The following is a 106,383-nucleotide window of genomic DNA, read 5'->3' as shown; positions in this document are numbered from 1 at the left end:
AATGCACTGATACAATAATTTTGATATCAGTATTACTGTTCATTATTTAATATCAAACGTTCTTAGTCCGGAGGCGATTGGTCTCAGGGGTGAAATTATCCTTAGCAATTCATTGCTTAGGATAAGGCCGAGTTTGAAGACAAGTGTTCTTCTTGGCTTCAAATCGTGCCCACCCCGTTCCAGACCAGGTGAGCCGCAGGACGGCAGTTAAACTATTTTTTGGAGTCTAAGTCGTTTAACAGCAGTTATTGAAGTGATTTTGATACTTTCAACCTTTAATTAAATTCTATTTTTCTTTGTTCACAATAATTACGTAAAGATTCATCTAAAATCAAATTATGACGATTTAACTGTTTGATGTTTTGAGCACCTTGCAAGGTTAATAAATCTGCTAATTGTGTTTGCCAAGTATTAATAAGTTGAACAGTTTGATCTTCACCCTCCTGGATGAGTTCGTGTAAAATTCTGCCAGCAACACCAATCATGTCAGCACCTAAGCAAAATCCTTTTAACATGTCTAGTGGATTACGGATACCTCCGCACGCCAAGATATGAAGTTTATCTTGAAGTTCCTGTGATTCTAAAAGTGATTCTACCGTACTAATTCCGTAGTTCTGAAGATAAGAGTAGCTTTTATCATGCCGACGTTCATTCTCGATTTTAGCAAAATTGGTACCCCCATGACCAGCGACGTTAATGGATTGCACACCAATTTCAGCTAGTTGTTTCATGGTTTGTTTAGTCATGCCAAAACCGACTTCTTTGACGATAACGGGAACTGACACAGTATGAACAATTTCTGAAATGTTAGTCAACCAATTAAATGAACGATCTCCTTCAGGCATTATAATTTCTTGAGCTGCATTGAGATGAATTTCTAATAAGTTAGCATCAATCATATCAATGGCTTTTTGCGCATCTGCAGCAGAATGACTTGCCCCAATGTTAGCTAAAATAATGCCAGAAGAATTGATTTTGCGAACAATCGAAAAGGTGGTCTGGAGATCGGGTCGTTTCAAGGCAACGCTTTGTGAACCAACTGCCATTGGCAAATGAGTTGTCTTGGCAATTCGGGCTAAGCTGGCATTGAGTTTGCCTGTATAAGAACTACCACCAGTCATTGCTTCAATATAAAAAGGGTAATCTGTTACGATTCCCCCAAGTTGGCTGTTTAAATTAATTTGGTCTTGGTTTATTTCGGGAAGATTATTCGGAAGTAAGCGTAGATTCTGAAATCCAGCGCTCGCCTGTGGCTGATAAAAATGTTCTGCCAGTGAAACATGTTCATCTTTTCGATGCGATTGAATATCTTTCATAGCGTGTTCTCCTTAAAGTTCAGTGACGTTGTGAACATTAAACTTTAGTTGTCTAATTCCCTTATCTTTCCAAGTTTTGAGTAGGGTATCGATAGAACGGTTTTTATTGATCAAAACGATGCCACAATCACCACCGCCGGCACCAGAACTTTTAGCAGCACCGCCGGCCATCTCAGCATCCTTAATCATTTCTTTTAAAATAGGTGTTTCAATTAAAACCTGGCTGAAATCAGCTAATTTTTTTAGAATTGTGCGATTTACCCGTAGTTGATGTTGAATCACCGTAATTGATTGATCGTGAAAGCCTCGAATCATTTCTTTTAGACAAGCCTTACTTTCTTCTAGAAAAACTTGATATTCACGTTGATCTCTTACTTTTCCCATAGCTACCTTATCAACTAAATGGGAAGTCGAAGCGGGTGAACCAGTCCAACCAATCATTAACTCGAGATCCTCAGGAGGTGTCAATAGTTCAACGTCTAGTCCAGGCCAGGGCATCTCTAAAAGGTCCATTAAAGAGGTTTGTCGGCGCTGAGCAAAGAGCCAATCACGATTGAAGGAATGATAAGCAATCCAACCACCGTAGACACTAGCAGCAATATCACCCAGTGATCCGTTACCTTGAACATCAAAGTGAGCAATCGCGGCTAGTTTGAATAAACTGTCTTTGGTTAGAGGTAAGTGATAAAACTTAGCTAATGCTTTGATGGTGGCAACGGTGACGGCAGCTGAACTACCTAAACCGTATTTTTTACCGTCAGCACTGTCTAAATCACTATTTATATATAAGTTATAAAGTCCTAATTCTTTATGGAGATTACTTGCATACTCTTCAGTTAAATTAATTGCAGAAAGAATGTAATGAAATGGATTATCACGATTATCAAAAACCATTTTAGAGCCTTGTCGGCGCCAAGAAATAGAGTTTTCGTGATATTGTTCAGAAACAATTCGCCCCACATTTTCAGTTTTTTCAATGGAAGCGGAAACAAATTGATTTAACGCCACAATAATGGCAGGATAACCTGACTCAACAACCGCATATTCTCCTGCAATATAGAGTTTTCCAGGTGCTTTCACCGTAATCAATGGATCATGTCCCTTCAAAATTTGAATTAATATTTATAGGTACTTAATACCGGGTCCGGGTTTGCAAACTAATAACTGATTGCGATTGATGATTGTTGCAAGTTTATCCATAATCAATTCGTTGTTAGATGATGCACAAATTATCTTTACATTAGGCCCCGCGTCTACAGTACTATAACATTCTACACCTAGTTTACGGATGTTGCGAACAGCATCAAGAATTGCAAGCGTTTGAGGTTGAAAATAAGTAAAATTGGGAACGGCACCAAACGTTGTCGCGTGCATTCGCATCGCATTGTTTTCCGCAATTGTTCCCAAATTTGCTAAGTTTTTGTTAAGGATTGCTGTTTTCATTGGTTCTACGTCTGCTTGGGCACTTTTAACCCAAGCAGGGAAGAAAGGAGAGGTTTTCACAACAGCTTGCATTCCCATTGTACTGCTGACTTTCTTTTTCTTCGTGTCCACAAGAGCCGTAATTAAATTAATATCCCAATCTACAGCAGACTGAATACTTTGAGCATGTGAACTTTGGCTATCATGACCAGCATGCCACTGAACGAACCCCCCAAAAATTGAGCGGGAAGCTGACCCAGATCCATGCCGAGCTAGAATAGAAAGCTCTTTGTCGGAAAGATCTAGTCCGGCAGCTTTAGAACCTGCGGCAGCCAATGCTGCAAAAGCAGACGCTGAGGAAGCAAGCCCGGCGGTTGTTGGGACATGATTAGTTGAATGAACTGAAGCATTTTCTTGGATACCACTTTGTTCACGAATTAAGTTCAAAACACGTTTAGCACGTTTTAAGCCGGAACCGGTTAGCGGCTGATCATCTACCAAAATTTCATCATCAGTTAACGAAGAAACAAAATCTACGGTTGTATCTGTATAGAAATGATCTAACGTTAAAGAAATACTGTCATTGTAAGGCAAAATAAGTTCTGTGTTTTTTTTCCCCCAATATTTTAATAATGCAATATTAGTGTGTGCCCTAGCTGTGGTCATTTTTTTCTCCTTTATGATATCCAGTGGCAAGTGGTTCAATCCAAGTATGAATGGCACCATGTTGTTCCAAGATTGTTGCGATTTGTTTTGCAGAAGGTTTGCTAGACGTTAAGGTGATTAAGCAACCACCCATTCCGCCACCAGTGAGTTTAGCTCCTAAAGCGCCATTTTTAAGTGCTAGAGTTGCAAATTGATCTAAGATTGGATGACTGACTCCCAATTTAGATAAAATTGTTTGCGAATCATTCATTAAAAAACCTAACTTTTGTGAATCACCATTTGCTAGGCAGCTACGAGCTTGTTTAGCAATTTTTCCTAGCATTTCAATGTCTTCTTCAGCATGGTGATCACCTGCTAGCTTTGATTTAACGTGCTGAACGGCTAAACCCGTTTGTCCCATGATACCAGTGTCCACAATAACTAAGAAGGCGTTTTGTTTAATCGGAATAGCCTGTGGCCGACGACCTTTAACAAACCAGATTGGTGTTTTTGAACTAACCGTAGCCGCATCTAAACCGCTAGGATTGCCGTGAATATATTGTTCTGAAACGTCTGCAAGTCGAAGTAGTTCAGCATGTGATAAGGATTGGTGAAAAAAATGGAAAAATGCACGTACTATTGCGATAGCTGTTGCAGCAGAAGAACCCATACCACGCTCTGCCGGAATTTCACTCGTAACCTGTAAGGTAAATGGTGTTTTTTCTTGATGTAATTCGACTAAAATGGTGTTTATTAATAATTGAATTCCAGTTTGACTGTCCGGCATTTCCGATAAAGCACCTGTAAAATATTTACTAGCAACATGTTGCCCGGTATCAGCACCCTTAATAGAAACAATTGTTTTTATCTTTGAAATAGGTAAACAAATTGCTGGTTGTCCATAAACAACACTATGTTCACCAAAAAAGATGATTTTAGCATGACTTTGTCCAGTCGCAGATTTTCGCAAACTATTCGCTCTCTTTCAAAAAATTACAAATCAGTTTAGAAGTAAATGGTATTTTGTTTTTAGTTTACTCACTTTAGACTAGTGAAACTACAAACAAACATCCATTTTAACATATTTTTAAATTTATCAAGGCGAGTTAACTGATGTCTTGAAAATATAAATAACTGAAAACGAAAAGTGTGAAATTAGGTGTCCTAAGTTTAATTTCTAGTAACAGAAGCTAGTAAGCATTTATGCGCTGGCTCTAATGTAGTATCATTAGAAATATGGAACACACATCTTATGAGTTAACTGGTGAGAAAATGGATTCTAATACAACCTATGCAGTGGTAGATATTGAAACCACTGGAACTAATTTGAATGCGAATGAACGAGTTATTCAAATTAGCTGTGTTTTTGTTAAAAAGCACAAAATTATTAATACTTTCGTAACGGATATTAATCCCGAAATGAGCATTCCAAATGCCATTCAACAACTAACGGGAATTACAAACCAACGTGTTCGTAAGGCACCGTTATTTGATGATATTGCACCAACTTTGTTTGGGCTTCTTTCGAATACCGTTTTTGTTGCTCACAACGTCAATTTTGATTTTCCATTTTTGAATTATGAGTTTGAACGAGTAGGGTATCCAACATTGTCAATAAAAGCTGTTGATACAGTCACATTGAGTCAAATTTTGTTGCCTAGCGTAAATGGTTATCGTTTGCGCGACTTGTCCCGTTACTTTGGTATCAAACATGAGCATCCACACTCAGCAGACAGTGATGCTTTTGCTACAGCTAAGTTATTTATTATGTTGATGAAACGTTTGGCAGAGCTACCACTATTAACGTTGAAACAGTTAACCGCTCTTTCCGGAAGTTTACCACGGCAAACTGCGGAACTGATTCAGGGTGCATTTGAACGAAAACAGAAAAATCCGGGACCCTTACCGGATTACTTAATGATTAAAGAAAATATTGTTTTGCGAGTCCAACGAACCAAAATCAATGACGCGACAACGGAACAGTTGGGTCATTATCCGCAATCTAAAAAAGCAAAATTAGCACTTTTTCAGGGTGATTTAGGGTGGCGAAGTGCACAATCTCGCATCATGAACGCAATTTATGCCAACTATAAAGCTGCTGATTCGAAGGCACTAGTTATTGAGGCACCTACGGGAATTGGTAAGACGATTGCTTATTTACTGCCGTTTGCCTATTTGGCTATTCAAAATCAACTGCCGGTTGTGATTAGTTCAACGACAACTTTATTGCAATCACAGTTAATGGAAAAAGCAATTCCGATTTTAAGTAAAATTTTAAAAGTTTCTATGAATGCAACATTGGTGAAGGGAAGCAATCATTATATTGATTTAGCGAAGTTTTCACAACAGCTGAATGAAAGGGATCCTGCAAACCAAAGTAGGTTGATTAAAATGAAATTGCTTGTTTGGCTAACTTACACAAAGACAGGCGATTTGGATGAACTTCACATTAATAATCATAAAATTCCATTGCTGAATGAAATTCGGCATCAAGGAATTGCGAGTTTAGATAAAAACAATCCTTTTTATGAATTAGATTTTTATCAACGTGTTATTCGTAAAGCACATATTTCTCAAATTGTGGTTACCAATCATGCTTTTCTTTCCCATCATGCAGATTTACTTGGAAATAAACAACATAAACCATATTTGGTTATTGATGAAGCCCAACGATTTGTAAATACAGTTTTGCAAGAAAATCGAATGACTTTTGATATTAATCATTTAATGAGTATGGCACACAGTGAGGTTAGTCACCTTAAAATGAATGAGGGAATCAACCGTTCACAAATCATTCAAAGTGATCCGATGGGCAGCTTCCATGTTTATCAAATGGCTGAGGATCTGGAAACCATTAATCAACTAATTTCCAATCTTCAAGAACAGCTATTTAAACGCTTTTTAAGTCATCAAATGCCTGTAGAAACGAATCATCTTCCGTTTCAACATGTGATAACTTACGCTGAACTGCAAAGCTTCTACGAAACAAACCAAACAACGATTAAAAATCTACAGTCTAACTTTACCTCTGAGATTCTAGCTTTTGAAGCGTTGAATAGAATAATCAATAAACAGCAACAAAATTTGATTGAGTCAGAAGTCCGCACTTGGATAAAATTAAATAACAGTCAATTAGAAGTGGAAACTCAAACACAAATTTTTCTAAAAATTTTCGGATCTTTTTTGAATCATGCAAGCTATGATAGAGATGCCGATTTCTATTGGGTCCAGGTGGGACCACAGCATGATGCAGGTAGTGTGAGTCTATCCCAAGGAGTTATTGAAAGTGCTAATTATATTAAAGAGCGAGTATATCCTTGGTTTCAAAAACCAACCTTAATTGGGGCGACTTTATTTTCCAATAGTCGTTCAAAATACTTTTTAAATCAGGTTGGTTTGATCAGTGATGCCACAACGGTAAAGAAATACAGTAGTCCGTATGATTTTGCTGAAAATGCACTTTTACAAGTGGTCAATGATGGACCGATGATTAATGAGATTGGATCAGAAGAATACGCACAATTTTTAACGACCGCAATTTATCAATTGGCTAAGGTAACCCCAGGAAAGATTTTAGTGTTGTTTAATTCCTTGACAACTATTAAAGATGTTTTCGAACTTGTTCAAAAAACTGATTTAGGGCGAAAACGGCGCATTCTTGCACAAGGTGTGAATGGTACAAAATCCAAATTAACTCGGGAATTTTTATCTAGTTCTACTGGTATTTTATTTGGTGCCGCAAGCTTTTGGGAGGGCATGGATCTTTCGAATGGTCAACTAGATTTATTGATTGTGACACGTCTGCCATTTGATTCACCAGATGAAATCTTTACAAAGGCAGAAACCAAACTTCAAAAGCAAGCACATAAAAATCCATTTATGACTGCACTTTTACCACGAAGCATTCTTAGATTAAAACAAGGAATAGGAAGATTAATTCGTTCTGACAGTGATTATGGTGCGGCGGTTATTCTGGATCGACGTATTCTTGATAAAAGTTATGGAAAGACGATGCTGCACAGTTTACCAAAAGGAATGCCAATACAAAAATTACCTCTAAACCAAACAAATGACGAACTTGATAAATTCTTTAGAAAGCATTATTAACCTGGATTGAATTTGTTTGCTATAATGATGAAGTCTGGATTTTAAAAGAAAGAGAGCTGTAAAATTGAAACGTTCTAGAAAACATAATAGTCATTGGTTTCTAATATTTATTGCGGCGGTTATTATTTTAGTTGGTGGGACATCTATTGTGTATCATGAAGTCCGTAAACCGGTTGATTCCGCTAAAAGTCAATCCATCAAGATTGCAAAAAAGTATGCTCATTTGAAAACAGAAACTAATTTTTCTTGGGCAAATTCAGAACAGACTTTTTACACAGTGACTGGGGTAACAAAACAAAATGTTCCGGTTTATGTCATTATTTCTAATAATGGTAAAAAAGTGCGAATTTTTAAACAGTCTGCAGGCATTGACCGTAACGACGCATTAAAAAAGATTTGGAATAATTATAATCCCAAAAAAGTAACCACAATTTCAATGGGGATGTATAAGACTAAACCAGTTTGGGAGGTCGGATATATGAATGCCTCTGGACAATTATGTCTGAAAACTTTAAACTTTAAAAATGGTACGGTTGTTCGATCAGTGAATAACATTTAAAAATTAACTCGAGGAGGGCATTTAGTTTGGAACAAATAAGTATCGTAGATTCCAAAGATCATGTTGACGAACGTGTGAAAATTGGCGTTTGGTTAACAGATAAACGATCAAGTGGAAAAATTAGTTTTTTACAGTTACGGGATGGAACAGCCTTTTTTCAAGGGGTTGTCGTAAAGAGTGTTGTTGGAGAAGAAATTTTTGAAATTGCCAAAAAACTCCGCCAAGAGACTAGTATGTGGATCACAGGAACTATTCATCAAGATGATCGCTCTCATTTTGGTTATGAGATTGAAGTAGACAACATCGAAGTCATAGGTGAAAGCAACGATTATCCGATTACGCCAAAGGAACATGGTATTGATTTCTTGTTAGATCATCGTCACCTATGGTTGCGGTCTTCACGGCCACATGCAATTATGGAAATTCGTAATGAAGTAATTCGAGCTACCTATGAATTCTTCAATAACGAAGGTTTCATTAAACTTGATGCACCGATTTTAACGGGTAGTGCACCAGAAGGAACTACAGAGCTTTTTAAGACCAAATACTTTGACCGTGAAGCCTATCTGTCTCAAAGTGGACAACTCTACGAAGAAGCCGGCGCAATGGCTTTTGACAAAGTGTTCTCATTTGGACCGACATTTCGAGCAGAAAAATCAAAAACTCGCCGTCATTTGATTGAGTTTTGGATGATTGAGCCTGAAATGGCCTTTATGCATCAGGAACAAAGTCTTGAGGTTCAAGAGAAGTATGTGGCATTTTTAGTACAAAACGTAATTGACAATTGTGCCTATGAATTAAACATCTTAGGCCGTGATATTGATGTTTTGAAAAAATATACGAAGTTACCATATGCGCGTATTACTTATGATAAAGCGATTGAAATGTTACAAGCATCTGGAAAGTTTTCGGATTTACAATGGGGCGTTGATTTTGGCTCACCAGAAGAAACTTTTTTGGCAGATCAATTTGAACAACCGGTATTTGTAATGAACTATCCAAAGGCAATTAAGGCTTTCTACATGAAGCCACATCCAACTAGAGATGATCTTGTTATTTGTGCAGATCTTTTAGCACCAGAAGGCTATGGCGAAATTATTGGCGGATCTGAGCGTGCCACCAATTATGATTATTTGGTCAGCCAGATAAAGAAAGCTGGACAAGACCCTAAGAACTATGATTGGTATTTAGATTTGCGTAAATATGGTTCAGTTCCACATTCTGGCTTTGGTTTAGGATTAGAACGAACGTTAACTTGGATAACTGGTGAGGATCATGTACGTGAAACAATTCCATTTCCAAGATTGCTTCATCGTCTTTATCCATAATGAGGTATTAAGGAGGGGAAAGATTTGAATGAAGTGACAAGAAAATTTTTAAATGCCGGAAACACAGTTGTTTCGAATTATTTATTGAGCCATTTCCATCAACTGGGATTGACTAGTGATGAGTTAGTGATTTATTTAATTATTGAAAAGCAACGTGAACAAGGTGATCTTTTCCCAAGTTCAAAATTGATTTCGCGTGAGACAGGATTAGACGAATCAAAAGTTTATGAATTGTTGCATGAGTTAATTCAAAACAAATTTATGGAAATTAAAACTGTGAAGCATGCTGATGGAAAAAATTATGATCAATACAATTTTGATCTCTTATTTGATAAACTGTTACAGTCAGCCGATAATGAGACCGAAACCAAAAAACAGCAAACGCAAAAAAACGATCGTGAAACGGTGTTTAAACAAATTGAATCAGAATTTGGACGACCGCTTTCACCAATCGAATATGAAACGATCAATCAGTGGTTAACAGATGATCATTATGCTCCGGAAATGATTTCATTAGCCTTGAAAGAGGCAGTTTTGAGTCAAGCATACAGTTTAAGATATATGGATAGAATATTATTAAATTGGGAAAAACGAAATCTAACAACGGTTAATCAAGTTCAAAAAGAGGAAGAACGGCAACGAAATAATTCCTCAAGTGATCATAATTCTAATCAGAGAAATGTGAAAGCGGACCTTAACGGACCAAAGATTCCAATTTATAAAATTTCTGATCAAAATAGGTAGATGAAAAAAAGGTAAAGCTGAAAATAGTTTTGCCTTTTTTTATTACAAAAAAATCGTACGCATTTATTGGTCAGTTGACCAGCAAATACATACGAGTTTTTATATATTTAATTAGTTTTTACTACTTGATGAAGATTCTTTACTGGAAGAGCTGGCACTAGAACTACTTGCACTTGAGCTTGAACTGGAACTAGAACTTGAAGAACTCGAGCTCGAACTGGAACTATTATTTGAACTGCTATTATTACTATTACTATTATTGCTGCTCTTAGAAGAAGTATCACGACTGGTAGTTACAGTAGAGGAACTTGAACTTACCGAACTAGAAGTGCTGCTTGAGTTGTTTTGAGAGTAGTCATCACTGGTACCAGAATTACTGTAGCTAGAGTTAGCTTTGAAGAGCTCCTTTACACCATTAACAGTTTTTTCAGTAACACTTGACGGTTTAACCCAATTATCGTTTGTCACAGACGCTGAAAGATAACTCATCATACTCTTGTAAACTTCTTGTGCAATTAGCGTTTCTTGCTCACTTAAGAATCCGGAAGCTGTGTTTTGCTGATCATATCCTGTCCACACTGACATACTGTAATGACGGGTATAACCTGTAAACCACGAATCCATTGAAGCACTGCTTGGATAATTGCTGGCGATGTCAGCTGGATAGCCCGTTGTTCCTGTCTTACCAGCCTGGTAAAGGCCAGAAATATTAGCAGTTGATCCGGTACCGTTTGAGTCTGTTAAAACGCCCTTTAACATGTCAGTAATCATGTACGCAGTTGCTTTACTCATTGCACGTTTACCTTGACTACTGTAATTGTACGTTTTGCCACTTTGCGTCACGATTTTATGAACATAATAAGGTTTATAGTAAGTTCCGCCATTGGCAAAGGCCGAATAAGCAGCAGCTTCTTGAAGTGGTGAAATATACAAGCCAATTCCGTTTTGAAGATTATAAGTACCTTTTTGAGAAATACCCAGGTTGCTTAGGAAGGTTGTAGCCTTGGAAATTCCAACATCTTGTAAAGTTCTAACGGCCGGAATATTTCGTGACTGAACAAGAGCCTGGCGCATTGTCATTTTACCTTTATAAGCTTTATCAAAATCATAGAGTTTGGCACTTGATCCAGGATAAGTGAACGGTTCATCTTTGACAGTTCGACTAGTTGGCCAGTTTAAATATTGAATGGCGGGTCCATAATCCATCAATGGTTTAGCGGTGGATCCACTACTTCGATCAGTTTGAACGGCGCGGTTTAAACCAAAAGTGACATTGCCAGTTTGACGGCCACCAAGCATAGCAACTACTTTTCCATTGTTTGGATTTGTAATGGAAACGCCAAGCTGAAACTTGGAATCGGGATATTGCACATATGTGCTAGAATTACCAATTTTATAAAGTCGTTTTTGAGCTGCTAAATCTAAATTAGTGTAAATTTTCATTCCATCCGTGTAAGGATTGAAACCTTTTGATTCAACACTGCTGATAACTTGTTTTAAATATGAGTCAACGATTTTACTGTTAACAGTAGTCAGCCCATTTGAACTATGTTTTTTAACTAAACCTGTTGTTACACTTGTTTTTTCAGCAGCAGCAGCCTGTGCTTTAGTGATAACTTTGTTATTGACCATTGCCTGTAAAACAGTGTTACGTCGTGATAAAGCGTATTTAGGATATTTAGTAGGGTCATAGGAAGTTGGTGCCTGTGGCATACCGGCTAACAAAGCAATTTGACCAATATTTAATTTGGAAAGTGATTTTCCATAATAATATTTGGCAGCTGTTCCCATGCCGTAAACGCCATTACCCATATAGACCTTATTAATATAAAACTCAAGAATCTTATCTTTGGAGTATTTTTTGTCTACCTGTAAAGCAAGCCAAGCTTCTTGGGCCTTTACACGCAAGGTTCGATCTTTAGCTGAGGTTGAAAAAACAGAAAGTTTTACAAGTTGTTGTGTTAGCGTACTTGCTCCTTGAAGCCCCAGCGAGGATCCTGTAATGTTTGCAAACGTTGCTCCCACAATACGAACAGGATCAACACCGTTATTTTTATAGAAACGTTTATCTTCAATTGAGACAACTGCACTTTTGAGTGACTTAGGAATTTCATTTGCTTTAACGTAATCACGATCTTGTGCACCTAAGCGACTAATGACTTTACCGCTTTTATCGTAAACTACAGTTGCTTCATCGCTTGATAATTGCTTTTCTGAAATGCTTGGTGCATCTTTAGCATAGTACATAAATAATCCAGCACCACCAACAAAAGCTAAAATAAATAATGCCAGTATCCAGAGCAATATGCGCCTAAAAATTGATCGACGTCGATGTGGTGGTTGTGTGAGTTGTGAATGTTGGGTCCGATGTGGCTGATTATTACTTTGCATTATGTTCTCCTTCATGTTGCTTAATTAAGAGATTATCCACGGCATTTAGATAAGGAATAAGTGGATTTAGGTGATACTTAATTAAGTAACCATTTTCTTTTATATAACTAAGCGGTATGGACTTTCTACCACCTTTTTTTTGACGATCCCAAAAATAAAAAAGATTTGTAGCAGGGAGTAAAAAAATTTGATCAAGTTCTACGAATTTAATAATTGTAAAACAAATTCCTTTGGCGGCCAGACAGGCTTTCATATGGCGAATCTGATGATCGTGAAAATTATCAAGAGGGAAAGCTGTTTTTCGTTTAGTTTCCTTCGCATCAAAATCTAAATAGTAACCTTTATAAACGCCATTGTAATCAGTAGTTGAGGCCTGACGAAAATAGGCTTCCTTTATAACTGCCGCGCTACGTTTGGGATAATCTACTTTGACGATTTGAATTGGAGTTGGTTTTTTATGAACAACTGCTATTCCGTGAGAAAGATAATATTGGTTACTTTCGTTTAATTCGTCTTCTAGGGACATACCACGTTTTCCAAATTGAATTGGAGTGTGGGGTCGGATCTGTTTAGACGAAGCGTCAGCCACTTTATATTTCTTTCCTGATGGGTAATGAAAGTTCACTTGTGTATCACTTCCTATTTTCTATATTATACTATAGATGTAAAGTTAAAAACGATCTGAAACATATTTTTAAAATTTGGAGGAATCCATAATGAGTCGCGTTTGGATTACGGGATATAGAAGTTACGAATTAGAAATATTTAATGATAAAGACCCTAAGTTATTAATTATTAAAAATGTTATTAAACAAGCACTTAAAAATCGCCTTGAATCAGGAACCGATTGGCTAATTACGGGAGCTCAATTAGGAGTTGAACAATGGGCCACTGAAGCTGGCGTGCAATTAAAAAAGGAATATCCTGATTTTAAAATTGCGGTTATGTTACCCTTTACTGAATTTGGGCAACAGTGGAATGAAAATAATCAAGCGAAACTTTCCCAAATCTTAACAAAAGCAGACTTTACAGATAGTGTGAGTCATAATCCGTATCAAGCACCACAACAGTTAAAAACCTATCAACACTTTATGCTGGCGCATACTGATCAGGCAATTTTGCTATATGACCCAGAGCATCCCGGAAAAACAAAATATGATTACGAAGTTATTCAAAAATGGCGTGAAAATCATCCGTATCCGTTGGAGTTAATAGATTTTGAGGATCTGCAAGAAGCTGCAGAAGAATACACAGAAAATCAGAACAATAGTTTTAATTTGGATTAAAGTCTGATACAATGGAACACGTGTTACGCGGATATTACAATAATTATGTATGAGGTGTTAAATATGGATAACATAAATCTTACTCCAAAAGATATTTTGCAAAAAGAATTTAAACCTAAGATGCGTGGCTACGATCCAGCAGATGTTGATACCTATTTGGATTCAGTTATCAAGGATTATGAAACCTTTTCAAAAAACATTCAACAATTAAAGGATGAAAATGAAAGATTACTTGATAAGATTGACGAGTTAACAAAACAAGTTTCTGTAGGTAAAACTACTTCTAGTACACAGCCTGTCAATAGTGCAACCAACATGGATATTCTTAAACGACTTTCAAATTTGGAACGTCGGGTGTTCGGTTCACAGCTTGATAATGGCGAAAATGAATCACATCGAATTTAATTACACTTTGTAAATCTCGGGTAATTGCGGTCTACTTTTGTAGGCTGAGGAAAGTCCATGCCCGCACAAGCTGAGATGCTTGTAGTGTTCGTGCTCGGTGAAAAAATAAGCTGAGGTATCTCTTTTGAGATAACGGCGGAATACAGAACTAAGGTTTCGACTATGTTCTTATGTTCCCTAAGGTGCCACAGAAACGCAGCAATACGAGAAATTGTATTGATGGAACGCGGTAAACCCCACGAGCGGGCAACCCAAACATTGGTAGGGGCGCTTCACATCTGGAATTGAACTAAATGTGGGGGCAGGTGTTTCACCTGGAGATAGATGATTACCCAAATTTGAATTGAACCTGAGAATTCATTTTGGACAAAACATGGCTTATAGAGATTTACATTTCAGGAGACTAGGGTAGAAGTTCGCTTTTATCCTAGTTTTTTTTAGATTAAAAAACAAAGGTGAAATATATGCAAAAATTTGAATTAATGGCTACTTGTGCGAGTGGCATTGAGGCACTAGTAGGTAAGGAATTACGTGAACTTGGTTATGAAGTTCAAGTAGAAAACGGACGAGTTCGTTTTGAGGGAACCATTGAAGACATTTTGAAAACCAATCTTTGGCTCAGAACGGCAGATCGTATCAAAATAGTTGTTAGTGAATTTGAGGCTAAAACTTTTGATTCTCTTTTTGAACAAACAAAAAAAGTAGATTGGGATCAATTGTTACCAATTGATGCTAGTTTTCCGGTTGAGGGAAGATCTAGAAATTCCCAACTACATAGTGTTCCAGATGCGCAGGCAATTGTAAAAAAAGCAATTGTCAATCAACTTTCTGACACTTACCATCGTCGAACTCGTCTGCCTGAAACAGGAGCAGTCTATCCTATAGAAGTTGCCATTAATAAGGATCAAGTTCAACTCACTCTAGATACGACGGGAGACAGTTTATTCAAACGTGGGTATCGAATTGATAAGGGTGGTGCACCATTAAAGGAAAACATGGCAGCAGCTTTAGTATTATTAACAAGTTGGAAGCCAGATATGCCGTTTATTGACCCAGTATGTGGCTCGGGAACAATTCCAATTGAGGCTGCTTTGATTGGGCAAAACATTGCTCCAGGGTTTAATCGTAATTTTATTTGCGAAAAGTGGGATTGGGTTCCTGCAGAAGTGAGTGAAAAATTACGCGATGAAGCTGATGCTCAGGCTAACTATGACGTGGAACTTGATATAACTGGCTATGATATTGACCAAAATATGATTAATATTTCCAAGCGAAACGCACTTGAAGCCGGTTTGGGAGATGTGATTTCATTTAAACAAATGGCTGTTAAGGATTTTAAATCCGAAAAACTTAATGGCGTGATTGTTGCCAATCCTCCGTATGGACAACGTTTGAGTGATCAAGAAAGTGTCCGTAAGTTATATCACGAAATGGGCATGGTTTACAAACCATTAAAAACGTGGAGCAAGTATATTCTAACCAGTGATTTAGAATTTGAAAGATTCTATGGTAGTCAAGCTACCAAAAAACGTAAGCTTTATAATGGGGCACTAAGAACGGACTATTTCCAATATTGGGGTAAGCCGATTTGGCATCATGAAGGAAAGCGTGAAGTAAACTAGTATGAAAGAAATTGCAATTATTGGTGGAGGTATTGTGGGTGCAACTGCTGCATACCTATTGAGTAAAGATGAAAAAAATTCAGTTACTTTATATGATTCTGCAGATGGACAGGCAACTAAGGCAGCTGCTGGCATTATTTCACCGTGGTTGTCAAAACGACGCAATAAACAGTGGTATGCACTTGCTAAAGATGGGGCGACTTACATTGCCAAATTAGCAAAAGAAACCCACATGGATTCTAAAACCTATCTTCAGTCAGGTACCATTGTCACCAGAAAAGAAACCGCTGCGTTAAACGAATTGGAAGACTTAGCTAACAAACGAAAGCTAACCGCACCAGAAATGGGAACAATTCAGCGTGTAACTGCACAAGAAATTCAAAAACGATTACCACTTGTGACGGCTGACCTTCAAGGAATTTTTATTAGCGGTGGAGCACGAATTGATGGTAACCGTTTTGTGAAGCATCTTTTACGACTCAGTGAGCAAAATGGTGTTCAAATTATTAGGCAAAAAGCCGAACTGCTTAATAATCAAACGATTCAAGTTGGAAAAGATACTCGCCAATTTGATACAATCATTGTATGTGCTGGTGCTGGCATTAAGAAATTGCTGGCACCCCTAGGATATGAAGTACATGTACATCCACAAAAAGGACAATTAATTGAATTACAAGTACCTCACTACCAAGATGATGTGTTAGCACCAGTTTTAATGCCAGAAAGCGAAAAGGATTTTATGCCAATCGGTGCTGGCCGTTTGATTATTGGCGCAACTCATGAAAATGATGCTGGTTTTGATTTAAAATTTACTCAAGAAGCGCTTGAAGATCTTTTTGAGAGTGCTAAAAGAATTGATAATCGTTTATCGAAAGATGATTTAATTGCTACCAGAGTTGGTACACGTGCTTTTACGGATGACTTTTCACCGTTTTTCGGACAACTACCCAATGATCCCCGTATTTTAGTGGCATCTGGATTGGGTTCATCTGGTTTGACGACCGGCCCACTAATTGCTAATTTAATGGTTTCACTGCTAAGCACGACAAATGATTTTTCAAATTATCAAAAGAGAATTTCAACTTATTTTTCTTAAAAAGGATAGTGATGAATGATGCAGCCCTCAAAAACAAATTTTTATTATCAACCTGCTTTTTTAGCAAGTGTTTCGTCTTGGTCATGGACACTACTGGTTCTCATCATGGGAATTATTTTTTGGCTTGAAGTCACACATTTTAATTGGATTACAGCAGGCTTTTTTGTTGCATTTGTCATTATTTGTATCGTCCAATATTTGACTCGTTCGATTATGGTTCAAGGTAATCAATTAATTATCAATCGAACTTTACAAAAGAATTGGTTAACGATTAATATGATGGATATTCAGGCAACTAAAGCAACTAAATTTGGCATCCAGTTTGTTTATAATTCGGATCAACGATTCTTTTACCTTTCAAAAAAGGATCGTGAACAGTTATTACAAATCTTAAAAAATAATCATGCTGAAATTGCGGGGTAATTAAATGACAGATATTGAAATTGCACAAGATGTAAAAATGGATAAAATTGTAAAGATTGCTGAAAAGATTGGCCTTACAGAGGATGATATTGAACAATATGGGTCATATAAAGCCAAAATCAAATTGCCTTTACAGATAAAGAATTCAACTAAACGAAAACTGATTTTAGTTACTTCGATTAATCCTACTCCTGCTGGTGAGGGGAAATCGACAGTTACTGTAGGATTAGGTGACGCGTTTACTTTGCTACAAAAAAAAGCAATTATTGCACTTCGTGAGCCGTCCTTGGGACCTGTGATGGGAATGAAGGGTGGTGCCACTGGTGGTGGTTATGCGCAAGTTGTGCCTATGGAAGATATTAACTTGCATTTTACAGGGGACATGCACGCCTTGACGACCGCAAACAATACTTTAGCTGCTTTAATTGATAATCATATTCAGCAAGGGAACGCTCTTGGAATTGATCAACGAAGAATTGTTTGGAAACGAGCTTTAGATATAAATGATCGTGCACTTCGAAAAATTGTGATCGGATTAGGTGGTCCAGTTCAAGGTGTTCCACGTGAAGATGGGTTTGATATTACGGTTGCCAGCGAATTAATGGCCATTTTATGCCTTTCAGAAAACCTTCATGATTTAAAAGCAAGAATTAATCGAATTGTAATTGGATATACTCATGATCGCAGACCGGTAACGGTTAAGGACCTCAATGTTGGTGGAGCCATTGCAACTTTATTGAAAGATGCAATTAAACCTAATTTAGTTCAAACTCTCGCACATACTCCAGCCATTGTGCATGGTGGTCCTTTTGCTAACATTGCACATGGATGTAACAGTGTACTTGCCACCCAAACCGCTTTAAATTTGGCTGATTATACAATTACTGAGGCTGGATTTGGTGCCGATTTAGGTGCTGAAAAATTTCTTGATATCAAAACTCCGGTTTTAAAGAAAATGCCAGACACAATTGTGATTGTAGCCACTATTAAAGCAATGAAGCTTAATGGTGGACAAGCATTAGCAGATTTAGCGTCCGAAAATTTGAATGCTCTAAAAAAAGGTATTGCTAATCTTAAACATCATATTCGTAGTATGGCCCAGTATGGCGTCCCTGTAGTTGTTGCAATTAATCGTTTTACTCAGGATACAGAGCAAGAAATTAGCTATGTTCAAAAGGTTTGTGCTGAGATGGGAGTTCAGGCTTTGGATACCGATGTGTGGGCAAAAGGTGGTCAAGGTGCATTGGAACTGGCGCAAACTCTTATTAAAACGGTTGAACAACCTAAAAAATTTAAACCACTTTATGCATCAAATTCGGAGCTCACAGAAAAAATTCAAACAATTGTAACGAAGATTTATGGTGGTGCAAATGTTGAATACTCTAAAAAAGCAACTAATCAGCTTAAAAGGTTTAAAAAATTTGGTTGGGATAAACTTCCTGTTTGTATGGCAAAAACTCAGTATTCATTGTCAGACGATCCTAAACTATTAGGGGCTCCCACAGACTTTACTATTCACGTAAAATCTTTTGTGCCTAAATTGGGGGCGGGCTTTATTGTTGCGATGACAGGTAATATTTTAACAATGCCCGGTTTACCAAAACATCCAGCAGCACTAGATATTGATATCAGTGATGATGGTAAAATTAGCGGATTATTTTGATATGGAATGAGGTCTGAACATGTTATTTGCCATAGATTTTTTAATTATTTTAGCAGTAGTGCTACTAGACCAGTTTGTTAAATTTTGGATTGTGGCCAATATTGATATCAACACCGTTCATCAAGTCATTCCTGGACTTTTTTCGCTGACTAATATTCGAAATGACGGTGCAGCATGGAGTATTCTTGAAGGGAAGACAACTTTTTTTTATTTGATTACACTTGTTGCATTAGCAGTTTTAATCTATTTCTTGTATCGAACGAGGGGACATTGGCTTTATCAAATTAGCTTAAGTTTAATTATTGCTGGTGCTTTTGGAAACTTTATTGATCGACTCAGAATGAAATATGTTGTTGATATGTTTCAACTTGATTTTATAAATTTTCCGATTTTTAACGTTGCTGATTTTGCATTAACTATTGGCGTCATTGTACTTTTTATTGCCATTCTCAAGGAAGATCAATTGGAGGGTTAAAAATGTTAACGCATGAGCTTGTTATTCAGAACCAACATGGCAGAATTGATAAAGTGTTGGCAGATGCCTTTCCAGATTTAACACGTTCTCATATTCAAAATTTAATTAAAAAGAATCTTATTTTAGTTAATTCTGAAAAAATAAAGAATAAATACAATGTTCGTTCCGGAGATAAGATTGAAATTCAAGATGAGGATGTTCAACCGCTTGATTTGGAACCCGAAAATATTTCTTTGGACATTGTGTACGAAGATAAAGATGTTATTGTGGTGAATAAGCCACAAGGTATGGTGGTTCATCCGGCCGCAGGACACCCCAATCATACACTGGTAAATGCATTACTCTATCATAGCCCACTTTCAACTATTAATGGGACAACCAGACCAGGAATTGTTCATCGAATTGATAAGGATACTTCTGGTTTATTAATGGTAGCTAAAAACGATCACGCTCAGCAAAGCTTATCGGCACAGTTAAAAGCGAAAACCAATACAAGGTTATATATTGCATTAGTGCATGGTAATATTAAAGAAGATCGGGGTACGATTGATGCGCCAATCGGTCGATCACCAAAGGATCGAAAAAAACAGGCTATTGTTGCTGATGGACGGCCAGCCGTCACGCATTTTAAAGTACTTAAACGGTATGGTAAATATACACTTATTCAATGTAAGTTAGAGACGGGAAGAACACACCAAATTCGAGTTCATTTGAAATATATTGAACATCCGGTTGCTGGTGACCCCCTTTATGGGCCTCGAAAAACATTAAAAGGAAATGGGCAATTTCTTCATGCAAGTGTGTTAGGTTTTAAACAACCAACTACGGGAGAATATCTTGAATTTAAAGCGCCATTACCAGCTGTGTTTGAAAAGACACTCAAATGGCTTGACACTCAAACTGAACATGGTTAAAGTTAATTCGTGATAGCGCTTTTAACTGTTGAATATGGATATGGATTTGAAAGTTTTTTGCGAAGCAAATGTAAATTTGTTTCGCCTTTATTTTAGAAGGGAAGTTGATCATCTTGGAAAAAGAAATCATGGATACCATGGCAATGAAAAGAGCATTAACTCGAATTACATATGAAATTATTGAACGTAATCGTGGTGTAGAAGATTTAGTCATAATTGGGATTAAAACACGAGGTGTATTTTTAGCGCAACGGATTGCGGAACGATTGAAACAATTGGAAAATGTTGAGGTACCTGTTGGGGAACTGAATGTAACTGCTTACCGTGATGATGTTCATCAATTAGATAACGATTCAAAGCTTCCGGGAAAGCCGCATTTTGAATTTAGTTTAGAAGGAAAAAAAGTTATTCTGGTGGATGACGTATTATATACTGGACGCACAATTAGAGCTGCTATGGATGCAATTATGGATATTGGCCGTCCAAAACGTATTAATCTAGCAATTTTGGTGGATCGTGGTCATCGAGAACTGCCAATTCGAGCAGATTTTGTGGGTAAAAACATTCCTACTGCACAAAATGAAAAAATCGAAGTTTCAGTTTCGGAAATTGATGAAGAAGATTCTGTCAAAATTGTAAACGGCAAATAGTCAAATGAGGTGAGGACCGTGAGTGAGCGCTATTTGATTTTAGATGATGGCACGGTCTATCGTGGTCAAGCTTTTGGATCACCGGCAACTACTTTTGGAGAAGTTGTTTTCAATACAAGTGCTACTGGTTACCAACAAATTATCACGAATCAGATTTACCATAATCAAATTATTGTTTTTTCTCAACCGTCAATTGGTGGATATGGAATTGATCGAGCAAGTTATGAATCAATTGAGCCAACGTGTAAAGGTGTTATTGTTCGTGACGTGGCAGATGTGTCAACTAACCGTCAAAGAAGACTATCATTAGATGAGTTTTTAAAAATTCAAAACATTCCTGGAATTAGCGGCATTGATACACGCGCATTAATTCATAAGTTACGATCAAAAGGAACTGTGAAGGGCAGCATTGTTGATCCTGTTAAAGATTTGGCACATGCCTTTGATCAATTAAATGCCATTGTGTTGACTAATCAACAGGTTAGTCAGGTTTCAACACCAAAAGCTTATCCCAATCCTGGAACTGGATTAAATGTGGTCGTTGTTGATTTAGGATTAAAACATGGAATTTTGAGGCAGTTAAGTCAACGAAATTGTAACGTAACGGTTCTGCCATATTCTTGTACAGCGGAACAGATTTTCGACCTTGATCCAGACGGTGTCATTCTGTCGACTGGACCAGGTAGTCCAGCAGACTTACCGGAGTCTCTTACAAGTATGATTTCGGAAGTAGAACAAAGAATTCCTTTGTTTGCAATTGGATTAGGCCATGAATTATTTGCGATGGCAAACGGTGCTAAGGTTAAACCGCTTCAGTTTGAACATCATGGTGATAATCATCCAATCTTGTCAATTATTACGGATGAAATTTTTTATGCGTCTCAAGGACAGGGATACACAGTTGATCGAGATTCAATTGATCGCAATAAGATGCTGACTACGCATATTGATTTAGTTGATCAGTCGGTACAAGGATTAAGACATCGTGACTTTCCGGCTTTTAGTGTTCAATTCTTCCCAGATGGTGCACCAGGGCCACTGGAAAGTTCTGAATTGTTTGATGAATTCATTGAAATTATGACTACTCGAATGGAGCGGTAAAAATGGCACGAACAAAGTTGCAAAAAATATTAATTATTGGTTCCGGTCCAAATGAAATAGGTGTGGATACTGAACTTGAGACCGCGACTTTACAAACTATTCAAGTACTTCACGAGGCTGGTAAAGAGGTTACTTTTGTTAGTAACAATGCCAATTCAGTGGCAGGTGATTATTTGGATCCGAATCACTTTGTTATTAGTGATTTAGATGCTAATTCTTTAATTAATCTACTTCGAAATAACGATTTTGATGGCCTGATTCCAACGCTTGGTGGTACTCCGACTTTTCAACTGCTTCACCAACTTGATGAGGCAGGAATTTTTGAGCAATTAAATATTCGAATTTTAGGCGTTAGTCTTAAAACTATTGCTAATACTCAGAACCCAGAAGCATTAAATCGCATCTTACAGAATATTCACGAACCCTATATTCCAACCAATATTTTAAACGAGACTAATGAAGTTCTTAAATTTGTCCGTCGTATTGGGTATCCGGTAATTGTAAAACCTGTGGCAGCTATAAGTAACAATAACCGAGTGAGATGTGAAAATGAGCATCAATTAAAACAAATTCTGGCTTCGGCTTTTCGGATTTCAACTACGCATCAAGTTGCAGTGGAAAAAAGTATTGTTGGTTTTAAAGAAATTGAAATGACCGTTATAAGAGATAATGAAAATACTAGGATGCTAATTTGTGCAGCAGAAGACTTTAATCCGGTTGGCGTTCATGCGGGTGATTCTATTGTGTTTACACCAACGCAAACACTTACGGATCAAGAATTTCAAGCAATTCGTTCTTCTGCTTTACGAATTGCACAAGAATTTAAAATTCGTGGTATTTGCCATGTTCAATTTGCTTTAAATCAAAGTACAGGTAATTACTATGTGATTCGTGTTAATCCTTATTTTGATCGAACAACGGCTTTTGCAGCGCGTGCTACTGGTTATCCGGTTGCGCTTGTTTGTACGCAAATTAGTTTAGGGAAAAATCTAAGAAACATTACGATTCCTGGTCTAAGACAACATGATTCTTTAGCGTTAATTGAACCTACTCTAGATCATATCGCGGTTCGCTTTCCAACATTTTCGTTTGCTAGTTTTGCGAATGCCAATCAAGAATTAAATACCAGAATGAAGTCAACTGGGGCAGTTATTGCGTTCGGTAGAAGTACAGAGGAAGCTATTTTAAAGGCAATTCGGTCAGTTGATTCAACAACCACTTCAGAACAAGCAGCATTAGATGAGTCGCGACTAAATGAAGGGCAGCTTATAAATGTGTTGGTACATCCAACTGCCGGAGAGGTATTTTACTTACTAGAAGCCATTCGTCGAGGTTATCAAGTAGAAGAGCTAGCAGAACTAACTAAAATTGATGCTTTTTATTTTTATAAATTAATTCATATTGTGCAGATTGAAAAAAAGCTTCGTAAAAATTTGTTTGACGCTTCTGTTTTACGAAAAGCAAAGTTTTATGGGTATGGGGATTCACAAATTGCGCAATTGTGGAAATCTTCCGATGAAAAAGTTCGTAAATTTCGAGAGAAAAATCAAATTCGACCAACATTTAAGGGGATTGAACCTACTGCTGGTGAATTTCCTTACAATAATCGTAGTTATTACACAACCTATGAAACGGAAAATGAATCACAAATTAGTGAAAAACCGAAAGTATTTATTCTAGGGACTGCCAATAATCAGGTCGGCACTAATGCCGCTGCCGAGTATGTAACGGTTCATATGATTCAAACGTGTCGAGATTTAGGATTTGAAACAATTTTAATCAATAACAATCCAAATGCAATTTCAATTTTGCCCCGGTTAGCAGATAAATTATATATTGAACCACTAACTGTTGAGAATTGTTTGAATATTATTAATAGCGAACAACCAGATTATGTAGTTGCGCAAGGAAAGTGGCAAATTGTGAATGATCTGAGTGCAGCTGGTGTAAAAATTACGCAATTACCATTGTCACGGACTTCTAGAGCGGAAAACGTAGAATCCAATTATCTTGTCGTTGCAGAGAAAAATGGGGATAAACAACGTAATCTGGGTTGCTTTTATACTGCCACGGATGCGAGTCTTCATTTTCCATCAATGGCAAGCAAACAAATTGCTACTAAATTACAACATATCACACAAAGTGAAATTCGTAAGCAAGACGAAGGTATTTATTCAGTCATGTTTAAACAAGAGGGAAGTCACTTAATTGTAACAGGTACGATTCCATTAGCAGTGCAGGATATTCCCTTTATGACTTATGCGTTAAACTATGATTTAGTGGCGGATATGGTTAAACTGAGTTTGAATTATTCGGATTGTGAATCAAAACTAAAATTAACTAGTGCTGGTACGCAACTGAAATTAGAACATGTTTTTCCATATGAACAGTTACAAATTCCGCAACCACAAAATGCACCATTTTCATTAGCAATTGGGGCTAAAATTACTCGCACACAACAATAAATAAAATTAAACACGCAAAAATCCTGTAGACGACAACATTTGAGCTGATCTACAGGATTTTTAATCTAAATTAATCTTTTTTTAATTCATTTACCAGTTGCTCATCAGGATCAACAATTAACGTATTTTGACCTTCATAGATTACAAGCCCAGGTTTAGCACCGTTTGGTTTGTGAACACGTTTAACTGCTACATAATCGACTGGAACATGGGCTGATTGCTGTGCCTTTGAAAAGTAGGCCGCCAACGTTGCCGCTTCCGTAAGGGTTTGTTCCGAAGGGTTAGCGTCATGAATGATGACATGGGAACCGGGGATCTTCTGTGTGTGTAACCAAATATCAGTCTTTTTGGCAGTTTTTAAAGTTAAACGATCATTTTGAGTATCGTTTTTCCCAACAGAAATTTGAGTGCCATCAGATGCATAAAATGTTTCTGGTTTGCTTACTTGCGGTCGTTTTTGTTTTCTCTTCTTTTGATTGACTTTTAGGTAGCCCTCTTTTTCTAATTCTTCACGAATTTCATCTAAATCTTGCGGATTGGCAAGTTCGATTTGAGTCATGATATTGTCTAAATAGTTAATTTCCTCTTTGGTTTTTGTAAGTTGTTCTGAAACAAAGTGCACAGCATTTTTTGCCTTTTGATATTTTTTAAAATACTTTTGTGCATTTTGAGAGGGTGAAATTTGATTTGAAAGTGAAATTTTAATGTCACGATTATCATCATAAAAATTAGGAAGCGTAATTGTCGTCATGCCACGTTTAATTTTATTTAAATAAGTTGTTAGAATTTCGCCCTTAATCTTATAACCATCAGCTTGTTCAGAACTGGTCAGTGTTTGATTCAGTTTTTTAAGTTTAGTCCGATTTTTTTTCAAATCATTTTTAACGACATGGACTAAATTACCCGCTTTTTGAAGAACACGGTCATGCTGAGCTCTTGCCACATAAAAGGCATCAAGCAATTCACTCAAGGTAGAAAATGAGTGTTCTTTACCTTCTAAAGTTGCATACGGAAACGCAGTAAAACTTGATTTCTGTTTTTTCGTGATCATCACTGGTTGAGGCTGATCAAATTTTGCAAAAAATTCATTGAAAGCATTATTGTCATTGTGCTGATGAAGATAGTTTGCTAACTCTAAACTTGTATCTTTATTTAATCCCTGATAAATTCGGCGTAACTCATTTGCTAAAACCTCTTGATTAGGAAACTCTGTAAGTGCTTTTGCATATGCCTGACTTGTATCTGTAAAAGGATTGAGTTTGTTTTGGCTTGGTGGGGTGATATAGGTGGCACCTGGCAGCAACAAACGATAACGGTTTTGGTCTGCATTAATGTGTTTAATAGTATCTAAAATTACTTTTGTGGTGTTATTAAGCAAGACGATGTTACTTCTTCGACCCATAATTTCAACGGCCAACAGTAGCTCTTCTGTGTCACCCAATTCATTGCGTTTAGAAAACGAAAAATTGATAATTCGATCATTTTCAACTTGGTGAATATTGTTTAAAATAGCACCATCCAGGTATTTTCTTAACATCATCGCAAAGTTAGTCGGGACGGCGGGGTTAGCGTAAGGAATATTAGTAATCTGAACTCGGGCGTAGTTTGGATGTGCCGAAAGCAAAACTGGATAATTTTTTCGATTTGCTCGGAATGTAATAATTACTTCATTTTCATAAGGCTGATGTATTTTTGTGATGCGACCACTTGTTAATAAATCATTTAATTCATGAACCATGGCATGTGTAAAGGAACCGTCAAAAGACATATTGAAACCTACTTTCTTCTCGAATAAACTGTTAATATCTAGTATACCAGTGTCTAGGTAAAATGTGATAAACTAAGTTTGAAAATGACTTGCAGAGATTAAAACTGTAAAAAATATCTAATAAATAAGGATAGCTTTTTGAAAATTTATAAAATTATGCTATCATGGAAATATTAATTTTAAAAACAAAAGTTGGTGTTCACATGAAAACGGCTATTGTAACAGATAGCACCTGTTACTTATCAGCAAGAGAAATATCGGAAAATAATATTACTATTGTGCCAATTCCTGTCGTGATTGATGGTAAAAGTTATGATGAAGGCGTTGACATTACTAATGAAGAGTTTTATCAAAAACTAAAAACATCAGGATCGTTTCCTAGTACGACTCAACCGCCGCTAGGTAAAATGATTGAATTATATAAAAAATTGCGTGATGAGGGCTATGAAAACGTTATTAGTATTCATTTAGCGAGCACAATTTCTGGTTTTGTTAGCAGCTTAGACTCTATTAAAGACGAAATTGATGGGTTAAACGTTTATGTTTACGATTCGGAGATTACGGTTCGACTAATGGGCTCCCTAGTACTGGAGGCTGCAAGAATGGCCCGCAGTGAACAGGAACCAGATGAAATCCTAAAAAGATTAAATCAATTACGTTCGACATTTGGTGAGTATTTTATTGTTGACGATCTACAAAATCTGGTTCGTGGTGGCCGTTTATCAAACGCTTCAGCTTTTATTGGTGGTTTGTTAAAAATTAAACCCATTTTAACTTTTAATGATGCGCACGAAATTGTCGCTTTTGAAAAAGTTAGATCAACAAAAAAAGCCTTAGCACGAGTTGAAGAGTTATTTGCTAAAAGTAAGGAAAATTTGGATTATCCAATACGAGCAATTATTATTCATGCAAATGATGAACCAGCAGCTTTGAAATGGCAAGAGAAACTTCAATCAAAGTATCCAGATTTGCCAATTGATATTAGTTATTTTGGCCCAGTGATTGGTGCTCATCTGGGTGAAAAGGCACTTGCATTAGCGTGGTTAGAGGATTATACCCGATCATAAAATCAGTAGGACTCAAGTTAATTTTACTTGAGTTTTTTTTATTATTATTCTTTAAAAGGACTAGTACTTTTGTTGTGAACTGAAGGGGAATGTGATAAGGTTAATTTAATACAATCGGAATGGTGAGAAATGTTCGCCATGAAAAAAATTATTATGATCGTAAAAAGCACTAATAATCTTTATGCGGGTTATTAGGGTTTATTTAAAAGAAGGAGTTTTTTATGCGTAAATTAAAGGTTAAAAATAACGAAGTCGCTGTCTATGCAGTTGGTGGATTAGGCGAAATCGGTAAAAATATGTACTGTGTTCAGTACCAAGATGAGATTGTCATTATCGATTGTGGGATTAAATTTCCCGAAGATGAATTACTCGGTGTAGATTACATTATTCCAGATTATCAGTTCTTGATTGAAAATCAGAAGAAAATCAAAGCGTTAGTTATCACCCATGGACATGAAGACCACATTGGTGGGATTCCATTTTTCTTACAAAAATTAAATGTACCCATTTGGGCTGGTCCGTTTGCTTCGGAATTAATTAAGGGAAAATTAAAGGAACATAATTTATTACGAACAACCGAATTGCACGAATTACAAGAAGATACGGTTTTAAAATTCCGAAAATTATCAGTTTCTTTCTTTAGAACTACCCATTCAATTCCTGATACCCTAGGAATTGCAGTACACACTCCACAAGGAACCGTCGTTCAGACCGGTGATTTTAAATTTGATCTGACTCCGGTAGGCGATCTACCATCACCAGATTTCCAAAAGATGGCAGCTATTGGTGGTAAGGATTCATTATTATTAATGTCTGATAGTACGAATGCTGAACGACCAACGTTTACTAAATCTGAACGATTTGTTGAACAGAGTATCAAACGCATTTTTACTGAAATTCAGGGTCGAATTATTTTTGCCACTTTTGCTTCTAATGTATATCGAGTTAGAGAAGCATGTGAGGCAGCTCTGGCTCAAGGACGTAAGATTGCTATTTTTGGTCGGAGTATGGAAAATGCCATTGAAGCGGGGCAAAAACTTGGTTATTTGAACATTCCTGAGGAGTCCTTGGTAGATGCTCAAGAGTTAAATAATCTCCCAGCAAACAAATTGATGATCTTGTGTACTGGTTCTCAAGGTGAACCAATGGCAGCTTTAAGCCGAATTGCTAATGGTACTCATCGTCAAATTAGTTTACAACCAGATGATACCGTCGTATTTTCAAGCAATCCAATTCCTGGTAACACAGTTAGCGTAAATAATTTAATTAATAAATTGGATGAAGCTGGCGTGACGGTTATCCACGGTAAGGTAAACAATATTCATACTTCTGGTCATGGTGGTCAAGAGGATCAAAAGCTGATGTTGCGATTAATCAAACCAAAATTCTTTATGCCTTGTCATGGCGAGTATCGAATGCAAATGATTCATAAAAAGTTGGCAGAACAAACTGGAGTTCCAGAAGACAACTGCTTTATTATGAAAAATGGCGATGTCTTAGCCTTAACTCGTGATAGTGCGAGAATTGCGGATCATTTCAGTGCTGGCGATGTTTATTTGAATGATGCGGATATTAATGATAATGTCAGTTCACAAATTTTAAGTGATCGAACTATTCTAGCAAGTGAGGGAGTAGTTACAGCTGTAGCTACGATTAATATTAAAAAGCACCGAATTACTGCTGGTCCAGATACCATTTCTCGTGGTTTCATTTATATGCGTGAATCTAATGAATTAATTCACGATACTAACAAAGCTGCTTTTCGTTCATTATTGAATACTATGAAGGAAAAGGCTCATCCAACAGAAAAAGATTTCAGCAGCAATATTATCGATGATCTTCAGGAATTTCTGTATCAAAAGACTGAACGAAGCCCTATGATTGTTCCTATGTTAATTTTTGAATAAAATAAGTGCTGAGCTTATGAGTTAGCAAACGAATCTTCAATGTGAGCAAAGAAATTACTCATTTTTGAAGATTTTTTGTTTTGATGCTAATTTAACAAAACTTTTTATAAAAAATGAGGTTCATGCTGGTTGTTCAATTCGAAAAATGTTAAATTGAAACTATAAACAGTTTTTAAACTGTACATTCAGTTTATAAGGTTAGGAAGATGATGACTATTAATAATAATAACAACGATTGGTCTGTACCCAGTTCAAGAATGGACCGACTAAAAGCAAAGGAACAACAAAAAGAAGCAAAAAAACGGCAAAAAAGGGTTTCAAAAAAAATGCCAAAGAAACCACCTGTGACTGGTCCTAAACCACCTAAAAAAAAGACCGGAAAAAAAGGATCTAAAAAGTGGCTTTGGATTGTTTTAATTTTAGCTGTGTTAGTTGGAGCTATTGTATTCTTTGTACATCGATCTAGTGGTAATCAGGCACAAGCTAATGCCGAGAAGATCGTTCAAAAAAGCTTTAATTCAGATCGTGATAATATTACAGATAGTGCGACAAGTCTCCAAATGACAGAATTAGCTGCAGATGCCAAAAAAGTCCGTAATAATACGGAAGCAAACCAATACAGTCAGTTAGCTAGTTTGGGAAAAAGTGCGGTTGCATTTCGACAAAAAGTTGAAAACCTAAAAAATGGTAGCAACTATCGAACTTCTACCACGGGGACAAAAGTTACAAGTTTACTACAAGATTTGAAATCTTCAAGTTTTGAATCAGACTTTTCCGGTTTTTATAGTGAATATAATAAGAAATTAACGTCACTTGAAGTAAAGGCAAAAGCGGTTAGCAAGTTACACAAGCAAACTAATAGATTGTTTAAGAATGGTAAGAGTGGTGCACTAACATCTACAGTTACAAGTTCCGAACTTAACAGTTTACTAGATAAGCTAAACAAGTATCCAAATTTTGAAATGGCTAGCAATGATCTGACTCGCGTTGAAAAAGCTGTTAAAACTTATCGTAAGAAACAGGCTAGCGAATCATCTTCATTAGCATCTTCAGCATCATCGTCTGCTGCAGCAGCGGCATCATCTTCCTCAGCAGCAGCTTTAAGTTCTTCAAGCTACAGTTATAGTAGTTACAGTGCTCCAAGCAGTAGTAGCTCTTCATATTACAGCAGCACATCTAATAACAGTAGTAGCAGCTCTAAAGCAAGTTCAACAAGTAGTTCATCAAGTACCAGTAAGAGCAGTTCCACTAGTGCAAGTAAGTCTTCCTCAACAAGTAGTAAAACAGCTAGTTCTAGTAGCAAAAAATAATTCAATCTAAAAAGGATCTTCATCTGAAGATCCTTTTTTGTTACAGATAAATATAAAAATCAAGAGGGTGGAATAGTTTAAATTGGTTTGGGCAACTTAAAAGAAGTTTTTCTATTCTAGTTTACATAATATATATTATTCAAAGTAGTCTAAAACTCATTTTATTTGCACGGTTGTTTATTCCGAAAACAATTTTAGATATTGTTTATAACCCTTAGTTTCCAATTCAGTCTTAGGAATAAATTTTAAAGCTGCTGAATTAATACAATATCTTAAACCATCTTTATCCTGTGGCCCATCTGTAAAAACATGTCCTAAATGAGAATTTGCGTGAGCACTTTTAATTTCTGTTCGCTCCATTCCAAATGATGAATCGCGATGTGCCTTAGTAGCTGACTGATCAATGGGTTTTGTAAAAGATGGCCATCCACAACCAGCATCATATTTGTCTTTTGATGAAAATAGTGGTTCGCCACTTACAATATCTACATAAATGCCTTCTTGGTAAAAATCATCGTATTTACCACTAAAAGGTGCTTCTGTGGCGGCGTGCTGCGTGACTTCGTATGCTTCATCGGATAACTGATGCTTTAAGTCCTTTTCTGGCATGATTAATTTCCTCCTTAAATTTAAAAACTATATTACTTTGAATGTGTGAGGAGCGCAAGCAAAGAGTCTCTTATAATAGTTAATGGCATGCATCGCTTTTTTGAAATAAAAGAATCTCAACTGCTATTAGCTAAGTCGAGATTCTGGAGTTTAAAATATGAAATTAATCAAAAGCTTTTGTTAATGGTGGCACAACTTGTTTTTTACGTGACACAACACCAGGAAGGCTCATACGATGATTATCAAATTTCGTGTTAAATGCTTTTTCAATCACATCTGTTCCCTTGCCTAGTGCCAGTAACTCTGAATCACTAGTAAGGACATTTGTTGCAAGAAGTAAGAATAAATCATATGACTTGCTAGCCATTAAATCAGTCATTGTGGTTTCTAATTCTGATTGACGCTTGAAGACATCATTTAAGTCAACGGCATTGACTTGACCAATTCTGACAGTTTCGCCACCCATTTCAAAGGATTTTGCGTCGCCTTCAAGGATGTCAGTAGCACTACGATCATTGACATCACTACCGGCCTTTAACATTTCGATTCCGTAGGCTTCATAGTCATCAATACCCGCAATTTTTGCTAAAGCAGGAACAGCTTTACGTTCGTCATCTGTTGTTGTTGGTGACTTTAAAAGTAAAGTATCTGAAATGATTGAAGAAAGCATTAAACCAGCAATGTTGCTAGGAATTTCAACGTTATTTTCCAAATACATTTTATAAATGATTGTGCTGCAACAACCAATTGGTTCTGCACGATAAAATAGTGGTTGTGCAGAAGTAAAGTTGATTTTATGATGATCAATGACACTTGTAACGGTGACATCAGCTAAGTCATCAACACTTTGAATAGCCTCATTATGATCAACAAGCACAACTGAGTCAACTTCTGGTTTAGCCTTAGTAATCACACGAGGTGCCTTGACATTAAAACGATTCAAAACAAAATTTGTTTCGTTGTTTGTTTTTCCAAGTGCAACGGCCTCAACCTCATCACCTAATTTGTTTGCTAAGTAGGCGTATTCAATGGCACAACTAATGGCGTCTGTGTCTGGATTCTTATGACCAAAAACTAGTTCTTTACTCATGATTAACAAAAACTCCTTTAAAATTTTTAATTTTGGTTACCAATCATTTTTCGTAAACGTTCTGTGTAGCTTTCTTCACTTAAATACTCATCAAATGCAGATAAGAATGAACTGATTCGTGGAATTTCATCTTTATCTTTTCTGAAGACAAAACTTAAATCAAAGTTGATGGCAGGATCAAACCTTGCCATCCAGGTATTGTCTGATCCTGGATGTGAAATGACGTATGAAGCCGGCAATGCTGTGTTGACTTCTGCGGTTTCAGCAAAGCGACGAATTTGATCCGGAGTTGTAAAACGAGCCACACTCTTGGGTACGTCAACCAATTGATTCTTATAGGATTCCCGTAAAACGCCATCTAAATAATAACCTTCAGGATAAGTAACCCAGTTAGCATTTAGTGTATCTTTTAATTTGATTTTCTTTTGTTTAGATAATTTCTTATCATGATGAATAAAAAGCAAATCTTCATTAAGAATCTTGCGTGATTCATAGGGTTTCCAGTTTTTAATACTGTCATCTGGTAAATACATAATGGCTAAATCAATGCGATTGTTTTCCAGACGTTCCCAAATTTCTTTTCGAGTTAGTGTGTGAAAGGTAATCATAACATCTGGTTGCATCTCATAATACTTGGTGATGAAATCTTCAAATACACGTGATTCAATCGATGCCAACATACCAATGTTAATTTCACCCTTAGTTGGTGAAGTTGATTGTTGAATTTCATCAGTAGCTTGATTTAAAACGGCATTGATATTATGAGTAGCTTTCAACATTGTGTAGCCTGCATCAGATAATCGTAATTTCTTTCCTACTGAATAGAATAGCGGTGCACCTACAGTGTGTTCAAGTTTTTTAATTTGTTGTGTTAAAGCGGGCTGAGTGATACCTAAAATCTGAGCAGCCTGGGTGTAATTCATGGTATCAGCCAACTGAAGGAAATAAGTTAGTGTTTTAGATGAAAAAATAGTTTCTTGTTTTGACTTCATTCCGTTTCTCCTTTAGTTTTAATGATTATAATTTGATTTAAATAATAACTATAACTATTCTAATGGTTAAACATGAATATTTCAAGAATTTTGTCATACAAAAATGTTAACTTAAGAAATCCAAACACTATTTCGTCGCTAATAAAGGCTTTGTCAATTTTTTAAATTTTTGTAAAGCACCATTTTTAAATGAATCAACGAAAGATACTCTAATGTTCAGTAGTCGTCGCAACAATTGGCGTAGCTTTGAGTGCCATTGATACCGGTTCTCCCTCGGCATCTGTGTCAATCACAAACGAACCATTTGAGTAACGTGCACTTAGTGGGTGTTCATCCGCAATAATATCATGTAACGTTGCCCTCGTAGTTCGAACTTCTAACACCGCGTGAGTTTCTAGTCTTACAAAATCAACCACCCGGTGCGGATTGCTCTTTAATTCACGAAGAACTAAAATACCACGGCGGGCACGGCTAGTTACTGGAATTTCTTTAACAGCCATTTTTTTAAATGCACCTCGTTGTGTAATTAAGCCCACTTGGTCGCTTTCGTTAACCAATTGCACGTTTGTAACCTCGTCCTCACGAAGATCCATTGATTTTACACCAGCAGTTCGTGCACCGATGCTTGGAATTTCGGCAAGATCATAACGTAAACCGTAACCGCGTTTTGAAATGAGCATAACGGTTTGTTCAACTGTTTTAGGAATAAACGAAATGTTAACCACTACCGCTTCAGGTTGTTTCAATTTAATGAACACAGCCGCATGTTTTTTATAATTTCTACCTGGTGTAAGATTGGAGAATTCTGTTCGTTTGATATAGCCATCACTGGTAGCCATCAAAAACTCGCCATTTTCTTTCAGTGAATGGAAGGCAAATGTTTTGATGATTCGTTCGTCATCACCTAAACCAATTGTTTGAGAAATGTGTTCACCAGTATCTTTCCATTTGGAATCTGTTAATTCGTGTACGGGTCGAGAAATAAGATTGCCCTTGTTAGTAAACATCATTAAATGATCTAAAGTGCTTAATTGTTCCTGGAAGATGGGATAGTCCTCGTCTTTAAGCCCATTGTCTTCACCGGAGGCATTGTAAGAGCGCAAAGAGCTTCGTTTCAAATAACCGTCATGACTGACAAGCACCATAACTTGTTCTTCAGGAACGACAACTTTACGATCGATTTTAATTTCTTCAATTTCATCCTGAATTTCTGTCAATCGTGGTGAACCATATTCTTTTTTGACACTGCTTAATTCTGAGCGGAGAACTTTAGCCAACGCAACTTCGCTATTTAAAATTTCTTTATATTCAGCAATATGTTTGTCCAGTTCGGCAGATTCAGCTTCTAAGGCTGTCACATCAGTATTTGTTAACCGGTATAACTGTAAGGAAACAATTGCTTCAGCCTGTTCGTCAGTAAAAGCGTATTTTTCTACTAAATTAGTTTTTGCATCTTTTTTATCTTTACTTCCGCGAATAGTTGCAATAACTTTATCAAGAATGGAAAGCGCCTTAATTAAACCTTCAACAATGTGTTGACGCTTTTGAGCTTTTTTTAAACTAAATTCAGTTCGTTTAGTAATAACTTCTTTTTGGAAACTGAGATAAGCTTGTAAAAACGCTTTTAATCCAAGGCGTTCAGGTCGTTTATGATTGATAGCAACCATATTAAAGTTATACGAAATTTGTAAATCTGTATTTTTGAATAAGTAATTTAAAATTCCAGTTGCATCCACATCGCGTTTAAGTTCAATGGCAATTGATAAGCCCTTTCGATCCGATTCGTCGCGAACTTCAACAATGCCATCAACCCTCTTGAGAATGCGAATCTCATCAATTTTTTTAACCAATTGAGCCTTATTTACTTCATAGGGAATTTCCGAAACTTCAATTTGGGATTTACCACCGCGTAAAGCGTTGATTCGAGTTCTTGCTCGAACAACAATTCGTCCTTTGCCAGTTTGGTAAGCCTTTTTTATCCCATCTAATCCCTGTATGATACCAGCGGTTGGGAAATCAGGTCCTTTTACAAAGTCCATTAATTTTTCAAGTGAAGCATCAGGATGCTTTAATAGGTACAACAATGCATCAGTAACTTCATTTAGATTGTGTGGTGGGATATCAGTTGCGTAACCAGCGGAAATTCCTGTGGCTCCATTAACAAGCAAATTAGGAAAACGACTTGGTAGAACAGTTGGTTCATATTCTGTATCGTCAAAGTTTAAAACAAAGTCGACAGTTTCTTTGTCAATGTCTTTTAACATTTCGCTCGCAATTTTACTTAGACGAGCCTCTGTATAACGCATCGCTGCAGGTGGATCATTATCAATCGAACCATTATTTCCATGCATTTCGATTAAAGGTGCACGCAATTTCCAATTTTGACTCATTCTGACAAGGGCTTCATATATGGAACTATCTCCATGGGGATGAAAGTTACCCATAACATTACCTACAGATTTAGCCGATTTTCTAAAACCTTTATCGTAAGTATTACCATCTTGATTCATAGCATACAAAATACGACGTTGAACCGGTTTTAAACCATCACGGACATCAGGCAATGCCCGTTCTTGAATGATATATTTTGAATAACGACCGAAGCGGTCGCCCATAACGTCTTCTAACGTCAGTTCTTGAATTTTATGTGTATTTTCATTTTTTGAACTTGGCAAATTATTTCCTCCCTTCCCTATTTTTCATCCTCGTCTTTAAATTCATCTTCATGAGCCACATTTACGGCTTCATTATCTAAAATGCTACCTTCTTCTTCAAGAGAAAATTCAACATTATCTTCGATCCAATTTCGTCTGGGTTCAACTTTATCACCCATCAAAGTTGTGACCCGTCTCTCAGCTAAGGCTGCATCGTCAATTCTAACGCGAACCAGGGTTCTGGTTTCCGGGTTCATAGTCGTTTCCCAGAGTTGGTCGGCATTCATTTCACCAAGACCTTTGTACCGCTGTAAGGCAAATCCCCGGCCAATTTCTTTAGAAGCTTTATCAAGTTCTTCATCAGTCCAGGCATAAACAGTTTTTAATTTTTTACCCTTCCCTTTTTGCAAACGATAAAGAGGTGGTAGAGCAATATAAATATGCCCTTGATCAATCATAGGACGCATATATTTATAGAAGAAAGTTAATAACAAAATCTGAATGTGAGCGCCATCAGTATCGGCATCAGTCATAATGATGATCTTGTCATAGTTGCGATCTTCAATTTTAAATTCAGCGCCAACGCCCGCACCTATCGTATAAATCATGGTACTGATTTCCTCATTTTTCATCACGTCATCTAGTTTTGCTTTTTCAGTATTCAAAACTTTTCCACGTAACGGCAAAATAGCCTGAAACTTGCGATCTCGTCCCTGTTTAGCGCTACCGCCGGCAGAATCACCTTCTACTAGGAAAAGCTCGTTACGGGCCGCATTTTTGGACTGTGCCGGGGTTAGTTTACCTGATAAAAGACGATCAGTTTTTTTACGTTTTTTTCCACTACGGCTAGCATCACGAGCTTTACGAGCTGCTTCTCTTGCTTCACGTGCTTTTAGTGATTTTCGAACTAACATTTGGGCGAATTCGCCATTTTCCATTAAATAGAAAAGTAACTGTTCATTAACCACATTGTCTACTATTGTTCGAGCTTCTGGGGTTCCCAATTTTTCTTTGGTTTGACCTTCAAATTCTAGAATTTTCTCAGGAATTCTAAGTGAGATAACGGCCGACAAGCCTTCACGGACGTCACTTCCTTCAAGGTTTTTATCTTTCTCTTTTAAAAGGCCAACCTTACGTGCGTATTCGTTGAAAGCTTTTGTCCAACCAGAGCGCATACCAACTTCATGCGTACCACCATCTTTAGTGCGCACATTATTAACGAAGGATAAAACATTCTCTGAATAGCCATCGTTATACTGAGCAGCAATTTCAACCTCTACACCGTCTTTTGAACCATCAAAATAAAGGACATCACCCAAAGTGTCTTTATCCTCATTTAAATAGTCGACAAATTCTTTAATTCCTTCTTCGTATAAGAAAGTTTGAGTTTGTTCCTGATTTTCTCGTTCGTCCGTTAAAGTGATTTTCACACCCTTTAAAAGAAAAGCAGATTCCCGCAAACGTTCTGATAAAGTGTTGAAATTAAATACGGTGGTAGTAAAAATTTTACGATCTGGTTTAAAAGTGACAACCGTTCCATTGGGTTGCTTGGTTTTACCAATCTTTTTTAAGGTGCCAATGGGATGACCACCGTCCTTAAACTTTTCTTGGTATTTTTTTCCTTCACGCACAATTTCTACAGTCAGATACTCAGACAAGGCGTTGACAACACTGGCGCCGACACCATGAAGACCACCGGATGTTTTGTATCCACCTTGACCGAATTTTCCTCCAGCATGAAGAACCGTAAAAATGACTTCAACAGTTGGAATTCCGGAAGCATGCATACCAACCGGCATACCTCTACCGTTATCGGTGACGGTTAAACTATTATCTTTATGAATGGTCACATTAATTTCTTTTCCAAAACCAGCAAGTGCCTCATCTACGGCGTTATCAACGATTTCATAAACAAGATGATGCAATCCTCTTGAATCGGTTGAACCGATGTACATTCCGGGACGTTTACGCACGGCTTCTAAACCGTGTAGAACTTGAATCGAGGAATCGTTGTATTCTGCTGAACTACGTTTACTCATCTCAAATACCCTTTCTACTATTAATTCTTACTTATCATACCTTATTTAAAAAAATCTGAAAATACTATCTTACTTAATATAACATACGTCAAAACAAACGTTGGAATCGAATTTCAAACATGCTAAAATTACAAGTGATTCTCAATTGAAAAGAGGGCAAAACTTTTGCTTAAAATTATTGCAATGTTAATCATCGCTTATTTACTTGGATCGATTCCCTCCGGAGTGATGATTGGAAAAAAATTCTTTAATGTTGATATTCGGCAATCAGGTAGCGGGAATATTGGAACAACTAATACTTTTCGCGTTCTTGGACCTAAAGCCGGTACAGTGGTTTTGGTGATGGATGTTTTAAAGGGAACCTTAGCTGCGAGTCAACCATATTTATTTCAAACACCGCACGTAAACCCGCTATTAATTGGGTTGGCTGCAATTGTAGGTCACACGTTTTCTGTTTTTGATCATTTTAAAGGTGGTAAAGCGGTTGCAACAAGTGCAGGAATCCTACTTGCATATAATCCGCCGTTCTTTATTATTGCCTGTGCTGTTTTTGCTATTTTAGTATTTTTGACTAGCAGGGTTAGCGTGGCAAGCATGTCAGCTATGATCATTATTAGTATTTGGTCATTGTTTTATCATGATCTAATTTTAACTTGTGTGGCGGTTGCATTAACCTTTTTTATATTTTACCGTCATCGAGAGAACATCCAGCGTTTGAAAAATGGAACCGAAAGTTTAATTCCATTTGGTTATTGGTATCATCATATGAAAAATAAAAACTCATAAAACGGGAAAGAGGCTGCCACATTTGTGACATCCTCTTTTCGATTGTAACGCAATACGGAAAAAGACTGATATCACGCGTTTATTGAAGCTATCGTGCAAAGCAATCCCCCACTTTTGCCACAACTAAACCCTTGAACTTAATATTGAGTTCTAATTCAGAACGAATGTTCGATACAATGCGTTAATTATACAAACTAAAAAATATGAAGTCAAATACTCTTAATAATAGGAAGAAACTATTTTGTTGCACATAAAAAAACTGAAATTAATCAGGTCTTTTGTTATTTAAAAATTCAGTTAGCTGCTGTTTCAGATTCTGCATTGCAACTGTGGCACGCTCGTTAGTGTCATCACCCTCATCATAGTAACGATTAAAAGTAACGTTACTTAGTGCTCCACCGTCATTGTGAATCTTAATCATTAGATCCTCGATATCATTAACCAGCTGTTTATCAAGCCCGGGATGTGCCTGCATGAAATTAATGATCGGATTACCCTGCTGCTTGATCAATTCGTCCAATACTGCACCCGGTGTTTTCCCTGTTGCCATAGCTAGTGCTTGAAGCACACGTACAGAAAGACTATTGATGTGACTATCATTGGCCGATACCAGCGTGCTCTCTGGCACACCTGATATTTTAGCAACTTGATAGCGCGTTAAATTATACTTCTTTAAAAAATTATCTATCATTATGCAAGTACTCTTTTTGCGGCATCAATTTGTGCCTTTGTAACTTTCTTGCCATATGTGCGTGCATATCGTTTCTTAGCATTTGCAACTTCTTTAGTACCCTTTTTTCCAAATAATAAAGTCATTGCGTCAATTACATCATAGTCAGCTGTCGCTTCTTTGCGATCGTCTTTTAATTGGCCTGCTGCAACGTGGAGTAATTCGCCTTTTTTGTTATATTGTAATCTGAAATCTTCCACATCATCTTTTAATTCAATATCTGTTCCTGCCATTTTGATCTCAACATCTGTTAATTCGTCAAAACTCTTTGATACCATAACTGCTTGTCCGTTTTTTGCTGTATTAATAATTTTCATTTTAATAACTTCCTTTTTATTTTTTTCTTTGCTTTCCTTATCAACAAATATAGTATACAACGATATTTCGTAGTAGTAAATACTTTTGACAAAGTTTTTTAATTTATTTTTCTGCAAAACAAAAAGCCCCACCACCAATTAAGGCAGTGAGGCTATAAATTAAATAACAAACTTTATTGTTAAATTATCAGCTAAAACATAAAAGTTTATTTTGTACTATTTAGTTTTTCTAACGTTTGCTTTATTAGATGTCATGTAGAATCCGCTAGTTGTCTTAATTTCCCACAATCCAGACTTCATCTTGACAATCGCCTTTACATTAAATAATGTGCCCTTAGGATAACTACGTAACGCGTGTTGCCGTTGAACGTCTTTATATAGGTAGACTTTCGTCAATGTCTTAACTTGCTTCAATGACTTATCGCAATAATACATATTCAAAAAGTGACTTGTCCAACCTGATAAATAATTGCCGTTAGATAATTGCAATCGGTAAACCTTACCAGAGATATGGACAATCTTAGCAACATCAAAAACTGTCCCAGCCTTATAAGTTCTCACTTGCTTAGTACAACTGGAATTGGAATAAACGCCCACCGAAGTCAATGCTTTAACTTGTCGTGGATTCCAATTGTAATAACTGTGTGTGACTGTCTTAGTGGTTACCTTAGTCCCAGTTGGGAAAAAGCTGCCTTGACTGGCAAATTCATAGCTACCATCAACACTATAGTTGTGCCAGTTATCAGTATATTGCCATGCCTTATCATTAGCGATACCTGATTGAGAAACACCATAAGCAGCCGTCCAGTAGCGTTTAGTGTGTAATGAGCTTAGCTTAAGCTTGCCACTAGTTGCCCACGATCCAGGATAATAAACACCAACATTTGGGAAGCTATGATTATTGAGATAATCAATCGCAGCGTTAACTCTTGCAGTCACATTGCCAGATAAACTGGGATCCTCAACATCAAGCACTACTAACTCTGATTTATAGATCGGTAACTTGTTTAAACATTTGATAAACCAAGCCATTTCATTGCTAGAATCGGCTACCGAACTAGATAGTAAGTAGTGATAAACACCAGTCCTATTATGGCCAAACGTGTTTAATGCATGGGCTACTTGTGATGGTGCACTGCTATTGAAATATGGTGTGCCACCAATACCACCTTGTGAAGCCTTGACGATTACACCAGATGAACCTAATGATTTTAATTTTGACATATACGAAGTTGTGGAAGGCTGATACACAGCAACATCGTTGAATTGTTTGTTTGCCATATTCTGGCCTCCTATTTACTTGCGTCTGTTGCGTCTGTTGCGTCTGTTGCGTTTGTTGCGTTTGTTGTGTCTGTAGTTTCAGCTGATGTTACATCAGGATCAGTGCTGTTAGCTGGTTCTTGACCATCAATAGTATCTGGCAAATGATCAACGACTTGTTGAGATAGATCAGACACATTTTCATTGGCATTGTTTCCACCCTTGACAGATAATTCTTGGACAGCCTTTTCAATGGCTGCACTTACGTTTTGTGCGTCTACTGGAATCTTGTGGTCTGCTAACTGCTTGTTCACAATACGAACGGCCTCTTGTTTTTTGTCCTGACCAATCATGTTAGCGATTGGTGCCATTTCAGCCACAGCATTTTCTGCCCACTTATCAAGTAAATCGTAACGAGACTTAACTCGATCATTTTTTGCAGTTGCTTTCTTTTGTCTAAGCCATGGTACTAAATATCCCAATACTGTATAGACGGTTACCACAATAACCGTCACGTCTGCAATTACATTTGTTATATTATCAATATAGTTCATTATTTTCCTCCATTTAGTGTTTTCAAAGTTTGGTTCAATTCGTCAATTTGTTCTTGTAAACTATCAATTTTACCTCTTAACGTGATATTTTCTTGAATCAACTTGCCATTTTGCTCCTGAAGCTCGGAAACTTGTTTGGCAAATTCCGGTTCGGTGTTTATCCTTGAATTCTGCAAATTTCCATTGCGCTCAATCCAAGCTGTAAATAAGCTCATTAGCCCAGTTACTGCAGCCGAAATAACTATAGAAGTTAAAATAAGATTCACTTTGACCACCGTCCCAGCTGTTCAATTAATTTTCGTTCAGTCAGGGCATCCTTAATCCACTGCAGTACAACCCGAATAGTTGTGATGCCGCATAGCAACGTCATTGCACCAATATGTCCATCAATTTCCCATTCGTGAAACGAAAAAATGATTGTCAAAAACAGATATAAAAACATGAACAGACCGTTTCTGATTGTATCAGCGTTCCAAGTGTGAAGATTCCACAATGAGACAACTAGGCCAAACATACCAATTAATCCAATAATCAATGGTATATACGGATCATTCATACGAATTAAAAAGCCATCAAAAAATCGTGGTGAAAAATTTCTATGAAAATAAATGAAACCTCTTTGCGAAAATTCAAACCAGACTGAAATGGCAATGGCTTCTAGGCTAGTGACCACCCATGATAAATTTTTAAAAATATTAGTTAGCACATTTTTAGCCTCCTAACGATTCGTTAATGACAATACTCATGAATCCTTGGCTAGGAAAGATATTGACGCCATTGGCATCCGTCACATGTGCTTCCACGTTATAGCTACCAGCTGTGAGTTTACCCATGATGTCAGCATTAAATGGCACTGGAATTACACCATCTTCTGGTGTGTCTACAGTGCTTGGCGTGACATTAATGCTATCAATCGTCTTATTATTACTATCGGCAATCACGATTGATAATGCCGTTGCTTGTGAGACATCATAACTGTTGCCGTCAACTGTTAACTGCATTAGAAATGTGGTGCTGGTATCACCAGTCTTAACGCTGGTTGGTGAGCTGTCTGTTAAATTTAAATCTTTAGCCATGTTGTCACCGCCTATTCAGCGATAGAACTAGCAGATGATGCTGCGCTGGTTGCTGCACTAGAATCAGTTGCATCATCAGACGAATCTAAGCTATCTTGTAATGCGTCGGCTTGATCTTGGAAGTCGTCACGATCACTACGTACCTCAGCTTTGTTGGCATCATAAGTTGCCTGATCAGAAATGTTCATAGATACATTTGAGTATGTTTGACCGGCGGCAATGTTTGTAGCGAACGTAGCGACCTGTTTATCACCAACAGTGGCAATGCCTGTAAATTGAATTGATTGAGATGTTTTTAAACTCATAATTATTCCTCCTAATTTTTGTGTAATTAAAAACGCCAGCTATTTGTTAGTTGACGTTTCCTGTGTCTGTTTAAGTTGTTGTTGAGCCATGGTGACGGTGACCTGTAAATCAGCCTTAGTTCGTTCAAGCTCCATAATATGCTGATTTAAATTGTAGATTTCAACGTTGGTTACCTGTTCCTTATTCTGATATTGTGCTACTTGTTGCTTAAGTGATTCATTATCCTGTTTTAGTTGATCGTGATTATTAGTCTTAGCCATTATTTAGTTTCCTCCGTAGTTCCCCTTGTCGTAGTGCTATCTGCTACTGTTGTTAAGTTATCAGCAATTCGTTTCTGCACTTCATTTTTTACATCTGTAAAACTCATGGCTTCATATTCGCCTTCGGCAATTGTCACAAAGCCTTCGATGTGGGTTCCATCTCCATATGAGGCAGTGTAATTAACCTTACGGTTAGCAGTATCTGCCATTACCATGTTGGTAATTTGCAATTCATTCATTTTAAGCAACCCCTTTTAATTTTGTAATTTCTAGTTGTGCTTCATTCAAGCGATCATTCATATCGCGTAAGACTGGCAGTAGTAGAGTCCATAGCCTGTCATAAGCTAATCCTTGAACTTTGTTATTTTCATCTTTAACCACATAATCGTCTAGTCCCGCGCTGGCGACTTCTTCGGCCACCATTCCAGTGACGGGCTTGATATCAACTACACTTTCAACACTATCGGTATTACCGGCTTGCACATCTGCGTAGGCTTCAACCGAGGTCTTATCAAACCACTGTCTCGGATTAATCGTTAGCAAATTATAGCCTTTTTGTAGCATATTAGGTACATCAACGATATCGAGTTTGTTGGCTTTGGTAGAAGTTGTTACTCCCATAGTGCCATAGCTTGAAATAAACACATCGGCTGCATACGTGTATGAATTGGCACGAATCATTGGAGAAACAACTTGCGTGTCAATCTTGAATCCATACGTATTATCAGTACCTAATCGGGCTTCAAATGTTCCTTCGGTAGCCAAGTCTTGATGAAGTAATGCGTTACCTGTTTCCAAACCAATAGCGGTTAGCATTGTGTTAAATGTCTGTGTGCCACCTTCATTCAGTGCAAGTGCCATTGCGTCAAGATAACTACGATTTAATACGTTGCCATTAGATTTCATGATGTCATGTTTTTCATATCCCGGTGCATAATCATCTCCGGTTTGATTAGTACCATTTTTAACCATGTTGCCATTGTCATCAAATCCATACCAGTAGCCTTCTGTGTTGGAATACCGAGACATATTAGCACTGCTTGAATTAATAACCCCAGTACTGATTTTAAGTGTGCCAGTACCTTTTTTGGGTGCATAGAGACTAGTAGCTTGATTAAGATTAAAGCTGGTGGTCAATGTCCCATTAGCACCAAGATTCAACGTTGGCGTATTAATGGTGATACCGGTAATAGTTTTACCATTAATCACATTTGCGATGATTGCATCGGCATTTAAGCGATTGGTGTCAATAGTACCTGATTTGATTAAACCAGCGTCAATCTCGGATACCTTAGCACTGGTAACAGCTAGATCCGCAATCTGTGCATTGCCAACAGCTAGTTTACCAATTTTGGCATTAGTCACAGCCATGTCAGCAAGCTTAGCGGTGGTAACGGTTAAGTCTTGAATATTAGTAGCACCGTTTAACATGATCTTAGAAAAATCCATCAAGGCAGTGCCATCAGCCGATAGATTCATCTGAAATTTCGAGCCATCTGGATTCTGAAATCCTAAATGAATATTATTAATTGATTGTGTGATATCTGATTGAGTATCTTCGGGAGCTGGTAACCAACTTGCTTCGGTAGAACTCATTACCACCATTACATTTGTGACTGTAACCGTACCGGTAATATTATCGAAACGTATCTGAATCGTACTTGGCTCTTCAACAGTTTCTGTTGTGGTACTTGCCACATGCTGAGAAGTAGTTTTAAGTGACGTTGTTGGCGACATTGCTGTCCAATCACCAATACTACCAATTACATCGTGTTGAGTATAAAAAGTACCAACAGCCGTGGTAGAAACAATATCATAAGCTATTGTAACCGGCTGATTAGCTGGGATATTTTGAGATAAAACAATTGAAACACACTGATTGGCTTTGTTTTGGCCTACTGTTACAATTGGTGTCGCCGTATTTAGTGCAAGGTTACGATTATTGATATCTCCAATTGCTTTGTTGACTGTTTGACTGATCGCTCCCGCTGTCTGATCTTTGTAGGTTGCGAAATCAGAGTTTTTAACCATTGTTTCGGCTAAATCAGCTGTTTTCGTTTCTACAAGTTGTGAAAAGTCTTCGGGTGCTTGTGAGTAATCAGTTGGTACCGTAGCAATTTCCAATTTCGGCCGTCCAACACTAATTGAGTCTGCTGCAATTCCTTGTACATAAACACCCCCGTTAAAAGCGGTAGTATCCGCAAAAGTTTGATTGCTTAAATCCCAAGTTTGATAATAACGTCCGTGATAACTGTCGCCTACTTTGGGATACCACCATGCACCACAATACATATATGATCCATCTATATGTTTTAGTTTGACTTCAAAACCAGCACGATTGTAATTTGCGTCTGTTGTTAAGGCTGTCACATTATCAATATCAATTTGAACCGAAACAATTATTTTTCTGTTAGAAAATGTGCTTATATTAACCGAAGCGACTAAATTATTCTTACTGGTGTTGTTTCCAGTTAAATAGAAGTCAGAATTTAATACATAGTTTCTTCCGCCTATGCTTAAGTCACCAGCAGTAATCTTAGTTTGTAACCCATTTTCCAACTGCGCCAGTGTGAGGGTTGAGCCACCTTTGAGTGCAGTCACAGCCTCACTGACAACTGCCATGTCATTGGCAGCACTTCTGGCAATCGTTATACCAGATGTGGCATTGCTGTTTGCCACATTGGCGTTGCTTACCGCGACACTTGCTTGTACTGCTGCATTGCTTGCTGCTTGGCTGGCCTGATTACCTGCTACGACAGCCTCGCTACCCGCCACACTTGCTTGACTACCTGCCACCATCGCGTCACTAGCAGCACTACTTACCATGTTCGTAAATGCTGAGTCTGCATTTTTATCTGCCGTGTCGAAATTCTTATACACAGTATTAAGTGTGTCACGATCAACCGTATCCGTGGTAGACATATTGGCAAAGAATGGTGTCATATAAGCGGTGAGAGCACTCATCGCACTATCAATCTCACTCGTGGATAGCTGATTATCCGTTAACTTTTTTGTATCCATGCCATACAGCAACACGTCTGTATCATACTTACGTTTCAGTGTTGCTTTTTCGGCTGGACCCAGTTTATTGGGATCGTTGATATCAGTGATACCGTTATTGGCATTGTTGGCCGTTTGTTGTGCATTCTGTGCCAACAGTTCACCGTTTCCAATGTCTCCACCAGCTGTAACAAAACTACTCATTTTTATTCACCTCCACTCTGTGCTATGACTTCATCATCATCTTCGGGATAGGTTTTCACGTCTCCGCTGTCATCGCGAAATTCGATTGCTGTTGTCCATAAACCAATGTGTAATCGATATTCGTAGCTTTCAGAATTATCCGGTAATTCATAATTAAACCCCTGTAAAATAAACGGACTACCATCGTTCATATAAATGCCGATAGCTTCAGGTTCAAAATCATACCTACTATTATCATCCGGATTAAAAATCCGACCACCAAATTGATCAGCGTCCGGATTCGTAGAGAACACAAGCGAATGCGTAACGATATTAAAGCAAATTAAAAGACGCTTATCTACATTAGTAGAAGCGCCTGAATTTACAAATACATAAGGAAAACTTATATCATTTGATTGCATGGTATTGGTTTCGTTGTCCACACTTGTGTCTTGTGGCTTCATCCCAAATTCTTGCACTTTCGCTGTGTAAACTGGTGCCCACGTTCCAGCCTCGACATCGCTTAGTTGTGCAACCTCTACCGTTCCATCTGTGGCGGTCGTTAGCGCATAACCATTGTCAAAATCTACGGAAAGCCGCTTAAATCCATTCATTGAACAAAGCTTTGTTACCCCTTTGTCCAACTGAATAATTGTATTGGCTTTCCAAACGAACTTACCCAGATAATTTTTACCGTCCGAAATATCTTTGATAGACGTATAGATTTCTGGTTTTCCATCAACGATATGACAAGCAAAACTAGATCCATGGCCACCACCGAGAACAATCATTGAATCGATCAAAGTGCCATCTAACTTATACCGGCAATATTCAGTATCGGTATAAGTACCAGATTTTTGAGAGCCGGCATAAGCGTGATTAATAATCACTTGTTTATTGGCTTGATCGTACCAGGCATATTGCATAGCTGTTGATTGTTTATCGCCCCAATGATCATTAGGAGCTTTGTAACGAGTTAAATTAAAAATTTGAACATTATCACCAGTGATCATTAGTTCCGCTTCTGCCTTGAGAAAATCATCATCACACCAACAAGCAATATAACCCACATCACCAGAATCTAGTGTGATCTCATAACCATCATTAGCATGTTTGGCTTCCCAGGCGGTATCGTGGACGCCAGTAACACGATCGTATTTCACCCAGTTAAACGCGGCTGGCGAAAGATACGTTGTGATATTGGTTGAATCCACTGACACTTGCATAATGACTGATTTGGTCTCTTCGCCTTGTGTCCAGACACTACCAGCAGGTGTAATCAATACAGCTGTAGCCGCCTTAGAACCGTCCTTAATTTCTTGGATCAATTTCATCACGTGACTATTAATCTTGTTTTCAAGGTTCAAGACCGTGTTAGGCGTGATGGCATTCAGTGTGCGAATCTCGCCAAGGGTAATAGTATCTTCGGCAGGATTATCATCGCTTGTATGCTGTGCAAACACCTCGGCAATAATCGTTAGGTTTGGCGTGACGTCAAAATTAACGACTGTCAAGGTTTCACCACGTTCAGGCATATCTTCGGGATTCATATACGCGGTAGTAATCTCATACGTGAATGCCGGGTGATTATAGATCGTTAACTGTTTCTTACCCCAATCCATGATGGCCTGCTTTTGAGCAATATTATCAACTGAAACCGTGCCTTCAAGATACGTTGATCTCCCGCCATTCCATAAGTCATTAGCTTTGTCGTCTTGTATCCAATCCTTACCGCCATTGATGTCTGCGAATGTGGCGTCATTCATGCCCTTTACGTGTAGTCTTGTATACAACTGTGTTCGGTCTTCGGTACGTGTAAAACCAGCTAGGCCATTACGATAATTAATTGTTCGGCCTTGCGTGCTGTCCAGAAAATTCGTAGTGTCGCCGTTAGTATCAACTACGTCAGTTTGTTCATCGATGGTATCGCCCATGCTTGCATTTACGTAAGGATATAGATGTTGGACAATATCAACATAACGGTGTAAATTTCCGTATTGATCGTACTCAACATATGCGTCAACTTCGGCGTTAAACGCGGTAACCGCTGCACTAAACGCACTCATAGCATTATCGCCGGACAAATCTAACGTAACACCACCGGTTGTCATGGTATCCATCTTGTTTACTTCCCAACCGGAATTTTGCAAGCAATACGCAAACGAATCGCGTGAGGTCGGCATATTGTAACTAATATCCGTGAACGTTTTCATAGTTAAGTCATAGGCCAACGCATTAACGGCGGTAATCGTTAGAATGTTAGCATTGGTTGTGCCGCTGCTAGTAGCTGCCGTTTGAATTGCGTACAAATACCAACGTGAATTGGCGGCTTGCCACATACAATAGCCAAGCGGTGAAACAGTATCCCCATTAATATCGTCGGCTAAGCAGCTAAACGATAATGTATCTTGCCATTGACGGCCATTGTCTGTATCGCCAATCTGTACATCACGTGCCATGCCCCAATAACGGCTGCCATTGCCGTCGAGGGTTAGAGTGGCAACATTCTCCATTCTCTCATCGAACAATTCAATTCTTCTCAATAATTGCCACCCCCTAATCCATAACGTGACGTTGATCAATCTGCCAACAGCCTAATGCGGTTGAAGGGTAGAACGAATAAGTTTTCGCGCCATTATCTTCTAACGCTAACCCAGTAATATTAGACCCAATCGCCTTGATTTGATGACCGTTCAAACTATTGTAAGGCTCACCATTTCGGTAAACAGTGCCATCTTCAGTAGCAATTTTAATTTCGTCGCCGGGGTCACAAATTGGCATCGGACTTGATACTTCGCTAGTGCCACCATTGATAACTTTCCAGACTTTTAAATCGTCCAAACGCATATAATCGTTTTGATATCTTTTTACTGGATTTGATAAATCTTCAGTAATTGGATATTTGGCCATATAAACCGCAAATGCGTCTAACTGATGACCACCAACATACTTAGCCACATCTGAATCAGACAAAGTCTTGGTTAATGTGATTGGCTTAGCCCAAGCATTAGCTTGCTTTGAATTTAGTTTCATTGCGCTGACTGACATCTTGTTACCAATAAACGAAAAAGTAATATTGCCGTACCAGTTGGTAAACGTTGAATGTGCGGTACTGGTCGTCAATTTCTTAGTCACATATCGCACTTCAGTTTTCTTCTTTTTCTTGCCTTTAACGGTGTAAGTAACCGTTTTGGTGGTCTTCTTGCCACCTTTGTAAACCTTGATGGACTTTTTGGTAGTTTTACCTTTGTACTTTGTTCCATGAGTACTCAAATGAGTTCTTGTGGCATGCGTTCCAAGTTCTACCTCCAGAACTACATCACGTGAATTAGCATTATCCTTAAGCATTACTTTACCCATGCGCGCTTGATTTTGGTCAAGCATATAAAGTTCGAATTTACCCATGGCACGTGGATCACGACAATAAATTTCAGCCCGCACGGTAAACTTCCATTCTGATAACGGCTCGGACAGAGCCGGGTGAGAACCACCCGCCCCGTTCCATTTGCCTTTAACAAATGAAGTACCGAACATATAATGATCCTTGCTGTCTAGCTTTGGTCGAATAAAATTAGCCGTTGAATCAATAGCCGCACCAGTACCAATCACACCGTTTTCAATGTCAAAAGTTGGTTTATTGGTCGAATCAAAATTCTTCCAGGTTGCCATGGTATTGCAGCGATCCCACAAGACACGCGGCATATTGTCCGTTATTTGTGCTTCCACATCGGGATCAGTTTCAGAACCCAAAAATACATAGTTATCGTTGCCAGAATTGTCAGCAATCGCAATCTTGGTTAATTGTGTGGGTGCAATCAGAGTAAACAGCGGGTAACTAGTCGCATTTGATTTGTCATCATGAATGGTAATTGTAGTGTCATCATTGATGATTACCAGATCATCATCAACCTTTTCAAAACTCTCATCAACTAAATGGCCGGTAGCATTTTGGTCAGCATAATAAATTTTAAAATTGCTAATTGTTACAGCAGCAGTTGAGCTAACATCGAGTTCTATACCGTCCATATCACCCATTTGAGTAATAGCAGCAATCGAACCATTATAGTTGCCTGAACCAGCATTGATAGTGGCCAATGTTTGTGAATGCTTGGTACCATCTTGATCAGTTTCAGCTACGACAATAGAAAATGAAGCCGTTGCAGTGTAATCAAAATCTAACTGCAAAGGCTCCAAGTGTTTCACCTTTAATTCGTCTTGAACATCATATAACTTGCCATTGGTGACTGAAACAGGATCACCCACCCCGATCGCCAAGTTGTAGCCATTGATCGCATAACGTTTCTGTTGCGAATAAGCATGCGGATCCGTGCAACTGAATGGAATCGTAAACGACGAGTTATACAGGCTGTCTGTTGCATCAAATGCGGCATTAACATGGGCGTAGAATTCCCACCTTGGTAAAATATCCAAAGTTAATGGGTCTTCATTATTACCGCTTGGCATAAGCCAGTTAGCAATCGCATGTTTGCGTTCCTCTAAGTCTTGTAAGGAAGTAGCGTCAACAATTCGTACGCCTATGTTGATCGCTTTAGACTGAATGTTTACTCCCTCCAAAACGTCGCCCACAATCGCAGGAACGTCTTGTATTTGATCTGCCAGGGTTGGCATAATTGAATCATTAATCGATGTGATTTTTAAGCCAAAATCTCGAGAGTGAATGCCCCGAAATACGAACCCAAGTTCATTCTCGGAAATACTCTTACTAAGCATTAGTTAAGCCCCCTTGATTTTTTAGTTGTCCCGCGAAAAATTGCGAGTTGAAATCTTTTTTGTTTTTGCGCTGCTCCAAAATACTACCGACTTTATTAGCTCCAAGGTAAACATCACCGTTGATGCCCTTTTGAGCAGTTTTGTGCATGTCGGCTGCCATCTGTTTCAAAAGCTTACTGTTACTTACGGTATCTTGTATTGATGATCCAGTTTGTAACTGTGTGCCAAACATTCTTTGGCTATTATGTGCAGAAGTGATCAAACTCTGCATTTGTGCATATATACCACTCGGATTTGATTTTGCCCGTGAAGAAATTGCATCGGCAAGCAAGCCATCACTTGACGGTTTGCCCGTATTAATCACATGTTCTCTTGGATGCAATGGATCCTCACCTAAAATAGCCCTGGTTAATCCATTGATAATGCCACCGTTTGCGTAGTTGTGATGACTTAGCCAATATCGATAGGCATTACCAATACCACCGTACCTAGAGCTTACATATGATTTCATCCACTTTAGTTGAGTAATTGGATTTGAACGCCAGTCTGAACCGGCACTAGCCATTTTTGAACCGGGCAATGATTGTGGCAAACCATAAGCACCTGAACCACCATTAGTTGCTTTAGGATTCCATCCTGATTCATGGCTTATAATGTAATTCCATTTATCGAAATTGCTAGTGATTCCAGCTTCTTTCAACCAATTTTTATGTGATCCACTTGGCTTTACTGTGTTATCTCCTGAACCACTTGCATCGCCAAACAAGCCGGCAATCTTGGAAATCAATTTCCAAAATCCACCACCAACTTGCTTTCTAATGGTGTTGTTTGATCCTTTACTATTTTTGCCAGACTTTCCAGCACTTTTGAGTTTAGTAACATCTAGCCAACCAGCTGTTCCAGAACCACCAATTGAAAACATGGGATGCTTAGTCACACCAACGTGGACATGACTAGCATTAGGCCCTAGTTCAGCGATTGGATCGCCAGCTTTGACTGTTTCGCCTTCCTTTACCAGGATCTTGGCACCAGAATTGCTCTTACCGTTGAGTTCTTGGTAGATAGCGTTGTATAGTCCGTGAGTAGCAATGTACTCACCAATCCCGTTACTTCCACCCCAACCAGATGGCGCACCACCATATCCAGAAACGATTCCAGGCAGCATTGCTCGAACTAATCTGGCACCAGAGAAGTCAACACCATCATGACTAGAATAGCCTCCAGAAACAGCACCACGACCACCAAAACCAGAGGTAATTTTCCAACCATCCCCAGGGGTATGTGCAACTCCGCCAGTAATTCTACTGCCGTTCAGGTCAACCATTGACCATAGCGATTTCCACCAGTCAACAGCCTTATCCTTTATCATGCCAAACATATTTCTGCCAAGACTCTTGAAAATGCCTTTACCAGATCTTTTATATCTGAACAACTCTTCAAGAGACTTAACTGGATGACCAATGATTTTTGTGGCTGTATTGAACAGATTCTTTAGCCATTTGGCACCTTTAGAAACCGTGGAAACAGCACCAGAAATAGCACCTTTCACAAAGCCACCAATCCCACTAAAGAATGAACCAATACCACCAGATGCGAAGTGAGAGATACCTAATTGAGGTGCCAATAAAGCCGAATCATGGTCGTTGGCAACCTCGTCACCAGGCATAAGCATAGTTTCAGCGTTTCGGCCTTTCATCCACTCAACATTTCCAGTGGCATGACGATAAATTAGTTCAGGATTGCTTGCACCTGGTCGGTCATTGACGACTGCAGGTGTCATTCTGTCAATAGAACGCCTGAAATTGCTAGTCAAGGATCCAGTACCATTTGCAAAATGTACTTTCCTAATTCTACCAATAGCGTGCTTCTTACCACCAAAGGTATGGATCACACCATCAATGCCATTGATGCCTGCATTGATTACCCCAATAACAGCATTAATGCCATCTTGGGCGTGATTCTTAATAGACTTCCAAATTCTACTAAAGAAGTCAGAAACGTTACTCCATGCCGAATGCCAAACATTCTTGATGCTCCCCATTGCGCTTGAAATGGCTTTTTTCATCTTACCCATGATGGATTTGACTTTATCGTAAACAGAAACAATTGGATCAACCGCATATTTCTTAATCAAATTCCAAGCTGTCTTGGTAATTGATTTTATGTCTTTCCAGGCGCTCTTGATATTATTGATAATTAATTTAACGATATATTTGTTTACAGCACTCCACACAGCTTTAATGGGGTTGAGAATATAGCGTTTGAATGCATTCCATGTAGATCTAGTTAGTGATTTGATACCCTTCCATGCTGATCTAATTGCTTTCACAATTGTTTTAATGATATATTTATCAATCGCACGCCATACTGATTTAACAGGGTTGATTACATATTTTTTAAATGCACGCCAAGTTGATTTGGTAATTGACTTAATAATTTTCCATCCTGACTTAACAACTTTTAGAATGAAACCTATGACAGCTTTGAACGGCTTTTTCATTTTGCTCCAGGCTTTGATAGCTAAGCCAACCACTAAGGCAATTGGAATCAAAAGGGCGTACTCGAGTACTTTTTTAACCGGTTTAAGCACGTTGCCAATTATCTTGATCACCGTATGAAAGCCCCTGCCAACTCGCTTATTGAATCTGCCTATGCTTTTTAGAATCTTGCCAACACCACGGCCAAAGCCCTTACCCCAGCTAACGATAGCATCAACACCAGAACGTGCATAGTAGCCTGCCTTAGGTAAGAAACCCTTAGGAGGCTTGGCTCCTCTGCCTTTTTTATTCCAGCCATCAGCGAATAGTTTGGCTCCTTTGCCACCCCAGCCACCAATGACCTTACCAATAGTAGCACCTAGTGCAGCACCTAATGGACCACCAAAAAATAGACCAAGACCACCACCAATAGCAGTGCCCAGTCCTTTACCGGCATTTTTGAACTTACTTTCTGGATTTTTGGCTTTAAAAGCTTTGTAGATATCCAGTCCAGCACTAACGGCAACACCAGCACCCGCAGCACCAGTGGCAAGTTTGCCAGCAGCTCCACCTTCAGATAACGCCTTAGAACCCAATGACTTAGGGGTTAGTTTACTAATTGTTTTTGGCACGTCTTTTAGCTTGCCAAGACTTGATATAATGCCACCATCTTTTACTGCAAACATATTTTTAAAAATGCCTGGTAAATCTGATAACTTGGCATAGTTCATAACTAGTTTGTCAGCCAAGCCAACAGCTAGACTTAAACCACTTTTTGCCATCTTGTAACCCATCAAAGCAATCAGTGAATCTGCAATAACCTTAATGGCTAGTTTATTCTTAGCCAACCCATTAATAGCACCAGCGACAGCATCAATGGACTTGTGTTTGCCATTACCCGTTGTCTTAAACAACTTAGATACAAAACCAACTAAGCTTTTAATTATACCCAGAGCAGACTTAAACAATTGTCCTGCCAAAGCCCCAGCTAGATTTTTAAACGCGGAAGTTATCGGTGCAAGTGTTTTGCCCAATTGGCTTAAGAACTTCATCGTACTTTTAATAACGTTAACTAACTTTGCAAAACCTTTAGTTAAAATTCCAGAAAATACATTGATAGCACCGGTTATTTTGCCTTTGCCAAATGCGTCAATCATATTTTGAATACCAGTAACTACACCAGCTTCCATGTTACCTACTGCACCTTCAAACGTAGTGGTAGACTTAGCAGCCTTCTTAGCGCCGTCATTCATCCCTAACTGGGTAATTGCTTTGCTAAATTCGGTTGAACTAATTTTTCCTTTTTGCATCGCATCCCGAAAGTTTCCCGTGAATGCGCCATTCTTCTTCATTTGTGCTTGTAAAACTCCAGAAGCACCAGGAATAGCATCGGATAATTGGTTCCAGTTTTCTGTGGTTAACTTACCAGCACCAGCGGTTTGTGTAAGCATCATAGCCACTGATTTGAAAGTGTCAGCATTACCACCAGCTTGAGCATTCAAGTTACCTGCCGCTTCTGTTAACTGGGTGTAATTCTTAATACCATTAGCCGCCAACTGTGCAGTGGTATTCGAAACGGTATTCAAATCATAGACAGTGTCATTGGCATACTTTTGAACTTCTTTGGTAGCTGAATTAATTTCCTTGTCTCCAAAACCGCCAAGCTTCATGGTAGACTTGAACTTATTAATCGAGTCAGAAGCATTAATAGCCTCGCCACTTAAACCAGAAATTGCAGAAGCAGCTGCACCAATTCCTCCGATTAAAGCACCACCAATGAATGTACCAGAAATAACATCTTTGAGCTTTAAACTTTTGTCCTTAGCACTATCCAATGATTCAGAAACTTCATCAGTTTTTTGCTTTGCATTCCCTTTTTCATCAATAACAACGTCATGATTACCTCTAGTGACCTTTTCAGCATTGTTAAAAATCTCTTTAGTCTTTTCGGACGCGTCCCCAGTAACTTTAAACTTAACATCATTGTTGCCTCTAACCAATTTAGCGGTATCAGATTCAATAGATTTGATTTCTTTCTTAGCTTGATCAGCTTTAACATTAAGCTTTTTTGATACAGGTTTCTTAAATTCGCCCTCAATGACGTTTGAAGCTTTCTTAGCAGCTTCCTCGGTCTTATTGGCGTTGGACTTCATCGACTTATCTAATTCATCACCAGCACCTTTACCAAGCTGTTTCAGTCGAGATTCAGCTTTTTCAATAGGTGCCTTTGTATTGTCGTCAATGTCAAGCGAGATTAAAACCTGTCCGTCTGCTTTTGCCATATTTATACACCTCCAATCTGCCTACTTATGGCATTGTTTTTTAGTTGTCTTGAATCCTTTAATTTGTAATATTCTTTCTGTTGATTAAGAGACGCAACAAACTTTCCGTCTTTACGTTCTTCGTCATTTGGTTGGCGCTGCCTGATATCAACAACTTTTCTAAACATGCTCTCGTCTGGCAAACACATCAAGATTGCTTGAAACTTATCCCAATGTAACTTGCCAATTTGATCATACAAATCAATGTTCGCATACATCAAAAAAGAGGCATATATGATTTGTGCATCTTGAAAAAAGTCATAATATTTTGTGTCACTAGATTGTGCAAGTGCTTGTCCAGTCATATCTACCCGACCTTGTGATCCATATGGGCTGTAGTTAATGTAGTCCATGAAAAACGACAAAGCTTTGATAATTTGCGAAAGCGTAAAGTCTTTCGGTTGTGCATCTGGAACCAATTCGAAAAACGAAGCGATAATTTGGCGTTCGCTAACATGCTTAGAATCGATGGTGTTGTAGAACTTGATCACCTTATCGAACGTCAAGCAGACCCGATAATCACGGCCATTAATGTGGATATGATCAAGTGGTTTTTCAACGATTGAGTGTAGCAACATATTTATCAGCTCTATTCTTTGACCTTATCAGCTTTTCCAAGGGCTTCTTGCGTTAAATCATTAAATTGCTTCTCGGATTCAGCTTGTTCTTGTTGTCGCATAGCCGAAATTTTATTGTAAAAAGTAGCCAACATCACGGTACGATTATCCCAAAACTTAGATAGTAGCTTACCAGCTTCACATTCTTCGTTATCTTCATCAAGTAACGCGGAATTAAAGAAATCTACGTAAGCAGCCTGCATTTCAGTAGCAATACTTTTCTGCTCTTGCAGCAGTGTCTTCGCATGTTTATTGTAGAAGTCCAACATCTTCTCGCTAGAAGCATTCTGTAGCTTATCAGCCTTATCAGACGTCTTTACAATTTCACGATGATCGCCAAGCACACGTGCCTGCTCGGCTTCCATTTGTTCAATTAAGTCGTCTAAGTCGTCATCTGGTAAAAGATTATATTTCTTTCCACCAAATTGGACTTGTTTTGCAACCGGCTGTTTAATTGTGTCAAGATTAATAACTGTCATTTTATTTTTCCTCCTCTAAATAAAAAAACAGGGCGAATGGATTTTATCCATCCACCCCGAATTGTTGGTTAGTATTTATTTTCTTATGATTGGCTATTTTCCTTAAGCCTGTGTACTACCATCGGCAGCAGTGACTTCAACTGGTACAATTTCAGCTACGGATTCGGAAGATTTGGAAAAGACTTGTACCATAGTCTTTCCGACTTTCACACCAGTTAGCTTTCCATCTGAAGAAATTGTTGCAATGGCCTCGTCTTGTACAGACCAATCAACCGCATTATTAGTTGCATATTCTGGTTCGAGTGCTGCTACTAATTGCACAGTTGCACCCACGGCAACCGTTGGTGCTTCAGGGGTAATTGTGACATTATCCACCTTAGCTTCAACCGTGCCGTCTGTATGCAGTACGAATGGTTGACCGTCAATAGTCAGTGTTACAGAAACTGGTGAGTTGGCATTGACAGCCCCAGACCAACCCAATGGTGATGTCAAGGTTGTTACTCCAACTCGTACGGTTCCGTCTGGATCAATAATTACCGTGGTTGTTTTAAGCTCGCCACCTAATTTTGAAAACTTATCAAAAATGAAGTCTTGTGCTGGATCGCCAATGTACCGATTACCAGTCAAGGCATAAGTAATCGCCTTAGCAGATACCTCTGATTTTTGATAGCCGGCGTCTAGTAAGTCTGATTCAGTATCAACTGTTTCAGCAGCAGCCGGAGTAACGTCAGTAAACCCACGACCGACGCGTTCCATTTTTACGCCTTCTGGCCACGTTTCATTTTTAAAGTCTGCTAATTTCATCGATGTGAATTTTTCAATATCAGTGCCGCCAAGCACATCAATATAGATCTTGGCTTGATAGCCTCTTGAACGTCTCGTTGTAAATGCCATTTATTTTCACTCTCCTAATAGTTTGTTTCAATTTCCACAGCAATGTCGAACGCATAATAGCGATAATCGTTATCCATCGCATTCATCTCTGGTTCGGTAAGCTGTGGATCAGTTAATAATGTAAATGATCCATTTAACGACTGTATCTTGTCGAAATTTTCCGATAGAAAAACCGCTACTTTTCTAAGCAACGGAATTCCATTAGATTGTGTTTTATAAGTCAATTCATAGCCAATGCTCTTCTGGATATAGCCCATCATATCTTGCGAAATAATTTGCTCATTAGGCAGTTTCTGTAGTCCCAATGATTCACCAGTTTGTGGGAAGTCCATCTTAATCGGGATAGAGGCAACATCTGGAGACTGTTTGATTACTTTGAACAACGATTCTAATAAATCCGTTGGCACAGTATCCATCTAAATCAGTCCCTTCTTAAATGCCTTAACCCAATTAGCGCCATACAATTCTTTGCCTCGCAAGTCCCAACGTTTGCCCGGAAAATCCCCAGGCCATTGTGTGTAGTGCTTTACGGGATGTTTACCGCCGTGTTTGTCGGTGATAACCCCGTAAAACTGTGCGGAGGCATAAGCCGTATTGTAAGTAATCCCAGAATTATCAGGAAGAATAACTACAGACCCACGCAAGTTGGTACGATCAGATTCAGAACGTTTAGGAACAAGGTGTTCCATGTCGCTCTTCATTTGATTCAGCGCTACAAACTTGGCTTTACTAATGGAAAACGGTGAGAATTCTCCCTTGAGCTTTCCAAAGTTAGCTTTGACCATATATCCCATTTAAGACACCTCGATTTCATAGCAAAACACGCGATTACTATGCACTTGCTTGACAGTTTGAACATTGACAATCGTCCTAGGCACATTGTTGATGATAATTGACCAACTATTATCACTATCCATAGTAGATAGATCCAACGACTGGTTTAATTTGCCGTCAAACAACGAATAATCAGGATAAACATAGTAAACTGATGAGAAGTTAACCGTTTCGCCTTGCATACTGCGAGAATACCCACTAGTGGGGTCACAACGTACATTAGTTACTTGATAGGTTTTGTCGTCTAGAATATTATTCCAATCATCTGTACCGCCCTTGTGTTTCAAGGTGATCGTGTCAACAAGCATGCGCTGCATAATAAGTGGTAGCTTTATATCTCTCATATGCTTCGCACTCCTCTGTAGAGCAATCCAGACCCTGCTAATACCGAAATTGCTTCGTCCGAATATAGTGCACTCAATGGAGCACCATTAATACCCTGGGTCTGGTTGCCATAGTTGATGGATGTACGCCCCATAGAAACACTAGATGGTTCAAGACCTGCCTCGTAGCTTGACGAAGTGCCTAATTCGTTCAGGTGATTAATCTCAAGGCCAATTGCTTCACGAAACTTGCCAGCCCTATAAGTGTTCTCGTCAGTCGTCAAGTCGTGAAGCTGATAATAGTCACTAGTAATCTCATCAATTACCAGACTAGCCTTACCAATATATTTGGCAAATAGGTCAGAGGTAACGGTACTATCGAGCGAATTGAGTTTTGAATATTCGTCATAAGTTAAGTACATACGTTTTACCTCCTTAGTCTTGTGGCACTAATGCCAATAAGTCAGCCTTCAAGGTTACACCAGTATGATCAATACCATTACTATCTAACCAAGCAGTTATCTGGGCAATTGTCCAAGTGCTATCTGGTTTAGTGTTATCGCCCGAATCAACGGGCGTTGTTAGTTTCCCGAAGCACTAGATGCTGCTGAACTTGCTGCGCTTGATCCAGCCGCTGCGTCAGAACCTGCTGCACTGGATGTAGCACCTGAATCAGTTGAACCAGTACTTGCTGGTACGAATTGAGAATCTAACTTAGCCTTGTAGGCAATAACCTTGATGTTACGAGGATCAGTAATAGATGCCCAAGTTGTGTCCTTAGCCAATTCGTCAATTGTTACAGTTTGACCGGCAGGAGTGAAGTCCTTAGCTACAGAAGTACCATTGACATGAGTAGCGATAACGCGACGGTTGATGATATTAGTACGTCCGCCTTGCTTACGTGCTTCACGTTCAGTTTCAACAGCATTCGCAGGTTGGGCAGTAGCGTAACCGACAGCGCCAGCGCCAAATACATAAGCTGTAGTAGTACCATCTGCATTTACTGGAATGTCATCATCAACAACGATCTGCATGCCGTTATAAACATTGATTGGAACAACAGCACCTGCTGGTTGAACTGTATCAATCATCTGTAACAACTTCATTTGACCGTAAACAGCGCTGTTAACAGCAATCTTAGAAACAGTGCTATCTTGTAAATCACCAAGTAATGCGATTGCTCCCAAGAATCCGGCTGCACCAAACGTGTTGGTTGGAGCCTTAACAGTTTCATCATATAACTTAGCTGTAGCAACATCAGAGTTAGCAAAAACACCAGCTAATGTTTTGAGCAAGATATTCTGATCAACACGATTCCAATAAGCGCCGAAACGTTGTGCAATTGTTTCTAGAGCATTGGCACCAGAAACTAAGTTAGAAATATCAGTTGCTCCAAATGCTTTTTCAAGACGGAACTTGAATGCCCGTTGTTCACCAGTTGTCAAACCAGCAACAGCAATATCGCCTTGATCAGTCCATGATTCTGGGTCACCCTCAAGGTCATTAATATATGGTAATGTGATGAAATCTCCAGGTGCTAGTAATTGTGTATTAACCTGATCGTCTGTATTAGGTGTTGTAATTCCGCTTTGAATAAAACGATTGGTTTTTGTAGATACATTTTGGACGTAGGGCCCGAATACTGAAGGGATAATTGCGTCCGAAAGTTGAAATTGTGCCATAATCTTGTCACTCTCCTGTTTTTATTTTTGCCCTGATAATCGGGCGAATTCTTCTGGATCGGACTTATAAAGTTCGGTCTGCTCCTCTAACGACATTTCAGCCAAGGACTTATTTCCAGTGTATGGAGCACCACTAGGATTACCGCCAGCCGTGGCATGAATGCCTTGGCTAGGTTTAGGATCCTTAGACTGAAACAGGTAACTGTCTGAATCTTCAAGGGACTTAAGCTGATCTGTCAAGCCAATTAGGTTATCGCCGTCAACACTAACTTTAGATTCATCAAGCAATGCACGAACAGCTTTAGGGTTACGTGCCCCAGCATCTCGCAAAGCCAAATCTATCTTGTTGTTCTTATTGATAGTAGCTATCTTGGCTTCATAAGCCGTGTTAGATTCTTGATTGGCTTGCTTGAGTTCATCAATTTTGGCAGATAGCTCTTTGCTGTTCCCAGCCTGTTTGCTCAACTCGTCCAATTGATCATCACGTGCACTCACTTGTGAGGTAAGATCCTCATTGCTTGACTTGAGCGAATCCACTTGAGACTGCAATTCTGCAACCTTGGCATCATTGGTATGTTCCTTACCAACCTCGGCCATAATCTTTTCAAGTGGATCTCCCTCAACGCCTAAATCCTTCAAAAACTCTCTTGTTAAACTCATGTTTGTTTCCACCTTTCGAATGTTTTACGGGGCAACGACCCCGAAATGGACATAAAAAATAAGCCTTTTAACGCCATACTTAGGGCGAAAACTATTAATACAATCTATCTTCATATCCCTCTGGAATTTCTACTGGGGCATCTGCTTCAATTCTACCATCAATAAACGTGGACAACCTTTTAGCACCAGCAGCAGAAACATCATATCCATCACCACTTGTAAGGTCTAAATGTTCATACAGTGGAAAATCAACCTCGAACTTATCTTCATACCTCTGAATTGCAGCATTCATGATCAGTGCTGCCCCATCTTCCACAAATAGCATTATTTTTTCGCCTCCACCATTTTATCAATCAACGAATCGCATATTTTAGCAGCATTTGGAAATATTTCTTTAATCAACGCCAACGAAGCTGGATTTGCTGCCCTTGATGAAGTGTACTCGGCAAAAAATTCAGTCTCTTCATTGCCGTAATCATTCCAATATTTGGATCCATGGCCAACTCTCCACGGACAATCAAACGCATCATATCCGGTACCGTCAATAATATCAGAAACATCACTATATTTTTTCAGATTCTTCAAAGCTGTTGGCTTGGTGTCACGAATAAAATCGCGTATCTTTTCGACACCTTCCCACGACTTGCTATCCTCTTCCATCCAAATTGCTTTTTCAGCCTTTTTACGTGGCCTCTTGCCCATCTGCATTGGAGACTTAGCTTCACCGTGATTAATGTAGTCAAATAAATCTTGTTTAATAGTATTACCAAGATCAAATTTTGGATCTCCAGTAACGTGGTGCGCCTCTTCATCAAATGTGTACGTTTTTCCAGCTAAACGTTTTTTGACCTGACCGCCAGTGGGTATCAACTGTTTACCATACACATCGTTCATGGATGCGCTGTCAATTGCATGTCCAATTTCATGAAAAACAGTCTGCATTGGTTCATTTATTTCATTGCCTTCAAAAGAAGAATTGCCCAAATGAACGTTATTGCCATCTGTGAAAGCATGATTATTAGCGGCTTTAGTCACATTTGCAAACTCAATATCTTGCCCATAATTGGCATATAGTTTACGAAGCTGTTCGTCTTCTAAATTCGAAATACTGCTCTTGAATTGGCTATAATATTCGTCACCAAAAGCCTCTTTGATATTAGTCTTCTCAAAAGCATTAATGATTTCCGAATCCTTGATAGACGGCTTGAGTTCGGTTTTAGCCGTCTTAGGTTTAGTGATACTCGAACCATAAACCTTTTCGCGACTATATTCACGTGACAAGAAGTCGTGTTTTTTAACTAATTGACGGATGGCAGACTGCTGATTACGGACCTGTAATTTAAAATGCTTAATACCGTCTTGATCACCTAATTCTTCAGCTGCCTGTAGTTTTGACTTAGATAATCTGATAGCCCGTTCCATACGTCGTTGGTTTCCCTGAACCTTAGCATTATCAATCGCTTGTTCAGGTGAAACTGGATGTAGATTGTTTGTGCTAACACCAGGAACAAATACGGTAAAGCTCCAATGGCTGCAATTAATTCCCAACGCTCCCCCAGCTGTGCCGTAACCGTGATTGTAAACCGTATCGTACTTAGGGTCGAACTTAGGATCACTTGGTGGAACCATATTTACCACAAGTCCCTGTATTGGTGCACATGCTTCACGTGCTGTTGGATGAGCTGGATATAAAACCAGGTGATAATCATAGTCATCCATACGCTGCTTAGTAACAGCACCATACGTTCGTGGCACTGTCGTATTAATCAACGTGTTGGCATATCCTTGTAACGTCCAATGATGACCACCTTTGTCAACGAATCCAGACTTCAAACCGCCTTGGTTTTGCCATTGATAAACCGTGTCACTCAACGCCTGCTGTGGGCTTTTAAGACCAGTAACAACTTTAGCAGTCGTCTTGTTAACGATATCAGTATATGCCTGTGCTTGTGCAGTGTCTTTAAAGTTTTGACTAATCAGCTTTTGGTTAACGTTGTTATTCAAATCACCCATAGTTTGATCAGTTAAACCCTTCATGACAGTATCAACTTCATTCATAGGCTGTTTACTTAAGCCAGTAGCTTGTTCTAAGCCGTTGTCAGCTGTTTCAACTGCTGCGTCTGTAATTACATCGATTAGCTTTTCAATCTGGATATTGCCCATTTTAGTAGCTGTAATGATCTGCTTGATGGTATCTTCATTCACTTTGTCTAATTCGGAAAGCTTTTGCATCTGCCACTTAAGGACATTATCACGGTCAATCTTATCAAGGCCGCCATCATTTAGACGCTTAATAATCTGTTTAAGTATTTCGTCCTGCAAATCCGAATAGATACCAGCAACACTACTGGCCTGGTCTTTTAACTGCTGTGGTGTAGCCATTATTCATCATCTCCGCCCGTTGTCTCTTCCTCTCCGAACGGTGTTTCAGGTGTTGCTGCTGTGGTCTCGTCATTAATTTCTTCCGCCCATTTCTTGGCTTCGGATTCTGGTAAATCATTGACTTTCATAATGGCATACCACTTAGGAACTAATCCAGCAGTCAACAGTTCTGTGATGTAATCAGCCTGCGATTTCTTGTCTACAAACACTCCGTCATCAAATTGCACATTAATATCCAAGTCGTCCATATCAACCACAGATGAAGCTAACGGTGCTTGACCATTGGTGTAAAGCTCGCCAGTTGATCCAATCTCAACCACAGCATAAACAAGTTCTTTTATGGATTGTTCAATCATGGTTAGATAACTAGACCGCGTTTGATAAGTCATCGAATTGTCTGAAACAACCTGTGTGGCTGTTACATCGCCGCTTGAATCTGCCTGACTAAACGTGCCAGTAGATAAGCCAATCTGTACTTCAAACTCCTTGATAAATCTATCTAAAGCGTCCTTATATTCCTGCGTACGAATATCAGACGTCACATCTTGTGGCTTAAAGTCATCGCTTTCACTATTGCTGCTCAAAAATGTATCTTCATCACTGTCGAAAGTTGGCTTGTGCACTTCATCAAACTTGACCATCTGTTCAGGAACAATAATGCGACGCTTGCCCATTTTAACCTCACGTACGAATTGATCATGCGTGATATTAATGGCATCTAATACTTCTCTGGAGTTATCAACTAAGCCTGCACCTAGTGGGCTTTCTAGCGATTTGTTATTGGCTCCAGGCGTCTTAAAGTAAGCGAACAGTGGATGACTTAATCCGTCTATCACAACTTCTGGTTCAATATCTTCGTAGCATTCACTTAATGGCACTTGATTACCCACCACGTCGGGCGTATCAGAACGATACAACTCGTTGTCAATCACATAATGATCGCCATTGCTATCTCTATTCCAGCGGTGAAACTCTAGCAAGGTGTAATAAGTGGTAGAATGATTGGCATTGCTCTTAACCGTCACAGAAGCGATACAGGCTTCACTTACGCCGTTCGTATTAGACTTAAGTGGATAGAACTGATCTGCTCTAATCCACGCAATTTTAATCTTATCGTGGTCTGTAGAATCCACATAAGGACGCATAGCAAAATCACCTAATGCAATACCCTTTTCTAACTCTGTTTCATACTTATTCTTGAAATCATTGTCTTCAAGAACTTGTTTAACGAAGTCCTGAACTACGTCGGAATTGGCATTGCTGTTACCTTCAACGCTTTCATCTTGAGATACGGCTAAACTGCCAATATTCACGTCACATTTCTCATTGAAACAAATGCTTGCGATACGTCTAGCGGCTGTCTTAGTCATGTTAAGACTATAGAACGGCCGTGTTTCTGCTTTTTTCAATGATGAAATATATCGAATATCTGGAAAATGATTGGAATAATATATTTTGTTTCGATGAATTCGTTCATATTCTCGTGGATCAAGTGATATTCGTGAATCATCGGTGATCTTTGTCAACGAGTTACCATACATTGTCTGTGCCACTTTGCTCACCGCCTTTCCGAAAAACTCTTTTACTCTCGCAACTAAATTATGAATATCATCCACCCCCTAGAATTTGAGGCCTAAATCTCTTAAATTGTCTAACACAAAATACTGAAATGAATCGCAAGTATGGTCGTGCTCCTTGATTACCTTAGGATCATCACTCTGTAATGTATCTGCATCCCATTGATAGCGTCTATTTTCGTCTATGAAAATATCATTCTCAGGCTTTGCCAAATAAAAAAACCTACCCTGGGCGAGTAAGTTTTGAACGTTATCAATCATTTGTGTTTTCTTTTTCTTGGCCACGTGATGCCAATGATTGCCATACTTCAAAAAATATTGATGATCTAAGGCAAAATCAGACGTGGCCGAATCAGCTGAACGTTTGACTGGATACATGCCCCATTCATTAATACAGTCATTCTCGAACTTGTATAAGTCCTCTACAAACTCACTTGGTGCTTTCTTGTTGACCTTCTTAACTGGGCTGTAGTAATAGGTGTTCAACAACACCACATTGCCCTGCGTGGTCAAGCCAAAGCACGATTCGGTGGTTGCTGATACTTCTTGCCCACTATCTTGCGAGAAATAAATAGCACGAATCCGGTCATCATCTGGGATAGAATTCCATTTATGAAATAAATTCATGTTGTAAATATTGGTACCTAATCCAACTGGCTCGCCCAGATACAGCCAACGATAATAATCGAAGTCGTTCTTTTTGTACTTCTCAATCAACTTAAGCTGCTGATCAGTCGTGATATTAAGTTTGTCATCAAGATAAGTCGAAGTATCAATTAGATAGTCTGAATCGCTCTCATTGTCCGTTATCCACTCGTTGATCCAATCGTACGGATTCCTAGGCGGGTTGTATGAATAATATATCTTAACGTCATTAACCCACGGCGATTTGTTACGGATAAATGTCGGGTTCGTCTCATCGAATACTTCGGCGCTCTTGAAGTTAGCAGCTTCTTCGTACCAGAGTCCAATCACATTAGGCACTGTGTTAGACTTCAAACGTTCAGGATCATTCGCACCATAAAAGTAAAACGTATTGCCAGAAGTAATGTGTGTGATGTGCATTGGGCTTGTCGTGCTCTTAAACTCATTAGACATGTGCAGCATACCAATTGCCCACTGAATTTGTCCGAAGACCGAATCACGTAAATTGGTTTGATTCTCACGAATACAGATCACGTTAGCTTTATGGCCAAACTGGGCTTGTTTTTTAAGCATCATAACCAGTTTTAAGCTAATCGTTGATGACTTGAATGACCCACGGCCACCCTTAGCAATCACATAAGGTCGCTTAGTATTCCACAACTTAGAGAAGTGAGGATTAACAAGTTGACTAATCTTAATTTCACTCATCTTGATCACCTTCTAAATCGTCTAGAATTACCGTCTTATCAATGCCATCTGTATCACCCATGAGCATTTTAGCTTTAAATTTGGCTATATCAGCATCTGCTTCAAGCTTGCGAATTTTTTGCTTTTCGACCTCTTTACTATCATTTTTGAGCTTACCATTTAGTTTGAACCACAGTTCAGCTGCGGCTACTTGCTCCTTGGTAGCAGCTGGCGTTATAGAGGTCTCATTCGTTTCATATCCAGATCTCATAGTAGCTGTTGGCTTAGATCCCTTTTTTACGCCTCTCAAAGCAATTTCTTTTTTTAAGTTGTCGGTTTGAACAAAATCGCGTTTGATAGGCTTACCAGCAGCAATTCGATAGATGTTTTTTAGCACTTCGTCAGCTTCGTCAGACTCACGCTTTTCAACGTTGCCAGTCTTTTTAATGATATATTCATGAATTCCAGTATTTTCCAGTAATTGTTTAGTTGCGTTCCGAGCTGTACCCTTTGCGTAGCCTGCGTTTATAGCCGATTGATAGGCGTTGTTAGTTTTAATGAATTCATTGGCAAACTTTTTCTGTTTTGCCGTTAATTTTCGCTTCATTACATATCACCACACCTCCATGTGTTCAAATTTAATTATTAATTATGGTCGTAGTGTCTCACTTGTGTCTTCACGAACCCTGAACCCTTGAAATGGTCTTTCTTATGATCGTATTGGTGGCGTGATTTCTTAGGCTTACGATCAAGTTCACCAAAAATACGTGCTTCTGTGCGACTTACATATCCATACTTATTTGTATTTATCATAATCATCACTTCTTAGCTCTGTAATGGTTGTTTCAAGTTTACTAACTGTTCCGAAAAGATCAGCAACTTGTGCTCGCAAGCTGGCAATAACATCTGGTAGCATTCCATCATCTAACTCAACCTTATTGCCGTTGAGATTCACACCCATAATCCCGTCCTTCCTAACATCAAAGTCCTTCTTTGCATGAGAACCCTTATACTGGTAAATTGGAGCACCGTCAGTTGATTTGATTGTATGATCATTCGTATTACTCGTTTCCATCTTGTTTTCCTCCTTAAAATTAACGCAACAAAAAAAGACGGTTTCCCGTCTAACTTGTTGGTCTTAACCAGAGATCCAAATTGATACTTATTCGTGGGTAACTATCAATTAGATTCTCCTCACAAAAACCAATATCGAAGTGTGGATTTGCACCACACATAGTATTGAATGACTGTCCATGACTGCGTGCGTCTGTTCAATACCTTGCCTTGCGTCTACCTATTCCGCCACTCGATACGAGATAGTTACGATTGTGTACGGCCACACATACGTCTTAGTGACTGTAGCTATCTCAATACTGCCGACGGGATTCGAACCCGCATTTTCCGTCTTACCGAATTAAACGACGACAGTGCCTCGAAAGATTGTTCGTTTGTAAAACTTGTAATCGTCAATTATTTAGAAAGGAGGTAGATATAAAATGGACTTGAACACCAGTTGCTTAATCTTTCGATATTACCAATATAACCCCGTTTTAAGCGCAATATGTCCGATGTTTTTCCGATAAAATTCCGAAATAATTCCGATAAAAATCCGATAAAATTACGATTTTATTTTTTCTTCGTCATAGACGTGCAAGTCAACATTCGCAATACCTTCGTAAGAATCTGCGAACGCTTGTAATGCATATGTCTTGTAGTCGCTGAATCGTGAATTCATGTAGCCTAACTCATCCGATACAATATCGTTGCTCTTATGCTGAATTAAGCTTTCAATCAAGATAAACTGTGACGTAGCATCACAATAACGAATCGCCTTAAGTACTAATTCAACCTGTTCTAACTTGCCGAGATGATCTACTACTTTTTCCTCGGCCGAATTACCAAAGCCTTCGCTCTTAGGCATGCCGTCCATGGAGGGCGACTTGATCGAAGCAGGATTTATGCCGGCAACTCTGCACATACGAGGATATTCTTTTTTAAAAAATCGCTTAACATTGACAGCCGTTTTACCTAAATCAACTGATAAACTATGCAGATACCAGTTAGGATAATCTTTTTCCAAAAGTCGCCACTCCCCTGTGTTCCGTGATATAATTGAAGTTGAGTGGTCCAACTATATCGAGGAAGCTGGTATCTTTAGGTATCGGCTTTTTTGCTGTCTAAAATATCAATTGCCAAAGTAACGTGATGGACTTGACCAGTAACATAATAATTCCAGCTGCTGCTAAAAGAATCACCGAACAGCCACAACCAGCGCCGATAATGTCCAAAATGCCCTGCATATATTCCCTCATAAGATCTCCTCTAAAATAAGCTAATGTCCTTTGTGTCTTCACTTCTAATCAAGTCGTGCCAATCCTTATTAACAAAACTCTGTAAAATGTGATTATTTTTAAAATACCGATAAGTTACATTTTTCGTATCTTTAAAGTAAATTACCGTTTTTCGAATCTTGTACTGTTTGACCGCTATATTGTGATTCATTAAAAATGCTTCAACACTTGATGGCAGTCCTTCTTTTTCTTGGTTCATGCTAATTTCTCCTTGAATTCTTGTGTTTTACGATCGTACCTAGCAATCATTACAGGTACGTTGTATTTGTACTCGAACAGATTCATGCGTAAGCTTGCGTCTGCCGTCGTTTTCATCCCTTTAATGTCAATGGCCTTGATCAATTCATTACCCTCATAAATCGTGAAATCTGGGGTATAGACGCGATGCCGTTTTGCTTTACCGTTAATTTTGAATGCCGGGCAAATTTCAAATGATTGGTGATATTTAAAATCTGCCTTCTGAATTCTCAACAACTTGTAGTAGGCAATTTCTGCTAACGAATCGAATTCAATTTCGTCGTACAACTGCTTACGGTTGTGATACTTGCTAGGCTTCTTCTTGGCTGGTTTTACTAGCTCTTCTTTATGTAACGGGATAACTCCCGTTGGATATCTGAATACCCTAGATGATTGGGTCATTAGCGAGTGCAATAAACGAATCCTTGACCATTTTGGTAAACTCTTCTTGGTGCCCCATGATTGCCTTAGTTAAGTCGGTTGGCTTCCAGAGATCAACGTTTGACGTGTCTTCAATCCAGTCAATCAATCCACTTGAGATCATCCCAGCCGTTTTAGTGCCATCCATTCCGTCGATATCATCTGGAAGAATTACATTATCGATGTAATTTTGAACTTTACGTTTTATATCTTTATTCATTCTTTTTCCTCCTCATCTGGTCCAATATTGACTACCGTAATTGCTTTATCTTGTCTTTTCCGTTTTGCATATCTTGCACGACCAGACGGTGTTGACAGAAACTTAATGGATTCAATTTTTACGTTAAAGTATTCTGCACATTCCTCGGCGGTGCCCAGAAACAAGAATGTATCACCTTTATAAACTGCATAGTCGTTTTTCTTTCTCATGAAAATCAGTCCTTAACTGGCTCATACATTTCGTTGAAGGTTTTATCTGACAAAATTTGCGGAATAAGCCCGCCGTCATATACAAGCCAATCGTTTTTATGAACAACTTGAAAATTGAGATAATATCTAAGATAGCCTTGGTCTGCAAATGGCTGTAATAAATCATACTTTTTTGTCATTTCAGGTGTGCCGTCAAATTGTTCGGCAATGATCGCATCTTTTCTACGAAATTTCATCGTCACTCCAGCCGAATTACCGACTGTCTCGGTGATGGTCACGTCCTTCTTATGAAACTTCATCATTGCTTTCCTCCCGTTCCAATTCATCGTTTTCTTCCGAACCATAAATAAGTTCAACTGCAATTTGCAACTCTGTCAAAGGCGTTTGGTCTCTCCATTTGATGAAGTCTTCTGATACTGGTAGCCATTCGGCTGCAGCGCCCATATTCCAATCACGTTTAGCTTTCCCTTCATCATAAGCAAAGATGCTTTGCATTGTGCCTATAAAGGTTAGCCCGTTTTCTCCCTCTGGAAGAGCCCATTTGATACGTTCCTTTACGCAACTCGGTAAATCCATCTTGGGTGGCACTGCTTCATCTTTTTCAATAGTCCATCCGTATATGTTTTTCATTGCTTCCTCAAATGTCATTTTTCATCCCTCAATTCCAAAAAACTCATTAGCTGTGGTTTCTAAACAGCCCATTATTTTTAAAAGTAAATTCGGTTCAATACGTTTGCTCTGCCATCTAGTAATACGGTATAGACGTCTTGGCTTTACATTGATTTCTTTTGCAAGCCGGCAAACAGGCATATGCCGTTCGGCTAGAATTAATCTCAAATTATTCTTCATGTTTGCTCTCCTTGTGCTTGACCAGGTCTGTAACTAACTGATTTAATTTGTGTTTTGTATATTTTTCTTCGGCTAATCCTCCAAGCGCCGCAATGTCCAACCCAGTCACCTTGAATAGATATTGCTCGGCCTCACGCCTATTTAATCTTCCATCCATAAATCACACACCCATCTTACGGATATGACTGTAACTGATCACCGTGCGGTAATTCATCTCACGTAGTTCAAGCTCGTTAAACGTTTCACTACTTTCAATCGTGATCAAAGCTGAGTTGTTGTAAAACTTGAGAATGCGACCGGTTACCTGTGGTTGACCATCAAACGCGTTCTGATAAACCAGTGAACCAGCCTTGAGATTTTTAGGAATATTCGCTTTTTCTAGTTTGATGCCGTTGCTGATTGGTGCAATATTAAATTGACTTTGATTAAAATTACTGCCGCCACTGTGGTGTGCTACGTAAGTACTGACTGAATCTGCCATATTTTTCACCCGCCTATTCTTAGTGATTTGCGATCATCATCGCTTAACTTGATTGGTTTTAACTGATATTTTCGGCAAAATGTTAAAATTCCAATCGTGTGCTGTTCTTCGTGATGCTTACGGCATAGAGCCATAAAATGATATTCCGAATGGTCAATATGTCGTCTATTGCGTCCCATACCAACCGTTTCATAGTGCGCAATGTCCGCCGGCTTTCCGCAAATGCAGCAACGTCGATGACGGAGGCACTGAATCATGATTGGATAACTATTTTTGATTAGATCCCAGGTCTTGGTTTTAAACGGAATATCGTTGTTAAAACAAAAGTTGATAATGCTCTCAATAAACCGCGTTGCCGTCTCTACTGAACAATCATGCATTAAGAAATACTTGGTATTAGTTTGAACCGTATATCTCACTTTCATAATCTGTTCAATCTCAAGTGGCATATAGCCTGACCAATCACAGATATCGTTCATAAGTGCCCATGCCTTAGCCCGCTGTGCAGGCGTGATAGTACGACCATCTTCCAGGTCGATTTCAACACTGGGCTGTTTGCCATTTGACAGCTTAGAAACCTTTCGCAAGTCTGGTAAGTCATTGAGTTCAACAATGACCTTATTACCAGCTATTCTGTTGATTTTGCCGTTTAAAATCATTGTTGAACCTCCTTAGCTGCTCCGTTTGCTCCGTAGTTTTGCCAAACGTTCGTTGAATTCTTGTTGTGTTTTTGCATCAGCCATTGTATCTGTCACTTCATAATCGGATTTTGCCCAATCTGGAAGAGTTTCCTTCTGCACAGGCGTTCTCTGACGCCAGTTTGGTTTGCTGTACTGGGACTTCATCAGTTCTTGATGCTTAGCAGCTGCCTCTTTTGCCTGTTCAATGGTTGTGATTTTGCGTTCTTTCCAGCCATCTAGAACTTTGTCAATGTACCGATCAGCACCTTTTGACTGCACATCACGTTTACCGGCTTCGGTTATTGCATAGATAATCATGTCTTCCGAAAAATCAGCTCGCCAATGTTCAAAGTCTTGTTGAACAATTGCATTAGGAAATCCCCAAAGATTTTCCCATGTCTCAAATGAATTTGGTGAGACCGTGCCTTCTTCATATTGTTTAGTTTCGTTTAGTTTATGTTTAGTTAATGTGTTACTTTCATGCTTACTAGTATGCGTACTGTCTTGCGTACTACTATGCTTACTACTTTGATTACTTTCATGCTTGCTATCTGACGTATAAAGTGTGCAAACATGATAAGAAGTGGCTTTTCGACCGTTCGTTTTAAAGTCAATTAATTCCAATTGCTTTAAAATATTTCGGTTCTTGAGGATTCCTGAACGTGATAATCCGGACAATGATTCAAGCGTTACATTCGCAGCAGTAAACCATTCCTGCCAGCTAGTCTTGTTGTTTATGGACATCAATGCGTGCCATAAAGCTATCTGACCAGCGGACAGCCTTGCTTTATATAGCTTAAAATCGTCAAACGCTCGAATCTGCTGAATATAGTTCAATGTGCCACCTCCTAGTAAATTAATTCTTCTGGATCAGTGATAAATCCAGTTAGCTGACGAGTAGATTTGCAATACTCGCAATGCTCGCATCTTGTAGGCTCGGCTTCGTGCTTTTCTACCTGTACTACTCTTGGCAAATGTTCTTCAACACTCGTTACTGCCTCTGTCATGTCTTCAAACGGTACTTCTATGGCTGCTAATCCGTTTCCTTGGGTTTTATCTACCGCGAATACATAGCAGGAAAACGGCTTGTGATACATACCCTGTAACATCTTTTTGTACATGCCCATCTGGGTGGCATAATGGCGATCCTTGAAAAACGATACCCATTGATGATCATCAACAGACCAATGCTTTTTATTGAGATCATCAACTGTTTTGATATCACAGAAATAACCTTTTTGAACATTCAAACTATCAATTTTGCCTTTCCAAGGAACTCCGAACATGTTTCCCGTAACAATTGATTCTTTCTCACAGTCTTCGTCGTTGTAGAAATATTGAAATAGATCATCATCATCTAATCGCTTAATCATGTTTTCTGCCGTTTGAAAGTCTGAACGCAGTCCTTTTTTCGTATGAATCAGGTCTTTTACTTTTCCAGAACTATTTTTGAACTGGCTGTATTTGTTAACAAAACTCTCATGTGATTCAACTGATTCAAAATAAGAATGAACATAATTGCCAACTAGTAACGGTGTTGCAGGTTCTTCATCAATCGACGGATTTTCTAAGTTAAACAATGCATTCGCTTCACACTTGAGAAAATATTGATAAACGGAATTGGACATGTAACGCTTAGCCATTTCATTTGTGTAATAGTTCTCCTTGTTCAACGGGCGGCTCTTGACTGCTTTCTTCAGCATTATTGTCATCTGGTTTCACCTCTGAATCTTTAGTTTTTGGTTGATCGATTTCTTTACTTGCTTTGTCAGCTTTTTTCTGTGCCTTGTGGAATCCTTTTAACAAATCAGTGGTAGTTTCACTTGCTGGTGTTTCTTCGACTTCAACAGTTTTTGTCTGATGGCTAGTTACCGGCGGTTTATCGTCTTCGGTGTACAATGCTCCTAACGTTTCAGGGAACGCCTCACGTAAGCAGTTAACAATGGCCGTCTTACGAATCATATTCATTGGCATTGACTTCCATGTTGCTTGGCTCTTGCTGAATTCACTCATGCTGATTTCTGTACGCACAGGTTCATCTCGATCGTTACGTTTCACTTCTGCCCAACCACCAATTAGAACGTCCTTAGGTAACTTGATAGCCCCTGGTAAATACTTAATGTCTTCGCCTCTAGTAACAATTACCCCAGCTTTAAAGCCACGATAATGTTTATTATTTTCTGCCCGTTTCATGAATGCTTCTTTAGAAACAATAATTTGTGCAGGATTAGATCCGAACTTGACTAGATATGCTTCATTCAAGAATGGATTCAAATGCTGGTACCGGCAAAGCTGCAGAAACATCACAACTTCTTGATCTGATACATTGCCTTGCCCACTGACAAGAAACTGTTTAACCATATTACCTGAGAGCTTGACTTGTTCACCGTTCACTTCGTACTCAATCGGCTTATCTAACAATTCATTAGCCATAAATTAGTCCTCCCCGTGTTCTTCCAGAGCGCCTTGCATATATGATGCAAGTAATCCGCGTTCTTTAATTGTGCCGTTCATGTAGATGTCGTCCGCAAAATCGGCAACAGCGTCGTACATTTCTTTATCATTCAATGTTTCAAAAGCTGTTCGAATGACTTCATCATCTGTTAGATCTTCTACTTTCATTGTCATTGCCTCATTTCGTGATGTATAATTGAGGCATAGATATTTAATCTATGCGTTGTTATAGTGATTGTGCAACTCTGCTTGGCGGCTGTTGGTTGCACTTTTTTTGTGTGTAAAAATACTTGTTTCGTTCATTCCAAATCTGACAAATTCGTCTATCAAAAACCCTGTGGCTAAAAATCCAAAAAATGTAAAAAAGCTCATTTGTGATTGCCTCCAATCTCATCATTGATCCATTTTTCATGCCTACGTCCGGCATCAAAGCTCAATAAACATAAAGCACCGATTGCTAAACCAAACAATGTAAAAAATCCAATCATGCTGACTTCCTCCTAAATTTGATGTTTTTCTAAAACCTGTTTATGTGCGTTTTGCCAAGGCTTAACATCGCTTCTGTGATAAACACGTGCTGATCCTTTTGGATACCATGGAAAATCAATTCGGTACCATTTGTTAAACGTGGCTGGCGAACAATGCAGTTCTTCTTTACAGAGTACTGCTTGGGTAATAACATCATCTTTTCCCTTGTCAACTTCTTCTCTAGCTTTTTGGCTAACCATCAACTTGAACAATTTATTGACAATTGCATTTACACTCTCATCACTAAGCTCGGCCTTAACGTGGATATCTTCTAAATTTGTCATGCCATTACCTCCTGTTCATCAGCCGCAAAAGATTGGATCTCTGCTTGAATTTCTTCTTGCTTTTCTTTGTGGTATTTCTTCATGAACGCAATTTCATCAGCTGTCCATAAACTACGTTGCTTACTTCTTATTCCCTCTGCCTTTGTCTCTAAAGCTTTGCGGTCTAACTCTTCGCTGTTGGCTCTGATTTGCTGTGCCAAAACCTGCCGTGAATATGGATTATCAGTAATCAAATCAATTTTGAATAATAAACAGCTCCATTGAACACCGAACCAAAAATCATTAATCACTGTTGGTAATTCCAACAATACATGATCCGGAATTGGTCGTGTATCTGATAACCAATTTGAAACGTTCGTTGCTGTGGTGTGCATTGAATCAGCTAGTTCATAGTTACGAATGTCTTTTCGCTTCAAAACTTCACGCAATGCCTTCTTTAATTCTTCTTGCATAAATTCACTTCCCTTCAATGTGAACTTGGTGGGATTTTTTCTCACAGTGCCACGAATTAAAATATAGTTAAAAGATAGTTGCGAGTGAATCTTGAATTTCTTGATGGGCATTGTCTCGATGAATCTTAAGCAAGCCTTTCAAGCCCATTTCGCTTAATTCGGATAGGAAAGCCTCACGACCCTTGTAGCGGTCATCACTTTCAACAACTTTTCTGATTAATTCTTGTTTATTCATGAAAATCATCTCCTTTCGTTCTTTGAAAATTTAATACTGTTAATCACCCCACAAGGTATAATTATCTTGAAGGAGGTGAATAATAATGACTGATAATGAACAACGTGCTAATGATTTGGCATGTGCTGTAGTAAGTGGACTTATTTCAGCTAAAACATCTAATGGTTTTGATGTTGATGCATTAGCAACTTATGAGGACGTTTATAAAAAAGCACTAAATAAATTTAACGAGAATCATGATTAGTTTTTTCAATTGCGTCACCACATAGAGTTACAGTTCCAATCTTGTGCCCCTTGCTACTTCCGATAGTTTGGAGCACTTTTTGAATATCGGATACAGATCCTTCAATCGTTAGTTTCATTTGATCACTCCTAAACTTTTTGCTTGATAGAATTGATTTCTTTTTCACTCTCCGTGATTGGTGACTCAAAAAAAAGATAGTCAACCGTTTTGCTATAGAAATTAGCAAATTTTTCCATAGTTTCCTTAGATGGAACTTTGTTATCAGTTTCTACCTTAGAAAGCATTGAATAACTGATTCCTATAGATTCTGCTGCTTGTTTTTGAGTTAATTTATTTTTTAAACGTTCTTTTTTAAGATTATTCATTTAAAAGCCTCCTTTCACTCTATGTGAATATCATATAACCACTAGGAGTGAAAGTCAACACTTATAGTGAAAATATTTATAATTTGTTTCTTTTCACTGTTAGTGATAGTAAGCTATACATATATACAAGGAGTGAAGAGTATGACTAAAGGCCAAAGAATAGCTGAATTACGATTGCAGAAAAAAATGAGCCAAAGCGAATTAGCAAAAGCTGCTCATGTCAGTCCCAGCACAATAGGAATGTGGGAAACAGATCAGCGTGCAATTAAAGACAATGATCTTGTTAACCTTGCAAATTTATTTGATGTCACTGTAGATTATCTACTCGGCCGCACGAACGATAAACACGAAGAAGTTCTTGCAGCAGCTCATCTAGATAAGGATCTTAAGGATATGACCCCTGAACAACGTAAAGCGGTTTATGATTTTATTGAATTCCAAAAGAAACGAATTGATCGCGAGGAAGACAGACATAAGGAGTAACTGCCATGGATAGAATTGATGAGATTATGAAAAACTATCCAGAACTTAAGGTTGAGTACGTTGTCATGGATAATGAACTGGGTGGTTACATTTATAGGAATATAATTCTGCTTGATGCCAACAAATCAGAAGATGAATTAGTGCCAATACTATATGAAGAACTTGGTCATTATGAGACAACTGTCGGCGATATTAGCCGATATTCTTCTCAAAGCGACCTTAAGCAAGAATATCGTGCTCGTGTTTGGGGATTAAAGCATTTGGTTACCAAGTCTGCGATCAACCATTTTAAAAAACAAGATTATGATGATGATTACGAGGTTGCCGACGAACTAGGCATTAAGATTACCTATCTTCACGAGGCAGGAGAAGTTTACAAAATTAAGGAAAACTAACACTTTGGAGGAAGTTTCATATGAACTGGTTAAGCTATATAGGATTTTTTGTTGTTATTGCGTCATTTGCATATATTGTCTGGCAATTAATCATGAAATTTATTGGGAAACTTAAACATAGCAATTCGCATAAAGGATTTAAAAAAATTGGAATTAGTTTGATATTCTTGATTATCGGGTTTGCTCTGGTTTCTACCTATAAAGAAACTAAAGCGGATATCGCGGCAGATAAAAAAGAAGCCAGAATTGAGTCTAGCAAAAAAGCAAGTGAAAAAGAAGCATCTAAAAACGCTCGGTCGAAACGCAAGGTTAAGGCTGAAGAAGAAAAACACGCAAACAGTGTTTCGGAAAGTAAAGCCAAGGCTAAGAGTGCCTCTAAAGATGAAAGCTCTAAAAAAGTGAAGGCAAAAAAGGAAAGTAAAGCAAAAATTGCCTCCGAAAAAAGGGCAAAGGATAAGAAAGCATCTAGAGCCGAAAGTAAGGCAAAAAAAGAAAGCAAAATAAACGCTAAAAAAGAAAGCAAAGCTGCCAAGTCTGCAAGATCTGCTTCTAAAAAAGCGGAAAAAGCTAGTTTGAAAAAGGCTAAAAATAAGCAAATACAAAAAAATTTTACTGACTACAAAACATTTTTAAGCACCGTACCTAGCAAAACAAAAAACGCTATTACTGATGCTTACCTAGATAATACTAGTGAAGTAACCGTCTTTGTTCTAAATGATGATGCCATGAGTTTAAATAGTAATAGCTTAAAAACTGTCGCTAGATCAGCTTGGAATACAGGCAACAGGATTGTTGGCAATTACACGCCCTTCCCTAGCAAGTACGAGAACTATGAACGCATTACTATTGAAGATGGTGCTGGTAATAGAATTGCACATACTTCTCTATTTGGAGGGTTCAAATTTGATGCAGACTAAAAATTACTATGAGTTGTAGGTAAAGATTAAACACTAAAATTTTGGAGGAGTAAAAATGTTCATAAAAATATTAGGATGGTTGTTATTAATTTTTTGTATTTTTTTGATTTTAGGCAATTGGGATGATACTAAAAGTAAGGACAAAACTAAGAAAAAGACTGGTTGGCACTGGATTATAGGATGCTTAATTGTTATTGTATTATTCAGCTTTCCTATGATTAATCATCATTCGGTTGCAAGTTCATCAAATCAAACAGTCAGTAATGCGGAGAAATCCCGTGAAAGCAAAGCTCAAAAATTAATTGATGCGCTTAATAATCAGTCCCCTCAATCCGATTTTGCTAAAGCAAAATTAGCACTTTCAAAAATAACAAGAAAATCTAAGAAAAATTCATTAAAAAAGGAACTTAACATGGCTATTAAACAGAAAAAAGAAAGTAACAAACCTGTTGTAAAAGCTAAGGAATCATCAGAACCAAAGACCGATTCTAGTTCGCGTCAAAAAGAAAGTTCTTCTACTAACTCATCTTCTAAGTCTAAAAAGAATGTTCCTACTGAATATGCCTCTGCACTTAATAAAGCCGAGGAATATGCAACCACTATGGATTTATCTGAGCAAGGGTTACATGATCAACTAACCTCAAATAGTGGTGAAGGCTTTTCTGAAGCGGCAGCACAATACGCATTAAATAATTTAAAAGACGTTAACTGGAACAAAAATGCCTTGGATAAAGCAGAAAATTATGCTAATTCTATGGATATGTCGAAACAAGGTATCATTGATCAGCTTTCGTCTTCATCTGGTGAACAGTTTACGGCTTCACAGGCTCAGTATGCTGTTAATCACCTGACGGATGTTAATTGGAATGAGAATGCATTAAATAAGGCAAAAGATTATCAGGATATGGATATGTCGAAGTCAGATATCAGAGAACAATTGTCATCCTCGTCTGGTGAACAATTTACTCCTGAACAAGCTCAGTATGCTGTTAATCACTTAAAGTAATATGATCTGCATGAATTGCGGAAAGAAATTTAAATATTAAAAAATAAATGCCCTTACTTGGGCTTTTATTTAACACAAAAAAGAACATATGTTTGATTTTTGGAACTGAAACTTCACAAAGGAGCTAATTTGCTATGACACAAAAATGGAAACTACTTAAGCGTTACCCCAATATCTACGAGTATCAGACACAGAAAGGCAAACGTTATGGCATCAGACGGCACTATACCGATTTTGAACATTCACATCCAGAGTTCACACGTAGTGGATTTCAAAGCCGTGAGGACGCTTCTGCCGTGTTGAAAGCATTTGAGGATAAGTTATACAATAATACTCTACCGACAGGAAGACGGCAAAATGAGACGCTCTCACAATACTTTGAAAAGCTTAGTAATGAAAAATTAAAAACAAAGCAGTGGAGAAAAATTAGTTATGATAATTACAAGCGAATTTTCGACAATCATTTGAAACCTACGTTTGGTAATACTCCACTTGATAAAATTGATCGAAGACGTTATCAAGATTTAATTAACTCCAAAATTGATGATGGCTATTCTCGTTCGATGATTCAAACAGTTAATCACGTGATGCAGATGATCTTGAATAATGCAGAAACATTTGACGTTATCAATAAGAATAAATTAAAACGTATCGAAATTATTGGTGGTAAACCGGCTAAGAATCAGACAATCGAAGATAGTGACTATCAGAAATGGATAGAAACGGCACAAAACATACTACCGCCCTTCTATTTTGCACTTGTGCGAATGTTAACTCTAGGTGAGCGGCGTGAGGAATTAATGGGATTACGATTTAACTCTTTTGAATTTTCTCGAGATAAAGGCATTGAAAGCTGCGCCATCAAATTTGATACTGCACGCAATCCGGTAGAAAAAGATGGAACTGGACTTAAAACACGTGCTGCTTATCGTACAATAGTGGTTAATGGAGATATGTGCCAAATCATTCACGATATGTTGGACGAATCAAAAAAGATAAGAATCAAACACAAACAAACGATTTTGCAAAACGATTTTGTGGCCGTTTCTTTGAAACGTGGTAAGCCACTATCAGCAATGACAGTCGACCGAATGTTTAACAAAGTTAGTGATCAGTCTGGGATTAGAATTAATCCACACAAATTACGGCATTATTTTGCGACCTTGGCCAAAGATCAGAAATTATCTGATACAAGCATCATGAGATGGCTGGGACACTCCCACATCGATATGACTAACTATTATGCGCAGCCAAACCAAGACAGTATCCTACGGGTCTTCAAAGGTGTTAGCAATAAAATTTAATCCCCCACAACAATCCCCCACGTATATTAGCGAAGATGAAAAGTAATGAATAATCAGAAATTAAAAAACCGGCTAAACACGCATTTTGATTGCATTCTGTTTAGCCGGTTTTTATTAATTTTTATGGGTTACACTATCTTTTCTTTTGACTCATTTAAAAGAAAGAAATTTCAAAAATTTGTGAAGCTTCACTTTGAGGTTTTAAATCATTCATTCCCATTTTTTCTTCTAGTTCGCCAGTACTGTCAACATTGTCTGCAATTCCCCACCAAGGTTCGATACAAACAAAGTTTCCTTGTGCGGGATATGGAGACCAAATGCCAACGTAAGGTGCGTTTTTAACTGTTAATGCAACGCCATGATCGTTTTTCGAATTATCTAACATGAGTGTTGTTTCAGGATCATGTAATTCAAGAATGAGCGCATCATCTTTGAACGTTTCATGCGTTAATGCTAACGGTTTGGTAAAATCAACTGGAAATGCATTCTTAGCATCATTTAACGGTGCTTTTAATGGAATTTGAGTATAGCTTTGTTTAGGCGCTACACTTAGTTTTACATCTTCAAAAGTCTGATCTTTGCCAAGATTAGTATTAAAGCCTGGATGGCCACCAACAGAAAACAAGAGATGATTTTCAGCATCAGGATTATATACGCGATAAGTTTCTTGTAGTTCATGATTTTTTAAGTCAAAACTTACAACAAGTTCAAATTCAAATGGATACATTTTGTGCGTTTTATCATTGTCAATTAATTTTAAAGTTGCATGTGTATCGTTACTGTCAACGACTTCAAAAATAGAATCACGAGCGAAACCATGTTGATGCATTTCGTAGTTTGTTCCCTCGTATTTGTAATGATCATCTTTTAGACGGCCAACGATCGGAAATAGAATCGGAGCATGTCTACCCCAAACTTTTTTATTAGCAATCCAAATATATTCTAAATCGTTATCTAACGATCTCACACTCGTTAATTCGGCACCAAGTTCGTTTATTTCTACTTTTAAATATTCATTTTGCAATGTAACCATTAATTCAAACCCCATTTATCTATAAAATATATTGACTAAGATCCTTATTACCAGCAATGTCACCAATTTTTTCTTCTACATAATGTTCTGTAATGGTAATATCACCCATTTCCATATCGGCACCTTCGTACAAAATATCTTCCAATAATTTTTCCAAAATAGTATGCAAACGACGAGCGCCGATGTTTTCTGTCTCATGGTTAACATTATAAGCAATTTCCGCGATTTTGTTAATGGCTTCAATGGTAAACGTTAACTTGATGTTGTCCGTGCCAACTAAAGCAATGTACTGCTTAACTAAGGCGTTATTTGGTTCTGTTAGAATTTTGACAAAGTCTTCTTTTGATAGATCATTTAATTCAACTCGAATTGGGAAACGACCTTGTAATTCAGCAATCAAATCACTTGGTTTTGAATCGTGAAAGGCCCCTGAGCCAATGAACAAAATATGATCAGTGTTAATAACACCGTATTTTGTGTTGATTTCAGATCCTTCAACAATTGGTAAAATATCTCTTTGAACACCCTCACGAGAAACTTCACCAGAATTTTGCTTTGACTTAGCAATGATTTTATCAATTTCGTCAATAAACACAATACCGGTATTTTCAGCACGCTTAATTGCATCGTGATAAAGGTCACCATGGTTAACTAATTTATCTGATTCTTCGCGAACCAGTATTTCGCGAGCTTCAGACACGGGCAGCGTGCGCTGAATTCTCTTTTTAGGTAACATCTGTCCCAATGATTCTCCAAGATCGATACCCATTTGTCCCATCATACCATTCATACCGGTTTTTTGTTGGGGGTCATCCATTGAAATAGTAACTTCATGGTTTTCAAGAAGTCCACGTTTTAACTGTTCTGCAACAGAAAGTCGTTGATCACGCACCTCATCACTTACTTCTTCTGGTTGAGTTGGATTTTCGGGAGTTTCACCACGTTGCATTTTTTCAACCATACTCATTAAGTTTTGAAAATCAACCCCGTTCTGCTTTTGCTTATTATCTTTCTTAACGGCGGGGACTAAAAGTTTTACTAAGCGATTGTCAGCACGTTTTTCAGCCTCTACTCTGACGTTTTTAAACTGACTTTTTTCTTCCATTCGAACGGAAACGTCGACAAGATCACGGACCATTGATTCCACGTCACGACCCACATAGCCGACTTCTGTAAACTTTGAAGCTTCTACCTTCACAAAAGGTGCATCAACAATTTTGGCTAAACGGCGAGCAATTTCCGTTTTTCCAACACCTGTTGGTCCAATCATTAACAGATTTTTGGGAGTAATGTCTGTTTGCATTTCTGGAGAAAGTTGTAAACGGCGGTAACGGTTACGTAAAGCAATCGAAACGGCCTTTTTGGCAGCATTTTGCCCGATGACGTATTCATTAAGTTCGCTAACAATCTGTTTTGGTGTTTTATCAATTTCAGCCATTATAAGTCCTCCTAAAATGATTCAGAAATAACATGGTGGTTAGTAAAGATATCAATATCACCAGCCACATTGATTGATGTTTCAGCAATTTCACGTGCGGATAACTGTTGAGCGTGTTTCTTTAAAGCTTTAGCAGCAGCTAGGGCAAAGTTACCACCTGATCCAATTGCTAAGATCCCTTCATCTGGTTCGATAACTTCGCCACTACCAGAAACCAAATACATTTCGTTCTTGTTCATTACAATGAGCATGGCTTCTAGTTTTTGTAAGTTCTGGTCGCTTCGCCAAGCCTGGGCAAGTTCTACTGAAGCACGTTGTAAATTACCGGAATATTCAGTGAGCTTTTTTTCGAATTTGTCTTCTAAGTTAAAAGCATCGGCAACACTTCCCGCAAAGCCTACTACGACTTCATTGTTGAAAATACGACGAATTTTTTTGGCGGTACCTTTCATAATATATTTTTCACCCATTGTGACTTGACCGTCCCCAGCCATGGCGTTAGTTCCGTTATTATGAACCGCGATAATTGTTGTTGCTTCAAATTTTACTGGCATTAATTGTTCTTCCTTTCACTACTCGTGTGTAGCCCGGGGGAAAAATTTACGATAGTTGCTTTGCAAATTTTCTGGGGTTACATGTGTATAGATTTGAGTTGTTGATAAACTGCTGTGTCCTAATAGCTCCTGTACGGTGCGGAGGTCTGCCCCGTTATTCAATAGCTGTGTTGCAAAAGTATGGCGCAACATATGCGGATGAATATGGCTGGTAAGACTACTTTGTTTGATAATTTGATTTAAAACATACTCAATTCCCGTTGAGGTAATGGGATCACCATAATGATTTATAAAAACAAAATCATGTTGCTTATGATACTTTGTTATAAGCGGTTGACGGCAATTAGTCTGGTAAGCTTTCAGTGCATTGAAACAATACTCACCAAATGGAACATAGCGTTCCTTGTCACCCTTACCACGAATGAGCATCATTTTTAATTCAAAATCGATACTTTTCCATTTAAGGTTGGCACACTCGCTAACTCGAATACCTGTACCGTATAAAACTTCTAATAAGGCACTATTCCGTAATGCTAACGGTGAATCTGATTTTGCTGCTTTAAAAAGTGCATCCATCTCTTTTTGATAAAAGAAACGGGGTAATTGATTTTGATGTTTTTTTAATTTGATACCTGCAAAAGGATTGCTGGATACCAAATCATTTTTGGCAAGAAAGTTGTAAAACGAGCGTAGACTTGACAGTTTTCTAGAGATCGTCGTTCGACTATATTTACGATCAAATAAATCCGTCATAAAAACATTTATATCCAGATGATCGATTTGTTTAAATGGTTTCATACCACCGTTTTGTTTTAAAAACGTGCAAAACTCCTCTAGATCACTGCGATAAGCCTTAATGGTATCATCAGAATACTGACGTTCTACGCGCAGATATTCAAGAAATAAATTGATGTCGTCTTGCTCCATAATAAAACCTCCATACACTTGCCACTTTAGCAAAGTACGGAGGAAAACTCAATAACAAACCCCGTCAAACGCTCAGAGTTTGCGAATTATTTATTTTTGAACAGCCTCTTCATAATCGCCATTAGGACAAAGGACTTGTTTGCCACCCTTGACCTTCTTTTCGACTAAGAAATGACCATCCTTTGGACAATCACGGCCAATTGGTTTATCCCACGAAACAAAGTCACAATCTGGATAGCGTGAACAACCATAAAAGATTCGGCCACGTTTTGACTTTCTCTCAATGATTTGGCCCTTATGACATTTTGGACAGATAACGCCAATTTCCTTAACGATCGCTTTAGTATTCCGACAATCTGGGAAACGTGAGCAAGCAAAGAATTTACCATAGCGTCCCATCTTAACCACCATGGGTGCACCACAGATGTCACAGTCGAAACCAGCTGGTTCATCTTTGATTTGGACAGATTCCATGTTTTCTTCAGCATGGGCAACTTCTTTAGAAAATGGCTTATAAAATTCATCAACCACTTCAACCCAGTTTTCTTTGCCTTCTTCAATACCATCTAATTCACTTTCTAAATCTGCAGTGAATGTGATATTTACAATATCTGGGAAGAATTCAACGATAATTTTATTGACAATTTCACCGAGTTCAGTTGGTTCAAAACGCCGTGCAACAAGTTTCACATAGTAACGCCGTTGAATCGTATCAAGTGTTGGTGCATACGTTGAAGGACGGCCAACACCATTTTCTTCAAGTGCTTTGATCAAATTGGCTTCGCTATAACGAGCAGGTGGTTGTGTAAAATGTTGAGCCGGATCAGTTTTGGTTAACTTAACTGAGTCACCCTCCGCCAAATCAGGAAGAATGTTATCTTTATCAGTTGCATTTTTATAGATAGTTGTAAAGCCAGCAAATTTTGTTTTGGAACCATTAGCTCTAAAGTTAATGTGATTCTGTTCTAATGAAACGGACATTGTATCCATGATTTCAGGCGTCATTTGGCTTGCCATAAAGCGAGACCAAATCAAGCTATACAGTCTAAACTGGTCCTTTGAAAGATAACTCTTTAGTTCTTCAGGTGTTCTTCTAACTGAAGAAGGTCGAATGGCTTCATGAGCATCTTGAGCACCCTCAGGCATTTTGCCCTTTCGTGGTTTCGTTGCCGCATATTCGGCACCATACTTTTCATGGATTAATACCGAAGCCTCATGTTTAGCAATCGAAGAAATTCGTGTTGAATCGGTACGCATATAGGTAATCAGGCCAACTGTGCCTTCTTTACCAATATTAATTCCCTCATATAATTGTTGTGCCGCCATCATTGTCTTTCGAGTTCGAAAGTTTAATCTTCGGTTAGCTTCTTGTTGCATCGATGAGGTGGTAAATGGCGGAGCTGGAAAACGCTTCCGTTCTTTTTTAACAACTTTAGTAATTTCGAAAGGTTGTTTTTTATCAATTTTTTGTAAAACTTTTTGAACCGCATCATTATCGGCCAAAGCTAATTTTTTATTGTTTTCACCATAAAAAGAAGCCTGAAATTTTTGTCTACCCTTTTGGAACTCACTATCGATGGTCCAATATTCTTCAGGTTTAAAAGCTTTGATTTCATTTTCTCGTTGAATAATTAAATTTAACGCAATGGACTGAACACGACCAGCACTTAACCCCTTTTTAACCTTTTTCCATAACAAGGGACTAATAGAATAACCAACAAGCCGGTCTAAAACACGACGAGCCTGTTGAGCATCAACTAAGCTCATGTCAATTGATCGTGGTTCTTTAAACGCATTTTTTACAGCATCTTTAGTGATTTCATTAAAGACAACCCGGTTCTTATCTTTAGTGTCCAACCCTAATAAATAAGATAAATGCCAGGCAATGGCTTCCCCTTCACGATCAGGATCAGAAGCTAAGTAAACTTTTTTAGCTTTTTTTGCTTCTGAACGTAAATTCTTAATAACATCGCCCTTGCCACGAATTGAAATGTAATGAGGTTCGAAGTCATGGTCAACATCAACCCCCATTTTACTTTTTGGTAAATCGCGAATATGACCTAAACTTGCAATCACTTTGTACGTTCGGCCTAAATACTTTTCAATCGTCTTTGCTTTTGAAGGAGATTCCACAATGACGAGTTTCTTTTTGGTTTTTGTAGCCATAACCAAACTCCTTTTGACTTGATGTAGTTTAAAAACCCTAACTGGTGCTAATTCCTAGTAATCGTATTTCATATTTGGAATTCTGTCAAATCGAAACTCTTCTATTATATGTTTAGAATTCAGAACCGGTTTTGCTCCCGCAACAATTAATTCGTTACAACCGACCGAAAGCGGATCATTAATTTTACCTGGAACAGCAAGCACATTCCGGTTGTTTTGCAGAGCAAGGTTGGCGGTAATTAAACTGCCACTACGCTGTTTGGCTTGAATTACGCACAGAGTTTCACAAAGTCCTGCAATAATTCGGTTCCGTTCAACAAAGTGGTGCCTTTGGGGTCCTGAGTCAAGTGGATACTCGGACAAAATCAATTGATTTTTAGCCATGTATTTTTGCAGTGCCATATTTTTTCTAGGGTAATAACGATTTAGACCAGTTCCAATTACGCCAATTGTATAACCATGTTGACGTAACGTTTCCTTATGAGATAATTCATCAATTCCTGCGGCTAGTCCGCTAATAACGGCAATATTTTGCTCGATTACTGTTGGCAAGAGTGCTTGCAAACTATCCTGGCCGTATTGGTTAGCAAGGCGAGCACCTACTACACCTAAAAGTGGGTATTCTAAAAGCTCCAATGTTCCCTGATAGAAGAGAATAATTGGAGCCAAGTAAGCCTCTTTTAATTGAGTCGGATAATTAGGGTCACAAATTGCTAATATTTTAACCTCAGACAAGTGCCGCTTCACAGCAGTCTCTAATCGAGTTGAAGTAAAATCATTTGAAAATTGGGTTCGGTTTTGAGGTCTAATAAACCCTAAACTAACTAAGTCTGAAACTGTTAGGTCACAGTTTGTTTCATTACTGTGATACGTTTGCCACCAATTCCAGAATTTCGCTTCGCCGTGACAACCAATTCCCTTACACAAATGTAATTTTATTAAAAACTTCTTAAGCTGCATATCTTCCACCTCAAAAGAAAGATACGCAAACAACTTATTTTTTTATGAAATGATTGACCGGTGAAAAAGTAAGCCGATGAATTGGTGTGATTCCCAATTTTTCGAGTCCTTCAAGATGCTTGGCAGTACCGTATCCCATGTTCTCGGAAAAATCGTATCCTGGATAAAGTTGGTCGTAAATACCCATTAAATGGTCTCGGTAAACTTTGGCCACAATGCTTGCAGCAGCAATACTAGCACTCTTTGCATCTCCTTTGAACATTCGTTGTTTAGGGATGTTTACTGGCACATCAACGGCGTCAACTAAGAGCTCATCTGGTGTTACAGATAGACTAAGAACGGCTTTTTTCATGGCCTGTCTAGTAGCTTGCAAAATATTTATTTGATCAATTATCTTTGGTGAAGATACGCCAATAGAAATGGCAGTGGCTGCTTCAATAATTTGCGGGTAAAGTCGTTCTCTTGTTTGGTGTGATAATTGTTTAGAGTCATTGACTTCAATAACCGAAAAATCATGAGGTAAAATAACAGCTGCAGTGACAACTGGACCTGCCAGACAGCCACGACCAACTTCATCAATTCCGGCAACTAAATTCATCCCATTCTGCCAAGCTTTTTGTTCTAGTTTTAACCGTTGCTGAAACTGATCAACTAAAATTTGATGTTTTTGAATTTTTTCATGTGTTTGTTTTAATAATTTCTGAACACCAATCCGGGAATCATTTTTATAAAGCGTAAAAATTGGATCGTCGTCTTGTCTGATCAAGGTTAATTGACCTTTAATTGCATTAACTGTTAGTTGTTTTTCCATTTTCAAGATCCTCAACCCGTTCCAAAGTAAAACGTCCTAGCTTGCCTTTACGAGCATCTAACATAATTCGATTACTTGCGCGGTCATAGTCATCACCCATACCAAGAAACTTTGTAATCTTTAGCAACAAATCAGGTGTAGAAAGTTGAAGGTCTTGATCGTTAAGCTTGTAACGTTCCTTTAAAGTTTTTGCATAATAAGTTCTAAAAACCTCAAGCCCAAATAAGGCAACGTCATCACTGGCAAAAAGACTTTCTTTGATCGCACCAGTAAATGCCAATTTTTTACCTACCGCCTGATCTTCAAATTTAGGCCATAAAATTCCGGGCGTATCTAAAAGCGCTAGCCCATTTTTGGATTTTAGCCACTGCTGATTTTTGGTCACGCCAGGACGATCGGCAGTTTTAGCAATTTTTTTATTTACCAAGTGATTAAGTAAGGTTGATTTTCCAACATTAGGGATGCCAACACAAACAGCACGAATTGTCTGTTGTTGGAGCCCTCGGTCGCTTTGATTTTTTAATTGTTGGGCAAGAATTGTCTGTGCTGGTTTTTGAATATCTCTTTCAATTGTACGAACGCGTGAATCAACGGCAATTGCTTGCTGTCCTTGACTTTGATAATAATCTAACCATTGTTTAGTAACTAGCGGATCAGCCAAGTCGCTTTTGGTTAGAATTAATAAGTGAGGTTTTTGTTGAATGATTTCTTTGACCTTAGGATTTCTTGAAGATTCAGGAAGACGGGCATCAACTAGTTCAAAAATAATATCAACTAAATGTAATTTTTCTTGAATTTCACGAATCGCTTTGGCCATATGACCTGGATACCATTGAATATTTGCCATAGTGTATAACCCCTTTCGTAGCAAGGCTTTCAAGCTCTTGCTCTGATAAATTTTCTTAATGGTACCACTTTTGTGCCATGTGTCCCGTTGCTGGTACCATATTATTAACATTTTAGCAGTAATAGCTGAACTTTGTTTACACCGGTTGAAGACTAATACCAACCTTCCTAGTGAACGTATCAATTACTTCAACCGACTTTTCTTGTGAACGTGAAAGGCGGTGCGTATAGCCATCAGTCGTCCGTTCTTCAACGTGACCGACTCGCTCTAACGTTACGGAGGAATCATCACGCAAGACGGAGATGTGAATGTGACGAAAACTATGTGGTACTGGATTCTACGTCCATTTTAAGCCATAGCGTTTTTCATAATTCTTTTCCAAGTCTGCTTTAATTCTACCAAGTACTTCGCGAAAACTATGAGATGTGATCGGTGAACCATACTCGGTCCGAAAAATCACTTAAAATTCATGAAAAGCATCACTCGGCAATTCCTTCATCCGCCCATCAAATACAGCATTGTGGTGTATTGAACGCTTCAATGCAGCAATCGCAAAATCAGGTAAACTGCGCCACCCGTTCGCCAACAACCGTTTTGACGGTATTTTCGTAGTCCCCGTCAACCTGTTGCAATCATAAATGGTGTCAGATCATAGTACGCCGGATTGCGTCGTTGTGCTAATTCGGTGAACAAGACTTTGACCTCACGCGAATCAAGAAACTTACTTTCCAAGCGATCCTTAAGTTTCTATTTTTCCACCAGCAATTTGACCAAATATATAAAATAGAGCTGAATTAGCAAGCTCTATTTTATCATCATTATCATTATTTTGCTGTAATTATCGGATAACATAGAAACACCATTGACGAAACAAAGATTTCCATCTCTCAATACCAATACTTACCCGTGAGTCCGTATCGACCACAAGCATTATAAACAAAAGAAATCGGTTTTATCTGAGATAGCTTCGTAATGATTAAAAATAAATTATGAGTCGAAAAACAGATCCGTACATAAGTCTAATCAGGCATCTAACGGATCTGTTCGCAATAAGCAAACATTAATCGTTTTTTTGTATATTTAGACATAAAAAAATCCTTTCGCTCAGTTTATTTTCTGTTAATAACTGATAAGCAGCACATCGAAGGTTTTTTAATTAAAGTTTATCCTAGAACCCCATAGGTAAAACTTGTAGTTTATTTGTCTTGCCCTTAGAACTGCTCATTGCTTTATCTAGTGATAAAATCGTCCTACTTATGATACAGCATTCCGTAATAAAAATAAGTACGGTTAATCACCACCATTATTCCATAAATCAGTTAGAATAACATCATCACTGTTCGGCCTATTCTTTGGTTCATATGTTATTTGAGCTAATTCAGGAACTTGAGTCGCAATTCCCGAAATAATAGTTTCACCTTTACCAAGAAGAGGAATTTTTTTGAAGTTAGCGATATCAATACTTGGTATCGCAGTAGAAATCGCATTGAGATCGCGTTCATTTACTAAACGATGAATAAAATAGTTATGAATTTGGAACAAAATTGTTGGTGAAATATCAGATGGTCGCTGGGAGGCTAAAGTTAAATAGAATCCAAATTTTCTTCCTTCTTTAATAATCTCTTCGAAGACAGAAAGCCTGTAGTCTCTCCAATTATCACCGACATCTACAGCGGCTCCATTCAAGATATTATGAGCTTCATCAATGATCAAATGCGTTGTATGTTCTATCTTTTCATTTCTAACCATGTTCTTTTGTCGGTCATAAATCATCTTTGATAATAGCATTGGAATTACACGTTTAACGGCTTGATTAGTATTTAATAATGAAACAACATTCATGGTAGAAAAAAAGTCCTTTGGATCAGCGTCTGTAAGATAAATTACTTTTTTCAAACCCATAAGTTCTGCATCAATTCTTTCAAACAGCGGTCCAATGTATGTTTCTTTTTTATGATCCCAAGCCGTCGCGTAGACAAGTTGAAATTTTAAAAAGGACTCTAGTTGTTCCATTGGATTTTTTGAAATTGAATTCCAATATTCCTGTAAATCAGCGGTGATTTTATCAAGCTTCAAAAAATGTCTATTTTCTTCTGAAAGTTTTCCACTTTCATTAAAAAACTTCGGTCCAATGTAGAATGCACCTGTTGATGTGTTTAGCTCCAATTGTTCTAGACTAGAATAATCGGAGTCTGGGCATACTTTTTTGCACGTATTAACCCAATCTTGCAAGCCGGTTGTATCTGATGAAGTTGGCGTCGTGACTATACGTGCAATAATACCAACAAAAAATCGTGCCATATAATCTGCACTCTTTTTTCGCACCTCATTAAATTTTTGAATTGATTTTCTTAAAAAAGGAACCTGCGTTGCGGGTCTGGCATCAAACAATATTGATAAGATATCAGCATCAAATAAATATGAACTACTAACCGGAATCTTATTCTCAACATCACGAGAATTATCTGGGTTTCTTTTCGCTTCACGCGTGCTTAATTCAAAATATTTTTTGGGCACCTTTTGACCAAAAATATTTTGCCCTGTATATTCACTGTTAAAGTCAATAACAAAAAATTGACTATGACTTAGTATTCCTTCACAATAGTTTGATCGAAATAACTCCAGATAAAGTTTATGAAGTGTATTAGACTTCCCACTACCTGTATTTCCAAAGATACCAATGTGAGATGCAAAGAACTTATTGATTGGTAATTTTACAGGGCGTCCTTCATTTAAAGTAATTCCAATGGTGATCGTATGTTCATCCTTATCCACACCATAAATCAAATCAATATCTTCTATTGATGTAATCTGAACTTCATTTCCAATCATAGGTACGTACTTACTTGTTACATGAAAACCATTGCGGTCTATTACACCCTTTGTTCTGAGAGAAATAATCCGATTGATAGAATCTTTTGAATAACGGTTATCAAATTCTGTGCTTTTAATAGTATTTTGTTGATCCATTACTTGTTCACGGGTTACTGTTGCAATAATTTTAACGTCGTTTTGTTTGATCGTCATGTAGGCGCCAACCATGGGTCCACTAAGAATTTGACCATTCCAAATAAAATCACTGTCATTGGACATGTCATACATCCCAACCTCGGCGTCATTACCATCTACTTTAACAATGACTCCAAATGTTTTCATATCTATTTTATTAGTTGTCATTCTGACCACCTAAAATACCTACGAGATCATCCATTACAAACTTTCTTTGCCCTAGAATGATATCTGAAGGGCTTAAAATTTTAAGGTTGTTAGGTGTCGATTTAGTACAATTCAATCGTGCACATATTTTTTCTCGGTCATCATCATCATAACAAAATACATAGGCAATCAATTCTGGATTCCGAACTGCACGTTGGACCATCCTAGCAATATGTTCATCTTGAAATGAAAATCCAATTACTAATAAAACTGATTGTGAAAAACTTAATTCTGTCTGAAAATTTCGCAGCATTTCAAAAAAATGATTGCCATCAAATGTACTTTCTGCCTCATGACCATTAGGTTTCACGACAAAGCATGGTGTTTGTACAGTATTTCGAATATACACACTTTCTCCGTCGCGTTCCCAATTAACCGAACCATGTGGTTTTATTAGGTGTATTGTCGGAATATCTTCAATGTGGTTTTGAAACTGGCCCTGATATGCAATTGACTCATCATAATTATGGCTGTTTAAAATTCGATTAAAATAACCATTAGCACCATCGTTAAAAATAAAATATTCATTTTTCTGAAAATTAACATCAACTGCTTTTTCAATAAACAAATCATAGTTTGTAGAAAAAATGTTAATAACACGTGGTACGGTTCGTGAATTTCTAGTTCTTAGATCATCAATTAAAATCTTAATAAAGTTGACGTAAGTACTGAGAGTATTGTCTATCTGTGATGAAGGATCTGGAATCTCGTTACCTTCAAGATATTTACTAACCGTAGTAATTTGTTCAAGTAATTTTTGGTTACGTTTATCATTAGTGTCTCCGTCAACCTCACCCATCAACGGAATTGCTGGTTTCGAAGCACCAGAACCAATTAAAAAGTTAACTCTTTTATTGAGTAACATTTTTTTAATTTCCTGCACAGTGCTTGTTTCTTCGTTCTGCTCTTGTCCCAAGGTTATGTCACCCACTTATTCCTTATATTTAATCTAATAAGTTATTTATACACCATAAACTAAAAAGTTGAAAATCTATAAAATTGTATGTATTAATTTAGTTGTAATCGACACCAAAAAAAGTAATGTGAAGTGAACCCACTGAAGTATGGTAAATACAACTTAGGGAAAGCTTTATGTTTTCAGTTGATATTAAATAACAATTTATAAGCAGGCATCATCAATTTTAAAAATTAATAAAAAATAAATTATTTTTATTACTAACTGAAAGAAACGTTCAATTTGTAAGTACTAAGTTATCCGGCGCTTGCCAGAATAACTTTTCGTTAGTGATAATGACTGCACCGATGCTACAATACTTAGTTCATTATGCAGTAGAAAAAAATTTACAAATCAGTTTAAAAATCCTATTACATAACTTTGTCTAATCGTTTAACAGCGAGATATTCGACAACGTGTCCAAGATCAATTATAAGCAATAAAATTAACAATACTCTATCTAATCGTACTAGAATATTAGTAGGCCAAAATAGCGAAAATGTCATTAAGATCGCAATCATAATAACAGTATACTGATAATACGTTTTTGTGACATTACCTGCGCGCAGCTTAATGCTATTCCAACGTTCATCATTTCTGTACTCTTTACCCATTTTTTCAACCTGCCAATCCGAATAAACTTGCATGGATACTACTGCAACCATAGCTATTAGCATGATAATTTGGTAAATCATTTTGTCACCTCCTGGTAAAATACTTCCTCAATGGTGCAGTTAAATACCTTTGCTATTTTAAACGTCAATTCTAATGAAGGCATATATTTATATTTTTCAATAGAAATAACTGCTTGCCTTGATATATGTAGACGAGACGCTAATTCTGCCTGAGTCCAGTCCCTTTCAGCACGAAATACTTTTATTTTATTTTTTATCAACGTAACACCATCTTCACTAAAAGTAATCACTTGTTTACATAAATAGTGTATCATTTCCTTTTAAAAAGGTAAACAGGTCATTACAAAAAGTTTGACCAGCAATGGCTAAATAATTAAAGTTTTTAAATCACCAGACTTACAGTGTAAGTGCAACACCAAAATAACTAGACCAAAAAGGCCATGAAGCCTTAAACTTATAAGCGACGAAACCAATAAGTTAGGACGGACTCCACGACCCAATCTAAAGATACCATCAAAACAACTATCAAGTGAGGAGCGTGGCTGCATCCAGAGTCTCTATGAAGCCCATTATTCGATAGGACAATCACTAAGAGATTGTCCCGTAGTCCCAGTACGATCAGCCGAGAAATCAAGCGTGGTTCGGTCACGCAAATGTCTAGCTATGGCGTTTTTACCAAATGTTATTTCGCCGACACCAGCCGGATTCAGTATGAACAGCGTCGCCTAAATTATCACCGAAAAAGCCTGCTAGAACACAACCCTGAATTCTTTAAACAGTTGGCAATTGCGCTTAAAACAAAATTCCGCGTCCATAGCTTTGTTGATACCTACAAGCGCGATCATCCAGCTGAATATTGTCCAGCAACGGCGACGGTTTACCGCTATATCGATCAGGGCTTATTAGCGGTTGCCAAGTTAAGCGTCAAGTGGTCATTGCGCGTAAGAATAATAAGAAGATCTTAGGCGATAATCGAACAACGTCCGGCAGCCGCTAATGATCGCTCTGAATTTGGCCATTGGGAAGGTGATCTGGTCAAAGGTAAATGGACTAGTGATCAGCCAGCGCTACTTACCTTAACCGAACGAATGACGCGCAACTAAGCGGTTATTAGAATATCGAATTACCAGGCTGTAACTTGTAAGGAAGTCGTTCAACAGTTTGTGGATAAATTTGATGCCTCAGTCGTTAAGTCACTCAGTTTCAATAACGGTTCGCGGGAATTTATCCCTAAAGGTCGATCCATTGGTGACTTCAGTGATGAATATATCAAGCGGCTACTGCTGCTCTAAATCAATGACCACATAAAATCTTTGGCTACAAATCGGCTAATGAATTTATGACTGAACAATTGCTTGAATGACCAACATCTAGACCACTTATAAGTGAAATCTAGCAAGTGTTGCACTTGATTTGACAATTCGGGAAGTTTTTAAATCATTTTTAGCTACTATTTTGTAATGGTTATTTTATTTAAGTGGGTTTACAATTGCTGGAATAAACCAACGTTGACCACTCATCTAGTGGAAATAATACAGCGAAAACGATCCACCAGTAGTAAGAAATAATTTCCAAAAATTTATTGGAGCTAACATATTCAAATTCATAAAAAGAAGCCCATATGTTCCGGCGGCCTTTTTGCGGTACCAATTTTGGTACCATAATTTGATAATCATTGCTTATTATCGCTCAATCGACCAAATTTCTATTCAAGATTGGGAGAAAAAGATACCTAAACTATCAAAGCAACAGCAAACAAAAAAGCCCGTTTTATCAGGCTTTTGGCTACTAAAATCTCATATTATCCCGCTGTTTTTTTACAATATCTAGTCTTTTTTTATAGTGAGCTTCCAGTCTACCATTGAATTGTTGCCATTTTTGTGTAACTCCTTTCGAGTTGAGGGATTGAGCTTTCATCTTTATGTTTAACAGAGCATTTATTTCCCAGTAAATTAAGTTTTCAAACTTCTCAATTTAATTACGTTCTGCTTGTTTCTTTCACTACTAGTAGAAAGCTTTTTTTATTTTAGTGGCTGACTTGTCAAGTTAGTAATTTAGTAAAAACAGAATCTATGCTAAATTTTTTACTTTTTCTAATTTATATACGCTTTTAAGATACAAGAAGTGATAATGGAGCCTAATCAGCAAATTTCATTTTACCATTTTTAAGATTACTTTGCTTTAGTCGGGCTAATTGTCACTAATTTAGCTATCACGGGGACATTTGTCTGAAGTGAAAATAGTTTTAACTTGAGTAAGTTTTATTGACAAAAAAACGCGACACTCAATTTGAATGTCGTGTTTACGTGAACTAAGTCAAAATACTGATAAGAATAACTGTATTTTGGTTTAAAGTTGCTACATCATAATTTTTCCGATATCTCATTACGATAAAGCAATACAGTCAATTTGCTAATTCAATTGTTGCCTTAAACGTGTTTTTCTGTTGTTTAATCAACTGAGTAGCTTTGGGAACATCATCAAAATGGCCAATACGATGAATTCCTGAATAATAACCTACATCACCCCAGTAGAAAACAATCCTTGGTTCAGGAGACCAGTATCCAATGTCTCCTACTTTGGGATCTTCGCCCGTGGGCATACCTTGTGTTGTTAATTTTGATGGAAGATCTCCAATTTTTTCATCAAATCCTGAACCAAAGTTTGAAAAAGAGAGTGTAATCGGTAATCGTTGAATCAAATCTTTTGCAGTTACATTTTTATAGAGATGTGCACTTAATTTCTGACCAGCAATTGTAATATTAATAGCTTTCCCCTGTTGATGTAGATCGGCTTTATTATTTTTAGATGATTTTTCCGTGAATTGTGCAGAGGAAGAGGAATGTTTAGCACTTGTGTTTTTATTAGCGTCAGTAAATTGTTTGGCTCCCAAAATAATTAATGCAATTAACACTAGAAAGCTCTCCAAAATTATCCATATTTTTTTCAAATCTAACCTAACCCTTAATTATTATTTCAGCGTGCTCATATCAATCACAAATCGGTAGTGAACATCACTATTTAAGATTCGTTCATATGCACTAGGAACATCATCAATGCTAATCATTTCAATTTTGGGATGAACGTTGTTTTCTGCTGCAAAATTTAGCATTTCTTGAGTTAATGCGATTCCCCCAACATTGGAAACAGTTAACGTATTTTGACGATTGAACATCGATTGTAAACTAAATTCTTGATTTTCCATTGGCAAACCAACGCTGCAAGCAATCCCTTTGACATCTAATAGTTTAAAGTACTGATTCCAATCTAACTTCACAGCGACAGTACTAAGAAGAAAATCAAATTGACCATTCAGACGATCAAAGTCTTCCGGTGTCCTAAGAATTTCATATGCTTTAGCCCCAAATTGCTTAGCTTCATTAGCTTTTGATTCGGAATGGCCAATTACTGTAACTTCAGCACCCATTTTGCTAGCAAATTGAGTTGCAATGTGCCCTAATCCGCCTAAACCGACAATAGCCACTCTTGATCCTTTTTTTATGCCATAACGCTTCAATGGATTATAGGTGGTGATACCAGCACAAAGTAAAGGACTAGCCTCGGCCAAATCCAATTTATCTGGAATTGATAAAACAAACCGATCTTTCACAATAATTGATTGAGAATAGCCGCCCTCTGTAGGATTACCATCATAATCGTTACCGACAAATACTGAAATAACACCTTTTTTACAAAATTGTTCCTCGCCGGCCTTACAATATTTACACTTGCCACATGAATCGATAAAGCAACCGACACCAACTCTATCGCCTACTTTAAACTTATTGACATTTTGGCCAATGGCACTAACCACCCCAGATATTTCATGTCCAGGTACGATTGGACGCTTAAATACCGTATCTATTCCTTCAACAATTGAAATATCTGAGTGACAAATACCACAATACTTAATATCGATCGCAACATCATCTGGCCGCAACTCACGGCGTTCAATGACGGTATGATGAAACGTATTAAAATCTGATCCGGTTGCTTCTAGTGCTTTAACTTGTGTTGTTGACATAATAGTCTCCTTTATTCTGTAATTTGGGACATTCAAAATTAAACTGCCTGCCCAGTTGGTCGAATAATCATTTCATTAACTGCCATATTAGCCGGTGTATCAATTACAAAAGCAACTGCTTGTGCGATCTCTTCAGGATCTAAACCCAACATTTCTGAATTCGGTTGTTGCATTGCTGTCTCTAAACTGTTTCTGACGTCAACGTTATTAATTGAATTAAATAATTCTGTCTTAACTGATCCGGGCGCGATGACGGTTGTCTTGATATTATTGCGATGCTCTTCTTGTCGTAACCCTTCCATGATTGCACGAACAGCATACTTTGTTCCTGAATAAGCAGCATACCCTGGTAAAACTTCATAACCCAAAACTGAAGAAGTTGTGATAATATGCCCACTCTTTTGTTGCTTCATAACGGGTAACGTAGAAGCGATGCCATTCAAAACACCCTTAACATTGATATCCATCATCTGTTGCCACTCGTTGCGCGCAGTCTGATCCAATTTATTAACTGGCATAATACCCGCATTATTGAACAATACGTCTATTCTGCCAAATGAAGCAACGGTCTCATCAATTACAGTTTGAACTGCCTTTTCATCAGTAACATCTGCCTTAAAAACCTTGATCGTCGCATCAGGATTACTTCTTTGAATTGCTTCTAATCGATCCAAGCGACGAGCAGCCAAACTTAATTTAGCTCCTTTGTTTGCCAATAGTTTGGCTGTTGCCGCACCAATGCCACTCGAAGCCCCCATAATAACAACAACTTTATTATTTATACTCATTCTTATTGTTCTCCTTTAGTTTTAATTATTTTAATTAGTCGTGCAGGTACACCGCCGACGATCGTATTAGCTGCAACATTACGTGTTACTACGGCTCCGGCAGCAACAATCGCATTCTCGCCAATTACAACACCCGGTGTCACAGTAGCATTAGCACCCAGCCAGGCATTATCGTGAATATACACTGGTTTTAAGATTAGATTTCGTCGATTTCTTGGTTCCATCACATGATTAACGGATGCAATTGTTACATTGGGACCAATTAAAACGTGATCACCAATGTATATTCCACCTAAGTCAGTAAACATCGTGCCACTATTAATGAATACATTTTTACCGATGTGTAAATTTCGACCAAAATCAGAATAAAACGGCAGTCGAATTTCAGTTGTTTCATCGATTCGTTCATTCGTAATTTGGCTAATGAGTTGTCGAATCTCTACTTGATCGTGTGTACCAGTATTTAACTGTTGTATCAACGGCTGATTAATTGCATTAATGGCTTCAACTTGATCGTAAGCACCTGTTCCTAAATTCATTTTTGATTCCACTTCAATACCTCATTCCTAAGTTCTTGCTTGACTGTAGTATATGATATAGTTAATATAATGTTAAATACTTATAAAACATCAATAACTATAACGATAACCTATAGTTAGAAAAGAGCTAAACTAATGGATATTCGAGTACTACGCTACTTTGTTGCAATTGCACAGGAACAAAACATTTCTCATGCAGCACAGTTGTTACACGTTTCTCAACCAGCATTATCACGTCAAATCGCTGACCTAGAAACGGAACTAAATATTAAACTTTTTGATCGTGGCCATCGACAGTTAAAATTGACACAAGAGGGTTACTATCTATTGGAACGAGCACAAGAAATTATTGGGATGGTCGACAAAACTACCTATAATTTACAAAAACAAGATGTCGTCAGTGGAACACTTGATATTGGTGGTGGCGAAAGTAATGCCATGAATTATGTAATGCTGGCAGTTCAGCAAATCGTCCATAAATATCCACAAGTTCACATCAACTTGCGAAGTGGTGATGCAGATTTGATTCAACGTCAATTAGATAGTGGTGCTCTTGAATTTGGCATTATTATGGGTCATCGTCAATTTGATAATTACAATTCAATCATGCTCCCAGAAGAAAATAGATGGGGTGTTTTGATGCGTGCAGATGAGCAACTTGCTCACAATAAAGTAATTACTGCTACTGATCTCATTGGTCGGTCACTAATTGTTTCTGCGCAAGCAAAACAACGTGGTATTTTTAAAGAGTGGGGTAACGAACTTACAGATCAGTTTAACTTTATTGGTACCTATAACCTTATTTTTAATGCAAGTTTATTAATTAAAACTGGTGCTTGTATGGCCTTAACTTACGAAGATCTAGTTGACACATCCGAGAATAGTGAATTGGTATTTCGACCACTAGGGCCTAAATTAACCGATCCTAATATTTTAATTTGGAGTAAAAATCGACGTTTACCTAACGTGAGTCGGCTGTTTATTGAAACAATTCAAAAAATCATTCATTAACTAGGCTGTGTCTCCAAATACCTATAATTTGATAAAACAAAAGCATAAATAAATTATTCGTGTTTTTTTATGTTCAACACTAGAATTAGATATGGGACATTGATCACTTGTGCATTTAAGTTTGTTAATTGAGATAACTTCTGGAAACGATCACGATAAGCAAAATAAAATGCTGAATGAGCGAAGCAAAAAATTGCTATTAAATTTAAAATTAAATCAACTCATAATAAACAGATAAGCCGTTTTATAGATTATCGAATAAGTAGGCCCAGTATAATACGAACACAACGAAAACAGCCATTTTAAATTATAATTAAGGGATAAAAAAAGAAGCGTGTCTCCACGTTTCACTGCTCAGGTTTTATATGATGATGCTGAGTCCTGTTCATGAGCGTTTAATTCTAATAATTGATTTTTAATCACTTTGGCTAAATTTTGAAAATTAAATTCAACAATAATTATTTACCTGCATGCTTAACTAATTCTAGCGAATGACGGTTACCGGTAATTTTAATCTACTTTGGTAAATCGTTTAATCGCATTAATTCATTTGTCATAAACTGAATTTTTTATGCACTCACCCCTTCTTGTAAGCGACTTAATTTAGTTGTTTCTGGAATTGATACGATTCACGTTTTTGTGATAACAACCAGATTAAAGCAATCTGTTCTGGTGTTATTTCTTTAGTAAAAATAAATCCATCAAATCTATTCGGTAAATTGAAAAGTAAATGCACCAATCCGCTTTATCGCTTCAAACATATTTTTGGGTAAATCAATTGAGTCTACGCCATTAGCCGACAATATTAAAGGTAACTTTACCTGGCTAAATAAATCTGGATGAGCAACCAATGCACTGCCAACCGCTACTAAATCTAATCCACTAGCTAATCCTTTTTCCATACGCGCAAATGAATTAAACGAACCGGCTGCGATCAAAGGTATACGGTGGTTAACCAATTTTGAAATTCGTTGAATAAATGGTGTTGTGTCTTCACTATTATGCTCATGATCAGTTAAAGCATCACCCAAGGAAAGATGTAAGTAACTAATCTTTTTGGTAATAAGTTGCTTAATGAGCGCTTCTGTATCGGTCAAACTGAGACCATCTGCTTCACGTTCCTCTAGAGAAATTCGATAACCAATAATAAATGACCGATCTGCATATTCCGCAGCTACGCGTTTGACCTCATCTACTACTGCCATTGCAAACCGTAAGCGATTGGTTAAACTACCGCCCCACTGATCAGTCCGTTGGTTGTAATGCGGTGATAAAAAGTTTTGGATTAAGAAACCATGGGCGCCATGAATCTCAACACCATTAAAACCAGCTTCAATGGCTCGTCTTGTAGCGGCACCAAAATCTTTGACCACTTGTAGAATCTCGGTCTCCGTCAATGCACGTGGTGTTTGTGCCGGTGCAAAAGGCGTTTCGGGTGCAGTAACAGGACTGGCGCTGACAACATCGTGATTAGAAATAAACTGTGGTAAAGCTTTGTTACCAGCATGATTTAACTGCAAAACTGCCTTGGCATCACCAGCTTTGATGGCCCTGGCTAATTTAGTCAAACCGGGAATAAAACGATCCGCGTATACACCTAATTCATTAGCAAAACCAACGCCATTTTCTTGCACGTGGCTGGAACCTGTGATCACCATACCAACACTCGTAGCTCGTGCGCCATAATAGGTTACTTCTGCATTGGATACTGTTTGATCAGCGTGACTGGACCAAGTTGTCATTGGTGACATTACAATATGATTTTGTAAAGTAACTTGTTCATTTAAGGAAAAAGGTTGCTGTAATTTTTGTTTATTCATTTCTATGCCTGCTTTCTTTTAGTTAACATCAAACAGGATAAACCTTCAAGTCGACTTGAAAGCAAGCATTTTGTTTTAATTTTTAACGATCCGCTCCATTAGTTTGGCGTGTTGCTCATATGTTGCAATTTTAGTATCTAAGAAATCGTGAGTGTGTTGTAGTTTTTGCATTTGTTGCTCCAACACCCGTTGTTGTTCAATTAATATTTGTTTACGCTGGTCTTCGGTTTGTTCGCCCTGCTGCGCTAATTCTGCATACTGTTTTAGGACTTCAATCGAAATATCGGTTTCACGCATACATTTAGCAAAATTGACCCACTCAAGATCAATTTTGTCATAGTCCCGATAACCACTGGCATTACGGCGAACTGGTGGGATTAAACCAACTTCCTCGTAATAACGTAGGGTCGGTGCCGGTAAGTCGAATTTTTTACTAACTGTTTTAATATCCAAGTTAAAACCTCCGCTTTATTCATCCAAAATAAAAAGCCAACTCAATCGTTAGCTTTATAAGTCATCTTCATCGCTATAATACTGCAACTTAAATAAAAATTCGAATATTTGAAATGGTGTTGCTTTTATAGTGATTGGCTGGATGGACGCAAATAAATTTCATTTATATTCACTCTGGTTGACACATAAAATACTTAAAACAACTGCTTCTGCAATATTTTTGGCACTTAAAACCGCATTAGACTTTTGTTCTCACTATTTTGGATAAACTCACATATATAAATTTTGAATAATAATTAAACAGTTGTAAGAGCTGTTTCTTTGTATACATTGTGTTAAAAATACCATTTTAATTCTATATTTAAATAAAACTAAGTAATCGACCAATATATAGATCACAGGATCACAGATAGGCTTCGTACCCTAAAATAAACGCCAAAATTATTGCAAAGCCACCCACAGCAGTTTTAATATACGTGGATGGAATATAGCGAACGATTATCGGCCCGATCAAACCGCCAATGAAAAGTCCCAAAAGTAAAAGAATGATCACTGCCCAATCAATTGATAATCTAAAAATAAATAATCCCGCCGCAACAACGTTATTACAAAACGAAGCCAAATTACGCATTGCGTTATAAATGGCATAGTTTTCTTTAACTATTTTTGATAGCACTGCGATCATTAACAAACCAGAAGCTGCGCCGAAGTAACCATTATAAACGCCAACCAAAAATAAACTTAGCCAACTCATAATTTGGTTAAACCGATTATTTAAATTGGTCGTGTTTGCTTTCTGCGGATATAAAATCATAATTCCGGCTAATAAAATAAACAAAGGTACCATTTTTTTAAAACCAGTATTGGAGCTGTGAATAAGTATCAGTGCACCAAACACGCCGCCAATCGTATTTAAAATGGCAATTTGCAGTGCCTGTTTCCAGTGACCATGCAGTTCTTTCAAAGATGAAATTACTGTTCCTAGCCTTGCTCCGACCTGAGCTACCGTGATTGTTGCGTTTGCCGTTATGGGTTGTATCCCAACCGACAGCAATACCGGATATAAAGTTAAAGACGCCATCCCCACAATACCAGTCAAAACACCCGCAATTAAACTCATTAAAATTAAAAACAGTACTGTTGACATTATTTCCTTTCACATCAACGGCACTGTTTTGTTTGGTTACGCCTGTACTTACCAATTTATTATTTTCAGCTCGAATTATAGCAAGTTAATAAACTTTACGCAACTCGTAAAAAAAGAACACTTCATTCGCAGTACCACAAGTTGCGATAATCCCTTTATGGTTATCAGTAACTGGTTAGTTTTTTTGTTTCTAGTTATTGTCTGCATTGAAGAACGTCACGGGAAATTTTCGGCTTTTTAAACAAATAGATTATAAGAAACAAAAACACGACATTCAATTAAATGTCGTGTTTACATAAGAAAACTCAATAAAATGTTAAAATATTAGGTGTGACGTAATTATACATGGAGGCAAAACATGAATAGTAATGACCTGAGAGCAATTAAAAGTAAACGTGATATAGAAGTCGTTTTTATCCAGTTAATAAACCAAAATGGTTTCAGTAAAATAACAATTAAAGATATTTGTACGTCAGCGTTGATTGGACGTTCAACTTTCTATCGCTATTATGAGGATAAGTATGATTTATTAAAAAAACTGATCACTAAATACACACAAATCTTGGACGATTTGTTAACAAAACGAATGAACAAAAGTGTTAACGATGACTTGTTAATTAATTTATATCAGGATTTGAGTCAGCATAAAAGTTCAATTTTATGTTTGTTGACCGTATCTGTAGATAATATTGCGCTTGAAACGAGTTTCAAAAACGTGCTGATTGTCCATATATCTGATTATTTAAGTGCATTAGACTTTGCACTTCCAGAGCCATATATAAAACAGTTATATGCCAACAACGTCATGACCGCCATTGTTTGGTCATTACAACATGGTGTTAATCCCCAAATTGCAAACATGATGAATGAGATGTTTCATTATTTAATCAAAAAATATGCAGTTAAAGCGGCAAGATAATACTATGCTGCTCAGTTTTCGTGTCATGATTTGCTAAAGCTTCAACACAATTTTCATCATGGGCCATTTCCTTGACCCATCCTAATGACTGAATTGCATAATTGCGGTTAGTACATATACCAGGAGTTAACATTTTTTCCCAAGACTTATTGGCATAACCAACGTCAGCGGCTAAAAGAACGTATTTACCGTTTGAACCACAAACTAAAGTTGCCGACATCCCAGAAGCATGTCCTGGTGTATAAACTTGTAGTACACTACCATCACCAAAAACATCAAATGAACGATGAAATGGACCAAATTCAGATTTCTCATAATCATACGTTTCAACATCGACACCTTTCCATTCATGCGGTAGGTAAACCATCGGTAATTTATTAGCAATTTTCCATTCCTGACTTGAAACAAGAATATGTTTCGCATTTTTTATTAGTGGCATTCCACTTGCATGATCACAATGTAAATGACTCATCAAGACATAGTCAATATCTTCTGGTTTATATCCAAATTCAGCTAGACGTTCGTCAACTGCCCAACCAGCCGGTAAATAACCGGTATTAATTTGAACTTGTAAGCCTAATTCTTTCCAATTACTTTCACGAATCGTTTTATTCCAACCAGTATCGATCAAAAGTGTTCCTTTCGGATGTTCAATTAAATAACTAGAAACTGGTAAAGTAATCTTATTTTTTTCACTACGAAATAAGCCCGTAAATGCTAAAGGGTTTCGATACATTCCGTGAAATGGTAAACCTTTATCAACTCTAACTAGCCCTGTATGCATTACATGTATTTTGATTGAATTATTCATTATAATTTCCTCCGTGTTTACTAACTATATTTATATTTCATGGTTTATCGTAAGACTGGAACACTTTGTAAGGAAGAATCAGCTTTATGTGATTTGTTCCATATAAAACACATTTAAACGAAGTGTGCCAAAAAAATAATTTCAAAGTTACTTAGTCGTAAACTTATTCAGTACTCAAATAATTGTGACTCAATACTTACTTATTTTTATTCTAGAAAAAGTAGTTAAAATTGAACCATCAGTTTTAATTGTAGAAAACAAAAACACGACATTCATTTTGAATGTCGTGCATATATAAACCCCGTTAATTCTAATATCGTAGAAAACATTATAGATTTTAACTATTTGTTTTATCCCCGAATTGTCAAATCAAGTGCAACACTTAC

Annotated in this window: 110 protein-coding genes and 1 other RNA gene; 28 read left to right on the top strand and 83 right to left on the bottom strand. The window is 37.9% G+C overall.

What is annotated here, in order from left to right:
* Positions 1-275 precede the first annotated feature (275 nt).
* The 4 genes from fni to mvk are packed head-to-tail and all read right to left on the bottom strand — an operon-like array spanning position 276 to position 4,353.
* Positions 276-1,316, bottom strand: coding sequence for a type 2 isopentenyl-diphosphate Delta-isomerase (gene fni / locus IV87_RS03900; protein WP_057805669.1), 1,041 nt, complete (start codon positions 1,314-1,316; stop codon positions 276-278).
* A 12-nt stretch (positions 1,317-1,328) separates the two neighbouring features.
* Positions 1,329-2,405: a phosphomevalonate kinase gene (locus IV87_RS03895; RefSeq protein WP_057805668.1), complete on the bottom strand. Its 1,077-nt coding sequence runs from the start codon at positions 2,403-2,405 to the stop codon at positions 1,329-1,331.
* A gap of 33 nt (positions 2,406-2,438) precedes the next feature.
* Positions 2,439-3,404, bottom strand: a complete 966-nt coding sequence (gene mvaD, locus IV87_RS03890) for a diphosphomevalonate decarboxylase (protein WP_057805667.1) — start codon at positions 3,402-3,404, stop codon at positions 2,439-2,441.
* A complete protein-coding gene (mvk, locus tag IV87_RS03885; protein WP_057805666.1) occupies positions 3,391-4,353 on the bottom strand; it encodes a mevalonate kinase in 963 nt (320 codons plus the stop codon). Before mvk ends, mvaD begins: the two co-directional genes overlap by 14 nt.
* A gap of 266 nt (positions 4,354-4,619) precedes the next feature.
* On the opposite strand from mvk, the gene IV87_RS03880 reads away from it, so the two are divergent.
* The 4 genes from IV87_RS03880 (at position 4,620) to IV87_RS03865 (ending at position 10,121) form a co-directional block, all read left to right on the top strand.
* Positions 4,620-7,490 carry a helicase C-terminal domain-containing protein gene (locus IV87_RS03880; protein ID WP_082623510.1) on the top strand — a complete coding sequence of 957 codons (2,871 nt, stop codon included), beginning with the start codon at positions 4,620-4,622 and terminating at the stop codon, positions 7,488-7,490.
* Between the two features lie 64 nt (positions 7,491-7,554).
* A complete protein-coding gene (locus IV87_RS03875) occupies positions 7,555-8,049 on the top strand; it encodes a cell wall elongation regulator TseB-like domain-containing protein (RefSeq protein ID WP_057805664.1) in 495 nt (164 codons plus the stop codon).
* A gap of 26 nt (positions 8,050-8,075) precedes the next feature.
* The gene (gene asnS, locus IV87_RS03870) at positions 8,076-9,377 is read left to right on the top strand and encodes an asparagine--tRNA ligase (protein ID WP_057805662.1); all 1,302 of its coding nucleotides are present in this window, start codon (positions 8,076-8,078) and stop codon (positions 9,375-9,377) included.
* Positions 9,378-9,410: 33 nt separating this feature from the next.
* On the top strand, positions 9,411-10,121 hold the full coding sequence (locus IV87_RS03865; protein WP_236698964.1) for a DnaD domain protein: 711 nt from the start codon (positions 9,411-9,413) through the stop codon (positions 10,119-10,121).
* 111 nt (positions 10,122-10,232) lie between these two features.
* On the opposite strand, the gene IV87_RS03860 is transcribed toward IV87_RS03865, so the two are convergent.
* Together IV87_RS03860 and recU are read right to left on the bottom strand one after the other, a co-directional pair.
* Complete coding sequence (locus IV87_RS03860; RefSeq protein WP_057805660.1) at positions 10,233-12,512, bottom strand: PBP1A family penicillin-binding protein; 2,280 nt, start codon at positions 12,510-12,512, stop codon at positions 10,233-10,235.
* Positions 12,502-13,137 (bottom strand): Holliday junction resolvase RecU, encoded by a 636-nt coding sequence (gene recU / locus IV87_RS03855; protein WP_057805659.1) that lies wholly within the window; start codon positions 13,135-13,137, stop codon positions 12,502-12,504. Before recU ends, IV87_RS03860 begins: the two co-directional genes overlap by 11 nt.
* 91 nt (positions 13,138-13,228) lie before the next feature.
* On the opposite strand from recU, the gene IV87_RS03850 reads away from it, so the two are divergent.
* The 12 genes from IV87_RS03850 (at position 13,229) to IV87_RS03800 (ending at position 24,612) form a co-directional block, all read left to right on the top strand.
* The gene (locus IV87_RS03850) at positions 13,229-13,798 is read left to right on the top strand and encodes an SLOG family protein (RefSeq protein WP_057805658.1); all 570 of its coding nucleotides are present in this window, start codon (positions 13,229-13,231) and stop codon (positions 13,796-13,798) included.
* 63 nt (positions 13,799-13,861) lie between these two features.
* Positions 13,862-14,203 carry a cell division regulator GpsB gene (gene gpsB / locus IV87_RS03845; protein WP_057782372.1) on the top strand — a complete coding sequence of 114 codons (342 nt, stop codon included), beginning with the start codon at positions 13,862-13,864 and terminating at the stop codon, positions 14,201-14,203.
* A 12-nt stretch (positions 14,204-14,215) separates the two neighbouring features.
* An RNA gene (gene rnpB, locus IV87_RS10885) (RNase P RNA component class B) lies at positions 14,216-14,589 on the top strand.
* A gap of 78 nt (positions 14,590-14,667) precedes the next feature.
* On the top strand, positions 14,668-15,825 hold the full coding sequence (locus tag IV87_RS03840; RefSeq protein ID WP_057805657.1) for a THUMP domain-containing class I SAM-dependent RNA methyltransferase: 1,158 nt from the start codon (positions 14,668-14,670) through the stop codon (positions 15,823-15,825).
* Position 15,826: 1 nt separating this feature from the next.
* A complete protein-coding gene (locus IV87_RS03835; RefSeq protein ID WP_057805656.1) occupies positions 15,827-16,921 on the top strand; it encodes an NAD(P)/FAD-dependent oxidoreductase in 1,095 nt (364 codons plus the stop codon).
* A gap of 15 nt (positions 16,922-16,936) precedes the next feature.
* The gene (locus IV87_RS03830) at positions 16,937-17,344 is read left to right on the top strand and encodes an EbsA family protein (protein WP_236698963.1); all 408 of its coding nucleotides are present in this window, start codon (positions 16,937-16,939) and stop codon (positions 17,342-17,344) included.
* A 4-nt stretch (positions 17,345-17,348) separates the two neighbouring features.
* The gene (locus IV87_RS03825) at positions 17,349-19,007 is read left to right on the top strand and encodes a formate--tetrahydrofolate ligase (RefSeq protein ID WP_057805654.1); all 1,659 of its coding nucleotides are present in this window, start codon (positions 17,349-17,351) and stop codon (positions 19,005-19,007) included.
* Positions 19,008-19,026: 19 nt separating this feature from the next.
* The gene (gene lspA, locus IV87_RS03820) at positions 19,027-19,482 is read left to right on the top strand and encodes a signal peptidase II (RefSeq protein ID WP_057805653.1); all 456 of its coding nucleotides are present in this window, start codon (positions 19,027-19,029) and stop codon (positions 19,480-19,482) included.
* Positions 19,483-19,484: 2 nt separating this feature from the next.
* The gene (locus IV87_RS03815) at positions 19,485-20,396 is read left to right on the top strand and encodes an RluA family pseudouridine synthase (RefSeq protein ID WP_057805652.1); all 912 of its coding nucleotides are present in this window, start codon (positions 19,485-19,487) and stop codon (positions 20,394-20,396) included.
* 113 nt (positions 20,397-20,509) lie between these two features.
* Complete coding sequence (pyrR, locus tag IV87_RS03810) at positions 20,510-21,046, top strand: bifunctional pyr operon transcriptional regulator/uracil phosphoribosyltransferase PyrR (protein ID WP_057805651.1); 537 nt, start codon at positions 20,510-20,512, stop codon at positions 21,044-21,046.
* An 18-nt stretch (positions 21,047-21,064) separates the two neighbouring features.
* Complete coding sequence (locus IV87_RS03805; protein ID WP_057805650.1) at positions 21,065-22,147, top strand: carbamoyl phosphate synthase small subunit; 1,083 nt, start codon at positions 21,065-21,067, stop codon at positions 22,145-22,147.
* 2 nt (positions 22,148-22,149) lie between these two features.
* Positions 22,150-24,612, top strand: coding sequence for an ATP-binding protein (locus tag IV87_RS03800; RefSeq protein ID WP_057805648.1), 2,463 nt, complete (start codon positions 22,150-22,152; stop codon positions 24,610-24,612).
* A gap of 70 nt (positions 24,613-24,682) precedes the next feature.
* Here IV87_RS03800 and IV87_RS03795 read toward each other — a convergent pair whose 3' ends face one another.
* Positions 24,683-26,380, bottom strand: coding sequence for an NFACT RNA binding domain-containing protein (locus IV87_RS03795; RefSeq protein WP_057805645.1), 1,698 nt, complete (start codon positions 26,378-26,380; stop codon positions 24,683-24,685).
* Positions 26,381-26,583: 203 nt separating this feature from the next.
* Between IV87_RS03795 and IV87_RS03790 the strand changes: the two genes are divergently transcribed.
* From IV87_RS03790 to IV87_RS03780, 3 genes are all read left to right on the top strand, one after another.
* Positions 26,584-27,447: a DegV family protein gene (locus IV87_RS03790; RefSeq protein ID WP_057805674.1), complete on the top strand. Its 864-nt coding sequence runs from the start codon at positions 26,584-26,586 to the stop codon at positions 27,445-27,447.
* Between the two features lie 221 nt (positions 27,448-27,668).
* The gene (rnjA, locus tag IV87_RS03785; protein WP_057805643.1) at positions 27,669-29,354 is read left to right on the top strand and encodes a ribonuclease J1; all 1,686 of its coding nucleotides are present in this window, start codon (positions 27,669-27,671) and stop codon (positions 29,352-29,354) included.
* Positions 29,355-29,560: 206 nt separating this feature from the next.
* Positions 29,561-30,664: a hypothetical protein gene (locus IV87_RS03780; RefSeq protein ID WP_057805641.1), complete on the top strand. Its 1,104-nt coding sequence runs from the start codon at positions 29,561-29,563 to the stop codon at positions 30,662-30,664.
* 177 nt (positions 30,665-30,841) lie between these two features.
* Here the strand turns inward: IV87_RS03780 and msrB are convergent, their stop codons facing one another.
* The 5 genes from msrB to parE form a co-directional block, all read right to left on the bottom strand.
* A complete protein-coding gene (msrB, locus tag IV87_RS03775; protein WP_057805639.1) occupies positions 30,842-31,273 on the bottom strand; it encodes a peptide-methionine (R)-S-oxide reductase MsrB in 432 nt (143 codons plus the stop codon).
* Positions 31,274-31,436: 163 nt separating this feature from the next.
* Positions 31,437-32,363, bottom strand: coding sequence for a manganese-dependent inorganic pyrophosphatase (locus IV87_RS03770; RefSeq protein ID WP_057805637.1), 927 nt, complete (start codon positions 32,361-32,363; stop codon positions 31,437-31,439).
* A 26-nt stretch (positions 32,364-32,389) separates the two neighbouring features.
* Positions 32,390-33,355: a LysR family transcriptional regulator gene (locus IV87_RS03765; RefSeq protein WP_057805634.1), complete on the bottom strand. Its 966-nt coding sequence runs from the start codon at positions 33,353-33,355 to the stop codon at positions 32,390-32,392.
* 209 nt (positions 33,356-33,564) lie between these two features.
* A complete protein-coding gene (gene parC, locus IV87_RS03760) occupies positions 33,565-36,030 on the bottom strand; it encodes a DNA topoisomerase IV subunit A (protein ID WP_258390186.1) in 2,466 nt (821 codons plus the stop codon).
* A 17-nt stretch (positions 36,031-36,047) separates the two neighbouring features.
* Positions 36,048-38,048 carry a DNA topoisomerase IV subunit B gene (gene parE / locus IV87_RS03755; RefSeq protein WP_057805632.1) on the bottom strand — a complete coding sequence of 667 codons (2,001 nt, stop codon included), beginning with the start codon at positions 38,046-38,048 and terminating at the stop codon, positions 36,048-36,050.
* A 183-nt stretch (positions 38,049-38,231) separates the two neighbouring features.
* On the opposite strand from parE, the gene plsY reads away from it, so the two are divergent.
* The gene (gene plsY / locus IV87_RS03750) at positions 38,232-38,834 is read left to right on the top strand and encodes a glycerol-3-phosphate 1-O-acyltransferase PlsY (protein WP_057805672.1); all 603 of its coding nucleotides are present in this window, start codon (positions 38,232-38,234) and stop codon (positions 38,832-38,834) included.
* A 265-nt stretch (positions 38,835-39,099) separates the two neighbouring features.
* Here the strand turns inward: plsY and IV87_RS03745 are convergent, their stop codons facing one another.
* The 49 genes from IV87_RS03745 to IV87_RS11040 all read right to left on the bottom strand — a co-directional run bounded on the left by IV87_RS03745 (position 39,100) and on the right by IV87_RS11040 (position 76,229).
* On the bottom strand, positions 39,100-39,525 hold the full coding sequence (locus tag IV87_RS03745) for a helix-turn-helix transcriptional regulator (RefSeq protein WP_057805629.1): 426 nt from the start codon (positions 39,523-39,525) through the stop codon (positions 39,100-39,102).
* Positions 39,525-39,881, bottom strand: a complete 357-nt coding sequence (locus IV87_RS03740; RefSeq protein ID WP_143053142.1) for a hypothetical protein — start codon at positions 39,879-39,881, stop codon at positions 39,525-39,527. The genes IV87_RS03745 and IV87_RS03740 overlap by 1 nt, the downstream gene beginning before the upstream one ends.
* A gap of 216 nt (positions 39,882-40,097) precedes the next feature.
* The gene (locus IV87_RS03735; protein ID WP_057805625.1) at positions 40,098-41,162 is read right to left on the bottom strand and encodes a DUF5776 domain-containing protein; all 1,065 of its coding nucleotides are present in this window, start codon (positions 41,160-41,162) and stop codon (positions 40,098-40,100) included.
* 11 nt (positions 41,163-41,173) lie between these two features.
* Complete coding sequence (locus IV87_RS03730; RefSeq protein ID WP_057805624.1) at positions 41,174-41,695, bottom strand: phage holin; 522 nt, start codon at positions 41,693-41,695, stop codon at positions 41,174-41,176.
* Positions 41,695-41,961 carry a hypothetical protein gene (locus IV87_RS03725; protein WP_057805623.1) on the bottom strand — a complete coding sequence of 89 codons (267 nt, stop codon included), beginning with the start codon at positions 41,959-41,961 and terminating at the stop codon, positions 41,695-41,697. The genes IV87_RS03730 and IV87_RS03725 overlap by 1 nt, the downstream gene beginning before the upstream one ends.
* Positions 41,958-42,401 (bottom strand): hypothetical protein, encoded by a 444-nt coding sequence (locus IV87_RS03720; protein ID WP_057805621.1) that lies wholly within the window; start codon positions 42,399-42,401, stop codon positions 41,958-41,960. Before IV87_RS03720 ends, IV87_RS03725 begins: the two co-directional genes overlap by 4 nt.
* 4 nt (positions 42,402-42,405) lie before the next feature.
* Positions 42,406-42,771 (bottom strand): hypothetical protein, encoded by a 366-nt coding sequence (locus tag IV87_RS03715; protein ID WP_057805619.1) that lies wholly within the window; start codon positions 42,769-42,771, stop codon positions 42,406-42,408.
* Between the two features lie 11 nt (positions 42,772-42,782).
* Positions 42,783-43,076, bottom strand: coding sequence for a hypothetical protein (locus tag IV87_RS03710; protein WP_057805617.1), 294 nt, complete (start codon positions 43,074-43,076; stop codon positions 42,783-42,785).
* Between the two features lie 39 nt (positions 43,077-43,115).
* Entirely contained in the window at positions 43,116-43,337 is a 222-nt protein-coding gene (locus tag IV87_RS03705) for a hypothetical protein (RefSeq protein ID WP_057805615.1), read from the bottom strand.
* Entirely contained in the window at positions 43,337-43,576 is a 240-nt protein-coding gene (locus tag IV87_RS03700; RefSeq protein WP_057805613.1) for a hypothetical protein, read from the bottom strand. Before IV87_RS03700 ends, IV87_RS03705 begins: the two co-directional genes overlap by 1 nt.
* 1 nt (position 43,577) lies before the next feature.
* Positions 43,578-46,541: a hypothetical protein gene (locus tag IV87_RS03695; RefSeq protein ID WP_057805611.1), complete on the bottom strand. Its 2,964-nt coding sequence runs from the start codon at positions 46,539-46,541 to the stop codon at positions 43,578-43,580.
* 2 nt (positions 46,542-46,543) lie between these two features.
* Positions 46,544-49,063 (bottom strand): phage baseplate protein, encoded by a 2,520-nt coding sequence (locus IV87_RS03690; protein ID WP_057805609.1) that lies wholly within the window; start codon positions 49,061-49,063, stop codon positions 46,544-46,546.
* Between the two features lie 13 nt (positions 49,064-49,076).
* A complete protein-coding gene (locus IV87_RS03685) occupies positions 49,077-51,251 on the bottom strand; it encodes a distal tail protein Dit (protein ID WP_057805607.1) in 2,175 nt (724 codons plus the stop codon).
* On the bottom strand, positions 51,244-56,010 hold the full coding sequence (locus tag IV87_RS03680) for an aggregation-promoting factor C-terminal-like domain-containing protein (RefSeq protein ID WP_057805605.1): 4,767 nt from the start codon (positions 56,008-56,010) through the stop codon (positions 51,244-51,246). The genes IV87_RS03685 and IV87_RS03680 overlap by 8 nt, the downstream gene beginning before the upstream one ends.
* A gap of 2 nt (positions 56,011-56,012) precedes the next feature.
* Positions 56,013-56,627, bottom strand: coding sequence for a Gp15 family bacteriophage protein (locus IV87_RS03675; RefSeq protein ID WP_057805603.1), 615 nt, complete (start codon positions 56,625-56,627; stop codon positions 56,013-56,015).
* 11 nt (positions 56,628-56,638) lie between these two features.
* Complete coding sequence (locus tag IV87_RS03670) at positions 56,639-57,145, bottom strand: BRO1 domain-containing protein (protein WP_057805602.1); 507 nt, start codon at positions 57,143-57,145, stop codon at positions 56,639-56,641.
* A 102-nt stretch (positions 57,146-57,247) separates the two neighbouring features.
* Positions 57,248-58,039: a phage tail tube protein gene (locus IV87_RS03665; protein WP_057805600.1), complete on the bottom strand. Its 792-nt coding sequence runs from the start codon at positions 58,037-58,039 to the stop codon at positions 57,248-57,250.
* A 14-nt stretch (positions 58,040-58,053) separates the two neighbouring features.
* Positions 58,054-58,455, bottom strand: a complete 402-nt coding sequence (locus tag IV87_RS03660) for a hypothetical protein (protein WP_057805598.1) — start codon at positions 58,453-58,455, stop codon at positions 58,054-58,056.
* Positions 58,456-58,833 carry a minor capsid protein gene (locus IV87_RS03655; protein WP_057805595.1) on the bottom strand — a complete coding sequence of 126 codons (378 nt, stop codon included), beginning with the start codon at positions 58,831-58,833 and terminating at the stop codon, positions 58,456-58,458. It lies immediately after the preceding gene.
* Positions 58,834-59,217, bottom strand: coding sequence for a putative minor capsid protein (locus IV87_RS03650; protein ID WP_057805593.1), 384 nt, complete (start codon positions 59,215-59,217; stop codon positions 58,834-58,836).
* Positions 59,214-59,618: a hypothetical protein gene (locus IV87_RS03645; RefSeq protein ID WP_057805591.1), complete on the bottom strand. Its 405-nt coding sequence runs from the start codon at positions 59,616-59,618 to the stop codon at positions 59,214-59,216. The genes IV87_RS03650 and IV87_RS03645 overlap by 4 nt, the downstream gene beginning before the upstream one ends.
* A 159-nt stretch (positions 59,619-59,777) precedes the next feature.
* Positions 59,778-60,878, bottom strand: coding sequence for a hypothetical protein (locus IV87_RS03640; protein ID WP_057805589.1), 1,101 nt, complete (start codon positions 60,876-60,878; stop codon positions 59,778-59,780).
* A 21-nt stretch (positions 60,879-60,899) separates the two neighbouring features.
* Entirely contained in the window at positions 60,900-61,538 is a 639-nt protein-coding gene (locus tag IV87_RS03635) for a phage scaffolding protein (RefSeq protein WP_057805588.1), read from the bottom strand.
* A gap of 94 nt (positions 61,539-61,632) precedes the next feature.
* A complete protein-coding gene (locus tag IV87_RS03630; protein ID WP_057805587.1) occupies positions 61,633-61,863 on the bottom strand; it encodes a hypothetical protein in 231 nt (76 codons plus the stop codon).
* Complete coding sequence (locus IV87_RS03625; protein ID WP_057805586.1) at positions 61,863-63,920, bottom strand: phage minor capsid protein; 2,058 nt, start codon at positions 63,918-63,920, stop codon at positions 61,863-61,865. Before IV87_RS03625 ends, IV87_RS03630 begins: the two co-directional genes overlap by 1 nt.
* Positions 63,920-65,473: a phage portal protein gene (locus IV87_RS03620; protein ID WP_143053143.1), complete on the bottom strand. Its 1,554-nt coding sequence runs from the start codon at positions 65,471-65,473 to the stop codon at positions 63,920-63,922. Before IV87_RS03620 ends, IV87_RS03625 begins: the two co-directional genes overlap by 1 nt.
* A gap of 66 nt (positions 65,474-65,539) precedes the next feature.
* Positions 65,540-66,850 (bottom strand): PBSX family phage terminase large subunit, encoded by a 1,311-nt coding sequence (locus IV87_RS03615; protein WP_057805582.1) that lies wholly within the window; start codon positions 66,848-66,850, stop codon positions 65,540-65,542.
* Positions 66,843-67,436 carry a terminase small subunit gene (locus tag IV87_RS03610; protein ID WP_057805580.1) on the bottom strand — a complete coding sequence of 198 codons (594 nt, stop codon included), beginning with the start codon at positions 67,434-67,436 and terminating at the stop codon, positions 66,843-66,845. The genes IV87_RS03615 and IV87_RS03610 overlap by 8 nt, the downstream gene beginning before the upstream one ends.
* A gap of 38 nt (positions 67,437-67,474) precedes the next feature.
* A complete protein-coding gene (locus tag IV87_RS11050) occupies positions 67,475-67,642 on the bottom strand; it encodes a hypothetical protein (RefSeq protein WP_156407373.1) in 168 nt (55 codons plus the stop codon).
* Positions 67,626-67,904: a hypothetical protein gene (locus tag IV87_RS03605; RefSeq protein WP_057805578.1), complete on the bottom strand. Its 279-nt coding sequence runs from the start codon at positions 67,902-67,904 to the stop codon at positions 67,626-67,628. Before IV87_RS03605 ends, IV87_RS11050 begins: the two co-directional genes overlap by 17 nt.
* Before the next feature lie 543 nt (positions 67,905-68,447).
* Positions 68,448-68,909, bottom strand: a complete 462-nt coding sequence (locus IV87_RS03600; RefSeq protein ID WP_057805576.1) for an ArpU family phage packaging/lysis transcriptional regulator — start codon at positions 68,907-68,909, stop codon at positions 68,448-68,450.
* 97 nt (positions 68,910-69,006) lie between these two features.
* A complete protein-coding gene (locus IV87_RS11285) occupies positions 69,007-69,141 on the bottom strand; it encodes a hypothetical protein (RefSeq protein ID WP_258390187.1) in 135 nt (44 codons plus the stop codon).
* A 10-nt stretch (positions 69,142-69,151) separates the two neighbouring features.
* Entirely contained in the window at positions 69,152-69,379 is a 228-nt protein-coding gene (locus IV87_RS03595; protein ID WP_057805574.1) for a hypothetical protein, read from the bottom strand.
* Entirely contained in the window at positions 69,376-69,831 is a 456-nt protein-coding gene (locus IV87_RS03590; RefSeq protein ID WP_156407372.1) for a DUF1064 domain-containing protein, read from the bottom strand. The genes IV87_RS03595 and IV87_RS03590 overlap by 4 nt, the downstream gene beginning before the upstream one ends.
* On the bottom strand, positions 69,803-70,057 hold the full coding sequence (locus IV87_RS03585) for a hypothetical protein (RefSeq protein WP_057805570.1): 255 nt from the start codon (positions 70,055-70,057) through the stop codon (positions 69,803-69,805). The genes IV87_RS03590 and IV87_RS03585 overlap by 29 nt, the downstream gene beginning before the upstream one ends.
* Positions 70,054-70,266 carry a hypothetical protein gene (locus tag IV87_RS03580; protein WP_057805568.1) on the bottom strand — a complete coding sequence of 71 codons (213 nt, stop codon included), beginning with the start codon at positions 70,264-70,266 and terminating at the stop codon, positions 70,054-70,056. Before IV87_RS03580 ends, IV87_RS03585 begins: the two co-directional genes overlap by 4 nt.
* Positions 70,267-70,271: 5 nt before the next feature.
* Positions 70,272-70,568: a hypothetical protein gene (locus IV87_RS03575; RefSeq protein ID WP_143053144.1), complete on the bottom strand. Its 297-nt coding sequence runs from the start codon at positions 70,566-70,568 to the stop codon at positions 70,272-70,274.
* Complete coding sequence (locus tag IV87_RS03570) at positions 70,552-70,914, bottom strand: hypothetical protein (RefSeq protein ID WP_057805565.1); 363 nt, start codon at positions 70,912-70,914, stop codon at positions 70,552-70,554. The genes IV87_RS03575 and IV87_RS03570 overlap by 17 nt, the downstream gene beginning before the upstream one ends.
* Before the next feature lie 3 nt (positions 70,915-70,917).
* Positions 70,918-71,115: a hypothetical protein gene (locus IV87_RS03565; RefSeq protein ID WP_057805564.1), complete on the bottom strand. Its 198-nt coding sequence runs from the start codon at positions 71,113-71,115 to the stop codon at positions 70,918-70,920.
* A complete protein-coding gene (locus tag IV87_RS11045; protein WP_156407371.1) occupies positions 71,105-71,272 on the bottom strand; it encodes a hypothetical protein in 168 nt (55 codons plus the stop codon). The genes IV87_RS03565 and IV87_RS11045 overlap by 11 nt, the downstream gene beginning before the upstream one ends.
* A gap of 3 nt (positions 71,273-71,275) precedes the next feature.
* On the bottom strand, positions 71,276-71,596 hold the full coding sequence (locus tag IV87_RS03560) for a hypothetical protein (protein WP_057805562.1): 321 nt from the start codon (positions 71,594-71,596) through the stop codon (positions 71,276-71,278).
* Between the two features lie 5 nt (positions 71,597-71,601).
* On the bottom strand, positions 71,602-72,255 hold the full coding sequence (locus IV87_RS03555) for a putative HNHc nuclease (protein WP_057805561.1): 654 nt from the start codon (positions 72,253-72,255) through the stop codon (positions 71,602-71,604).
* A gap of 12 nt (positions 72,256-72,267) precedes the next feature.
* Positions 72,268-73,113 carry a DnaD domain protein gene (locus IV87_RS03550; protein ID WP_057805559.1) on the bottom strand — a complete coding sequence of 282 codons (846 nt, stop codon included), beginning with the start codon at positions 73,111-73,113 and terminating at the stop codon, positions 72,268-72,270.
* 11 nt (positions 73,114-73,124) lie between these two features.
* Positions 73,125-73,988 (bottom strand): PD-(D/E)XK nuclease-like domain-containing protein, encoded by an 864-nt coding sequence (locus IV87_RS03545; protein ID WP_236698962.1) that lies wholly within the window; start codon positions 73,986-73,988, stop codon positions 73,125-73,127.
* Positions 73,921-74,709, bottom strand: coding sequence for a phage recombination protein Bet (gene bet / locus IV87_RS03540; protein WP_057805557.1), 789 nt, complete (start codon positions 74,707-74,709; stop codon positions 73,921-73,923). The genes IV87_RS03545 and bet overlap by 68 nt, the downstream gene beginning before the upstream one ends.
* A 3-nt stretch (positions 74,710-74,712) precedes the next feature.
* The gene (locus IV87_RS03535; protein WP_057805552.1) at positions 74,713-74,898 is read right to left on the bottom strand and encodes a hypothetical protein; all 186 of its coding nucleotides are present in this window, start codon (positions 74,896-74,898) and stop codon (positions 74,713-74,715) included.
* Positions 74,899-75,230: 332 nt separating this feature from the next.
* Positions 75,231-75,542, bottom strand: coding sequence for a hypothetical protein (locus tag IV87_RS03530; RefSeq protein WP_057805550.1), 312 nt, complete (start codon positions 75,540-75,542; stop codon positions 75,231-75,233).
* Positions 75,539-75,994, bottom strand: a complete 456-nt coding sequence (locus IV87_RS03525; RefSeq protein WP_057805548.1) for a hypothetical protein — start codon at positions 75,992-75,994, stop codon at positions 75,539-75,541. Before IV87_RS03525 ends, IV87_RS03530 begins: the two co-directional genes overlap by 4 nt.
* Positions 75,995-76,061: 67 nt before the next feature.
* Positions 76,062-76,229 (bottom strand): hypothetical protein, encoded by a 168-nt coding sequence (locus IV87_RS11040; RefSeq protein ID WP_156407370.1) that lies wholly within the window; start codon positions 76,227-76,229, stop codon positions 76,062-76,064.
* Between the two features lie 85 nt (positions 76,230-76,314).
* Here IV87_RS11040 and IV87_RS11035 point away from each other — a divergent pair, with 85 nt between their 5' ends.
* Positions 76,315-76,473, top strand: coding sequence for a hypothetical protein (locus IV87_RS11035; protein WP_156407369.1), 159 nt, complete (start codon positions 76,315-76,317; stop codon positions 76,471-76,473).
* On the opposite strand, the gene IV87_RS11030 is transcribed toward IV87_RS11035, so the two are convergent.
* A complete protein-coding gene (locus IV87_RS11030; RefSeq protein ID WP_156407368.1) occupies positions 76,454-76,591 on the bottom strand; it encodes a hypothetical protein in 138 nt (45 codons plus the stop codon). The two genes, IV87_RS11035 and IV87_RS11030, sit on opposite strands and share 20 nt — an antisense overlap.
* Positions 76,592-76,601: 10 nt before the next feature.
* Positions 76,602-76,838, bottom strand: a complete 237-nt coding sequence (locus IV87_RS03520; RefSeq protein ID WP_057805546.1) for a helix-turn-helix domain-containing protein — start codon at positions 76,836-76,838, stop codon at positions 76,602-76,604.
* A gap of 141 nt (positions 76,839-76,979) precedes the next feature.
* Here IV87_RS03520 and IV87_RS03515 point away from each other — a divergent pair, with 141 nt between their 5' ends.
* From IV87_RS03515 to IV87_RS03495, 5 genes are all read left to right on the top strand, one after another.
* Complete coding sequence (locus IV87_RS03515) at positions 76,980-77,321, top strand: helix-turn-helix domain-containing protein (protein ID WP_057805544.1); 342 nt, start codon at positions 76,980-76,982, stop codon at positions 77,319-77,321.
* A 5-nt stretch (positions 77,322-77,326) separates the two neighbouring features.
* Positions 77,327-77,716, top strand: coding sequence for an ImmA/IrrE family metallo-endopeptidase (locus tag IV87_RS03510; protein ID WP_057805542.1), 390 nt, complete (start codon positions 77,327-77,329; stop codon positions 77,714-77,716).
* A gap of 20 nt (positions 77,717-77,736) precedes the next feature.
* Positions 77,737-78,633 (top strand): cell envelope integrity TolA family protein, encoded by an 897-nt coding sequence (locus IV87_RS03505; RefSeq protein ID WP_057805540.1) that lies wholly within the window; start codon positions 77,737-77,739, stop codon positions 78,631-78,633.
* Positions 78,634-78,688: 55 nt separating this feature from the next.
* Positions 78,689-79,639: an Ltp family lipoprotein gene (locus IV87_RS11205; protein ID WP_057805538.1), complete on the top strand. Its 951-nt coding sequence runs from the start codon at positions 78,689-78,691 to the stop codon at positions 79,637-79,639.
* Between the two features lie 134 nt (positions 79,640-79,773).
* Positions 79,774-80,943, top strand: coding sequence for a tyrosine-type recombinase/integrase (locus tag IV87_RS03495; protein WP_057805536.1), 1,170 nt, complete (start codon positions 79,774-79,776; stop codon positions 80,941-80,943).
* Between the two features lie 154 nt (positions 80,944-81,097).
* On the opposite strand, the gene IV87_RS03490 is transcribed toward IV87_RS03495, so the two are convergent.
* The 16 genes from IV87_RS03490 to IV87_RS03415 all read right to left on the bottom strand — a co-directional run bounded on the left by IV87_RS03490 (position 81,098) and on the right by IV87_RS03415 (position 99,848).
* Positions 81,098-81,976 (bottom strand): aldose 1-epimerase family protein, encoded by an 879-nt coding sequence (locus tag IV87_RS03490; RefSeq protein WP_057805534.1) that lies wholly within the window; start codon positions 81,974-81,976, stop codon positions 81,098-81,100.
* 19 nt (positions 81,977-81,995) lie between these two features.
* A complete protein-coding gene (gene hslU / locus IV87_RS03485; RefSeq protein WP_057805532.1) occupies positions 81,996-83,414 on the bottom strand; it encodes an ATP-dependent protease ATPase subunit HslU in 1,419 nt (472 codons plus the stop codon).
* An 11-nt stretch (positions 83,415-83,425) separates the two neighbouring features.
* A complete protein-coding gene (gene hslV / locus IV87_RS03480; RefSeq protein ID WP_057805530.1) occupies positions 83,426-83,968 on the bottom strand; it encodes an ATP-dependent protease subunit HslV in 543 nt (180 codons plus the stop codon).
* Between the two features lie 18 nt (positions 83,969-83,986).
* The gene (gene xerC / locus IV87_RS03475; protein ID WP_057805528.1) at positions 83,987-84,895 is read right to left on the bottom strand and encodes a tyrosine recombinase XerC; all 909 of its coding nucleotides are present in this window, start codon (positions 84,893-84,895) and stop codon (positions 83,987-83,989) included.
* Between the two features lie 90 nt (positions 84,896-84,985).
* The gene (gene topA / locus IV87_RS03470) at positions 84,986-87,061 is read right to left on the bottom strand and encodes a type I DNA topoisomerase (protein ID WP_057805526.1); all 2,076 of its coding nucleotides are present in this window, start codon (positions 87,059-87,061) and stop codon (positions 84,986-84,988) included.
* Positions 87,062-87,115: 54 nt separating this feature from the next.
* Positions 87,116-88,021 carry a DNA-processing protein DprA gene (gene dprA / locus IV87_RS03465; RefSeq protein WP_057805524.1) on the bottom strand — a complete coding sequence of 302 codons (906 nt, stop codon included), beginning with the start codon at positions 88,019-88,021 and terminating at the stop codon, positions 87,116-87,118.
* 34 nt (positions 88,022-88,055) lie between these two features.
* Complete coding sequence (locus tag IV87_RS03460; protein WP_057805522.1) at positions 88,056-88,832, bottom strand: ribonuclease HII; 777 nt, start codon at positions 88,830-88,832, stop codon at positions 88,056-88,058.
* A complete protein-coding gene (ylqF, locus tag IV87_RS03455; RefSeq protein ID WP_057805520.1) occupies positions 88,810-89,679 on the bottom strand; it encodes a ribosome biogenesis GTPase YlqF in 870 nt (289 codons plus the stop codon). The genes IV87_RS03460 and ylqF overlap by 23 nt, the downstream gene beginning before the upstream one ends.
* Positions 89,680-90,969: 1,290 nt before the next feature.
* On the bottom strand, positions 90,970-92,856 hold the full coding sequence (locus IV87_RS03450) for an ATP-binding protein (protein WP_057805519.1): 1,887 nt from the start codon (positions 92,854-92,856) through the stop codon (positions 90,970-90,972).
* The gene (locus tag IV87_RS03445; protein WP_074693842.1) at positions 92,846-93,760 is read right to left on the bottom strand and encodes an SIR2 family protein; all 915 of its coding nucleotides are present in this window, start codon (positions 93,758-93,760) and stop codon (positions 92,846-92,848) included. The genes IV87_RS03450 and IV87_RS03445 overlap by 11 nt, the downstream gene beginning before the upstream one ends.
* A gap of 461 nt (positions 93,761-94,221) precedes the next feature.
* Positions 94,222-94,545 carry a hypothetical protein gene (locus IV87_RS03440; RefSeq protein WP_057805516.1) on the bottom strand — a complete coding sequence of 108 codons (324 nt, stop codon included), beginning with the start codon at positions 94,543-94,545 and terminating at the stop codon, positions 94,222-94,224.
* A complete protein-coding gene (locus IV87_RS03435; protein WP_371862110.1) occupies positions 94,542-94,799 on the bottom strand; it encodes a helix-turn-helix transcriptional regulator in 258 nt (85 codons plus the stop codon). Before IV87_RS03435 ends, IV87_RS03440 begins: the two co-directional genes overlap by 4 nt.
* Positions 94,800-96,889: 2,090 nt before the next feature.
* Complete coding sequence (locus tag IV87_RS03430) at positions 96,890-97,399, bottom strand: cyclophilin-like fold protein (protein WP_057805514.1); 510 nt, start codon at positions 97,397-97,399, stop codon at positions 96,890-96,892.
* Between the two features lie 57 nt (positions 97,400-97,456).
* Positions 97,457-98,509 (bottom strand): NAD(P)-dependent alcohol dehydrogenase, encoded by a 1,053-nt coding sequence (locus IV87_RS03425; RefSeq protein WP_057805513.1) that lies wholly within the window; start codon positions 98,507-98,509, stop codon positions 97,457-97,459.
* A gap of 38 nt (positions 98,510-98,547) precedes the next feature.
* Positions 98,548-99,297, bottom strand: a complete 750-nt coding sequence (locus IV87_RS03420) for an SDR family oxidoreductase (protein WP_057805512.1) — start codon at positions 99,295-99,297, stop codon at positions 98,548-98,550.
* Positions 99,298-99,299: 2 nt separating this feature from the next.
* The gene (locus IV87_RS03415) at positions 99,300-99,848 is read right to left on the bottom strand and encodes a DapH/DapD/GlmU-related protein (protein WP_057805511.1); all 549 of its coding nucleotides are present in this window, start codon (positions 99,846-99,848) and stop codon (positions 99,300-99,302) included.
* 123 nt (positions 99,849-99,971) lie between these two features.
* Here IV87_RS03415 and IV87_RS03410 point away from each other — a divergent pair, with 123 nt between their 5' ends.
* Entirely contained in the window at positions 99,972-100,847 is an 876-nt protein-coding gene (locus IV87_RS03410; RefSeq protein WP_057805510.1) for a LysR family transcriptional regulator, read from the top strand.
* A 707-nt stretch (positions 100,848-101,554) separates the two neighbouring features.
* Here IV87_RS03410 and IV87_RS03405 read toward each other — a convergent pair.
* The 3 genes from IV87_RS03405 to IV87_RS03395 all read right to left on the bottom strand — a co-directional run bounded on the left by IV87_RS03405 (position 101,555) and on the right by IV87_RS03395 (position 104,267).
* Positions 101,555-102,667: an NADH-dependent flavin oxidoreductase gene (locus tag IV87_RS03405; protein WP_057805509.1), complete on the bottom strand. Its 1,113-nt coding sequence runs from the start codon at positions 102,665-102,667 to the stop codon at positions 101,555-101,557.
* Between the two features lie 75 nt (positions 102,668-102,742).
* Positions 102,743-103,120, bottom strand: coding sequence for a MerR family transcriptional regulator (locus IV87_RS03400; protein ID WP_057805508.1), 378 nt, complete (start codon positions 103,118-103,120; stop codon positions 102,743-102,745).
* Positions 103,121-103,523: 403 nt separating this feature from the next.
* Positions 103,524-104,267: a sulfite exporter TauE/SafE family protein gene (locus IV87_RS03395; protein ID WP_057805507.1), complete on the bottom strand. Its 744-nt coding sequence runs from the start codon at positions 104,265-104,267 to the stop codon at positions 103,524-103,526.
* 358 nt (positions 104,268-104,625) lie between these two features.
* On the opposite strand from IV87_RS03395, the gene IV87_RS03390 reads away from it, so the two are divergent.
* Positions 104,626-105,186, top strand: a complete 561-nt coding sequence (locus IV87_RS03390) for a TetR/AcrR family transcriptional regulator (protein WP_057805506.1) — start codon at positions 104,626-104,628, stop codon at positions 105,184-105,186.
* On the opposite strand, the gene IV87_RS03385 is transcribed toward IV87_RS03390, so the two are convergent.
* Positions 105,170-105,997 carry an N-acyl homoserine lactonase family protein gene (locus tag IV87_RS03385; RefSeq protein ID WP_057805505.1) on the bottom strand — a complete coding sequence of 276 codons (828 nt, stop codon included), beginning with the start codon at positions 105,995-105,997 and terminating at the stop codon, positions 105,170-105,172. The two genes, IV87_RS03390 and IV87_RS03385, sit on opposite strands and share 17 nt — an antisense overlap.
* Positions 105,998-106,383: the final 386 nt, after the last annotated feature.

Origin of the sequence: Pediococcus ethanolidurans (genome assembly GCF_001437405.1) — a bacterium.
GTDB classification, from domain to species: domain Bacteria; phylum Bacillota; class Bacilli; order Lactobacillales; family Lactobacillaceae; genus Pediococcus; species Pediococcus ethanolidurans.
The sequence above is the reverse complement of the archived record's forward strand: the minus strand, read 5'-3'. Positions and strand labels throughout refer to the sequence as shown.

Bases quoted from the DNA above. Each gene is read 5' to 3' on its own strand.
- fni (WP_057805669.1), bottom strand. From the start codon at position 1,316: ATGAAAGATATTCAATCGCATCGAAAAGATGAACATGTTTCACTGGCA.
- mvaD (WP_057805667.1), bottom strand. From the start codon at position 3,404: ATGACCACAGCTAGGGCACACACTAATATTGCATTATTAAAATATTGG.
- IV87_RS03880 (WP_082623510.1), top strand. From the start codon at position 4,620: ATGGAACACACATCTTATGAGTTAACTGGTGAGAAAATGGATTCTAAT.
- IV87_RS03860 (WP_057805660.1), bottom strand. From the start codon at position 12,512: ATGCAAAGTAATAATCAGCCACATCGGACCCAACATTCACAACTCACA.
- IV87_RS03850 (WP_057805658.1), top strand. From the start codon at position 13,229: ATGAGTCGCGTTTGGATTACGGGATATAGAAGTTACGAATTAGAAATA.
- gpsB (WP_057782372.1), top strand. From the start codon at position 13,862: ATGGATAACATAAATCTTACTCCAAAAGATATTTTGCAAAAAGAATTT.
- IV87_RS03840 (WP_057805657.1), top strand. From the start codon at position 14,668: ATGCAAAAATTTGAATTAATGGCTACTTGTGCGAGTGGCATTGAGGCA.
- IV87_RS03835 (WP_057805656.1), top strand. From the start codon at position 15,827: ATGAAAGAAATTGCAATTATTGGTGGAGGTATTGTGGGTGCAACTGCT.
- IV87_RS03830 (WP_236698963.1), top strand. From the start codon at position 16,937: ATGATGCAGCCCTCAAAAACAAATTTTTATTATCAACCTGCTTTTTTA.
- IV87_RS03825 (WP_057805654.1), top strand. From the start codon at position 17,349: ATGACAGATATTGAAATTGCACAAGATGTAAAAATGGATAAAATTGTA.
- lspA (WP_057805653.1), top strand. From the start codon at position 19,027: ATGTTATTTGCCATAGATTTTTTAATTATTTTAGCAGTAGTGCTACTA.
- IV87_RS03815 (WP_057805652.1), top strand. From the start codon at position 19,485: ATGTTAACGCATGAGCTTGTTATTCAGAACCAACATGGCAGAATTGAT.
- IV87_RS03800 (WP_057805648.1), top strand. From the start codon at position 22,150: ATGGCACGAACAAAGTTGCAAAAAATATTAATTATTGGTTCCGGTCCA.
- IV87_RS03795 (WP_057805645.1), bottom strand. From the start codon at position 26,380: ATGTCTTTTGACGGTTCCTTTACACATGCCATGGTTCATGAATTAAAT.
- IV87_RS03790 (WP_057805674.1), top strand. From the start codon at position 26,584: ATGAAAACGGCTATTGTAACAGATAGCACCTGTTACTTATCAGCAAGA.
- rnjA (WP_057805643.1), top strand. From the start codon at position 27,669: ATGCGTAAATTAAAGGTTAAAAATAACGAAGTCGCTGTCTATGCAGTT.
- IV87_RS03780 (WP_057805641.1), top strand. From the start codon at position 29,561: ATGATGACTATTAATAATAATAACAACGATTGGTCTGTACCCAGTTCA.
- msrB (WP_057805639.1), bottom strand. From the start codon at position 31,273: ATGCCAGAAAAGGACTTAAAGCATCAGTTATCCGATGAAGCATACGAA.
- IV87_RS03770 (WP_057805637.1), bottom strand. From the start codon at position 32,363: ATGAGTAAAGAACTAGTTTTTGGTCATAAGAATCCAGACACAGACGCC.
- IV87_RS03765 (WP_057805634.1), bottom strand. From the start codon at position 33,355: ATGAAGTCAAAACAAGAAACTATTTTTTCATCTAAAACACTAACTTAT.
- parE (WP_057805632.1), bottom strand. From the start codon at position 38,048: ATGAGTAAACGTAGTTCAGCAGAATACAACGATTCCTCGATTCAAGTT.
- plsY (WP_057805672.1), top strand. From the start codon at position 38,232: ATGTTAATCATCGCTTATTTACTTGGATCGATTCCCTCCGGAGTGATG.
- IV87_RS03745 (WP_057805629.1), bottom strand. From the start codon at position 39,525: ATGATAGATAATTTTTTAAAGAAGTATAATTTAACGCGCTATCAAGTT.
- IV87_RS03740 (WP_143053142.1), bottom strand. From the start codon at position 39,881: ATGAAAATTATTAATACAGCAAAAAACGGACAAGCAGTTATGGTATCA.
- IV87_RS03735 (WP_057805625.1), bottom strand. From the start codon at position 41,162: ATGGCAAACAAACAATTCAACGATGTTGCTGTGTATCAGCCTTCCACA.
- IV87_RS03730 (WP_057805624.1), bottom strand. From the start codon at position 41,695: ATGAACTATATTGATAATATAACAAATGTAATTGCAGACGTGACGGTT.
- IV87_RS03715 (WP_057805619.1), bottom strand. From the start codon at position 42,771: ATGGCTAAAGATTTAAATTTAACAGACAGCTCACCAACCAGCGTTAAG.
- IV87_RS03710 (WP_057805617.1), bottom strand. From the start codon at position 43,076: ATGAGTTTAAAAACATCTCAATCAATTCAATTTACAGGCATTGCCACT.
- IV87_RS03705 (WP_057805615.1), bottom strand. From the start codon at position 43,337: ATGGCTAAGACTAATAATCACGATCAACTAAAACAGGATAATGAATCA.
- IV87_RS03700 (WP_057805613.1), bottom strand. From the start codon at position 43,576: ATGAATGAATTGCAAATTACCAACATGGTAATGGCAGATACTGCTAAC.
- IV87_RS03695 (WP_057805611.1), bottom strand. From the start codon at position 46,541: ATGAGTAGTTTTGTTACAGCTGGTGGAGACATTGGAAACGGTGAACTG.
- IV87_RS03685 (WP_057805607.1), bottom strand. From the start codon at position 51,251: ATGCTTAGTAAGAGTATTTCCGAGAATGAACTTGGGTTCGTATTTCGG.
- IV87_RS03680 (WP_057805605.1), bottom strand. From the start codon at position 56,010: ATGGCAAAAGCAGACGGACAGGTTTTAATCTCGCTTGACATTGACGAC.
- IV87_RS03675 (WP_057805603.1), bottom strand. From the start codon at position 56,627: ATGTTGCTACACTCAATCGTTGAAAAACCACTTGATCATATCCACATT.
- IV87_RS03670 (WP_057805602.1), bottom strand. From the start codon at position 57,145: ATGACAGTTATTAATCTTGACACAATTAAACAGCCGGTTGCAAAACAA.
- IV87_RS03665 (WP_057805600.1), bottom strand. From the start codon at position 58,039: ATGGCATTTACAACGAGACGTTCAAGAGGCTATCAAGCCAAGATCTAT.
- IV87_RS03660 (WP_057805598.1), bottom strand. From the start codon at position 58,455: ATGGATACTGTGCCAACGGATTTATTAGAATCGTTGTTCAAAGTAATC.
- IV87_RS03655 (WP_057805595.1), bottom strand. From the start codon at position 58,833: ATGGGATATATGGTCAAAGCTAACTTTGGAAAGCTCAAGGGAGAATTC.
- IV87_RS03650 (WP_057805593.1), bottom strand. From the start codon at position 59,217: ATGAGAGATATAAAGCTACCACTTATTATGCAGCGCATGCTTGTTGAC.
- IV87_RS03645 (WP_057805591.1), bottom strand. From the start codon at position 59,618: ATGTACTTAACTTATGACGAATATTCAAAACTCAATTCGCTCGATAGT.
- IV87_RS03640 (WP_057805589.1), bottom strand. From the start codon at position 60,878: ATGGCACAATTTCAACTTTCGGACGCAATTATCCCTTCAGTATTCGGG.
- IV87_RS03635 (WP_057805588.1), bottom strand. From the start codon at position 61,538: ATGAGTTTAACAAGAGAGTTTTTGAAGGATTTAGGCGTTGAGGGAGAT.
- IV87_RS03630 (WP_057805587.1), bottom strand. From the start codon at position 61,863: ATGCTATTTGTGGAAGATGGGGCAGCACTGATCATGAATGCTGCAATT.
- IV87_RS03625 (WP_057805586.1), bottom strand. From the start codon at position 63,920: ATGGCTACACCACAGCAGTTAAAAGACCAGGCCAGTAGTGTTGCTGGT.
- IV87_RS03615 (WP_057805582.1), bottom strand. From the start codon at position 66,850: ATGAGTGAAATTAAGATTAGTCAACTTGTTAATCCTCACTTCTCTAAG.
- IV87_RS03610 (WP_057805580.1), bottom strand. From the start codon at position 67,436: ATGAAGCGAAAATTAACGGCAAAACAGAAAAAGTTTGCCAATGAATTC.
- IV87_RS11050 (WP_156407373.1), bottom strand. From the start codon at position 67,642: ATGATAAATACAAATAAGTATGGATATGTAAGTCGCACAGAAGCACGT.
- IV87_RS03605 (WP_057805578.1), bottom strand. From the start codon at position 67,904: ATGGAAACGAGTAATACGAATGATCATACAATCAAATCAACTGACGGT.
- IV87_RS11285 (WP_258390187.1), bottom strand. From the start codon at position 69,141: ATGAGGGAATATATGCAGGGCATTTTGGACATTATCGGCGCTGGTTGT.
- IV87_RS03595 (WP_057805574.1), bottom strand. From the start codon at position 69,379: ATGAACCAAGAAAAAGAAGGACTGCCATCAAGTGTTGAAGCATTTTTA.
- IV87_RS03585 (WP_057805570.1), bottom strand. From the start codon at position 70,057: ATGAATAAAGATATAAAACGTAAAGTTCAAAATTACATCGATAATGTA.
- IV87_RS03580 (WP_057805568.1), bottom strand. From the start codon at position 70,266: ATGAGAAAGAAAAACGACTATGCAGTTTATAAAGGTGATACATTCTTG.
- IV87_RS03575 (WP_143053144.1), bottom strand. From the start codon at position 70,568: ATGATGAAGTTTCATAAGAAGGACGTGACCATCACCGAGACAGTCGGT.
- IV87_RS03570 (WP_057805565.1), bottom strand. From the start codon at position 70,914: ATGACATTTGAGGAAGCAATGAAAAACATATACGGATGGACTATTGAA.
- IV87_RS03565 (WP_057805564.1), bottom strand. From the start codon at position 71,115: ATGAAGAATAATTTGAGATTAATTCTAGCCGAACGGCATATGCCTGTT.
- IV87_RS11045 (WP_156407371.1), bottom strand. From the start codon at position 71,272: ATGGATGGAAGATTAAATAGGCGTGAGGCCGAGCAATATCTATTCAAG.
- IV87_RS03560 (WP_057805562.1), bottom strand. From the start codon at position 71,596: ATGGCAGATTCAGTCAGTACTTACGTAGCACACCACAGTGGCGGCAGT.
- IV87_RS03555 (WP_057805561.1), bottom strand. From the start codon at position 72,255: ATGATTTTAAACGGCAAAATCAACAGAATAGCTGGTAATAAGGTCATT.
- IV87_RS03545 (WP_236698962.1), bottom strand. From the start codon at position 73,988: ATGACAATAATGCTGAAGAAAGCAGTCAAGAGCCGCCCGTTGAACAAG.
- bet (WP_057805557.1), bottom strand. From the start codon at position 74,709: ATGGCTAATGAATTGTTAGATAAGCCGATTGAGTACGAAGTGAACGGT.
- IV87_RS03535 (WP_057805552.1), bottom strand. From the start codon at position 74,898: ATGAAAGTAGAAGATCTAACAGATGATGAAGTCATTCGAACAGCTTTT.
- IV87_RS03530 (WP_057805550.1), bottom strand. From the start codon at position 75,542: ATGACAAATTTAGAAGATATCCACGTTAAGGCCGAGCTTAGTGATGAG.
- IV87_RS03525 (WP_057805548.1), bottom strand. From the start codon at position 75,994: ATGCAAGAAGAATTAAAGAAGGCATTGCGTGAAGTTTTGAAGCGAAAA.
- IV87_RS11040 (WP_156407370.1), bottom strand. From the start codon at position 76,229: ATGAATAAACAAGAATTAATCAGAAAAGTTGTTGAAAGTGATGACCGC.
- IV87_RS11035 (WP_156407369.1), top strand. From the start codon at position 76,315: ATGACTGATAATGAACAACGTGCTAATGATTTGGCATGTGCTGTAGTA.
- IV87_RS11030 (WP_156407368.1), bottom strand. From the start codon at position 76,591: ATGAAACTAACGATTGAAGGATCTGTATCCGATATTCAAAAAGTGCTC.
- IV87_RS03520 (WP_057805546.1), bottom strand. From the start codon at position 76,838: ATGAATAATCTTAAAAAAGAACGTTTAAAAAATAAATTAACTCAAAAA.
- IV87_RS03515 (WP_057805544.1), top strand. From the start codon at position 76,980: ATGACTAAAGGCCAAAGAATAGCTGAATTACGATTGCAGAAAAAAATG.
- IV87_RS03510 (WP_057805542.1), top strand. From the start codon at position 77,327: ATGGATAGAATTGATGAGATTATGAAAAACTATCCAGAACTTAAGGTT.
- IV87_RS03505 (WP_057805540.1), top strand. From the start codon at position 77,737: ATGAACTGGTTAAGCTATATAGGATTTTTTGTTGTTATTGCGTCATTT.
- IV87_RS11205 (WP_057805538.1), top strand. From the start codon at position 78,689: ATGTTCATAAAAATATTAGGATGGTTGTTATTAATTTTTTGTATTTTT.
- IV87_RS03495 (WP_057805536.1), top strand. From the start codon at position 79,774: ATGACACAAAAATGGAAACTACTTAAGCGTTACCCCAATATCTACGAG.
- IV87_RS03490 (WP_057805534.1), bottom strand. From the start codon at position 81,976: ATGGTTACATTGCAAAATGAATATTTAAAAGTAGAAATAAACGAACTT.
- hslU (WP_057805532.1), bottom strand. From the start codon at position 83,414: ATGGCTGAAATTGATAAAACACCAAAACAGATTGTTAGCGAACTTAAT.
- hslV (WP_057805530.1), bottom strand. From the start codon at position 83,968: ATGCCAGTAAAATTTGAAGCAACAACAATTATCGCGGTTCATAATAAC.
- xerC (WP_057805528.1), bottom strand. From the start codon at position 84,895: ATGGAGCAAGACGACATCAATTTATTTCTTGAATATCTGCGCGTAGAA.
- topA (WP_057805526.1), bottom strand. From the start codon at position 87,061: ATGGCTACAAAAACCAAAAAGAAACTCGTCATTGTGGAATCTCCTTCA.
- dprA (WP_057805524.1), bottom strand. From the start codon at position 88,021: ATGCAGCTTAAGAAGTTTTTAATAAAATTACATTTGTGTAAGGGAATT.
- IV87_RS03460 (WP_057805522.1), bottom strand. From the start codon at position 88,832: ATGGAAAAACAACTAACAGTTAATGCAATTAAAGGTCAATTAACCTTG.
- ylqF (WP_057805520.1), bottom strand. From the start codon at position 89,679: ATGGCAAATATTCAATGGTATCCAGGTCATATGGCCAAAGCGATTCGT.
- IV87_RS03450 (WP_057805519.1), bottom strand. From the start codon at position 92,856: ATGACAACTAATAAAATAGATATGAAAACATTTGGAGTCATTGTTAAA.
- IV87_RS03445 (WP_074693842.1), bottom strand. From the start codon at position 93,760: ATGTTACTCAATAAAAGAGTTAACTTTTTAATTGGTTCTGGTGCTTCG.
- IV87_RS03440 (WP_057805516.1), bottom strand. From the start codon at position 94,545: ATGATTTACCAAATTATCATGCTAATAGCTATGGTTGCAGTAGTATCC.
- IV87_RS03435 (WP_371862110.1), bottom strand. From the start codon at position 94,799: ATGATACACTATTTATGTAAACAAGTGATTACTTTTAGTGAAGATGGT.
- IV87_RS03425 (WP_057805513.1), bottom strand. From the start codon at position 98,509: ATGTCAACAACACAAGTTAAAGCACTAGAAGCAACCGGATCAGATTTT.
- IV87_RS03420 (WP_057805512.1), bottom strand. From the start codon at position 99,297: ATGAGTATAAATAATAAAGTTGTTGTTATTATGGGGGCTTCGAGTGGC.
- IV87_RS03410 (WP_057805510.1), top strand. From the start codon at position 99,972: ATGGATATTCGAGTACTACGCTACTTTGTTGCAATTGCACAGGAACAA.
- IV87_RS03405 (WP_057805509.1), bottom strand. From the start codon at position 102,667: ATGAATAAACAAAAATTACAGCAACCTTTTTCCTTAAATGAACAAGTT.
- IV87_RS03395 (WP_057805507.1), bottom strand. From the start codon at position 104,267: ATGTCAACAGTACTGTTTTTAATTTTAATGAGTTTAATTGCGGGTGTT.
- IV87_RS03390 (WP_057805506.1), top strand. From the start codon at position 104,626: ATGAATAGTAATGACCTGAGAGCAATTAAAAGTAAACGTGATATAGAA.
- IV87_RS03385 (WP_057805505.1), bottom strand. From the start codon at position 105,997: ATGAATAATTCAATCAAAATACATGTAATGCATACAGGGCTAGTTAGA.